The sequence below is a fragment of the Cupriavidus sp. 05T42 genome (assembly GCF_056396345.1).
The window spans coordinates 112,631-224,863 of record NZ_JBFTLH010000002.1 but is presented as its reverse complement, the minus strand read 5'-3'; the positions used below and the strand labels follow the sequence as shown (position 1 = coordinate 224,863).

Here is a 112,233-nt window from a genome sequence, read left to right as displayed (position 1 = left end):
CACCTCGTTCGTCTACGCGGCGTACAACACGCTCGGCGTGATCTTCATGTTCCTGCTGATGCGCGAGTTCTGCTCCGCCCGCGCGGCCTTCGGGCTGGCGCTGGTGTTCTACGCCGGCACGACCTTCATGCCCTACGCCAAGACGGCCTGGGATGTGACCCCGGCTGCGGCCAGCCTCTGCGCCTGGCTGTACTTCATGGCCCGCGCGCTACGGCCGCCCACGTCGCTGTGGGTCTTCGTGGCCGCCGGCGTGGCCCTCGGGCTGGCCTGCTCGTTCCGCTACTCACTGCTGCCGTTCTTCGGCATGGGCGTGCTCTGGCTGCTGTGGATGGAGCGCGCGCGCCACAAGACCGGCTTCGCGGTGCTGCTGGTGGCGCTCGGCATCACCATGCTGCCCGCCTTCTACTACAACCACATCCGCACCGGCCTGTTCCTGCGCCCCGCCATCGCCGCCGACCTGCACCTCTCGGACAGCCTCGCGCTCAACGGCAACCCGCTGACCGGCCTGCTCGGCCTGCTGGCCAGCCCCAACATGGGCCTGTTCCTGTTCGCGCCGGTGCTGCTGCTGGCCCTGTTCGTATTCAAGATGCGCCACACGCTGCCCGCGCGCCAGAAGCACCTGCTGTACGCGGCGCTGGCGTCCGGGGTCTGCTACCTGCTGATGATCGCGCACATGAAGAACTGGGGGCATTTCGGCTGGGGCCCGCGCTACATGGTGCCGCTGCTGCCGGTGCTGTTCTTCGCGGCGGCCCCGGCGCTGCAATGGATGTGGCAGCACGCCCGGCGCACGGCGGTGCCGCTGCTGGTCATCTCGTTCCTGCTCAACCTGGCGCCCACGCTGATCAACTGGCATGTGATCGTGGGCGAGTTCCCCGGCGCGCGGCCGCAGAACTCGGCCCTGCCCTACCAGCACATCGGCGTCTGGACCGGCATCCAGATGAGCCTGGCCGGCGAGCCGCTGGTGTTCCCCAAGACCAACGACCCCAAGACCGCCATGACCGATGCCGCGCGGCGCTTCCCGGACCTCTTCGCGATGCGGCTGGTCGAGCTGTCCCCGGCCGGCAAGGCGGCGGGCACGCTCTGGACCTTGCTGTTCCTGGCCGGGATGCTGCTGTCGCTACGGCATATCCTGGCCGCGACGGCGCCGCCGCGGCGGCCGGGGTCATCCCCACGCGGGATGGCAGCCACCCCGGCACATGTGCAGCCATCGACACATCAGGCATCCCGTCGCGCGGGCGCCGACCGGCCATAGCCGCCCACTACGCCTAGCTGGCGAACAGCGCCTCGCAGGCTGACCGGATCGCCTCCGTGACATGGGCGCGGCCGTGGTCGCGCCGCTCAAGCATGCCGAGCGTGCGCACCACGGGCTCGCCGCCCGCCTGCAGCGGCAGCAGGCGCAGCGCGGGATCCTCGTGCCAGCGCGCCAGCCGCAGCAGCGGCACCACCGTCACCCCCACCTCCTGCCGCACCAGTTCCACCAGCGCCTCGATCGAATTCAGTTCGAGGAACTCGTTGGTGCGCAGGTGCGCGCGCCGCAGCGCCCGCTCCACCAGCGCGCCGGTGCGCTGGCCCCGGTCGAACCGAAGGAAGGGATTGGCGGCCAGCGCCTCGCGCGCGGTCTCGCCGGGGCTGCCGCGCGCGGCAATCGCCACCAGCGGCTCCTGGTAGAGCGGCGTCCAGCGCAGCGTGCCGGCGGGCCGGCCCGCGCCCTCCACCAGGAACGCGGCGTCCAGTTCGCCACTTTCCACCTGCTCGGCCAGATCGATGGACTTGGCGCCGACCAGCCGCACGTCCAGCGCCGGATAGGCCCGCTTGAGCCGCGCCACCACGTGCGACAGCCCGCCCATCACCGACACTACCGCCCCCACCGCCACGGCGCCCGCCATATCCTCGGCGCCCCCCTGTGGCAGGCGCATTTCCTCGTACAGCGCCAGCAGCCGGCGCGCCTGCGGCAGCAGTTCGCGGCCGTCCGCGTTCAGCACGGCCACCCGCCCGCTGCGGTCGAACAGTTCACGGCGCAGTTCCTGTTCGAGCGAGCGCATCTGCAGGCTGACCGCCGCCTGCGTCAGCGCCACGCGGCCGGCGGCGGCGGCAAACGAGCCCTGCTCGGCCACGGCGACGAAGGTGCGGAGAAATCGGATGGTACTCATGTGAGTCGATTCACAAGGTTTTCTTGTTGATCACAAAAGGAATATTAGCTTTCATTGTGACCCGGCGCGCGGAATAATGATGGGCGAGCCTTGATTTGGCTCGGTTTTTCCTGCCTGCCTGCCCGTTATCCGCATCGGAGAAGAAGAATGACTTCCTGGCTACGCCTGCTCGGCATCGGCCTTACCACGAGCCTGACCCTGGTTGCCGCGCCGTCGCACGCGGATACGTATCCGTCCAAGCCGATCCGGCTGATCGTGCCGTTCCCGGCCAGCGGCGCCACCGACCTGCTGGCGCGCGCGATCGCCCAGAAGGTGGGCACCAACATGGGCCAGCAGATCGTGGTGGATAACCGTCCGGGCGCGGGTGGCGCCATCGGCTCCGACATGGCCGCCAAGGCCCCCGCCGACGGCTACACGCTGCTGATCGCCACGACCAGCACGCACTCGATCGGCCCCTATATCAATACGCACCTGCCGTACAACACCGAGACCGACTTCACGCCGATCGGCCAGGTAGCCGTGGCCACCAACGTGCTGGTGGTGCCGAACCAGCTCCCGGTGAAGAATGTGAAGGAGCTGATCGACTACGCCAAGAAGCATCCGGGCGAGCTGAACTACGCCTCCAGCGGCAACGGCACCGTGGTGCACCTGACCGCCGAGGCGTTCAAGGCGCAGGCCGGCGTGTTCATCACCCATATCCCGTATCGCGGCACGGCGCTGGCGGTGCCGGATCTGATCTCGAACAAGGTGCAGGTGCTGTTCGACAGCATCGTCTCCGGCATGCCGCACGTGAAGGACGGCAAGCTCAAGGCGCTGGCCGTGACCAGCCTCAAGCGCTCGCCGCTGGCGCCGGACCTGCCGACGGCCAGCGAATCGGGCCTGCCGGGCTTCGAGTCGGACACGTGGTTCGGCATCTACGGCCCCAAGGGGCTGCCGGCTGACGTGGTCACCCGGCTCAACGCCGAGTTCAACAAGGCGATCCAGTCGCAGGACGTGCGCGACCGCCTGGGCAAGCTCGGCGCCGAACCGGTCGGCGGCACGCCAGCGCAGTTCGCGGCCATGGTCAAGAAGGACAGCGCCCGCTGGGGCAAGCTGATCAAGGATCGCAAGATTCAGGTGGACTAAGAGAGAGACAACCATGAAGAACTTCAACTGGACCAACCCATACCCCACCGTGCGCATTCCGCTGTTCGCGCGCAACGTGGTCTCCACCTCGCACCCGCTGGCGGCGCAGGCCGGCCTGCGCATGCTGCTCAAGGGCGGCAATGCCGTCGATGCGGCCATCGCCGCTGCCGCCGCCATCACGCTGGTGGAGCCGGTCTCGTGCGGCCTGGGCAGCGACGCCTTCGCGATTCTCTGGGACGGCAAGGAACTCCACGGCCTGAACTCGTCGGGCGTGGCCCCGGCCGCCTGGAACCCCGAGTACTTCAAGAACAAGTACGGCGTGGACGGCAACGGCCTCGCCAATCGCCCGATCCGCGGCTGGGATGCGGTCACCGTGCCGGGCATGGTGGCCGGCTGGGCCGCGCTGCACGAGAAGTTCGGCAAGCTGCCGTTCGAAGACCTGATGGAGCCGGCGATCGAGATCGCCGAGCGCGGCTACGCCGTGCCGCCCGTGGTAGCGCACAAGTGGGCCGCCGCCGTGCCGGACCTGAAGACCCAGCCGGGCTTCGCCGACACCTTCATGCCGCATGGCCGCGCGCCGAACGTGGGCGAGAAGTTCGTCTTCAAGGCCGCCGCCGACACCCTGCGCAAGATCGGCGCCACCAAGGGCCGCGCCTACTATGAAGGCGAGATCGCCGAGAAGATCGCCGCCTTCAGCAAGGAATGCGGCGCGGCGATGACGCTGGACGACCTGCGCAACTATCGCCCGGACTGGGTCAAGCCGATCAGCCAGTCCTATCGCGGCTACGACGTGCACGAGATTCCGCCGAACGGCCAGGGCATTGCCGCGCTGATCGCGCTGGGCATCCTCGACCAGTTCGACGTCGGCTCGCTGCCGGTGGACTCGGTGGACTCGCAGCATCTGCAGATCGAGGCGATGAAGCTGGCCTTCGCCGACCTCTACCGCTACGTGGCCGACCCGCGCACGATGGAAGTCACGCCCGAGCAGATGCTGGATCCGGCCTACCTGAAGTCCCGCGCCAAGCTGATCAACATGCAGCGCGCCACGCCGTTCACGCCTGGCATGCCGAAGACCGGCGGCACGATCTACCTGACCGCCGCCGACGAGAACGGCATGATGATCTCGTTCATCCAGTCGAACTACATGGGCTTCGGCTCGGGCGTGGTGGTGCCGAACACCGGCATCAGCCTCCAGAACCGTGGCGTGGGTTTCTCGATGGATCCGAAGTCCGCCAACGTGGTGGCTGGCGGCAAGCGCCCGTTCCACACCATCATCCCGGCCTTCCTGACCAAGGACGGCCAGCCGGTGATGAGCTTCGGCGTGATGGGCGGCGACATGCAGCCGCAGGGCCACGTGCAGACCGTGGTGCGCATGCTCGACTACGACCAGCAACCGCAGGCCGCCTGCTGCGCGCCGCGCTGGAAGGTCAACCGTGACTTCACGCTCGACGTGGAAGGCACGATGGACCCGACCACCGTGGCCGGCCTGAAGGACCGTGGCCACCAGCTCAAGTCCGTGAACGACCCCTACATGGACTTCGGCTCCGGCCAGTTCATCTGGCGCCTGTCCGACGATGCCGAACAGGGCTACGTGGCCGCCAGCGACAGTCGCCGCGACGGCCAGGCCGTGGGCTTCTGATCGACCGCACTATATATATAGAGAAGCACCGCAGTACCGCCGTACCGCAGTAGCCGTCCTGCAAGGCGCCAAGGGGCAACCCTGGCGCCTTTTTTCATGGCCGACGGCCGGGCGGCGCGCCAACTGTTCTGTTCGCGGCGCGTGGAACTGTGCATGGTGCGCCGCGCCGTGCGCACTACACTGGCAATTCGTCCAATTTCCTGCCCGTTCCCGCCATGGCCTCCTACGCCTTCCGCATCGTCAACGTCTTCGCCGAGACCACGCTTGGCGGCAATCCCCTCTGTGTGTTCGAGGACGCGCTCGGCCTGGACGACGCCACGATGCAGGCGCTGGCGCTGCAATTCAACCTCTCCGAGACCACCTTCGTGCTGCCGTCCGAGCGCGCGACGGCGGCCGTGCGGATCTTCACCCCGGGCTACGAGATGCGTTTCGCCGGTCACCCGACGCTGGGCACGGCCCATGTGGTGCGCGACCTCGCAAAAACCGGGGATGCGCTCACCCTCGAATTCAAGGCCGGCCTGGTACCGGTGACCGCCGCCGGCGACCGCTGGACCCTGACCGCGCCGCACGAGGGCGCCCCGCGCACCGCACCGGCTGGCCTGCCCGATGCCGACATGGCCTCCCTGCTGGGCCTGTCCGCCGACGATCTGGCCGGCTCGCCGATGTGGGTGGATACCGGCGCCGACCAGTTGCTGGTGCCGCTGAAGACGCCGGACGCCGTGCGCCGCGCCGCACCCGACAGCAGCCGGCTCGACCAGTGGCCGCAGAGCAGCCTGGGCCGCAAGACCGCCTATGTGTTCGCCTTCGACCCGACGCAGCCCGGCAAGGTGCTCGTGCGCTACTTCTTCACCAAGCAGGGCGGCGGCGTGGCCGAAGACCCGGGCACCGGCTCGGCCTGCGCCAACCTCGGCGGCTGGCTGCTGGCCACGGGTCACGCGCTGCCGGCCACGTACGAGGTGGATCAGGGCGAACAGGTCGACCGCCGCTGCCGGCTGGACCTCGCCGTGACCACCGATGGCGCGATCCGCGTGGGCGGCCGCGTGGTCGAGATCGGACGTGGCACTATTACGATCTGACAAGATTCGATCCCCCGCCTCCCCCCCTCTCCGCCATGACCTCACACGACATTGCCGCGCTCGCCGACCTCGAAACGCTGTACGCGGAGCCGGCCGGCGCCTCGCTGGCCAAGGAAGTCGACTACCTGCACCCGCATTACCGCGCCTTCGTGGATGCCTCGCCGTTCTGCCTGCTGTCCACGATGAACGCGCACGGCGGCGACTGCTCGCCACGCGGGGACCAGCCCGGCTTCGTGCAGGTGCTGGACGACCGCACGCTGCTGCTGCCGGACCGGCGCGGCAACAACCGCATCGACAGCCTGCGCAATATCGTCAACGACCCGCGCGTGGGCCTGCTGTTCCTGGTGCCGGGCGTCAACGAAACGCTGCGTGTAAGCGGCGTGGCGAAGATCTCGACCGACCCTGCGCTGATCGCGCGCTGCGTGCATGACGGCAAGGCGCCGACCACGGTGCTGGTGATCTCGATCCGCTCGGTATTCTTCCAATGCGCCCGCGCCCTCGTGCGCTCGGCGCTGTGGTCGCCCGAGACCCAGATTCCGCGCGAGCGCCTGCCGAGCACGGGCACCATGGTCGCCGAACTGAGCAAGAACGCCATCGACGGCGCCACGTACGACCGCGAACTGCCCGAGCGCATGCGCAAGACGCTGTACTAGCCGGTACTCACGGCCTGCCCCACCCCCACAAAAAGAGAATCTGCCATGTACATGCCGTCCCACTTCGCCAGCGACAACCCTGACCTGATCGACGAGGTCATGCGCCGCTACGCCTTCGCCACGCTGGTCGGCACCGATGCGGATGGCCTGCCGTTCGCCACGCACCTGCCCGTGGTGGCGGAGCGGGCGTCCGAGGGCGGCTGGCGCATCGAGGGGCACGTCGCACGTGCCAATCCGCACTGGAAGTGGCTCGAGCAGACCCCGCGCGCGCTGCTCGTGTTCCAGGGCCCGCATGGCTACGTGTCGCCGTCGCTCTATGACCAGAAGCTGTCCGTGCCGACCTGGAACTACGTGGCCGTGCATGTCTACGGCGAGATCACCACGGTCCACGACGCCACTGACAAGGACGCGCTGCTCAAGCGGCTGATCAGCCGCAACGAGCCGGGCTACGCCCAGCAGTGGCGCGACCTGCCCGAGGATTTCCAGCAGAAGATGCTAGGCGCCATCGTCGGGCTGCGGCTGGTGCCGACGCGCGTGGAAGGCAAGTTCAAGCTAAGCCAGAACCGCCCCGCCACCGACCGCGCCCGGATCCTGGAAGCCCAGCGCGCCGGCTCCGCCATCGAGCAGGACATGGCCGACTGGATGGCAAGGCTGACCGGCGCGAACTGACGGTCCGTTGTCTTGCTCCCCTCTCCCAAAGGGAGAGGGGAGAAAATTCACCCACGCCGCAGCCACTCCGGCGCGTGGGTGCCGAGCGGCACCGAGGGCAGCGCCCAGTGCGCGGGCGTCTCGGACAGCCGGGCGGCATGGCGCACCACGGTCAGCTCTCCAAACCCCGACTCCTCTACCTCCAGCAGGTCCGACATCTCGTCGAAATGCGGGTCCGGCACGCGCCAGCCCTCCGGCACGCGGCCCTGCCCACGCAGCCATTGCCCCACCTGCGCCAGCGACACCCGCACGTGCCAGCTTCCGCCCTCCACCGCGCGCCGGTGCAGCGCGGCCATCGCGCCGAACGCCAGCAGGTAGCCCGCCGCGTGGTCGAGCACTTGGGCCGGCAGCGGCTTGGGCTCGGCACTGCCGGCCGCCCGCGCCTCGTCGTCGTTGAAGCCGGTGGCCGTCTGCACGAGCGAATCGAAGCCGCGCTTGCCCGCCCACGGCCCCACGTGCCCGTAGGCCGACAACGACACATAGACGATGCCGGGCCGCGCCCGCGCCGCGGCCTCCGGGCCGGCGCCCAGTTCGGCCAGCCCGCCCGGGCGATAGCCCTGCACCACCACATCGGCGCCATGCAGCAGCTTGTGCAGCGTGCGCTTGTCGTCCGGGTCGCGCAGATCAAGCTGGCAGGAGCGCTTGCCGCGCCCGGTGTCGATCACCAGCGGCGCGATGGCCGGCAGGTGCGCGGCCGTCACCAGCAGCACATCGGCGCCATGCGCGGCCAGCGTGCGCCCCGCCACCGGGCCGGCGATGATCCGCGTGAAATCGAGCACGCGCACGCCGGTCAGCGGGCGGGCATCGACATTGAGCTCGGCATGGTCCGCCAGCGGCGGCAGGGGCTGGGGCGGCGCCTCGCCGATCTTCTCGATCGTCACCGGCGGCAGCCCGGCAATGGCCTGCGCCTGCGGGTGCGCGCGCCAGGTGTCATAGGGCCGCATGGCGGCCACCACGAGCCCGGCGTCCGACGCGGCGGACTCGAACGCCTCGGCCTCCCATCGGCCCAGCGCCGCGCGCACCGCGTCCTTGGTGTGCGCGCACTGGAGCAGGCGCAGCACGCCGTCGCGGTGATGGGGGAAATTGGTGTGCAGCCGGACCCAGCGCCCGTCGCCACACGGGTACAGGCCGGCGATCTTGTCCCAGAGTTCGGGCGCCGGCCCGCCGTTCACGCGCAGGTAGCGCTCGCTGCGGAATTCCGCCAGCGCGTGGCGCATGTCCACCGCCACGTCCTGCCAGCGGTCCGTGCGCTGCGCCCAGAGCGCCGCCGCAGCCAGCGCGGACGCCCCGAGGCTGGCCTGCGCCGCCGTGCCCACGGCGAAGCTCGATGGCAGGATGGGGTCCGCACCGGTCAGCGCCAGGTGCGCAAGCGCCTCGGGCGGCAGGCCGGCGCCGTGCCAGAGACCGGCCAGGGCGTCCGCCGGCAAGGTGGCCGAGGCTGACGAACCGGCCGAAATGGCCGGGACGGACGAATCAGGAGAGGAAGCAGTGTTCATGGGTTGTGTTCCCGCAACATGGCCCAACCTTTTCATGCCACGATGGCGGCATGCGATGACCTGCCGTGGATTCTGCACCACTTGTGGCCACCGCGCTGTGAGCCGATTCTGAAAATAGCGGCGCACCGCCGGGTTGCCCCGCAGGCACGGTAAAATCCCGCCATTCCACCGAACAAGGGGAGCCGGAGCACGTCCCGGGGCCCCACACCATGCCATTGGCCGCGTGCGACGCGGCGCCACCATGAGCCAAGACAACAAGCCTACCGACAAGACCGACAACCCGGCCTCCTCGAACTTCCTGCGCAGCATCATCGACCAGGATCTGGCCGCGGGCACCTACGCCGGCCGGGCGGACACCCAGGGCGCCGCGCTGCCGCCGGTCATCACGCGCTTCCCGCCGGAGCCGAACGGTTACCTGCATATCGGCCACGCCAAGAGCATCTGCGTGAACTTCGGCCTGGCGCGCGACTACGCCGGCCAGTGCCACCTGCGCTTCGATGACACCAATCCGGTCAAGGAAGACACCGAGTACGTCGACTCGATCATCGACGCCGTGCACTGGCTCGGCTTCTCGTGGGACGCCAAAGCGCCGGGCGGCAAGCCGCACCTGTACTACGCCAGCGACTACTTCGAGCAACTGTACGCCTTTGCGGAAACGCTGATCGCGCGCGGCGCCGCCTATGTGGACAGCCAGACCGCCGAGCAGATCGCCGCCACGCGTGGCAACTTCTCCGAGCCGGGCAAGCCCTCGCCGTTCCGCGACCGCACAGTGGAAGAGAACCTCGCGCTGTTCCGCGACATGCGCGCCGGCAAGTACGGCGATGGCGAGCACGTACTGCGCGCCAAGATCGACATGACCGCACCGAACATCGTGTTGCGCGACCCGGTGCTCTACCGCATCCGCCACGCCCATCACCACCGTACCGGCGATGCGTGGTGCATCTACCCGATGTACGACTTCACGCACTGCATCTCGGACGCGATCGAGAACATCACGCATTCGCTGTGCACGCTGGAGTTCGAGAACAACCGCCCGCTGTACGACTGGGTGCTCCAGCACCTGCGCGAAGCTGGCGTGTTCCGCGACCCGCTGCCGCACCAGTACGAGTTCGCGCGCCTGAACCTGACCTACGCCATCACCAGCAAGCGCAAGCTCAAGCAGCTGGTGGACGAAAACCGCGTGGACGGCTGGGACGATCCGCGCATGCCCACCATCGTCGGCATCCGCCGCCGGGGCTATACGCCGGAATCGATCCAGCTGTTCTGCGACCGCGTGGGCGTGTCGAAGGCCGATAGCTGGATCGACATGAGCACGCTGGAAGGCGCCGTGCGCGACGACCTTGACGCGCGCGCCCCGCGCAGCGTGGGCGTGCTCGACCCGGTCAAGCTGATCCTGGACAACTACCCGGAAGGCCAGACCGAGGAATGCTCGGCGCCGGTGCACCCCAAGCAGCCCGAACTGGGCCGCCGCGTGTTCCCCATCTCGCGCGAACTGTGGATCGAGCGCGACGACTTTACCGAGACGCCGCCCAAGGGCTACTTCCGGCTGTTCCCGGGTAACAAGGTGCGCCTGCGCTACGGCTACGTGATCGAGTGCACGGGCGTGGACAAGGACGCGGACGGCAATGTGGTGGCCGTGCACGCGAACTACCTGCCGGAAACCAAGAGCGGCACGCCGGGCGCGGACAGCGTCAAGGTCAAGGGCAACATCCACTGGGTCAGCGCGCCGCATGCGGTCGAAGCCGAAGTGCGCCTGTACGACCGCCTGTTCAACGACCCGAACCCCGACGCCGGCGGCAAGAACTTCCTCGAGGCGCTGAACCCGGATTCCAAGAAGGTGGTCAAGGCCTACCTGGAGCCGGGCCTGCGCGACGCCAAGCCGGAAGACCGCTTCCAGTTCGAGCGTCACGGCTACTTCGTGGCAGACCGTACCGATTCGCAGCCGGGCAAGCCCGTCTTCAATCGCACGGTTGGCCTGAAAGATAGCTGGGGCAAGTGACGATGACGACACAAACGATCAAATTTCCGCTCGAGGGCGAGTTCATCGCCCTGAACGACCTGCTGAAGCTGGCCGGCGTCTGTGACAGCGGCGGCGCCGGCAAGGCGCTGGTGGCGGCCGGCGAGGTCTCGGTGGATGGCGCGGCCGAGTCGCGCAAGACCGCCAAGATCCGCGCCGGGCAGGTGGTGACCATGGCCGGCGTGCGCATCAAGGTGGTGGCCGCCTGATATAGAACCCGAGAACCGAAGGGACACAAAGGACCGATATGCCGATTGCGTTCTGGTGTGTGCTGGTGGCGGGATTGCTGCCCGTACTGACGGTGGCCATCGCCAAGGCAGGCGGGCGTGGCGGCTTCGATAACCACGACCCGCGAGGCTGGCTGGAGAAGCAGAGTGGGCGGGCGCGGCGCGCCGACCTCGCCCACCGTAACCACTTCGAGGCCTTCCCGTTCTTCGCGGCCGGCGTGTTGATTGCCACGCACATGAGCGCGCCGCAGGCTCGGATCGACGAACTGGCGGTGGTGTTCGTCGTCGCCCGCATTCTCTATACGGTCTGCTACCTGACCGACCGGGCCACGCTGCGCACGCTGTGCTGGACCATCGGCTTGCTGACGGTGATCGGGCTGTTCCTGCTGCCGGTGTTCGTCCACTGACATGCGGCCCCTGCTGATCGCTGCCCTCGTTGGCGCCCTGGCAGGTGCCAGCCTCCCGGCCTGGGCGGCGCCCGTGAACTACAACGTCGATCCCACCCACACCGCGGTCTACTTCGGCGCGAGCCATTTCGACCGCACCACGGTGCGCGGCCGCTTCAACAAGCTGGATGGCCGCATCGTCTATGACCCGGCCACCGGGGCGGGGTCAATCGACTTCACGGTGGATACCGAGTCGGTCGACACCGGCAATCGCAGCCTCGATGGCGTGCTGCGTTCGCCACAATTCTTCGATGCCCAGAATTTTCCGGTCGCGCGCTTCCAGGGCAACCGGTTCGTCGTGGAAGGCGGCAAGCTCGTGGCCGTGGAGGGTCAGGTGTCGCTGCTGGGCGTGACCCGGCCGCTGCGGCTGGAGGCGGACCGCTTCAGCTGCGGGCGCGTGGTGCTGTTCGGCGTGGGCCGGGACGTCTGCGGCGGAGATTTCCACGCCAGCCTGCCCAGAAGTGCCTTCGGCATGACACGGTTCCTGCCCGACGTCGGCGATACCGTGACGCTCCACATTTCCGTCGAAGCGACGCCCGCGCAGTAGCCCGGGGCGGACGGCAGCGCGCCGCCATCCTGAATAGGGGAAATCGATCGCCGATATCGAGCCCGATGACGACCCCGCGTCACCTTTGCCGGGAAAAATTTCAGTAAAATCAGCGCCTTGCCCGTTCCCATCCTGCCGCGTTCCGCCCCCAGCGTATCCGGCGATTCGCGAGTCGAGATGATCACTATTCACGTCGGAGACGTCGTTGCGGCGTCCCTGGCCGCAGCCGGCGCCTGCCTGGCCTGCAGCGTCCCTGCCCAAACCGTCCGCAAATTCCCGCTCTGGGCCTACCAGACCTATGGCCGTGGCGCCCTGCTGCTGCCGCTGCTAGCCGTCATGGTCGGCACGCTGCTGGTCAGCGTGGCGCTCGAAGGCCAGATCAACAGCAAGGCCGGGCTCGCGCTGGTGGCGGCCGCCGCGTTCCTGGCGCTCGTGCTGGTGTCGGCGGTGCTGCGCTTCTGGGTCAGCCACAAGCGCAAGTCCTGAGCGAAGGCCCGCCCGGGCTCCGCGCGCCAACGCACCTTCGGGCGATGGTTTTCCATCGCCTGCCCACGCGGATCACGTATGATGCGGCCTTCGCGCGCCGTGCCGGATGGCATCCCGTGGCCGGCGCGAGCCCGCATTTCCCGTGATTCCATGGCGCTCAAGTCCACCATCTTCAAGGCCGAACTGTCCGTATCGGACATGGATCGGCCCTACTACGGCAGCCATACGCTGACCATCGCCCAGCATCCGTCCGAGAACGACGCGCGGATGATGGTGCGCCTGCTGGCCTTCGCCTGCGAGGCGTCCGAGTCCCTCACCTTCACGCGCGGCCTCGACGAGCCCGACGAACCCGACCTCTGGGACAAGACGCTGACCGGCGAGATCGCCCACTGGGTGGAACTCGGCCAGCCCGACGAATCCCGGCTGCGGCGCGCCTCGTCCCGCGCGGACCGCGTCACCGTCTATACCTATCAGAGCGCCAGCGCGCGCGAATGGTGGAAGGGCATGGCTGGCAAGGCCAGCAAGCTGCGCAACGTGACCATTTACAATGTGCCGTCGGAAGCCGTGGAGGCACTGGCCGGCATGGCGCAGCGCGCCATGCGCCTGTCCGTGACCATCCAGGACGCCGAGATCTGGGTCAGCGACGACGACCACAACGTGCAGCTGACGCTCGACGTGCTCCAGCGCGCCGCCGGCTGAGCGGGTCGCCGCCCGAGCCCCAGATAACGCTTCATCAACCAAAAACAGGAAGATTGCGATGCAAACCACTCCCTCCGGCCTGCAATTCGAAGACACCGTTGTCGGCGCTGGCGACGAAGCCCGCGCAGGCCAGCACGTGACCGTGCACTACACCGGCTGGCTGTACGAGAACGACCAGGCTGGCCGCAAGTTCGATTCGAGCAAGGACCGCAACGACCCGTTCGTGTTCCCGCTGGGCGCCGGCCACGTGATCCGTGGCTGGGACGAAGGCGTGCAGGGCATGAAGGTGGGCGGCACGCGCCGTCTGGTGATCCCGGCCGACCTGGGCTACGGTGCCCGTGGCGCCGGTGGCGTGATTCCGCCGAACGCCACGCTGCTGTTCGAAGTGGAACTGCTGTCGGTCTGAGCCTCGGCCTGACCTGACCCAATAAAAACGGACGCCTCGGCGTCCGTTTTTACATCGTGGAATCTGAAACTCGAGGGTTCAGAACCCGATCGCCGCATTCCCCACGTCCACGCGGACCTTGTCGCGGTCCAGCAGCCGGCCGGCGTGCCGTGCGAAGTCCTGTGCCCACTCGGCATTGCCACTGAAACGGTTCTCGCCCGAGAACTTGGCCACGTTCAAGATCTTGTCGATGACGAGCACCTTGCCCACCGGGCTCGAGGCCTGGCAGTCCAGTTCGGCATATTCGCGGTCGAACCAGCGCCACGCGGCCTCCTCGGTCACAGCCGCCAGCTCGGCATCGCCAAGCGTGAAATCGAATTCCTTGCCACTGCCGAACACCACGGTAAGCGTACGCGCCATGACCGGTTCTCCAAGAAGTCAGGCCCTCATTGTAGAGACTTGCCGGCCCGGCGGGCGCATGGCAAACCGTTGCCTGTGACACACACCCCACTCCCCGTCTGTGGCTTCCTTGCGACGGATCAATACGCTTTGGATTATCCTTGCATCCATGGCCATCACCAGACAGGACCTCGAAGCGGACAGGCTGCGCGCATCGCTGTGCAGCACCCCGGTCGCGTCCTCGCTGCTGCCTGAGGCCGATATCGAGCAATCGCTCCATGACACGCTGGCCGCCCGGCCTGACGGCGATGCCATGCACGGCGATGTCTGGCTGTTCGGCTACGGCTCGCTGATCTGGAATCCGATGGTGGTCCACACGGACCGGCGCCTGGCCACCGTGCATGGCTACCATCGCGGCTTCTACCTCTATTCCCGGATCAATCGCGGCACCTGGGACAACCCCGGACTCGTGCTCGGCCTGGACCGGGGCGGCTGCTGCACCGGCATCGTGTTCCGCATCCCGGCCCATGTGATCGAGCAGGAATTCCGCGTGCTCTGGCGCCGCGAGATGCTGACCGGCGCCTATCATCCGCGCTGGCTGCGCGTGAAACTCGACAATGACCCGGACGCCCCGGAGGCCCGCGCGCTGGCCTTTGTGATGAACCGCGAACATCCCGCCTACGCGGGCCGCCTGCCCGATAACCGCGTGGTGGACTGCCTGCGCCACGCCTGCGGCCTGTACGGCCCGGCGCGCGAATATCTCCAGCAGACGCTGCTGGGCCTGGCCACCAACGGCGTGGACGATCCTTACCTGGGCCGCCTCTGGCGCCTGCTGCAGGACAGCGACGTCGCCGATGCCGCGCACCCGGCCGGGGACGACCCGCACCGCCACCGGCCGCCCGTCATGCAGGCCGACGGCACGGACGGCATCGCCGCCGCCGACGCGCCGCACGAAACCGTCTGAGCCACCCAGCGCCCTCGCCGCCCTCCCCATGACGCGCTCCCAGACCCGCCCCCGCCGCCAGGCCATCGCCGAAATGCTCGGGTTGTTGGGATTGTTGATGGGCGGCGGCCTGCTCGCCGGCCAGGGCGGCCAGACGCTGGCACGCACCCTGACTGGCATCGGCAACGGCTCCATGCTCGCGCAGGGGCCGCGCTCGCCGCGTCCGGTCGATTCCCCCGCCCTGCCACCGCGCAGCGACGGCATGGCCGCGCTGGACCGCAACCTGATCACCGCCGCCAGCATTGGCGACTCGGAACTCGTCAATCGGCTACTCGCTGCCGGGGCGTCGATGCAGGCCGTGGACGAACGCGGCCGCAGCGCGCTGCTGGCCGCCGTCTACATGCGGCGCAACGAGGTGGCGCGCACGCTGATCATGGCCGGCGCCGATGTGAATCGCAAGGATGGGGAGTCGAACAGCCCGTTCCTGGTGGCGGCTGCCACGGGACAGATCGACATTTTGCGGCTGGCGCTGTCACACGGCGCCGACCCGCGCAGCACCGACCGCTACGACGGCACGGCGCTGATCGCCGCGAGCCAGCACGGCAATGTCGAAATCGTGAAATTGCTACTGAAGGCCGGGCTCAGCGTGGACCACGTGAACCAGCTCGGCTGGACTGCGCTGCTCGAGGCCGTGGTGCTCGGCGACGGCAGCGCGCGCTACGAGGAAGTGGTGCAACTGCTGCTCGATGCGGGCGCGGACGCCAACCTCGCCGACCGTGAAGGCGTCACGCCCACCCGCCATGCCCGCGAGCGCGGCTACAAGACCATGGTCAGGATGCTGATGCGCGCCCGCGGGCACTGATCGGCAGGCGAATTACGCGCCGGTGCGCGCGTTCTCGCTCTCCTGCAGCTGGCGCCACATCACCTTGCCGGTGCCGGACTTCGGCAATGCATCGACGAACTCGACCACGCGCGGATACTTGTACGCGGCCATGTTCTCCTTCGCCCATTCGATGATGTCTTCCGGCGTGGTATTTCCCTTGGCGGCGGTGCGCAGCACCACTACGGCCTTCACGGTCTCGCCGCGATAGGCGTCGCGCGTGCCGATGATGCACGCCTCCTGCACGGCCGGATGCTTGTAGAGCAGGTTTTCCACCTCGGCCGGCCAGACCTTGAAGCCGGACGCGTTGATCATGCGCTTGAGGCGGTCGGTGATGAAGAAGTAGCCGTCATCGTCCATGCGGCCCAGGTCGCCGGTGCGGAACCAGGTCCGGCCTTCGAACTCGATGAAGGCGTCGCGCGTGGCATCGGGCTTGCCCCAGTAACCCTTGAAGACCTGCGGGCCGCGCACGATGATCTCGCCCACTTCGTTCGGCGGCAGTTCCTGCAGCGTGACGGGGTCGATCACGCGTGCCTCGGTGTTGAAGGTCGGCACGCCCAGGCACTGGAGCTTGGCGCGTTCGGCCGGGTTGCTGTGCGTCGGCGCCATGGTCTCGGAGAGGCCATAGCCCTCCAGGTAGCTGAGGCCGAACTGTTCCTTGAGCCGCTCGGCCACCGCCTGCGGCATGGCCGCGCCGCCGCCGCCGATGTAGCGCAGGCTGGTCATGTCGAAGGCGGCCAGGTTCGGGCTGCCCAGGAAGTCGATCACCATGGTCGGGATGTTGGTCCAGTGCGTGACCTGGTAGCGCGAGATCAGGCGGCCGGCCACTTCGCGGTCCCAGCGCGGCAGCATGACCACGGTGGCGCCGCTGTAGATCGGCCCGTTCATGCCGTACTGCATGCCGGTCACGTGGAACAGCGGCAGGACCGACAGGATCACCGATTCCGCGCCACTGCCCGACCACGTGCCGCCGCCAATCACGTTATGCATGACCGAGCGATGGGTGTGGATGCAGCCCTTGGGGAAGCCCGTGGTGCCCGAGGTGTAGGGCATCACGGCCATGTCGTCCGGGCCGGCGGTGTGCGGGCCCGGCTGCAGGCCGGCGGCTAGCGCCTCGGCCCACGGCGTGGCACCTGCCGGCAGCGGATGCTCGGCGGTGATCCACGCGGGCGGCGCGTCTTCGGGATGTTCGTAGGAGGCCGGCAGCGCGTCCGCGTACTGCGTGGCCAGCACGTGCTGGAGCTGCTGGTCGGCCGGCAGTTCGGCGTTGGCCTGGGCCACGCCGGCGGCGAGATCTGCCGTGCAGATCGCCACGCGCGCCTGGCCATCGCTCACGTAGTGCTTGAACTCCTCGGCACGGTTCATCGGGTTGACGGGCACCACCACCGCGTCGGCACGCAGAATCGCGTAGTAGCTGACGATGAACTGCGGGCAGTTCTGCATATACAGCAGCACGCGGTCGCCCTTCTTCACGCCGGCCTTCTGCTGGAGCCAGCCCGCCAGCGCCGTGGCCTGCGCCTCCAGCGTGCGGAACGTGATGGCATTGCCGAAGTAGCGGATCGCCGGCTTCTCGGCGTAGCGGTGCGCGGAGACTTCGAGGTTGTACCAGAGCGAGGTCTCGGGCAGCACGATCTGCGTGGGCAGACGCTTCGGCCAGAACTGGAAATGCGGGCGCGCGGGCGTGGTGGTCATCTTGTCTCCTGGGTCTTTGCGACCGGCTTTTTGGTTTCGTCAACAGAGGGGCAATATAACTGAACGACCGTTCTATTTTCAAGCGGAGGTTTTCCCGATCGGGGTCGGCCAAAGGTTGCTTTCCGCGGCTTCGCCCTCACAATAGGGAGGTCCGGCCGCTATCCGGCCTCCACCATTCCGAAAGGCAGAACATGAGCGACGTCACCCTGCAGAATTTCGAGGCCGATGTGATCGAACTGTCGCGGCAGGTGCCCGTGCTGGTCGATTTCTGGGCGCCCTGGTGTGGCCCATGCCGCACGCTCGGACCGATGCTGGAGAAGTTGGAAGCCGAATCCGGCGGCAAGTGGAAGCTCGCCAAGGTCAATGTGGACGAGAACCAGGAGCTGGCTGCGCACTTCGGCGTGCGCAGCATTCCCCATGTGGTGGCGATTGCCGATGGGCAGGCCGTAGACCAGTTCGTCGGCGTGCTGCCGGAGTCGGGCCTGCGTGAATTCCTGGACCGCCTGACCCCGAACCCGGGCGAGCAGGCGCTGCACGAGGCCCGCGAACTGGTGGCCGCTGGCGATGCCGAGGGGGCGCGCGCCGCCTTCCAGGCCGCGCTGGCCTTCGATCCGGGCGCCGACGATGCACGGCTGGCCTATACCAGCTTCCTGCTCGATCACAACGAGGTCGACGCCGCCGAGGCCGAGTTCTCCCGGCTATCGCCGCGCGCCCCGCAGGAGGAAGGCTACGCCGCCGTGCAGACTCAGTTGGAGGCGCTGCGGCACGTGGACGACCTGCCCGACGCCTCCGCGCTGATCGCCCGCGTGCAGGCCAATCCGGCCGATCTCGGCGCGAAGCTCGACCTGGCGAACGCGCTGATCGCGCGCCGCGAGTACGAGCCTGCCTTGGAACAACTGCTGGAAATCGTGCGCCGCGACCGCGGCTTCGACGAAGACATCGGACGCAAGACCATGCTGTCGGTGTTCGACCTGCTTGCCGGCCGGCCCGACGTGGTCTCGCGCTGGCGCCGCCAGCTTAGCGCGGCGCTGAACTGAGCTAGGAGCCCCCCGGCTTCAGTCCTGGGGGCCTTCGATCAGCGTGAAGCCGTTGGCCTGCATGTGTTCGACCATCATGGCGTCCATCGACTTCACGTGCTGGTCGAACCAGCCGGACAGCTCACCCACGAGCCGGCGTCCCAGGCTCACCACCCCCTCCTCCGCCACCTTGTCGCGCACGGCCTGCGCAACGGCCAGCACCTGCTGGTGCTCGCCCGCATGGCAATGGCGCGGGCCGAAGCCCATCGCCTCCATCCACTGTTCTTCCTGCGCGAAATGATGGCGCGTATGGTCGATCCACGCGTCATAGGCTTCCAGGAAGCCGGCGTCGTCGGCGCGGGCGGCCGCATCGAGCAATTGGAGGAATTCGGCGTGGGTGGCGTCGGTCACGGGCTCCCCGAGGCGTAGCGCTTCGGGCAGGCCCTCGGACGACAGTCCTTGATAGGGATCTTGCGTGTCGAGTGCGGCGGCGGACATGTGGCGGGCAAGGAGCAAGTCGGTAACGCGGCAAGGATACCGATTTCCCGCCGCGTCGATCTGATTTTCCGCAAATCTACAAGTCGTTATCGGACCGATGCGGGGTATCCTTGCCGTTCGCACCCCCGCTGTGGCCGACGCGCCCCTTCCCGCCATGCCAAGACTGATTTTCTTCTGCGGCCACGCCGGCACCGGCAAGACCTCGCTGTCCCACAAGCTGATCGGCCCGCTGATGCAGGCCACCGGCGAGCCGTTCTGCATCCTCGACAAGGACACGCTCTATGGGCGCTACAGCGCGGCGGCGATGGGCGCCATCACCGGCGACCCGAACGACCGCGACAGCCCAGCCTATCTGGATAACCTGCGCGACCCCGAATACCAGGGCCTGCTCGACACCGCGCGCGAGAACCTGATGCTCGGCATCAGCGTGCTGGTGGTGGGGCCGCTCTCGCGCGAAGTGCGCGCCCACCAGTTGACCGATCCGGATTGGCTGCACATGCCGGCCGGCACGCGCACGGAGGTGGTCTGGGTGCACCTGCCCGAGGACGAGGCGCACGCGCGCATCGTCCGGCGCGGTAATCCCAACGATGCCTACAAGCTCACCCACTGGGAGGCGTATCGGACACGCCGCTTCATGCCGGACCCCGCCGAGTATCCCGAACTGATCTTCTTCGACAACCTGGCCCCGGACGCCGCCGCGCTGGACGGCTTGCTGCGCACCCTGGCGAGCTAGCGCTCAGCGCTCAATCCTCAGTCCTCAATCCTCGTCCGCTGCGTCGGTCGCCGGCCGGGCATCGTTGCCGGCCACAATCGCGCCGATCACGGCCGACGCCGCCACGAAGCCGAACACCGCCGTCACCGCCACCGACGAGCCATACCCGGCGCAGGCCAGCCCTTGCGGGGCCTCGCGCGGCGCGGGCGGGGCCTCGTCGATCTCGCAAGCCTGCTGTTCGGGCTCCGGATAGCGCACCGGTTCGTCCGAATACACGGCCAGGATGCCGAACTTCCGCTTCGGGTTGCGCGGGAAGCCGTGCTGGCGGCGCAGGTTGCCGCGCACCTTAGCCAGCAGCGGGTCCTGCACGGTCCGGGAAAGATCCTCGAGCCGCACCCGCGTGGGATCGAGCTGCCCGCCTGCCCCGCCGCACGTGAGGATGCGCGCGCCACGCCCCGACCCCCGCGTCCAGCCGAGGATGGCGGTCTTGATCTTCACGGCGTCGATGGCGTCGATCACGTAGTCGAAGCCGCTCAGCAGTTCGGCCACGTTCTCCTCAGTCACGAAATCGTCGATCTGCGAGACGCGGCAGCGCGGGTTGATCGCCACGATACGCTCGCCCATCGCCTCCACCTTGGCGCGGCCATAGGCATCGCCCAGCGCATGGATCTGGCGGTTGGTGTTCGACGGGGCGATGTGGTCGAGGTCGATCAGCGTGATGCGGCCCACGGCGTTGCGCGCCAGCGCCTCGGCCGCCCAGCTGCCCACGCCGCCGATGCCGATCACGCAGACGCTGGCCGCCTCCAGCCGGGCCATGCCATCCGGCCCGTATAGCCGCGCCACGCCGCCGAAACGCCGGTGGTAGTCGTCGTCCTCGGGGGTCTCGTGGGTCAGGGGCTCGGGCAGCCCGGAAAGCTCGGCAATGGTCATGACAGGGGGAGGAGCGCGCAAAGCGGAAAAATCGCGAATTTCGCTATTTTATGTCACCCCGGCCGGCCCGGCTGGCGCCAAAAATCGGCGGTCCGGCGACCGCAATGTCAGCGCAAGGCCGACAAGCCGGCGCGGCGCGCTCCCCTAAAATTGGATGTGCAGTGGTTGATCCGCCGCATGGCAGGCCAGGCTTATCCACGCCGGCCCGGCCCTGCGCGCCAACAGGAGTCCGACCTCATGCCCGCCTCGCGCCGACAAAAAATCATTCTCTGGAGCGTGTTCACCCCGCTCGCCCTGATTGCGATCCTGGTCATCGTCATCCTGACTTTCGATTGGAATCGTCTCAAGCCCTGGCTCAACGACAAGGTGTCGCTGGCTATCGGCCGCCCGTTTGCGATCAATGGCGACCTCGTCGTCACCTGGAAGCGCGCGCAGGGCGAGGCCGGCTGGCGCACGCTGGTGCCGTGGCCGCGTCTGTCGGCCCGGGACATTACCGTGGGCAACCCCGACTGGGCCAAAGCGCCCAATATGGCCACCGTGCGGGAGGTCATCTTCATACTGCGCCCGCTGCCGCTGCTGGCGCACCAGATCGCCGTGCCGACCATCGTCGTGGACAGCCCGGCCGTCTGGCTCGAGCGGCTGGCCGACAAGCGCAACAACTGGACCTTCGACACCGGGCCCAAGACCGGCAAGTCGAGCTGGGAACTCGATATTGGCGAGGTCGTGCTGCAGCGCGGCAATCTGGCACTGGCCGATGCCGCCGAGAAGATCGACATGCAGGCCACGCTGGACACCGTGGGCGACCAGGCGCTCTACGACAAGGCCCGCGATGGCGCGCTGGTGCCGCCGACCGATGCATCGGCCGTCGATGCCTCGGCCCCCATCGCCAAGGACAGCAAGGACGCGAAGGACACCAAAGACACCAAGGACACCGCGCCCGACAGCCGCTACGGCATCCGCTGGAAGGCAGTCGGGCATTACAACCAGGCCACCATCAACGCCAGCGGCAAGGCCGGCACGGTACTGAGCCTGCGCGACGTCAACACGCCCTATCCCGTGCAGGCCGATGTGCGCGTGGGCGCCACCCGCGCGGTCATCGAAGGCACGCTGACCAACCCGGCCCACCTGGGCGCGCTCGACGTCAACCTGATGCTGTCCGGCGACAACATGGCCAAGCTCTACGCGCTGACCGGCATCGTGCTGCCCTCCACCCCACCGTATGAAACGCGCGGCCGGCTTGTGGCCACGCTCAAGAAAGGGGCGTCGTCCTATACGTATCGGGACTTCACCGGCAAGGTCGGCGGCAGCGACCTGGGCGGTACGCTCACCTTCGCCCAGCGCTCGCCGCGCCCGCTGCTGTCTGGCGAGCTGGTGTCCAAGCAACTGCTGTTCGCCGACCTCGCGCCGCTGATCGGCGCCGATGCCAAGCCCGGCCAGGCTGCCTCCGAGAGCCCGGTCAAGCAGCCAGCCAACAAGGCGCTGCCGGTGGCGCCGTTCCGCACCGAGCGCTGGGATGAGATCGACGCCGACGTGACGTTCACCGGCAAGCGCATCGTCCGCGACGAAGACCTGCCGATCACCGACCTGAAGACCCACCTGAAGCTGACCGATGGCGTGCTGCTGCTCGACCCGCTCAACTTCGGCGTGGCCGGCGGCAACCTCGTCTCCACGATCCGGCTGGACGGCAAGCGCGAGCCGATGGGCGCCATGGTCGACATGACCGCGCGCCACCTGAAGCTCAAGCAACTGTTCCCGAAGGCGGACTCGATGCGCGCCAGCGTTGGTGAGGTGAATGGCAGCGCCAAGCTGTCCGGCACCGGCAACTCGGTCGCCGCGCTGATGGGTTCGTCGAACGGCGAGGCCAAGCTGCTGGTGGAAAACGGCACGGTCAGCAAGTTCATCCTGGAGGCCATCGGCCTGAACGTGGGCAGCGTGGTGGTTTCCAAGCTGTTCGGCGACAAACCCGTGCAGATCAACTGCGGCGTGAGCGACTTCGCGGTCAAGGACGGCATCGCCCGGGCCCGCACCTTCGTGCTCGACACCCAGGACGCCGTGATCACCACCGATGGCGCGATCGACTTCGGCGAGGAGCGGCTGGCGTTGACCATCCATCCCGATTCCAAGGGCTTGCGGATCATCTCGCTGCGGTCGCCGCTGTATGTGGGCGGCACGTTCAAGAACCCAACGGTGAGCCCGAACATCGCCGTGCTGGCCCTGCGGGCGGGCGGCGCGCTGGCGCTGGCGCTGACCGCGCCGGTGGCGCTGGTGGTGCCCCTGCTGGACCTCTCACCCGGCGGCGACGAAAGCCAGTGCGCCCGCCTGCTGGCCGAGCTGAAGAAGCGCCCGACCGCCCCACCGCCGGGCAAGAGCTATCAGGACCCGGCCACCGGCGGCGCCGGCAAGCAGGCCGCCGGCCCGGCGATTCCCGAGTCGCCGTCGAAGTCGGCCGCCGCGCAGGGCCAGCCGGGCCCGGCGCCGACCGAGCCGCGCAAGCCCACGCCATCGGTCCAGCAGAAGCCGATGCAGCCGTCCAACGACGCGCAGCTTTATCAGGGCGGATAAGGCCCTCCTCACCTCGTCATTCGACGAAATCCGCAACATCCGATCCGTATCTATCGGCCCCGGGTGTTGCGGATTTGCACTTCCCCCCACATGACCATTGTGTCCGGACCCGGGACGGTCGCATAATTAAACGGCCATTTACAAGCAAAGCATTGAACAGAATGGCATGCATCGGTCGTCGCTGCCGGTTCCAGTCCGGTGACGGTGCCCTTGTGAGGTGCGGCCACGGCCGCACTTATTTTTTCTCGCGCACTTTTCGACCCGGACGGAGACCTTGCCGGCGGCGCGATCCACGCAGTTCCCCCCTACCTGCCCCGTCCCATGACGTTGCCTCACGCCGCCGTTCCGCCGATCAGCTGGCTGATCGCCCTGACGGTGTGCAATCACGTGGCGTTCAACGCCAGTCGCGTCGTCGTTTCCCTGTTTGCAATCTCGCTCAAAGCCTCCACGGTCACGCTCGGCATGCTGATGGCGCTCTATGCGCTGCTGCCGATGTTCCTGGCGATCCGCGCCGGGCGCCGTATCGACGAGATCGGCCCACGCCTGCCGATGACGGCGGGCTCGCTGATGGTGGTGGGCGGCACGCTGCTGCCGGCGATCTGGCCGGAAATCGGCGCGCTCTACGTCGCGTGCGCGCTGATCGGCGTCGGCTTCATGCTGGTCCAGGTGGCCATGCAGTTGTTGATCGGGCAGGTCTCCACGCCGGACACGCGGCTGCGCAACTACACCTATCACGCGCTCGGGCTGTCCGTGTCCGGCACGCTCGGCCCGGTGGTGATGGGTTATGTCATCGAACACGCTGGCTTCCGGCCCGCGTTCTGCGTGCTGGTGGTGGTGGCGCTGCTCGGCCAGGCCGGGCTCCAGTACGTGCGGCCGCGCCTGCCGGCCACGGGCGGCAACGCCGGGCGGATCGCGGTGGAGGACGGCAGCCGCCGCTCCACGCTGGACCTGCTCCAGCATCCCGAACTGCGCGCGGTGTTTATCGCCAGCGCGGTGCTCTCGGCCGCGTGGGACCTGCACGCGTTCCTGATCCCGATCCAGGGCTCGCGCATCGGCCTGTCGCCGTCGTCCATCGGCTGGGTGCTCGGCGCGTTCGCCCTCGCCACGCTGGCCATCCGCATTGCCATGCCGCTGGTATCGCGCCATTTGTCTGAATGGAAGATCATTCGGACCGCGCTGATGGTGGGCGCCATGGCCTACCTCGTCTACCCCTTCGTCGCCGAATTCTGGCTGATGTGCGGACTGGCCTTCGTGCTTGGCCTCGCGCTCGGCAGCGCACAGCCCAATGTGATGAACATCCTCCATACCGCCTCGCCCTCGGGCCGCGCCGGGGAGGCCCTCGGGCTGCGCTCGGCCGTGCTCAACACCAGCCAGGTGGTGTGGCCGCTGACCTTCGGTGTGGTCGGCACGGCGCTCGGCATGTTGCCGATCTTCCTCTCGATGGCAGGCGCGATGGGCATGGCGGGCTATTACTCCCGCAACCAGTCCCGCAAGCCGCGAGTGGCGGAGATCGAATAAAGCTTAAAACAAGCGCGGCGATTTGCGACACCGCAAATGCGCTGCGCGGCGCATTCGCTATACTCGAAGTGCATCTTCCTTCGTGATCGCGACATGACCCAACTAGCCGACCTGCGCCGCAACTACATGCTGAGCGCGCTTTCCGAATCCGACGTGGCCGCCGACCCGATCCGCCAGTTCCAGACCTGGTTCGACGAGGCGCTCCAGGCCAAGCTGCCCGAGCCGAATGCCATGACGCTCGCCACGGTTCACGCCGACGGCCAGCCGTCCGCGCGCATCGTGCTGTTGAAGGGCATGGACGCCAACGGCTTCACGTTCTTCACCAACTACGAGAGCCGCAAGGGGCTCGACCTGCAGGCCAATCCGCGCGCGGCGCTGCTGTTCCACTGGGTACAGCTCGAGCGGCAGGTGCGCGTGGAAGGCATCGTGGAAAAGGTGGATGAGGCCGAGAGCGACGCGTATTACGCCTCGCGCCCGCTTGGCTCCCGGCTGGGCGCGTGGGCGTCCGAGCAAAGCCGCGAGGTGCCCGGCCGCGACGTGCTCGAGGCCCGCGAGGCCGACTTCCGCAGCAAGTTCGGCGAGAACCCGCCGCGCCCCGCGCACTGGGGCGGCTATCGCGTGGCGCCCACCTGGATCGAGTTCTGGCAGGGCCGCCCGTCGCGCCTGCACGACCGCATCGGCTATCGCAAGCAAGACGACGGCAGCTGGAATATCGTGCGGCTGTCGCCCTGAATCCCGCGCCGCGTACTTGTCTGCCTGTTCAGACAAGTACGCGGCAGAAAGCGGCGTCCGGGGACGCGCACTGCACAATCCAAACTTTTGGCGTAAAGTTTTAGGGTCGTACGAGAGGTGTGCCGCAACCAATTCGGGAGGAAGCCGCATGTTTTTCAAACAAGCCCTGGACAAGCAGCTCGACAGCTGGATCGCCGACGTGCGCGAGCACGCCAACCTGCCGGTGAAGCTCCGGCTCTGGAATGGCAAAGAGTACCCGCTCGGCCATTTCGAGAAGCCCGACGTCACCCTGACGGTACGCGAGGCCACCGCCCTGCCGCTGCTGCTGGTACCCAGCCTGGACAACCTCGGCGAGGCGTATGTCCAGGAGAAGATCGACCTCGAAGGCCGCCTGGCCGACATCATCAACGTCGCCTTCGGCTTCTCCGCCGCAGCCGCGCGCAGTGCCGGCGGCGCCCTCGCCCGTGTGGCCGAGCACTTCACCCATACCAAGCAGGAAGACCAGGCGTCGATCCAGTATCACTACGACGTCTCGAACGACTTCTACAAGCTCTGGCTCGATCCGAACATGGTCTACTCGTGCGCGTACTTCGAGCACGGCAATGAAGACCTCGCCACCGCGCAGCTGAAGAAGATCGACCACATCCTGACCAAGATCCGGCTCCAGCCGGACCAGACCCTGCTTGATATCGGCTGCGGCTGGGGCGCGCTGGTGCTGCGCGCCGCGCAGAAGTTCGGCGCGCGCTGCGTGGGCATCACGCTCTCGCAGAACCAGTTCGACCTCGCCACCGAGCGTGTACGCGCCGCGGGGCTGTCTGACCGCATCGAGATCCGCCTCCAGGACTACCGCGACACCGCCGGCCAGTTCGACCGCATTACCAGCGTCGGCATGTTCGAGCACGTGGGCAAGGCCAACCTGCCGGCCTATTTCGGCCGCATTCGCGACTTGCTGGCGGACGACGGCGTGGCCATGAACCACGGCATCACCTCCACCGACCCGCACAGCGGCGAGGTGCCGATGGACGGCTCGGGCTTCATGGATCGCTACGTGTTCCCGCAGGGGGAGCTGCCGCACATCGGCATGGTGCTCCAGACCCTGCAGCAGGGCGGGCTCGAGGGCTTCGACGTAGAATTGCTGCGCCGGCACTACGCCCAGACGCTGTTCCACTGGGCCAACAACTTCGAGGCCAACGGCGAGACGATCCGGAAGATGGTCGGCGAGAAGAAATACCGCATCTGGCGCATCTACCTGGCCGGTACCGCCCACGCGTTCACGACCGACCAGATGTCGATCTACCAGGTGGTGTGCCACAAGGCGCGCCGCCCGGCCGACACCCTGCCTTGGTCGCGACGCTATATCTATGACGCCACGATCGGCAATGCCGTCTGAATCGATTGAACGATACGCTTGACCTGTTCGGCGATGCACCCGCATCGCCGCTCCCCGCCTCCTCCGAACCCTCGCCAGCCGCCGATCCTGCGGCTGGCGAACTGCCCAAGAAGAAGCCCGCCGGCAAGGTCGTCGCGCCGTGGACGCCCGACGCCGCGCTGGTCGCGCTCGGCCAGCGGCTGCCGCCCAACCTCCATTTCGGCACCTCGTCGTGGTCGTATCCGGGCTGGCACGGGCTGGTCTACGATGGCCAGTACACCGAGAGCCTGCTCTCGCGCAAGGGGCTGCGCGCCTGCGGCCAGCATCCGCTGCTGCGCGCGGCGGGGATCGACCGGGGCTTCTACGGGCCGATCCCGCTGACCGACTATATGCAGTATGCGGCACAGGTGCCCGAGGGCTTCCGCTTCCTCGTCAAGGCGCCGGCCAGCGTTTGCGATGCTTGGCTGCGCGGGCCCGATGGCGCCGGGCGGCTGCCGAACGCGGGCTTCCTCAATCCCGAGATCGCGATCCGGGACTGCATCGTGCCGGCCACAGGCGGGCTCGGCCAGCATTGCGGCCCGCTGCTGTTCCAACTGTCGCCGCTGGCGGGCGTGGGCGATGACGGCCCCGCCTTCCTCGCCCGGCTGGACGCCTTCCTGGCCGCGCTGCCGCCGCTGGACCCCACGCTGACCCCGCACGCCTGCTACGCGGTGGAGATCCGCGACGCGGCCCTGCTCACGCCGCGCTACATCCGCCTGCTGCGGGACCGTGGCGTGCGCTTCTGCCTCGCCGCGCGCGACCGCCTGCCGCCCGTGGCCCGCCAGTCCGCCGCGCAGGCGTTGATGGACGAGGGCGCGCCCGGCCCGCTGGTGCTGCGCTGGATGCTGCGCGAAGGCCGCTCCTATGCGATGGCCGAAAAGGCCTACGGCCCGTTCGACAAGATCGTCGAACCTGACCCGGAGACGCGCGACGCCATTGCCGATGTGGTGGCGCGCACGCTGCGCACGGGCCAGCCGGCCTACGTGATCGTCAGCAACAACGCCGAAGGCTGCGCGCCGCTGAGCATCGCGCGGCTGGCCGAGGCCATCGCGGACCGGCTCTGAACGCGTATCGGGCCAGCCGGCGCGAAAGACCCTACCGTCGGGCCAAATGTCCGGACTCCGCTACAATCGGGGGACGATCGGCGCCGGGTTTCGGCCGCCGCGATTCCGGACCGTTTTGTACGAAATCCCACCGACGCGCCCCTGCGCGCGGCGCAAGGTGACATCCGTACAAGGCGTACCGGCTGACGATGCAATGAAAATCATGGATTTGTGTGGAGCCCGAGACATGGGCATGCCTGCCGAGGACGACGACCCCATCACGGGCCGCAAGGCCGCCTCGCCCGACTTCGATTCGCAGCATTTCAAGCGGACGCTGTCGCAGTTCGCCACCGGCGTGACCGTCATCACCACGCGCGCGGCGGGGCATCCGTACGCCAACGGCGCGCCGTTCGTCGGCATCACAGCCAGCTCGTTCAACTCGGTCTCGCTGGACCCGCCGCTGGTGCTCTGGAGCATGGCCAACCGCGCCAACAGCCTGCCGATGTTCCGCGATGGCACGCACTACATTATCAATGTGCTCTGCGCGTCGCAAATGGATCTATGCCAGCGCTTCGCCTCGCTCAAGGGCGACCGCTTCGCCGGCGTGGACTATCGTCTCTCCGAAACCGGCCTGCCGATCCTCGCCAACGCGCTGGCCTGGTTCGAATGCCATAACCGCAGCCGCTACGACGAAGGCGACCACGTGATCTTCGTCGGCGAAGTGGAGCGCTGCGGCCTGCAGGACTGCGGCGGCCAGCCGCTGGTGTTCCAGGGCGGCCAGTTCTCCACGGTCTCGCCACTGGACCGCTAAGCCGGTCCCCTTCCCGTTTCTACGCTTTCCCGCCCTGGTCGGCATGCAGCGCCGCCAGCGGCGAGCCATCCGTCTTGATCCGCTGGAGCACGATGTTCGAGCGGATATCCATCACCCCCGGCGTGCGGTAGAGCCGGTTGACGATGAAATCCGAGTAGTGCTTCAGGTTGCGCGCCTGCACGCGCAGGATGTAGTTGCTGTCGCCGGTAATCACATAGGCAGTCAGCACTTCCGGCCACGCCTGCACGGCGGCGTTGAAGGTGTCGTGCCAGCCTTCGAGGTCGTGGCGCATCGACACCTGCACGATGGCCTCGATCTCCAGCCCCAGCCGCTCGGCATCGAACCACGCGCGATAGCCGCCAATCACTCCCTGCTCCTCCAGCAAGCGCACGCGCCGCAGGCACGCGGAGGGCGATAACGCCACTTTGTCGGCCAGATCCTGATTGCTGATGCGGCCGTTCTCCTGCATGCAGGTGAGAATGCGCAAATCGATGGGGTCGAGGGTCATATCCGTGTTTGTCGCAGAATCTGCGAATATTTGGTCGATCCACACAATTCTATGCGAAACATGCCCATCAGGACGGGGCATTTCGCAAGCCTCTTCTGGGCGCTTTTGACTATGATGCGGTCATCGACGCAACGATCTTCACGATCCCTGCCGCCCCCATGCCCCACGCCCCCGATTTTCACGATGCCCGCCGTATTTGGGACATCACCCCACCCGTCTCACCGGCCACGCCGGTGTGGCCCGGCGACACTCCGTTCCAGCATGACCCGGCCTGGGTCATGGATGGCCAGTGCCCGGTCAATGTCGGCCGGATGACGATGTCGCCCCATACGGGCGCCCATGCGGATGCCCCGCTCCACTACGTGGCCGATGGCGCGCCGATTGGGGCGGTGCCGCTCGACGCCTACCTCGGCCCGTGCCGCGTGATCGACTGCATCGGCGCCGGCCCGCACGTGTTGCCGCGCCACGTGGAAGCCGCGCTGGCCGGCACGCCGCCGCGCGTGCTGCTGCGCACCTACGCCACGGCGCCGCAGGGCACGTGGGATGCGGGCTTCTGCGCGGTGGCCGCCGAGACGATCGCGCTGCTGGCCCGCCACGGCGTGAAGCTGGTCGGCATCGACACCCCCTCGCTAGACCCCCAGGACTCGAAGACGATGGACGCGCACCACGCCGTGCGCGACCACCGGCTTGCCATTCTCGAAGGCATCGTGCTCGACGACGTGCCGGCGGGTGATTACGAACTGATCGCCCTGCCGCTGCGCCTTGCCACGCTCGATGCCAGCCCGGTACGCGCCATCCTGCGCGCCCTCGCCTGACCTTTTTCAGAATCGTCTGATTTCCAGCCCATGAATTTGACCCGTGAATACTGCGTCGCGCTCGACCGTGACGACCCCCTGCGCGGCCTGCGCGAGCAGTTCGCGCTGCCTGCCGGCGTGATCTATCTCGATGGCAATTCGCTCGGCGCCCGTCCGCGTGCCGCCGCCGCGCGCGCCGCCGAAGTGGTGTCCGCCGAATGGGGCGAGGGCCTGATCCGTAGCTGGAATTCGGCGGGCTGGTTCGATCTGCCGCGCCGGCTCGGCAACCGGCTGGCCCCGCTGATCGGCGCCGGGCACGACGAGGTGGTGGTCACCGACACGACCTCGATCAACCTGTTCAAGGTGCTGGCCGCCGCGCTGCGCGTGCAGCAGCAACGCGACCCGGCACGCCGCGTGATCGTCTCCGAGGCCAGCAACTTCCCGACCGACCTCTACATCGCCCAGGGCTTGGCCGACCTGCTCCAGCAAGGCTACTCGGTGCGCCTGGTGGACAGCCCGGCCGAGATCGAAGCCGCCGTGGGCCCCGACACCGCTGTGCTGATGCTGACGCACGTCAACTACAAGACCGGCGAGATGCTCGACATGGCCGGACTGACCGAACTGGCCCACGCGCGCGGCGCGCTGACGGTGTGGGATCTCGCCCACTCGGCCGGGGCGGTGCCGGTGAACCTGACCGCGGCCGGCGCCGACTACGCCATTGGCTGCACCTACAAGTACCTGAACGGTGGCCCCGGCTCGCCGGCCTTCGTCTGGGTGGCGCCGGCGCTGCGCGACGCGTTCTGGCAGCCGCTGTCCGGCTGGTGGGGCCATCAGGCGCCGTTCGCGATGTCGCCGCAGTACCGCCCCACCGAGGGCATCGGCCGCTTCTTGTGCGGCACGCAGCCGGTGACCTCGCTGGCGATGGTCGAATGCGGGCTGGACATCTTCGCCCAGACCAGCATGACCGCGCTGCGCGCGAAGTCCCTGAAACTGACCGATGCGTTTATCGCGCTGGTGGAGGCGCGTTGCGCCACGCACCCGCTGACCCTGGTCACGCCGCGCGAGCACGCCCGGCGCGGCAGCCAGGTCAGCTTCGCCCATCCGGACGGCTACGCGCTGGTCGCGGCGCTGATCGAACGTGGCGTGATTGGCGACTATCGCGAGCCCGGCATCGCCCGTTTCGGCTTCACGCCGCTCTACACGAGCTTCACGGAAGTCTGGGACGCCGTGGAGATTCTGCGAGACGTGCTCGACAGCGGCGCCTATCGCGACGCGCGCTTCGCCGTGCGGACGGCAGTGACCTGAGCGGAGCGGACCATGAGCGAATTCAAGGGATGTCCGATGGGACACGGCGCATCGGCCAACGCCGGCGATGCGACGGACGACAAGTGGCACGGCGCGCAGATGGACTTCGCGCAGGACATGAGCTACGGCGACTACCTGGGTCTGGACCAGATCCTGAGCGCCCAGCATCCGCGCTCGCCGGACCACAACGAAATGCTGTTCATCGTCCAGCACCAGACCACGGAACTGTGGATGAAGCTGATGCTGCACGAGTTGCGCGCCGCGCGCGACGGCGTGCGCAATGACGAACTGCGCCCGGCGTTCAAGATGCTGGCGCGCGTGTCGCGCATCATGGACCAACTGGTGCAGGCGTGGAACGTGCTGGCGACAATGACGCCGCCCGAGTATTCGGCGATGCGGCCCTACCTGGGCGCGTCATCGGGGTTCCAGTCGTACCAGTATCGCGAGATCGAGTTCATCCTCGGCAACAAGAACGCGGCGCTGCTGCGCCCGCACGCGCACCGGCCCGAGCATCTGGCGCTGGTGGATGCCGCGCTGCACACGCCGTCGATGTATGACGAGGCGATCCGCCTGATGGCGCGGCGCGGGTTCCAGATCGACGCCGAGGTGGTGGAGCGCGACTGGACCCAACCGACGATCTACAACGCGTCCGTGGAGACGGCCTGGCTCGAGGTGTATCGCAATCCGTCCAAATACTGGGAGCTCTACGAGCTGGGCGAGAAGTTCGTCGACCTTGAGGATGCTTTCCGGCAATGGCGTTTCCGCCATGTGACCACGGTGGAGCGCGTGATCGGCTTCAAGCGCGGCACCGGCGGCACCGAGGGCGTCGGCTACCTGCGCAAGATGCTCGACGTGGTGCTGTTCCCGGAACTGTGGAAGCTGCGCACGGACCTTTGAACTTGCGTCCAATCAGCGCGCGCCGGGGTCGGACAGCCGCGCGCCCAGCGCCTGCAGCGCCGGGGCCAGGGTCTCGTGGAACACCTGCTCGGCCACCGTGCCATACGACGCGCTGCAGCTAATCATGTGCAGGTCCTTCTCCCCCACCGGCCGGAACGCCACGGCGCAGGCGTGGATAGCGGGATGCCAGTCCCGGAACGAGGCCGAATAACCCAGCCGCTCAGCCTCGGCCAGCGCGGCGCGCATCGGCGCCTCCTGCTGCTTCCACTGCTCCGGATAGGCCAGTGCGAATTCGCCCAGCACGCGCTCGCGTCGCGCGGCCGGCAGCGCGGCCAGATAGGCGCGCCCCATCGAACTCGACATCAGCGAGAGCCGCGACCCCACGCCGAGGCCGAGCATCACGCCGGCGTCATTTCGTATCGATTCGAGATAGATCACCTCCATCCGCTCGCGCTTGCCGAGCGACACCGACACGCCATACGCCTGCGCGAACGCCAGCATGTGGGGACGCGCCAGCGCCACCACGTCCGAGGCAGATAAATACGAGAAACCGAGCGCCAGCACGCCGGCATCGAGCGCGTATTTGCCCAGGCTGTCGTCATAGCGCAGGTAGCCCAGCTGCACCAGCGTGCCGGCCAGCCGGCTGACCGTCGCCTTCGGAAAGCCGGTGCGGCGCACGAAATCCTGATTGCCGAGCATCGCCTCGCCGGTGCGGAAGCAACGGAGCAACTCCAGGCCGCGCGCCAGCGCCGTCACGAAGTTCGGATCGCTTTCGCGCGCGGGGCGCTCGGTATCGGCGTTTGCCGCCGGGGCGGGCAATGAGGAAGTGGCCAAGGCGTGGCTCCATGAGAAGGATGATCCACCTGGCGTGCGGCAGGGCGGGATCGGGTCCACCCCCTGTTGCACTGCGGATCGGTTCGGCTATACTAGCTCATCGGAACAAGGTTCCGCAATGCGGAACTTCACTACACCTGTTCGAGGGCTGCCCCCGCCCCTCGGCGCGCCACCAAAGAAGGAGACCTCCATGGCTGCCAATGCCGAATTCAACTGGATCGACCCCCTGTTGCTGGATCAGCAACTGACCGACGAAGAACGCATGGTGCGCGATGCCGCCGCCGCGTACTCGCAGGACAAGCTGATGCCGCGTGTGCTCCAGTCCTTCCGCAACGAGAAGACCGACATCGAGATCTTCCGCGAGATGGGCGAACTGGGCCTGCTGGGACCGACCATTCCCGAGCAATACGGCGGCCCGGGCCTGAACTACGTCAGCTACGGCCTGATCGCACGGGAAGTGGAGCGCGTGGATTCCGGCTATCGCTCGATGATGAGTGTGCAGTCGTCGCTGGTGATGGTGCCGATCTATGAATTCGGCACGGAAGCCCAGAGGCAGAAATACCTGCCCAAGCTGGCTACCGGCGAATGGATTGGCTGCTTCGGCCTGACCGAGCCGAATCACGGCTCCGACCCGGGCTCGATGATCACCCGCGCCAAGAAGGTGGACGGCGGCTACGAGCTGTCCGGCGCCAAGATGTGGATCACCAACTCGCCGATCGCCGATGTCTTCGTGGTCTGGGCCAAGCTGGTCGGCGACGACGGCAAGGACGCCATCCGCGGCTTTATCCTCGAAAAAGGCTGGAAGGGCCTGTCCGCGCCGGCCATCCACGGCAAGGTGGGCCTGCGCACGTCGATCACGGGCGAGATCGTGCTCGACCAGGTCTTCGTGCCGGAAGAGAACCTGATGCCGGGCGTGAGCGGCCTCAAGGGCCCGTTCACCTGCCTGAATTCGGCCCGCTACGGCATTGCCTGGGGCGCGCTCGGCGCCGCCGAGTTCTGCTGGCACACCGCCCGCCAGTACACGCTGGACCGCAAGCAGTTCGGCCGCCCGCTGGCCGCCACGCAGCTGGTGCAGAAGAAGCTGGCCGACATGCAGACCGAGATCACGCTGGGCCTGCAAGGCTGCCTGCGCCTGGGCCGCATGAAGGACGAAGGCACGGCCGCCGTGGAAATCACGTCGATCATGAAGCGGAATTCGTGCGGCAAGTCGCTCGACATCGCCCGCGTAGCCCGCGACATGCTCGGCGGCAACGGCATCTCGGACGAATTCGGCGTGATCCGCCATGTGGTCAACCTCGAGGTGGTCAACACCTACGAAGGCACCCACGACATCCACGCGCTGATCCTGGGCCGCGCCCAGACCGGCCTGCAAGCCTTCTTCTGATCGCGTTTTTTCAGCGGAAGACGATGTAAAAAAGCCCGGCAAGCCGGGCTTTTTTACACTTGCCTGCCTGCCGGCCGGCTTACTTGTTCGGCTGGGGCGTCAGGCGCAGGTAGGGGCGAACCGCCTTGTAGCCCTTCGGGAATTTCTGGCGGATGATCTCCTCGTCCTTCAGCGACGGCACGATCACCACGTCGTCGCCGTCCTGCCAGTTGCCCGGCGTGGCCACGCTGTGGTGGTCGGTCAGTTGCAGGGAATCGATGACGCGGAGGATTTCGTTGAAATTTCTACCGGTACTGGCCGGGTAGGTAATGATCAGTCTTACCTTCTTCTTCGGATCGATCACGAACAGCGAACGCACGGTCAGCGTTTCGTTGGCGTTCGGGTGAATCATGTCGTAAAGCTCAGACACTTTGCGGTCCGCATCGGCCAGAATCGGGAAATTCACCGAGGTCGACTGGGTGTCGTTGATATCGCCAATCCAGCCTTTATGGGACTCCACGCTGTCCACGGACAGGGCGATGGCCTTGACATTACGCTTCTCGAACTCGCCTTTCAGCTTGGCGGTCAGCCCCAGCTCGGTGGTGCAGACCGGGGTGTAGTCCGCCGGGTGCGAGAACAGCACGCCCCAGCCGTCGCCCAGCCAATCGTGGAAGCGGATGCGGCCCTCGCTCGATTCTTGCTCGAAGTCCGGGGCGATGTCGCCAAGACGCAGTGCCATTGTTGAAAATCTCCAGGGGGAAGGTTGAAGGAACCAGCTTAGTTGGATTGCGATCCAACCGAAACGAATATAAAGTCACTATAAAATCACTCGAAGTCATAAAGACGGTCGGGTGAGCGGCTTGCCTTGAAACGATGGGTTGCCGCCACATATCCTAAGTGGAAGACAGAAAGCGCCACAAGCGATAGCGAGCAAGGCAAAATGTCACCATTCGAACCAACCGCCCGCAAACAGGAGAAACTGATGAGCGATGTGAAGACCGTTCTGTCCGATGCCGAAGAACTGCTTAAGCAAGCGGCCTCGACCACCGGCGAGAAGGCTGCCGAGTTGCGCGAGCGCGGCATGGGCCTGCTGAAGCAGGCCAAGGAAAAAGCCCAGGATCTGCAGGACGCCGTGGTCACCAAGAGCAAGGCCGCCGCGCGTGCCACCGACGACTACGTGCATGACCACCCGTGGAAGGCCGTGGGCGTGGCGGCCGGCGTGGGCCTGCTGATCGGCCTGCTGCTGAACCGCAAGTAAGACAGGCGCAAGCCGGCCGGCATCCGGGCCCCGCGCCCGCGCCGGCCCGCGCCGAAGGCCCGGGAGGCGCGGCGCCATGCCGCCGCCCGGTCCGCTCATCGAGGATGCCGCCAATCTTGGCGCATCGATTCTTCGCCGGAGCCGCATGAGCGAATCCCCTTCCCCTAAGTTCCTGGACTCCCTGCGCAACCTGACCGGTTCGATGGTGTCGATGGTCCAGACGCGCCTGGAACTTGCCAGCGTGGAACTGGCCGAGGAACGCACCCGGCTGATGAAAGTCGCCCTGCTGGCCTGCTTCGGGCTGGTATTTTTCGGCATGGCGCTAATGACGTTCACGATTCTCGTCGCCATCCTGTTCTGGGAAACCTACCGCTGGCAGGCCATCGGCGCGATCGTCGTGATTTATCTGGTCTGCATGGCCGCCTGCCTGCTTACCGCGCGCCGCATGGTGCGCAACGCCCCGCCGCTGTTCGCGGACACGCTCGCCGAACTCGACAAGGACCGGGAGATGCTGCGCCGATGACCACGCCCGACGACGACTCCATGGACGAACGCCGCGCCGAGCATCCGCGCCCGGTGCGATTCTCGCGCGAGGTACAGCTGCCGCTGGCCGTCCGCAAGGAACTGCTGATCACCCGCGCGGCACTGGAACGCTACGACGCCGTGCAGGCGCTGCGCCAGGTACGCGGCGGCGCACGCCGCATGACCAACCTGGGCTCCTGGCTGCCCCGGCTGACCCGGCCCTCGGGCTGGCTCAAGATGCTGGGCGTGACGCGCGAATACCCGATGCTGAGTACCGCCATCACCCTGGCGATGCCGCTGTTGCGCCGGACCGCCATCGGCCGCGTGGCCTGGAAGCTGTCGAAATACGGCATGGTCGCTGGCGCCGGATACTGGGCCTACAAGACCTGGCAGGACACGAAAGCCCCGGCCAGCGCGGCCGAGGTCGTGGCCGCGAAGGCGTTCGATACCGGCTTCCGGGATCCGCTGGTGCCTTCCCCCACGCCGGACGCACCGCCGCCGGCCCAGCCCTGAACCTGCCCTGAACCTGCCTTAGAGGGTGACGGCGAACCGCTCGGCGCCGTCCACCACCACGGCGTTGCCGCGCGCGAAGGGCAGCGGCGCGCCGATCAGCTGCCCCTGGGCGTAGTCCACGCCCAACGCCTGCAGCCGCTCCCGCATGGCTTCCGACTCGACGAATTCGGCGATGGTCTTCTTGCCCATCGCGTGCCCGATCCGCTGGATCACCTCTACCATCACCGCATTGACCGGGTCATCGCGCATCTCGCGTACGAAGCTGCCATCGATCTTCAGGTAAGCCGCTGGAAGGTGTTTCAAATAGGCGAATGACGACATGCCCGCGCCGAAGTCGTCGAGCGCGAAGACGCAGCCCATGCCCTGCAGCTGTTCGATAAAGGCCGCCGCCTGCGCGAGGTTGTTGATCGCCGCCGTTTCCGTGATTTCAAAACAGATGCCAGACAAAGCGATGTCATGGCGGATAGCCTGCTGCCGCACGAAGCCGGGGAAGTGCGCGTCGGCCAGCGAGGCACCGGACATGTTGATGGAGCACATGCCGATCTCGCCAGGCCGCTCGATTTGGAGCCGCGCCAGCGCCGCGAACGCGGTTTCCACGACCCATCGGTCGATCATCGGCATGAGGTTGAAGCGCTCGCACGCTGGCACGAAGGCCATCGGCGGCACCAGCTGGCCCTGCTCGTCCACGAGGCGCAGCAGCACTTCGATATGCCGCCCTGCCGCGCCTGCCGAATCCGATTCGGACGGCTGCAACGGCACGATGTCCTGCGCGTAGAGACAGAAACGCCCCGCGCTCAGCGCCGCGTGCACCCGGCTGACCCACTCCATCTCGCCGTGCCGGGCGCGCACCACACTGTCGTTCGGCAGATACACCTGCACGCGGTTGCGGCCGCCCTCCTTCGCCATGTAGCACGCCGCATCAGCTGCGCTCAGCGCCTCCTCGACCTTGCCGGTACCGGCATCGATTCGTACCAGTCCGATGCTGACACCCAATGAGAAGATTCTCTGCCGATGCGCATAGCGGAACGTGGCGATGGCACGACGCAGGGCCTCGGCCACGCGCTCGCCATCGCCCGCATCGCAGTGTTCCAGCAGCACGCCGAACTCATCGCCGCCAAGCCGCGCCAGCGTATCGCCCTTGCGCAGTTGCTGGCGCATGACGGCGGCCATCTGGCGGATCAGCTCGTCGCCGGCGGCATGGCCGCAGGTGTCATTGACCACCTTGAACTGGTCGAGATCGAGGTACATCAGCGTGTGCGCGGCGCCCTCCTGCCGCACGCGGGCGATGGCGGTGGCCACGCGGCGCTCGAACTCGACGCGGTTGACCAGCCCGGTCAGCGCGTCGTGGCTGGCCTCGTGCGCCAGCTGGGCGGCGTGGGCGCGCTCCATGCTCACGTCGTGCAGCACCAACACCACGCCGATGGCGTGCCCCCCCTTGTCCCGCATCAGCGCCACCGATGGCTTGACCACCACCGGGCCGCCGCCGGCACGCCCCGCCAGCAGCATCACGCACTGGCTCGGCCAGCGGTCTTCCAGCGCGCGCGGCACCAGGTCGGTCACCGGCGTGCAGGTCGATTCGTCCAGCAGCGGGCAAACCTGGGCCAGGAAGCAGCCGGCTGCCTCGGCCTCGGACCAGCCGGTCAGCCCCTCCGCGGCGGGGTTCATCGAATCGATGCGGCCCCAGACATCGGTCGTCACCACCGCCTCGCCGATGGCGCGCAGCGTGACCTGCGCCCGCTCCTTCTCGGCGAACAACTGCGCCTCGAAGCGCTTGCGGTCGGAAATGTCGCTCAGGGAGCCCGCCATCCGCACCGCCTTGCCCACCGGGCTGCGCACCATGCGGCCGCGCGCGCGGACCCACAGGTAGCCGCCCTGCTTGCGGCGCAGGCGGATCTCCACGTCGTACGGCGTGCCCTCGCGCACGTGGCGGGCCAGCTGGCGGTCGAACTCGGCGACGTCGGCCGGATGCATCAGGGCCAGCAGGGTTTCGCGTGCGTGCGGCAACTCGTCGGCGCCAAAGCCGAGCATCTCCGCGCAGCGCGGCGAGAAATAGAGTTCGCCATGGTGGGGATGCCAGTCCCAGAGGCCATCGTCGCTGCCCGCCACGGCCAGTTGCAGCCGCTGCTCGCTCTTGGCCAGCGCGGCGCGCAGCTCACGCTCCTTGCGCTGGGTGCGCATCGACAGCCATGAGGCACAGCCCAGCAACAGGATCGTCAGCAGGACGGTGCCGGACAGCAGCACGCCCCGCACACGCCGCGATGCCTGGCCGAGCGTGGCCGAGAACGCAATCTCCATCGGCCCGAGCCGCGCGTCGAGTTCGGCAATCTCGCGTTGAAGCGGCGGCAGGCAGGCCGCTTCGTCCCGCGCGCCGACACATTCTCGCAACTTGTCTGCCACGACGGTCAGACGGGCGATGTCCACGTCGGCGGCGGCCCAGACGGCAATCGCCTGGTCGATTTCGGTCACATTCCGGAAGTAGCGGTACAGCCGGATCATCCCGGGGATGTCGTCGGGGTGGTTGCCGCCGACGAGCAGGCCTTCCACGGCGACCTGACGATCGAAATCCGGACGTTTTTCGAGTTCGAGACGCGCCTGCTTGTCGCCGAGGGGCACGGCGATGGCACGCCGGTAGGCGGCGAAGTCGGCAGGGTCGCGCGAGTCGGTGTAGCGCAGCAGATGCATCACCGCATCTTTCTGCCCCTTCGACCACAGGCTCTCGCCCGCCACGAAACCGCGCGCGGCGGACAACATGTCGACGCTGGCCAGACAGAACAATGCGAGCGCCACCACCACGGGCAGGAACGGCCAGATGATGCGCAGAACATGCTCATTGACCGGGAGGGCAGTACCGCCTTGCTGCATAGACACTTCCCGCGCCGGCGTGCGGCGCTCACCCATTGGACGAATGAACCGATGGCCACGCCGGCGTGCAGCGTGCCAAGTGCATTTTCGATGACCGGGAATGGGGCTGTCTCTAACTCAGACTGGTTAATTGGACCCTAGCGGCTGACGAACACCGCCAGCAGCAGGATCGCGTTCAGTACCAGCAGCATGCCGAGCACAATCGCCACACGGGACATGGCCGGATGATGTCGGGCCACACCGGCCACACCGGCCGTGCCCGCGGCTTCCGGCTGGCCCTCCGCCTGCGGCGCCCGTCCGCGGCGCTTCAGGACCCAGTCCAGTCCGACACTTGCCACCAGCAGCAGCCCTAGCCACAGCAGCCAGGCCCAGGCCATCGCATGCCGGGTGGAAAAGGTGGCGAAAGCGGCGCCGATCTCCTCCTTGGGCAGCGGCGGCCGGGTGTCGTGCACCGAAGAAAGCAGCGACGACTGCGGGAGGGCGTCAGGCGCGGTCGCCATCGTCATCGCCAGCACGGGCTCGGCGTCGGGCAACATGGGGGGCGATGCGGCGGCGGAGGGTGCGGCAGGTACGAGGGTCGCCGGCGGAAGCTCCGGGCGGGCCGGGATGGCGAATTCCTGCGCGGGCCGCGCCTGCAGCGGCCTGGCCGGCGGCTGCGCGGGCGGCCGCCCGGCGGACAGCCGGTCGCTGCGGTGGCGCCACCACTCGGCGAACACGGCGTCGAGGCACGGCACGGAAGTACAGGCATCGCGCTTGCGGCGCCACGCCTGCAAGTCGCCCATGCGCAGGGTGCCGGCGCGGAGTTGGCGGCGCTGGTCGTCGTCGATGCGCACGTAGCCCATGTGGAGCATCGCGTATTCGCAGATCATGCGCTGGGCCACGGGGCGGCGGTCCGGCGGGCTGCCGCAGCGCTGGCCGGGCGATACCAGATCGTCGCAGCGCACCGAGGCGGACTGCGGCGCCAGCTGGCAGGCGAAGTCAGACGCCTGCGCGCCGCCCATCGCGACCAGCCCCCACGCCAGCAGCGCGGCCAGGCGAGCCAGAAGCCTGTTCATCGTGTCGTCTCATCGCCATCGAAATGAGGGGTTCGCGCGCTGGCAGAGGCGCGCGGGATGAACCATGGATTGTGGACGCGCGGCGCAGGAGTTCTGTGCGGTGGCGAACGCCGACGGCGGAAAGTCAAAACAAAAAGGGCCTGTGACTTGCGCCACAGGCCCTTCTGCAATGCTGGTGGGTCGTGCGTGACTCGAACACGCGACCAACGGATTAAAAGTCCGCTGCTCTACCGACTGAGCTAACGACCCGCAAAAATCGAATCCGCGATTATAGAGAGCTACCTGTCAGGCGTCAACCCTCAGGCCATGCGCTCCAGTCGCCATATCTGGTACTTGAAGGCCAGCCATGCGCCGACCACGATGCCCGCGAGCGCGATGAACGAGCCCACGGCCAGCGTCGAGACGCCCGAGAGCCCCTGCCCGATCGTGCAGCCCAGTGCCGTCACCCCGCCCGCGCCCATCAGCATGCCGCCCACCATGTGGTTGGCCACATCCTCGGCATTGCCGAAGCCTTCCCAGCGAAACGTGCGCGTGGCCAGCGCGTACACCGCCGCGCCGGCAATCACGCCAATCACACTGACGATGCCGATGGTCAGCACCTTGCTCTTGTCGCTGAACATCATCAGCCAGTCCAGCGTGTAGGCGTACGGCGCCACGAAGCTCAGACTTTCCATCCGGCCGCTATTCGTGCTGACGAACAGTTCCTCGAGCGTGCTCGGGTCTTCCGACACATAGCCAAGATGGCCGGACACGTACCACATGCCGACGATGATCAGCCCCACGCCAAGGCCGCCGAGCACGTTGTCGAAGCTACGGAACCCGCGTCCCGCCAGCGCCCACAGCACCAGCACCGCGCCGATCGCCCCGCCCAGCGCCAGTTGCAGCGTGCCGCGCGCGATGCCGCTACCCTGCGCCACCAGCGACGGCAGGTCCTGCGTGACGGGCAGCGCCACGGCCACCGTGTCGACCGTGTTCACGCGAACCACGCCAAACAGCCCGCGCAGCGTCATATAGGCGGAGAGCCCCAGGAACACAAACACCACCAGCGACTTCAGGTTGCCCGCGCCGATGCGCACCAGCGTCTTGCTGCCGCAGCCCGAGGCCAGCACCATGCCAAAGCCAAACATCAGCCCGCCCACCGCCGCTGACAGCCAGGCCAGCTTCGCCGAGGTGTAGATCGTCTTGGTCGGATCGATCAGGCCGGCCCAGGCCAGCGCGCCGGTGCCGATCATCGCCACGCCGATGGCCATGACCCACATGCGCATGCGGCTCCAGTCGCCGATGTTCACGATGTCCGAGATGGCGCCCATCGTGCAGAAATGCGTGCGCTGGAGAATGGCGCCGAACAGGAAAGTCAGGGCGAACGTGCTCCACAGCACGGTGTGGGAGAGCGCGGGGATGTCGATGTCAGGCATGGTGGACCGGGGGTGACTCGTATTTTTATGATGTGCTGGCGCGGGGATCGATCAGGCAGCGGCCTGGTAGCGCGTGGGGTCGGGCACGCCCGCCGTCTCGAAGCCGGCGCGACGGATGCGGCAGGAGTCGCACACGCCACAGGCGCGGCCTGCGTCGTCGGCCTTGTAGCAGGAGACGGTCAGGCCGTAGTCCACGCCCAGCTTCACGCCCGCGCGGATGATCTCGGCCTTGGTCATGTCGATGATGGGCGCGTGCACGTGGAAGCGGTCGCCCTCCACGCCAGCCTTGGTGGCCAGGTTGGCGAGCGCCTCGTAGGCGGACACATACTCGGGACGGCAGTCAGGATAGCCGGAGTAGTCCACGGCGTTAGCACCGAAGAACAGGTCGCGGCCGCCGATCGCCTCGGCCCAGCCCAGGGCCAGCGACAGCATGATGGTGTTGCGGGCCGGCACGTAGGTAATCGGAATGCCGCCCGTGGCGCCGTCGGTCGGCACGTCGAGGGTATCGTCGGTCAGCGCGGAGCCGCCGAAGCGGCGCAGGTCGAGCTCGATGATCTCGTGACGCTTGGCGCCCAGCGCCGCCGCCACCAGCTTGGCGGCCTCCAGCTCGGACGAATGGCGCTGGCCGTAGCGCATGGACAGCGCGTAGGTTTCAAACCCGGCGGCGTTGGCCATGGCGAGGACGGTGGCGGAGTCGAGTCCGCCGGAAAGCAGGACGATGGCGCGTTTGGTCATGATCGGGGGCGCGGACGGCGCGGAATGGGGGTCGCTGACTGCGAAAGCGCGTATTTTAGCGCGCCGGCGGGCCGCCCCCAATCAGGCTGGACTGATGGCGCCCATCGCCCGGCTTCCTTCCATGGTCGCAAAGCCCCAAAAGAAAAAGCCCGCCAGAATTTCCAGCGGGCTTCCTCCTGCAACGGTACTGCCAGGCAGACCGGTTACTTCAGGGTCTTCAGCCGGTTGCTCGCGGCCTGGGCCCCTTCCGTGCCCGGATACTTGGCCACCACCGTCTCCAGCGTCTTCTTCGCCGCGGCCTTCTGGCCGGACTCGAACTGGTTGTTGGCGATGGCGATCATGGCGTCCGGCGCCTTCGGATGTGAAGGGTTGGCCGACACCATGCTCTGCAGGACCGTCGTCGAGCCCTTGTAGTCACGCTGCGCGTAGAGCGAATTGCCGAGCCAGAACTGCGCCAGCGGCAGGTAGGGGCTTTGCGGATACTTCTTGGCAAACGCCGAGAACGCATTGCCCGCACCCTTGAAATCGCCTGACTGGAACTGCTTCAGCGCCGCGTCGTACTCGGGCTTCTCGGTCGGTTGGGCCATGCCCTCCCGGCCGTCCACGGTCACCTGTTGCGGCTCGAACTTCTTGAGCCGCGCGTCCAGGTCAGCGTAGTAGTCCTTCTGCTGCTTCTGCAGCGTATCCACCGCGTTCTGGAGCACCTCGTTCTGACCGCGCAGGCGGGCCACCTCTTGGCGCAGACCTTCGAGCTGGTTCTGCATGTCGAGCTGGGCCTTGCTGCTCTGGTCGATGCGCTGTGAAGCCGTTGCCTGGAAACCGTTGAACTGGTCCCGCAACGTGATCACGGCGCGGCGCGCCTCGTCGTCGTCGAAGACGCCGGCGTGTGCGGACGTGGCTGCCAGCAAGCCGCCTGAGACGGCTGCCAGCCACAACAGGGTGGATGCGCGAGCATTCATGAAGACTTATCCGTAGATCAGTAGGCGATGTCGGCGCGACGGTTCTCGGCCCACGAGGCTTCGTCGTGACCGGTGGCCTTCGGCTTTTCCTTGCCCAGGCTCACGGCTTCCATCTGCGACTCGGGCACGCCGAGCGACGACAGCGAACGGCGCACGGCCTCGGCACGCTTCTGGCCCAGGGCGAGGTTGTACTCGCTGGTGCCGCGTTCGTCGGTGTTGCCCTGGATCAGGATCTTGCGACCCTTGTTGGCGCCCAGGTACTGCGAGTGGGCCTGCAGCAGGCTCTGGTAGTCGGACTTCACGCTGTAGCTGTCGAAGTCGAAGTACACGCTGCGCTTGGCCAGCGGGCTGTTCGGATCGTTCAGCGGGTCACGCGAGACGTCCACCGGCGCCACGGCGCGCGGGTCGGTGGTCGGCGCAGTGCCGGTACCCGACTTGGCGGTGTCATCCAGCTTCACGCCGGAGCTGCAGGCGCCCAGTGCGAGCAGGGCGGCGAGGGCGAGCGACTTGGTCATCATTTGGGACATGGCAATAACTCCTCTTTTTTCTATTGCACTATTGCATGAAAGGACCCCAGGACGGCTCGCGAACCTCGCCGGACTGGAGAGACAGCACCTGCTTCGTACGGCCATCCGTGGACACCGCCGCCAGCACCGAGCGGCCGCCCACGCGGGTGGCGTAGAGAATGTACTTGCCGTTGGCGGCGAAGCTCGGGGCTTCGTCATTGGACGTATCGGTGAGGGACGTCACGTCACCGTTGGAGAGGTCCTGCAGCTGTAGCTTGAAGCCGCCCGAACGCGAGATGAAGGCCAGGTACTTGCCGTCCGGCGAGAGGCGCGGACTGACGTTGTAGTTGCCCTTGAACGTCACGCGTTGCGCGGCGCCGCCCTCTTCGCCCGAGGCCGGCATGCGGTAGATCTGCGGCGCACCGCCGCGATCGCTCGTGAAGTAGATGCTCCGGCCGTCCGGCGAGAACTGCGGCTCGGTGTCGATGGCGCTGCTGCGCGAGATGCGGCGCAGGCCCGAACCATCGGCATTGACCAGGTACACCTGCGTGTTGCCGTCGCGCGAGAGCGCCAGCGCCAGACGCTGGCCATCCGGCGACCACGACGGCGCGCTGTTGTTGCCCTTCTGGTTCGACACCAGCGTGCGCTTGCCCGTGGCCAGGTCGTGCACGTAGACCACCGGCTTGCGCGCCTCGAAGGAGACGTAGGCCACGCGGCGCCCATCAGGCGACCATGCCGGCGAGATGATCGGCTCGGTGCTGGTCAGCGCGATCTGCGCGTTCTGGCCGTCCGAATCGGAAATCAGCAGCTGGTAGCGGTTGCCCACCTTCGACACGTACGACAGGCGCGTGGCAAACACGCCGCGCTCGCCGAGCAGCTTCTCGTAGATGTAGTCGGCGATCTTGTGCGCGGTCACGCGCAACTGGTTCTGGCCGACCGTGAAGGCCAGGCCGCCCAGGCTCTGGCCCTTGACCGTGTCGTACAGGCGGAAACGCACCTCGTACTGGCCGTTGCCGGCGGGGGTGACGCTGCCGGCAACGAAGGCATCAGCGCCGCGCGACTTCCAGCTACCCAAATCCACCTGGGCCGATTCGGCCACGGTGGCGCCGCCCGGATCCACGTTGCGGAAGCGGCCGCTGTTGACCAGGTCACTGCGGATGATGGCGGTCAGGTTCTGCGGGGCCTGCGCCTCGCCCTGGAAGTTGGCGGTGGCCACCGGGAACTGGTTCGAGCCAACTCCGGTGATTTCCACATTCAATTGTGCGTGTGCCACGCCGGCCGACATCAGTGCGGCCGCCAGCCAGGCCATCAGCGCGTAGCGGCTTTGCTCACGCGTGGGCTGGGTGGCGGGCGACGATGTGGATTGAGCGTTGTGCCGCCTTGCGGACAGCCAGTTGGGGGCCCAAAGCTTTCGCATGCTGCTCCTCAGTCGATATCAGGATTCATCGGTACGGCGGGCACAGCAACTACAGCAGGACGGGCAACGCGCCGCTTGGCGCATGGCCCGTTCTGCGTGCAATTGCACGCTGCCGGCCGCGTCAGGCAACCGTTCATGGTAGCAATGCGACCTGACGCCATCGATGAAGGTTGCATTATGTTGCAAAACATGGCAGATGAGGCGCCTAGTCCTTCGGCTTGAACGTGATCGTGAAGCTCGAAGGCGCCTTGCCGTTCTCGTCAGTCGGCAGCGGGTCGGAGCGCTGTACCGCACGCAGCACGGCGTTGTCCCAGTCCGCGTTCCCGCTGGACTTGCTCAGGCGGGCGGACAGCAGCGAGCCGTCCGGCGCCAGCGAGACCGACACCACGGCTGCCGGATTGCCGTCCACATCGCCACCGAAGTTGATGTTCGGCTTCACCTTGCGGCGCACGCGGTCGGCGTAGCCCGGCGACGCCTTGCCGCCCGAACCCGCGCCGGAGCCCGCCGCGCTGCCCACGCCACCGCCGCTGGAGGTGGCGTTGCCGCCAGCCAGGGCCTGCAGGCGCGCCAGCTCGCTCTTGCGCTGGGCGTTGGCCGCGGCTTCGCGCTTGGCCTTCGCATCGGCATCCGCCTTCGCACGGGCCTTCTCTTCGGCATCGGCGGCCTTCGCCTTCTGCTCCGCGTCAGCGCGGGCCTTGGCGTCGGACTTGGCCTTCGCGTCAGCGGCTTCCTTGCGGTCGCGCTCGGCTTGCTCCTTGCGATCCAGCTCGGCCTTCTTCTTCGCGTCTTCCTTGCGCTGCGCCTCTTCGCGCTGCTGTTGCTGGCGCAGGTCTTCCTTGCGCTGCTCTTCCTTGCGCTGGGCGTCGCGTTTTTCCTGTTCCTTGCGGGCAGCCTCGCGCTCGGCGGCCTCCTCGGCCTGCTTGCGCTTCTGGCGTTCCAGGGCGATGTCCGCGTCTTCCTCGGCCTTGCTGCGTACGGCCGGCTCTGGCTGCGGCGTCGGGCGCGGCAGCTCCACGGGGCGCGGCGGCGGGGCCTGCGTAGTGTCGGGAATTTCGTCCCACAGCTCGGCTTCGGCGCCCACCGGCGTGCTGCTCTGCCAGCGCACGCCGTAGTAGAGCACCAGCCCGAGCAGCAGGTGCATGAACAGGGCCATCACGAACGAGCGCGTGGTGCCGCGCTCCTTCACCGGCTGGTAGGGATAGGCGGCTGCCTGGGCCCGGCGCTGCGGCCGGGCTTGCGGATGACGTGACGAGAGACTGGCCACTGGATGTCGCGGTGCTTACTTGGACTTGACCATCAGGCCCACGCGCTTCACGCCGTCGGCCTTCAGTACGGACATCACGTCGAGCACCGCCTCGTACTTCACGGCACGGTCGGCGGCGATCACCACGGGCTGGTCCGGGTTCTCATTCTGGCGCTGGTGGACGAAATCCAGCAGGCCGCGCTTGTCGAGCTTGCGCTCGAAGGCGTTGCCGGCGTTGTCCTTGCCGCTCGCGGTCAGGGTGCCGTCCTCATGCACGGACACGACGATGGGCGGCGCCTTCTGCTGCGGCGTGGCCTGCGCCACGGAAGGCAGGTCGACCACGGCCGGATTCACGATGGGGGCCGCCACCATGAAGATGACGAGCAGCACGAGCATCACGTCGATGTACGGCACGACGTTGATGTCGGCGCTGGCCCGGCGGCGCGAGCCGCCGCGGCGCTGGATGGCTGCCATGGCTAGTGCTCCGAATGCGATGAATGAGGTGGATTAGCGCGTCTGGCGCTGGAGAATGTTCAGGAACTCTTCCATGAAACTCTCGAAGCGGATGGCCAGACGATCGATCTCCGTTGCATATCGGTTGTAGGCGATCACGGCCGGAATCGCCGCAAACAGACCGATGGCCGTGGCCACAAGGGCTTCGGCAATACCAGGCGCAACGGATGCAAGCGTCGCCTGCTGCACATTCGACAGGCCGCGGAAGGCGTTCATGATCCCCCACACCGTACCGAACAGGCCGATGTACGGGCTGACCGAGCCTACCGATGCCAGGAACGGCAGGTGCGACTCGAGCACATCCATCTCACGCTGGTAGGCGGCGCGCATGGCGCGGCGGGCGGCGTCGAGCAGCGCGCCGGCGTCGTTGCTGCGCTCGCGGGCCTTCAGGAACTCGCCCATGCCGGACTCGAAGATGCGTTCGAGCGCGCCGGTGTTGTGGCGGTTGTTGACGGCGCTGTTATAAAGCGCCTGGAGATCGCCACCGGCCCAGAAGTCGCGCTCGAAGATTTCCGTCTGGCTGCGCGCGGCGCGCAGCGCCAGGTGCTTGCGGAAAATATAGGTCCACGAGAAGAGGGACATCACCAGCAGCAGCGCCATGACGGCCTGTGCCAGCAGGCTGGCGTGCAGCACCAGCGAGATAATCGACAGGTCTTGCGTGACGGTCACCGGATTCATCGAGCGTTTCTTATAGTTGCGAGAACAGGAGCAGGAATCGGGGCCGGACGAAATGTGTCTTTATCGACACATCCCACCCGGATCTTGCCGCTGGCCAGCTGGAGGTCGTCGCGCCACGCTTCTTGGGCGAATTGGACCGAGGCAGGCCCCACCCGTTCAATCACGGTGCGGATTTCCAGCTGGTCGTCCAGCCGGGCGGGCGCATTGTATTCCACAGCAGTACTGCGTACCACGAAGACCACATTGGACGTATCGGCAAGGTCCTGCTGACCGATCCCGAGCGAGCGCAGCCATTCGGTCCGGGCCCGTTCAAAGAATTTCAGGTAGTTGGCGTAGAACACCACGCCGCCGGCATCCGTGTCTTCCCAGTACACGCGCAGCGGCCAGACATAGTTCGGCATGGCCGGCATTGTAACGGACCGCAACGGCCCGCCGCAGGTAAACCCGCAGGAGAAATGCAACAGCAAGTTGCGAGCCAGGCGCCGCGCGGCTTTGCGGGAAGCTGGCCCGATGCACCGCCCGCCACATCCGGCCTGCCCTGCCCCCGCGTTACCCCCTCTGGCACCGCCTTGCGGCGCGGCGCGGCCTCGCGTAAACTCTGCGGCAACCATTCCATCTTGCGCGACTGGCGAAGTCAGTGGGTACTACCACGAGGAAGCGCAAGTTATCTGGCGTGAATCACAAACGCCTGCCGCTCGCCTGGGCAGCGAATGGGAAGCAGGGTGCGCCCTGCACCGGACGACCTCTATATATAGAGGTCACTGGTGCGGGACGCCGATGCCTTCCCCGCGCGCCCTAATCGCGAAGTTCTGCGAAACCCCCGAGATGTATCCCGATTGCCTGTTCGTATCCGAAAAGTGCATCGGCATCCCTTTTTTACAGACGAGTCACGCCATGTTTGAACGCAGCCGTTTCACCATCGAGCAGATCGACCCCGAAGTCTTCGCCGCGATCCAGAAGGAAAACCAGCGCCAGGAAGACCATATCGAGCTGATCGCGTCCGAGAACTACACCTCGCCGGCCGTGATGGCCGCCCAGGGCTCGCAGCTGACCAACAAGTACGCCGAGGGCTATCCCGGCAAGCGCTACTACGGTGGCTGCGAGTACGTGGATGTGGTGGAGCAGCTGGCCATCGACCGCGTGAAGCAGCTCTTCGGCGCTGAAGCCGCCAACGTGCAGCCGAACTCGGGCTCGCAGGCCAACCAGGGCGTGTTCTTCGCCATGCTCAAGCCGGGCGACACCATCATGGGCATGAGCCTGGCCGAAGGCGGTCACCTGACCCACGGCATGGCCCTGAACATGAGCGGCAAGTGGTTCAACGTGGTCAGCTACGGCCTGAACGCCCAGGAAGACATCGACTACGACGCGCTGGAGAAGCTGGCCCACGAGAAGAAGCCGAAGATGATCATCGCCGGCGCCTCGGCCTTCGCCCTGCGCATCGACTTCGAGCGGATCGCCAAGGTGGCCAAGGATGTTGGCGCCTACTTCATGGTGGACATGGCCCACTACGCCGGCCTGATCGCCGCCGGCGTGTACCCGAACCCGGTGCCGCACGCTGACTTCGTGACCACGACCACCCACAAGAGCCTGCGCGGCCCGCGTGGTGGCGTGATCCTGATGAAGGCCGAGCACGAGAAGGCCATCAACTCGGCCATCTTCCCGGGGATCCAGGGCGGCCCGCTGATGCACGTGATCGCTGGCAAGGCCGTCGCCTTCAAGGAAGCGCTGACGCCGGAGTTCAAGGCCTACCAGCAACAGGTGGTGAAGAACGCCGCCGTGCTGGCCGAGACCCTGATCGCGCGCGGCCTGCGCATCGTGTCCGGCAAGACCGAGAGCCACGTGATGCTGGTGGACCTGCGCGCCAAGCAGATCACCGGCAAGGAAGCCGAGAAGATCCTCGGCGACGCCCATATCACGGTGAACAAGAACGCCATCCCGAACGATCCGGAAAAGCCGTTCGTGACCTCGGGCGTGCGCCTGGGCTCGCCGGCCATGACCACGCGCGGCTTCAAGGAAGACGAAGCCCGCCAGGTGGGCAACCTGATCGCCGACGTGCTGGACAACCCGCACGACGAAGCCAATATCGCCAAGGTGCGCGAGCAGGTCTCCGCCCTGACCCGCCGCTTCCCGGTCTACGGCTGATATCCGGCCCACAACCGGCATCGCGCCTATCTATATAGTGCGCGTGACGAACGGCGCTGCCCCGGCAGCGCCGTTTTACCTTTTGCACACCGCGAGCGATAATGCGGCCCGGCATATATCTTCAGGTGGTCCGGCATGAAATGCCCCTTCTGCGGTCATTCCAACACCCAGGTGCTTGACAGTCGCGTCTCCGAGGACGGCGACACGGTGCGCCGCCGCCGGCGTTGCGAAGCCTGCGACCGCCGCTTCACCACCTACGAGCGCATCGAGCTCTTCTTCCCCGCCATCGTCAAGAAAAACGGCTCCCGCGTGGACTACACGCGCGGCAAGCTCAAGGACTCCATGCGGCTGGCCCTGCGCAAGCGGCCGGTGTCCGCCGAGGCCATCGACCAGGCCATTACCCGGATCGAAGAAAAACTGCTGGCGCTGGGCGAGAAAGAGATCGCCAGCAGCCAGGTGGGCGAACTGGTTATGCGCGAATTGCGCAAACTCGACAAAATTGCCTATATCCGCTTTGCTTCCGTTTATCGCAGTTTTGAAGATGTGTCGGAATTTCGCGACGTACTCGACGAGTTTTCCCCGCCTACCCCACGAAAGGGGTAGCTACTTCGTAAAAAAAGCTGTCTAATCTGCACTGACCTCCTTCGGGTAAGGAGGCCGGATGGCGAGCGCGTGCACGGCGTAAACGGGGCCCAACAGAGGCTCCGGCGCAGCAAAACTCCAACGCGCCGCCCGTAGAAAAGCAAAAGAACAGTTCGATTTTTTGGACGGGAGTCACAAATGGGTCAGTCACGCCGCCGGGGGGCGGCCGGCTTCACCATGCTCGAAGCATTGGTAGCGATCGTCGTTCTGGCGTTCGGCGTGCTCGGCGTGGCCAATCTGCTCATCAAGTCTTTCCGCTTCGCGCAACAGTCGTCCTACGACGTTGTTGCGCTTCAGCTCGCCAATGACATGGCGGACCGCATGCGGGCGAGCGTCGATGAGGCCAACAAAAACAACTACCTTTTCGACACGAAGACCGGCACGCCGAATATCGCGGACAGCGGCAACCTGTTCCGCACGGCCTGCACTGGCGCATCAGCCGCATGCGCGCCCCTCACCGCGAATTTCGACAAGGCTGACTGGGCGCGCCGCGTCCAGACCAGCCTGCCAAACGGCCGCGCGGTCATCTGCCGCGACTCGACCACGTTCCAGCTCAACACCGGTTACCAGTGGGGCTGCACCCAGACCGCCGGTGGCAATGGCTCTCCAAGCGATACGCCGATCGTCATCAAGGTAGGCTGGACCTCCCGTTTCACCGATCGCGCCGGCGCTGATCTCGCTACAGGCACCACCATGGCCGACTCCGCCGCAGCGAATGGCGATGCGACGCCCATGGTCGTCGTGGTCGTCAACCCCGGAGTCAACAACTGATGCCCCGCCACTCTGACTCCCGCCGCCTGCGGCAGCCGGCCGCGGGCTATACCCTCATCGAACTGATGGTGACGCTGGTCATCAGCATGCTGGTGTTGATTGCCGGCCTGTCGTTCTACCTGATGAGCCGCAACAGCTACGCCACGATCGACGACAACGCGAACCTGGAAGAGCGTGGGCAATTCGCAATCTCGGTAATGTCCCGTGTGCTGCGGCAAGCGTCTTATGTGCCGCCAGGCCCCTCGGGCGGCGCGATGGTGATTACGGACCAGATGATCTTCGGACGCGAATCGTGCTCCACGCCGGGGGACGGCGAAGATCTGGTTTGCAACGGAGGCGCGTCAGTCAATGGCAGCGACATGTTCATGGTGCGCTACTACGGGTCCGGGGTTCCCGGAAACCCCCGCACGCCCGACGAATCGATTGTCGATTGCTCAGGCCAGGGCGTGGCGGGCTACACCGAGGGCGATGTAACGCTCGCGGCCAGCCAGCGCGGCTTGTCCGTTTTCTTCGTCGCTAACAACGCAGCAGGCAAACCTACCCTGATGTGCAAGTACCGCCAGCGGACTGCGGGAGAAGAGTCGCTGACCACGTACGTCACGCAGGAACTGGTGACCGGCGTCGAGAACATGCAGTTGCTGTATGGGATCTCCACGAATTCCGACGATGTGCCGGACAAGTACGTGAGAGCCGACGAAATGACGACACTCGAATGGCTCCACATCGCGACCATCAAGCTGTCGATCGTCGTACGCGCTGACAACGCGAGCGCAGACGCCGGGGGAAACGGAGCCATCCAGATGTTCGGGTCGCTCTACAACGGCGCAGACGGCACCTTCACACCCACGCAGGACACCCAGGCGGCACGCCGCCTGTTCACCACCACCCTCCAGGTCCGCAACTACAACCACTGTGTTCCGGGAGACACGTCATGCCTCTGACCTCCAGGATGACCCCCGCATGCCGCTCGCGAAACGAGCGAGGCGTTGCCCTGATCACCGCCGTGATCATGCTGCTGGTGATCACGCTGCTGGCCATTTCGGGCGCGCGCATCGCACTCGACTCGAAGAAGACATCACGGAACCAGCGTGATTTTGAGATCGCGTTCCAGGCAGCGGAAGCCGCGCTGCGCGACGCGGAACTCGATATCAGCAATGCAACCGGCCCGGCCAAACGCACGCAGATCTTCTCATCGAAGAAGCGCGACGGCTTTGATGTGCCGGGCGGTTGCAACACGGGCACCGCCCCAAGCGGGCCTTACCTGGGATTGTGCGACACATACAACAGCAATCCGCCGATCTGGAACACCGTCGACTGGCTGGCCACCGTCGGCCAGAGGACTGTGGAGTATGGAACGTTCACCGGCAGGTCATTCCCCACTGGCTCAGGCCTGACCCCCGGCCGCAAGCCGCGCTATCTGATTGAGATCATGACGGTCAGAGATAACAATCAAAGCGCGAGCAATCCGGACGATGTGAAATTCATGTACCAGATTACGGCCGTCGGCTTCGGCCCCAATGACACCACACGCGCAGTAGTCCAGTCGCTCTACTACAAGGGCGAGGACTAACCCCATTTCCCCGACGGATCAAACCAACGAACCGGGACCGAATTCCATGAACCTCTTCCGCCGCCTGCTGCCGCTGTGCACCATGCTCTGGAGTGTTGCGCTCTGCGCCGCGCCGACCACCGTGCCGACGGTTTCGATCTCGACCACGCCGCTCTACGGCCAGTCGCAGAACATCCATCCGAACCTGATGCTGACTTTGTCGGTGGAATTCCCCACCACCGGCGCCGCATACCGGGGCACCTACAACAAGGCTACCGGCTACCTCGGCTACTTCAACAACACGAAGTGCTACGCCTATAACGCCACGTCTGGCTACTTCACGATCTCCGGAAACGCTACCACCGACACCCACGAGTGCTCCGGCGATTTCAGCGGCAACTTCATGAACTGGGCGGCCTCGTCCGCCATTGACGAGCTGCGCCTCGCCATGACCGGCGGCGACCGCGTGGTCGACACGCGCACGCAAACTGTCCTGCAACGCGCCCTGCTGCAAGCCGACTTCTTCAAGAGCTCGTCTTACTTCCCGCTCAAGAGCATCAACGGCAGCGGCACGAACAGCGCGCCGAGCAAGGTGACGCCGTTCAAGTACACCACGTTGTACATGGCGTCCTGCGGCAACCATATTTACTTCTCGGACGCGGACGACTCCTCCGCCTCGTGTACCAGTTTGCGCAAGTACGCCGACGTGACCAACAGCCGCGGCACGGTGACGGAACGGCGCGGCTTCCGCGTTCAGGTGCAGGTCTGCGACAGCAGCGAAGCTACCAGCCGTACGGACCTCTGCTACAGCTACGACGGCACCAACTACAAGCCCGTGGGCGAGATGCAGCGCAATGCCGACCGCGTGCGGTTCGCGGCCTTCGGCTACCTGAACGATGCCACCAACGATACAAGCAAGACCCAGAACGAGCGTTACGGCGGTGTACTGCGGGCGCCGATGAAGTATGTGGGCGACAACGCAGTAAATACCTCGCTGAATACGATCACGAACCCGGCCAAGGAATGGGATGCGTACGGGGTGCTGCTGAACAACCCGCTCAACCTGACCACCAACGCCAATAGCGGCGTGATCAATTACCTGAACAAGTTCGGCCGCACAATGGTGACCGACCTCGGCGGACCCACCGACAATCCGGTAGGCAGATACAAGACGTACGATCCACTGAGCGAGCTTTACTACGAGAGCATTCGCTACCTGCAGTTCCACCCCGATGGCCCGACTCCCGAAGCCGTGAACAATCTCACCACGGCCTACACGGACAATTTTCCCGTGTACACAAGTTGGGACACCGACCCCCTGCTGAACAGTTGTCAGCGCAACTACGTGCTGACGATTGGCGATATCAACACCCACCAGGATCACTACATTCCCGGCAATACCATCGCCAACCAGGGCGACCCGGCCCGTGCGAAGGATTCCTGGAGCAAATTCGACGTGGTGGATTGGACCAACAAGGTCGGCGCGCTCGAGACGAACACACCCGCCGCCGGGAACTCGAATCCGCTCGGCTCGTCATTCCTGAGCCTCGGCACAAAGAACCACCCCACGTCCTCTAAGTCGTCGTACTACCTTGCCGGCATTGCCTACTGGGCGCATACCTCGGCATTCCGGCCAACCATGCCCGAGGCTCGCGTCACCACCTTCGGTATCGACGTGAACGAAAACGGCAACGGCACGGTCGGCGACAGCCAGCGGCAAAGCCAAATCTTCCTCGCAGCCAAGTACGGCGGCTTCAAGGAAGAGACCAACGATGGCGGCAACAAGGACGGCAACCCGTTCAAGACGCTGGGTTCCGGCGGCGCCGTGGTGACCAACAACACGGAGTGGGAGGCGGCCCCTATTGGCTCCAACATCCCGTCCAACTGGTTCCTCGCCAGCCAGCCGGCGCAGATGATCAGCGCGATCAAGCAAATCTTCACGCAGATCACGACCGCAGCCGGCACGCTCTCCGGCGTGGCACTGAGCAACACCCGGATCATCCAGAACGAATTTGTCTACACGCCGGGCTTTGATCAGCAATGGAACGGTAAGCTCAGCGCCTACCCGCTACTCAAAAATAGCGACGGTTCCGTCTCGATCTCGTCCACGGCAGCCTGGGAGGCCGGTTCGCGCCTCGCGGCCCGGACCTATTCGACGCGTTCCATCTTCACCTTGAGCGGCGCCACAGGGACGGGCGCCGCATTCAGCTGGGCCAACCTCGGCAAGGCACAGCAGGATGCACTGAACATCAACCCGGGCACGAGCAGCAGCGACGGGCTGGGCCAGCAACGCGTGGAGTACCTGCGGGGAGATCGCAGCAACGAAGCCGACAGCCAGGGCAATGGCGGGCTGTTCCGGGCACGCAAGACGGTGTTCGGTGACATCATCAACTCCGGCCCGACGTTCGTCGGTCTGCCCTCCACCACCCGCAGCGGCGCCGGCTACGCCGCATTCGCCACGAACTACGCAACCCGGACGCCGATGGTCTATGTCGGCGCCAACGACGGCATGCTGCACGGCTTCAATGCCAATACTGGCGACGAAGTATTCGCCTACGTCCCGGCGGCAGTCGTCAGCAAGCTCAACCAGCTGACCGGCGCCACCTACTCGCATCGCGCCTATGTCGATGCCACGCCAGTCACTTCGGAAGTCCAGATCGGCAGCAACTGGAAAACGGTGCTGGTGGGCGGCATGGGCGGCGGCGCGCAGGGGGTGTACGCCCTGGATGTAACCGACCCGACCGGTAGCCGAGGCAGCGTTTTCGGTGCATCGAATGTCATGTGGGAGTTCACGGACAAGGACGACGCCGACATGGGCAACGTCATGGGCCGCCCGGTGATCGCCAAGATGCTTGTCGGCAAGGACACCAACAATGTGCCCGTGTACAAGTGGTTCGCCATTGTCGGGAACGGCCTGAACAGCAATCAGGCCGATGGCTACGCCAACGACCGGGCGCCGGGCGCGCTGTTCCTCCTCTCGCTGGACAAGTCGCCCAGCGAAGCGTGGTCGCTGAACAACAATTATTGGAAGATCGTCACCCCGTCGCCTTCGGCCACGCCGCCCTATGTCACCGCAAACGGCCTGAGCACGCCAGCCGTGACCACTTCCACAAGCGGAATCGGCCTGGCCATCTATGCGGGCGACCTGCAGGGCAATCTGTGGAAGTTCAACGTCTCCGGCCTGCCCTCCACGTGGAACGCCGGCAGCGACGGCGCACTGCCGCCGTACGGCGGCACGCCGGGCAAGCCGCTGTTCGTGGCAACCGACCGCAACGGCAATCGCCAGCCAATCACGATGCAGCCAGAGGTGGTGTACGCCCCGGGTGGCTTCATGGTCCTGTTTGGCACCGGCAAGTACTACGAACTGGCCGATACGAGTACCACCCCGACGCAGACCAACTCCTTCTACGGCATTTATGACGGCGGTGGCACCGACTATGTGAGCGGCGGCCGGAGCCAGTTAAGCCAGTTGTCCTCGGCCTATACCTCGGGGGGGCAGTCCATCTCCATTACTGGCACGGCTGCATATCCGGGCTACACGGGCGGGCGCAAACCTGGCTGGGTGCTCGATTTCCTCGATAGCACCGAGCGGCAGGTCACATCCGCCGCCGTCGCAAGCGGCATGATCTTCTTCAACTCGATCTACACGGCCACCGGTACATGCGGCACCGCCGGCGGTAGCCGGAGCTATGCCCTGAACCCACTGACCGGCCTGCCTACCAATGGCATCTCGGGCATGTTGTCCTCCGTCGGCCTGCTTGGCGCGCCGTCGATCATCGTCATCAATGTGTCGAAGACTGACCGTACCGGCGCTGGAGGTGGGGTGCAATCCACGACGACGCAGGTACTGGGCTTCGGCTCCGCGGGCACGCTGACCACAACCAGCACCAACGCGACCGACAAGCGCGTTATGCGCAAGGGATGGAAGGAAATCCGCAATTTCACGATAACGAACTGACATCCAGGACAGCCATGACATATAGACTCCGCAAGTGGCCGCGCGGCTTCACGCTAGCCGAGGTGATGGTCACCGTGGCCATCATCGGCATCCTCAGTGCATTCGCCTACCCCTCCTATCAGGAATTCATCCTGAAAGGTCGGCGCACCGAGGCCAAGGCGGCACTGATGGAGAACATGCAGTTGTTCGAGCGGCACTTTTCGCAAGTCAACACCTACTATGCAGCGGGTACGACGACGCCTTGGACCGGCTACAAGGCGTACTCCGGCGACAATGCGACCAGCGGCAACTACACGATCGCCGCGTTCGATTGCAACAGCGGCCAGTGCGTGGAGTTGCGTGCGACACCCAAGCGGGCCGATGCCACCTGCGGCGTTCTGACGATCAAGAGCACAGGCGTCAAGAACAACATGCTGAACGGCCAAGAAGTCAACACTCCCAATTGCTGGTGATCCCCATGCGCGTCGACAAACGAGCCGTCCAGCCACAACAAGGCTTCACGCTTATAGAACTGATCACGACGATGGCCGTCGGCGTGATTCTGGTGGGCTTTGCGGTGCCTAGCATGACCACGTTCATGCGCAATCATCGCGTGTTGACCGTGGCAGACAGCTTCAACACGGCGGTTTCGAAGGCACGATCCATCGCGGCCACGACCAATAGCTATGTGACCGTGGCACCGATCGGGAACGACTGGAAGAATGGGTGGCAAGTTTTCTCCGAAGGTCTCACCCCCAATGGCACCTACGAAGAGGGGACCGAGAATCTCATTGCGCAATACGACAAGCCACCGTCCGATGTCGTGGTGACGACCTCTACCTTTCCCACAGGGCTTGCTTCGATCTCCTTTTCTCCGGTCGGGTATTCGCAGACGACGACAAAAAGCCAAATGTCGATGAGCGCCGGCTTCCAGATCGGTGATGCAAAGCGTGTCGTCGAAGTCAGCCTTCTGGGACGCGCGCGCGTATGCGATCCCAACCGCGAAACGAGCTGCGTGCTGCCCTGATCCTGCAAGGGAACCGTCCGAGTCGGCCTCGGACACAAACTTCCACAAAACCTCCACATCCGGACACGTTTTAGGGCCTCGCCCGAGGCTATCGTGGACATCCGTTCTGTTCGAACCGATGCGCCATGTCCCTTGCTCCACCCTCCCCTTCCAGCCGCCCTGAGCGGCGCTCTCGCGGCTACATCCTCCTTGAATCACTGATCTGCCTTGCCGTCATCGGCATTGGCGCCATGCCGCTCGCTGTGCTCGGCCCCTTGTGGCTCCGGCTGGCGGGTGAGCAGGAGAGTCTGGCGCAGACCACGCAGTGGGCGTCGGAGTTCGCCGAAACGGCCGGTGCCGGTTCGATGGTGCCGCCCGGCGGGCGCCACGCGCAGCTGTGTGGCGCGCTCGGCGTCGAGGCCGGCGCTCGGCCGCTCTGCGCGCCCGGTGCGCGCATTGTGCTGGCCGGGCCGGTCCGCATTACGGCGGACGCCTCGCCCGGCATGACGGCACCTCCCGCCCACGTGGCGCTATGGGTAGCGCCATGACGCGTCGCCCTCGCCAGCGTGGGTTCACGCTCACCGGGATGATGGTGGGGATGGTGCTCGGGCTGCTGGCATCCGTACTGGCCATCACCACGTTCCAAGTCGTCCGGCAGGCATACGCCAACGTCGCGGACAGCGTGATGATGGCGGAGCGCGGCCATCGGGCGCTGGGCATCGTCGCTCAACTGGTGCGTCAGGCGGGCTGGATTCCCGGTCGGGCCTCGCTCACCCCAGGGCATCCGGCGCCAACCGCGCCGCTCGAGGGCCACGACGACTGCGGCCAGCCCGCCGTCGATCTATCTGCCCCGTGCGGCACCCGGGGCCGGCATCAGAGCGATGCCCTGCGCCTGCGCTTCTCCGGCAGCAGCAGCGGCGATGCGACCACGCGGCCCGACGGCACCATGACCGACTGTGGCGGGCATGCGCTGGCGGCAACCGCCCAACCGGTCGATGGCGTGCCCACCTCGCATCACGCCGCGATGAACCTGCTGTACATCGGCCTCGGCAGTGATGGCGTGCCGCAGTTGCTGTGCCGCTATCCGCGCCGGCAGGGGCGCCAGATGCAAGCCGTCACTTACACCTCGGGGACGCTCGTCCGTGGCGTGGAGGCCATGCAGCTGCGCTATGGCGTCGACCGGGATGGCGACGGCGAGGCGGACACCTATCTCCGCGCCCGCGACATCCGGGCGCAGGGCGATGCCGGCTGGCATCGCGTGCGCACGGTGCAGATCGCACTGGTGATCCGGGGCGACCGCGCTACCGGGCAGACGACCCGGCCAGAGCCGCTGACCCTGCTGCCCGCTCTGACCCATGGCGACGCCGACGAGGACTTGTCGTTCCCCCCTGCGACCCGGCATGCGGTCCGTCGGCGCGTCTTCACCACCACCTTCCGCCTGCGCAACCCTTCGCCCTGCCTGGAGGCCCTATGCTGACCCGCCGCACGCAGGATGGCATCGCCGTTCTCGCTTTCGTCACGACGATGCTGGTGCTCACGGCCAGCGTCTGCGCCGCAGCGATGCACTTCCTCCACGCCGGCCGTCAACTGGCAGGGCTGCAACTGGACCGCGAGATCGCGTTCCGCGCGGCGGAGGCGGCCTTGCTCGATGCGGAGGCGGATCTGCTTGCGGCTGCCGCGTCGCCGCATGCTCGGCTGGCGTCGTGGCCGGACCCGGGCCATTGCGGCGTGGAGGCCCAGCGCGCCATCTGTCGAACGGGCACCGGCCAGCCGGCCTGGTGGCCATGGATCGAGGGCAGCCCACCCGAGAGCGTCCCGGCGCTATCGATTGGTGCGTTCACCGGGGCGCGCCTGCCCGATCTGCCCGAAGGCGTGGCCGGGGCGACGCATCCGCCCCGCTACCTCATCGAAGTCCTCGACCACCACCAGACCCTCCAGACACTGGCCGGCACGGCGCAGTGGCCGCGCTTCCGCATTACCGCGCTCGGTCTTGGCCGCGATCCGTCCGTGCGCGTCCTGCTGCAGACGGAGTTCCAGCCATGATCCGCCTTGTCATGGGGTGCGTGGCGATGGTGCTAGGGCTGTGCGCCAGCGCCGTTGCCAGCGAGGCCGGCCATTTGCCGATGGGCTACCGCGTGGCACCTGCCGCCTATCCTTGGACGGGCCGCCTCCATGCCATCGGCTTCCGCACCACCGCCGATGCCAACCGGCGTGGGGTACTGGACCTCTGGGAAGCGGGCGATTTACTGGACCAACGCGCCACGGACACGCGTCGCCTCTATCTGGGCGGAACGCGGCTGACACCGCTGCGGTGGCAGGCCATCCATGCCGAGGCCAAGCACAGCCTCAACATCGATCCCACCACCGGACAACCCGACATCCAAGGCCCAGACCGGCTCTCCTGGCTGCGTGGCAACCGCCTTATCCCACCCATGCGCCCACGCGACACCCGGCTTGCCAGCGCCACCGGCGCGCGCGTGCACGTGGTGGCGCCGCCCGCGTGGCAGCCCATGCAACCAGGCCACACCGCCTTCCGCAACGCACACGCACTGCGGCCAACCACCGTCTGGCTGGGCACGCGCGATGGCATCCTGCACAGCTTCGACGCGATGACGGGACGGGAACGCACCGGCTACCTACCGCGCGCCGCACTGGCCGAAGCCGCCGCCCTAACCGCCGTGGGCACGCGGGTGCCGGCCCCGCCGTGCCCAAGGCCCCATAGCGTGGATGCTGACCCAAACGGCCGCTGGCGCACCCTTCTCCTTTGCGCCACACCCGCTACGGCGCGCACGCCCGGCACCGCATTCGTCCTCGACGTATCCACTCCGGACGCCGACACACCCATCCAACTGATCTGGGAAGTGACGGGAAGCGACGCCTTGCCGCTGACCGGCAACGGCCCGCTACGCGCCGCCATGCTCAGGGTCGACAACGAGCGGCGCTGGTTCGCCGTCGGCATCCTCGCGCCGGGCACGCCGGCGGGTGCACGGGCGGCCTTGGCGCTGCTTCCGCTGGACCGGCCGGCAGGCGCCTGGGCGACCACCGGCCGTGTTCCGCGACTGCCGCTACCTGAACAAGGCTGCGACAGCAAGACGGCCACCACGCAACTCCTCGCCGTCACGGTGCGGAGCGATGCCAGTGGCGCCGCCCGCGCCGCCTACGCCATCGACGATGTAGGCCGCCTCTGGCGGTTCCCCCTCGACGCCCTTGGCGCCGATACGCCACCCGCAACATGCCTGCATCGCCAGACCGCCAGCAGACGTGGCAGTGTCGAACCACCCGTGATCACGTACACCGGTGCTACCCCGCTTATTGTCTACGGCACCGGCAACGCCGTGTCCGCCATTCCGGACCACACCGAAAAGCCAGCCAACCCACGCCAGATCCGCGCAATCCCGAGCGGTAACGGCGTGGTGCTGCGTGCCGTCCCCTCGTCGGACCCCCCCGGCACGACAGGATGGACGCTCGCGCTACCCCATCCGGGCGAACAGATCGAGACACTGGACGCCGCCAGCCCTGCCCATCTCTCCTTCACCACGCTGGCACCCGATGGCCGTGCACGGAGCTACCTGATCGACGCCGCTACCGGGGAGTCGGTCACCGTCCTGCAGGCCGATGGCAAACCCGGCGCCGCCATCACAGGGTTGCCGTTCGATCCGGCCTTCGGTGGTCCGTTCGTCAGCCTCTCCCCGGTCATCGAAGGTGCCACTCCGGCGCCCGGCATCTCCCGGCGCGATGTCCATTCCCTTGCCCTGTGGCAGGTCGATGGCGACGGCGCCTACCTGCAACAACACGCCTACCTGACACGCCGGCGCGGTCGGCTGGGCTGGCGCGAACTGATCCGGACACCGCTATGAGCATCGCCATGACGCACCGACCCTGCCTGCCGCGCACCCAAAGCAGCGGCTTCAGCCTCGTCGAGTTGATGATCACCCTGATGATCGTCGTGATCCTCGCCGCCATGGCGCTACCGGCATGGCGGCAGCATTTCCACCGGGCGTGGCGCATGCAGGCACGTGCCGAAGCGGTCACCGCGATGCTGGCGCTCGAGCGGCATGCCCTCAGCGCGTCGACGTTTGCGAGCGCCCTAGACGCAACCGCCCCGGCCGGCCATTGGCCCCGCCCCGTGCCCGCGCCGCCCGCCCCGGTCCGGCACTGGCTGACGGCCACCAGTTGCGCCGGACTTGACCTGTCCCGCTGCGTCGAAGTCCGCGCCACGCCCACTTTTGTCGATACGCGCTGCGGCACTCTCGTGCTGCGGAGCACGGGCGAGTGGCTTTCCCTGCTCACCGCGGCGAATCCGCCCGCTCGAACCCCCGAAGGATGCTGAAATGCAACAGGCTGCAATCGCGCATGTCCGCCGGTGCAGCGGCATGACGCTGACCGAACTCCTGATCTCGCTGGCCGTTGCCGCCATCCTCGCGGCCATCGCCCTGCCCGCCCTGCGCCACATGCTGGCCGAGCACACCGTGACCTACGCCGCAGACCGGCTGGCGGCATCGCTGGCCATGGCACGCACTACGGCGGCCAACCGGCGCGTCGAAATCCGGCTCGGGCCCTTGCCGGGCGCCACCACGCTCGATGGCGGATGGCAGCTCGCACCGGTGGCACCCCAGGCGACCACCGGGCCGCCCATCGCCGTGACGGCGCTGGACGCCGCCTGCCTGCGCGTGACCCTGCGCGGCACCGATGGCGCCAAGGGACCGCCTGCGCTCCGCTTGACACCTGTGGGATACTCTCGATCGGAACGCGGCGGTTTCTACGCGGCCACGTTCCATGTGCGATGCCGCGGTGCGCAGCGGCAGGTCAGGCTCGGCGCCCAGGGGCGCATCCGGATCTGCGGCGCCGGCCCCGATGCCGACTGCGACTGATCGCCCTGCTTTCTCACCTAACGGCACAGACTGCCTCGCCATGTTTTCCGACTCCGACCATACCGCCATGGAACTGGCCCTCGCGCTCGCCGCGCGGGGCATGTTCACCACCACGCCCAACCCGCGCGTTGGCTGCGTGCTGATGAAGCATGGCGAGATCATCGGGCAGGGCTATACCCAGCCGGCCGGTCAGGACCATGCCGAGATCCAGGCGATGAAGGACGCCCTCTCGCGCGGCCACGATCCCGCCGGCTCCACCGCCTATGTCACGCTGGAGCCGTGCAGCCACTTCGGCCGCACGCCGCCGTGCGCAGAGGCGCTGGTGCGTGCGGGCATCGCCCGCGTGGTGGCCGCCATGGAAGACCCCAACCCGGCGGTGTCCGGGCGCGGCCTGCAACGGCTGCGCGATGCCGGCATCGACGTACGCTGCGGCCTGCTGGAAAAAGAAGCGCGCGATCTCAACATCGGCTTCGTCTCGCGCATGACGCGCGGCCTGCCGTGGGTGCGCGTGAAAGTGGCCGCTTCCCTCGATGGCGGCACCGCGCTGCATGACGGCACCAGCCAGTGGATCACCGGCAAACCCGCGCGCGACGATGGCCATGCCTGGCGCGCCCGGGCCTGTGCCATCCTCACCGGCATCGGCACCGTGCGGGACGACAATCCCGCGCTGACCGTGCGAGCCATTCCCACGCCGCGCCAGCCGCAGCGCGTGCTGGTGGACTCCCGGCTGGAGGTGTCGCTCGATGCGCAGATCCTGAACCGCGACACCGGGGATTTCGCCAAGCCCGTGCTGGTCTTCTGCGCCGTGGAAGACGCCGCGCGGCAGCGTGCGCTGGAGGCGCGCGGCGCCGAGGTGGTGGTGCTGCCCAATCCGCACGGCAAGGTCGAACTTCGCCGCATGTTGCAGGAACTGGGCAAGCGCGGCATCAACGAATTGCATGTGGAAGCCGGCTTCAAGCTCAACGGATCCCTGATCCGCGAGGGCTGCGCCGACGAGCTGCTGATCTACCTTGCGCCCCGGCTGCTGGGCGATGCGCAGGGCATGTTCAACCTGCCACCGCTGGCCCGGCTCGAGGACGCCGTCGACTTCCATTGGCACGAGGTGCGCCAGATCGGCGACGATCTCCGGCTGATTGCCCGCCGTGGCGACAGCAAGCACTGACATCACCCTGAACAGACAGACCCTACGCATTCCGAGGCAAGCATGTTTACTGGCATTGTGGCGGCCGTTGGCCGCATCGACACCGTCTCCCCGCTGGGCAACGCCGACGCCGGCGTACGCCTGCGCATCGCCGCTGGCGAACTGGACCTGACCGATGTGATCATCGGCGACAGCATCGCCATCCAGGGTGCCTGCATGACCGTCGTGGCCATGCAGGACGGCCAGTTCGACGTAGACGTTTCCCGAGAATCGCTCGACAAGACCGTGGGCCTCGACAAGCCGGGCCGCGTCAATCTCGAGAAGGCACTGCGGCTGGCCGACCGGCTGGGCGGCCATCTCGTGTCCGGTCACGTCGATGGGCTCGGCGATGTCGTGCGCTTTGCCCCGGTGGGCGAATCGCACGAGCTGCGCATCCGCGCCCCGCGCGAGCTGGGCCGCTATCTGGCCTACAAGGGTTCCGTCGTGGTGAACGGCGTCTCGCTGACCGTGAACAGCGTCAGCGACGTGGCCGAAGGCTGCGAGTTCTCGATCAACCTGATCCCGCACACCGTGGAAGTGACCACGCTGAACGAACTCAAGGCTGGCGCGCGCGTCAACCTCGAGATCGACTTGATCGCGCGGTACGTGGAGCGGATGCTGTCCGCCTCGCAGGGCGAGTCCGTCTCACTGCTCTGAAGGCAACGCGTCCGAGAACCTCGGCGCCCCGGCCACGTCGAGCGTGCCGTCCGGGCGTTCGATGAAAATGCCGCGCGCCACGTTGTGCGGATGCCTGGCCGCTTCCGCCACGCTCAGCACGGGCGCGTAGCAGACATCGGTGCCGCCGAGCAGCGCATCCCAGTGGGCACGCGGCTGGCTGCGGAACAAGTCGGCGAATCGCGATTTCAGCGCCGGCCACGTCGTGTGGTCGTACTGCGCAGCGGGATCCACATCGGTCATGCCGAGTTTGGCGAGCAGCAGCGCGTAGAACTGCGGTTCCAGCGCGCCGATGGTGATATGCCCACCGTCCGCGCAGGCATAAACATCGTAAAACGGCGATTGATGGAAGGGGCTTGGCGTGGGGCCGTCGATCTGGCCGTTGTTGCGCACCCATAGCGCGATACCGCCGAGCATGGCCACCATGTCGACGATGGCGCCGTCCACCACGCGCCCCCGGCCGCTGGCGCGCGCATCGACCAGCGCGCAGGCGATGCCGAAGGCGAGGCCCAGCGCCCCGCCGGCGTCGCCCACCACGGTCGGCGGGATGGCGGGCGTCTCGCCGGGCCGCGCGGACAGCGACAGCATGCCCGTGAGCGCCACGTAGTTGAGATCATGTCCGGCCGATTGGGCCAGCGGCCCGGCCTGCCCCCAACCGGTCATGCGGCCATAGACCAGACGCGGGTTGCGCGCGGCGCAGTCGGCGGGGCCGAGTCCCAGCCGCTCCATCACGCCGGGGCGGTTGCCCTCGATCAAGGCATCGGCGCCGGCCACCAGCGCGAGCGCTTCCGCCAGCCCCGCCGGGTTCTTCAGGTCGAGCGGCACGATGGTCTTGCCCCGCCGCAGCGGACTCTCCTTATCGCCACCAAGTTGCGCCGCCACGGCCACTTTCTGCTGGCGCGCGATGACGATGACCTCCGCCCCCATGTCGGCCAGCATCCGGCCCGCCAGCGGACCGGGGCCAATCCCCTCGAACTCAACGACACGAATTCCCATCAGCGGCAAGGTCATGCGGCAGGCTCCCGATACGTATCCAGTGAGTGACATGATAAGCGGGCAGCCGCGTCCGTAACTGTCGTCCGTCACACCGCGGCATATAAGTGCCTGATGCGCCATATTAGAGCCGGCCTAGGGCGGGACCGAACCCGGCCGCTTGGCGTACAATAGCGGGCTTGATTTCGCCGGCTTTGTTGCACCTGCCTCCGGCCCTGCCCGCCTACTGCCACCCGCTGTATTCCCTGACGTTGCCCCAGCCATGACTATCGCCCGTACCGAAGACATCATTGCCGACATTCGCGCCGGCCGCATGGTCATCCTCGTTGACGAGGAAGACCGCGAAAATGAAGGCGACCTGGTCCTGGCGGCCGACTTCGTCACGCCGGAAGCCATCAACTTCATGGCGAAGTACGGGCGCGGCCTGATCTGCCTGACGCTGACCGCCGAACGCTGCCGCCAGTTGGAGCTGTATCCGATGGTGTCGCGCAACGGCACGGTGCACGGCACGAATTTCACGGTGTCGATCGAGGCAGCCGAAGGCGTGACCACCGGCATCTCCGCCGCCGACCGCTCGCGCACCGTGCAGGCTGCCGTGGCCCGCGACGCCAAGGCCAGCGACCTCGTGCAGCCCGGCCACATCTTCCCGCTGACGGCGCAGCCCGGCGGCGTGCTGATCCGCGCCGGCCATACCGAAGCCGGTTGCGACCTCGGCGCCCTGGCCGGCCTGACGCCGGCGGCCGTGATCTGCGAGATCATGAAGGACGACGGCACCATGGCGCGCCTGCCGGATCTGGTCGAGTTCGCGCGCGAGCACGATCTCAAGATCGGCACCATCGCCGACCTGATCCACTACCGCAGCCGCACCGAAAGCATCATCGAGCGCGCGGGCGAGCGCACCATGCAGACGCCGTGGGGCACCTTCCAGGGCGTGATCTACCGCGACAAGCCCACCGGCCGCGCCCACCTGGCGCTGGTCAAGGGCCAGCCGCGCCCGGACACCGAGACGCTGGTGCGCGTGCACGAGCCCCTGTCGGTACTCGACCTGCTGGAATCGGCCCGCACCACGCACTCGTGGAGCCTGCCGGCCGCGCTCGAGGTGCTGCATGGCGCCGAGCAAGGCGTGATGGTGCTGCTGAACGTGGGCGATTCGCCCGAGCAGCTGTTTTCGCAGTTCGCCGCGCTGGACGCCCCGCAAGACCGTCCGCGCCGCAAGCCGGACCTGCGCACCTACGGCATGGGCGCCCAGATCCTGCGCGACCTCGGCGTGGGCAAGATGCGCGTGCTGGGCTCGCCCCAGAAGATGCCGAGCATGACCGGCTACGATCTCGAAGTGACCGGCTGCCAGCCGATGCACGGCGAAGCCAACTGCGACTAAGACGAACGAATTTTCACGAATATCGATGGCGGCCAGCGCCCTTCCGGCGCGGCCAGCCACCCTTCCCCGAACAATTGGAGAACTGACAATGGATCACGGCTTCTACCCCAGCAACCTCGAAGGTGAAGGCCTGCGCATCGGCATCGTGCAGGGTCGCTTCAACGAGCCCGTCTGCGACGAGCTGCGCGAGGCCTGCGTGGCCGAACTCGAAAAACTCGGCGTCGAAGGCGAAGACACGCTGGTCGTGACGGTGCCCGGCGCGCTGGAAATTTCGCTGGCGCTGCAGAAGATGGCCGAAAGCGGCCAGTTCGACGCGCTGATCGCACTCGGCGCCGTGGTGCGCGGCGAGACCTACCACTTCGAGCTGGTCTCGAACGAGTCCGGCGCCGGCATCACGCGCGTGGGCCTGGACTTCAACGTGCCCATCGCCAACGGCATCCTGACCGTGGATACCGACGCGCAGGCGCACGCCCGCACGCGCGAGAAGGGCCGCGACTGCGCCCGCGCCGCCGTGGAAATGGCGAACCTGGTAGTCGCGCTGGACTCCCTGCGCAGCGGCCAGAACGACGAAGATGAAGACGAGGAAGCATGATGAGTGACGCCACCGACACCGGCGACGCCGGCAAGCCGGGCGGCGCCAAGCCGGCCCGCACCGAGCCCAAGGCCCCGCCGAAGAGCGCGCGCCGCCGGTCGCGCGAGCTGGCACTGCAGGGCCTCTATCAATGGCTGCTGAATCGTAACGATATTGGTGCGATTCAGGCCCACCTGCATGACGCGCAAGGCTTCAACAAGGCCGACAGCGAGCACTTCGACGCCCTGCTCAACGGCGCCGTGCGCGAGGAAGCGCGCCTGACCGCCGCGTTCGAACCGTTCCTGGATCGCCCCGTGGCCGAACTGTCGCCCGTGGAGCGCGCCGCGCTGCTGGTTGGCAGCTTCGAACTCGTGCATTGTCTGGACATTCCCTACAAGGTCGTCATCAACGAGGCCGTGGAGCTGACCAAGACCTTCGGCGGCGTGGAAGGCTACAAGTACGTCAATGGCGTGCTGGACAAGCTCGCCGCCCAGGTTCGCGCGCCGGAAGTCGCTGCGCGCCGCTAAGCCTCCCGTCACTGCTGGCTGGCACCAGCCCAGAGCACCCGCCCCGGCGGGTGTTTTTGTTTCGGCGCCATATTTCCGCGCATCGCGTGATCCTTTGGGATCCGCGCCGCGCTGCCTACCCTTACCCTCAAGCCACCCCAGCCCTCTGCCCATCCTGACCGCCATGGACCTCCAGCGCCTTGCCACTGCCTCCCGCCTCGCCAATATCGACGCCTTCCACGTCATGGAACTGGCCAAGCAGGCCGCCGAACTCGAACGGGCCGGGCGCCACATCATCCACATGGGGATTGGCGAGCCGGACTTCACCGCCGCCGCGCCGGTCGTGCATGCCGCGGAGGCGGCCATGCGCCGGGGCGTGACGCAGTACACCGGGGCGCTGGGCATCCACGCGCTGCGCGAGGCCATCGCTGGCTACTACAAGACCGCCTATGGGATCGATATTCCCGAGCGCCGCGTGATCGTGACCGCCGGCGCTTCCGGCGCGCTGCTGCTGGCCTGCGCGGTACTGGTAGAGATTGGCGCCGAAGTGCTGATGCCCGATCCGAGCTACCCCTGCAATCGTCATTTCGTGGCCGCCTTCGACGGCCGGGCGCGCATGGTGCCGAGCGGGCCGGCCGAGCGCTTCCAGCTCACCGCCGCCCAGGTGGCCGCCAACTGGGGGCCGGACACGCGCGGGGTGCTGCTGGCGTCGCCGAGCAATCCCACCGGCACGTCGATCCTGCCGGACGAGCTGCGCGGCATCCTCGCCGAAGTCCGCCGCCGCAACGGCTTCGCCATCCTCGACGAGATCTATCAGGGCCTGTCGTACGATGCCCCGCCGGTGTCCGCGCTGTCGCTGGACGACAACGTGGTCACCGTGAACAGCTTCTCGAAGTATTTCAATATGACGGGATGGCGCCTGGGCTGGCTGGTGGTGCCGGACGCGCTGGCGCCGGCCTTCGAGAAGGTGGCGCAGAACCTGTTCATCTGCGCGTCGGCGGTGGCGCAGCACGCGGCGCTGGCCTGCTTCACGCCCGAGGCGCTGGCGATCTACGACGAGCGCAAGGCGGAATTCCGCCGCCGCCGTGACGCCATCGTGCCGGCGCTGGAGGCGCTGGGGCTGCGCGTGCCGGTGAAGCCGGACGGCGCCTTCTATGTCTATGCCGACTGCCGCCACGTGAACCACCCCCATGCGGGCGATGCCGACAAGCTGACGCAGGCCATTCTGCATGACGCCGGTGTGGTGATGGTGCCCGGCACGGACTTCGGCCCGCATACGGCGCGCGACTACATCCGCATCTCGTACGCAACGGCCATGGAGAACATCGAGGAAGCGATGCAGCGGCTCCACCATTTCCTGCGCTGAGGATCCGGGCCGGCCATCGCCATCTATATAGATACAGCGCAAACGAAAAGAGCACCCCGAGGGGTGCTCTTTTACTTCCGCTGCCTGGCGATCAGGCGATCAGGCCGCCGTGGCTGTAGCCGTGGCCGCTTCCAGCTTTTCGGCCGTCGTCGGCTTGGCGTCGACCGGCTTCGCGTCGTTGGCGGGCAGGCCCAGCAACTGGCGCAGGCGGGCGCGCTCGGCCAGCACCTTGGCGCCGTAGCCGCCATCGGTGTTGGTCGTGGCGGCACCCACGTAGTACTTCAGGCCGCCTTCCAGCGAACCGGCACGGGCGATGCAATCCTTCAGCACCAGCGCGCCGATCTTGATGTTGGCGTACGGGTTCAGTGCGGCGGACACGCCGCCCACGGCTTCGTACTTGTCCTGGTGGACCTTGGTCATGACCTGCATCAGGCCCTGCGCACCCACGCCGCTTTCGGCGTACGGGTTGAAGCTGGACTCGATGGCGATCACGCCGAGGATCAGCAGCGGGTCGATGCCGACCTCGCGGCCCGTCATGTACGCAGCCTTCACCAGTTGCCCGGTGGCCTGCGCCGCCACGCGGTACTTGCGGGCGATGTAGTCCGCCACGGCCGCCTGCTCACGTGCGGAGCCGAGCGCCGTCGTGTTGCGGGCGTCCAGCGCCACGCGCTGCACCGGGATCTGCGCGGCCAGGTGCGCCACCGACGGGACCTTGCCCGCGGCCGACACACTCCACTCGTCCACGCCAGACACCGTCGGCAAGCCGTTGGTGGCATGCGCCAGACGCGCGGCGGCCACGTCGGCCGAGACCGGCGGCACGCCAGTGCTGGCATGGGCCGTGGTAGCCGGCAGGGCGGCGCCGAGCAGTACCGTGGGTGCTTCCTTGCCCGCCAGCGCGCCAGCGAGCGACGTCCGCCATTGCTGGCTGACCGTCAAGGTGACTGCTGCGGCCACAGAAAGCACGCCCAGGCTGTTCAGGGTGTACTTCAAGGTGGTACGGCTGCCGCGCAGCAAGGCGCGACCTGCCACCGGGTGGGCCAGGCGCATTTGCAGCGCGCGGTTCACACCGGGAACCGGTTGTCTGAAGCGGACCTGCAACGCCCGCCCGACACCGGGAAGATGAAGGGTTTTCCAACCGCTCATACTTACCTCCATCCGCTGCCCGCTGCGCGCGTGCCAATTGCCACGCGTGCCCGATCTCAACGTACTCAAGTAAGGATGCTGCGCCACCTAGCAGGGGTGTCCAGCACCTGTTGGCGGGCGCTCCCCATGCGCCCAACGAGAAACAGGGTACGCTCTTGGGGAAACGCACCCTGCCACTAAAAGACTCTCACGCTCCGGCATCCCGCCGGAGGACCCCGCCGCGCACGCTTGCTACACGTATCGCGATCAAGATCAAAGGAGGTGTGGTCACGCTGGCTTTTTTAAAGAGCGCCTCTTGACAGAAGCCTCAAGCCATGTTGCGGCGCAACACCCCACAGAGCAGACCGGATTGTAGGAACCCTTTTATAACCCGTCAAGCATAACGAATGTACAAATCACTACTTTTAGAAATATGTAACGGCGTTATTTAAGCGGCGTCTACATCACCCGGTGGCTCGGGATCGTAGGACTGGCCTAGGGTTACCCTTCCTTTGAGGACCGGTCTACACCGCAAAAAATTTACATTTCTCGTACGCTTCCGACACGATTTTTTTGCACCGCCTGACGCTGATGTGTATCGTCACACACCTCGCCAGGGCACGCCATGGATTGGCGCAGCGCGGCAACCTTCACAGATTTCACTATGCAATACAAAGACTTGCGCGATTTCATCGGCCAACTGGAGCAGCTTGGCGAGCTGAAACGGATCGCCACGCCGGTCTCGCCCAATCTCGAAATGACGGAGATTTGCGACCGCCTGCTGCGCGCGGAAGGTCCCGCCGTGCTCTTCGAGAAACCGAGCGTGCAATCTCGGAACGATGCAGGCGCGGGCCATGACGCTATCTATAAGGTGCCGGTGCTCGCCAATCTGTTCGGCACGACACGCAGGGTGGCGATGGGCATGGGCGCGAACTCACTCGAGGACTTGCGCGACATCGGCCGCGTGCTCTCGGCGCTCAAGGAGCCCGAGCCGCCGCGCGGCCTGCGCGAGGCCGGCAAGCTGTTCACGCTGGCCAAGTCCGTGTGGGACATGGCGCCGAAGCGTGTGAGCAGCCCGGCCTGCCAGGAGATCGTCTGGGAAGGCAACGACGTGGACCTGGGCCGCCTGCCGATCCAGACCTGCTGGCCCGGCGACGCCGCCCCGCTGATCACCTGGGGCCTGGTGGTCACCAAGGGCCCGCACAAGAAGCGCCAGAACCTGGGCATCTACCGCCAGCAGGTCATCAGCCGCAACCAGGTGATCATGCGCTGGCTGGCGCATCGCGGCGGCGCGCTGGACTTCCGCGAGCACGCGCTGGCCAACCCCGGCAAGCCCTTCCCGATCGCCGTGGCGCTGGGCGCCGACCCGGCCACCATCCTCGGTGCCGTGACGCCGGTGCCCGACACGCTTTCCGAATACCAGTTCGCCGGCCTGCTGCGCGGCAGCCGCACCGCGCTGGCCGGCTGCCTGACGCCGACCTTGTCCGAATTGTCCGTGCCGGCCTCGGCAGAGATCATCCTCGAAGGCCACATCCAGCCCGATCCGGCCCACCCGTCCGGCTACCAGCATGCGCTGGAGGGGCCCTACGGCGACCACACCGGCTACTACAACGAGCAGGACTGGTTCCCGGTCTTCACGATCGACCGCATCACCATGCGGCGCGACCCGATCTACCACTCCACCTACACCGGCAAGCCGCCCGATGAGCCCGCCGTGCTGGGCGTGGCGCTGAACGAGGTCTTCGTGCCGCTGCTCCAGAAGCAGTTCCCGGAAATCACCGACTTCTACCTGCCGCCCGAGGGGTGCAGCTACCGCATGGCGGTGGTGCGCATGAAGAAGCAGTACGCCGGCCATGCCAAACGGGTGATGTTCGGGGTCTGGAGCTTCCTGCGCCAGTTCATGTATACGAAGTTCATCGTCGTGGTCGATGACGATGTGGACGTGCGCGACTGGAAGGAGGTCATCTGGGCCATCACCACCCGGGTCGATCCGAGCCGCGACACGGTGATGGTCGAGAACACGCCCATCGACTATCTCGACTTCGCCTCGCCGGTCTCCGGCCTGGGCTCGAAGATGGGCATCGACGCCACCGACAAGTGGCCCGGCGAAACCACACGCGAATGGGGCCGGACCATCTCGATGGATCCCGCCGTCAAGGCGCGCGTGGACGAGATGTGGGGCACGCTGTTCGAATCGGGGGGCGCCGCCAGGTGATCTCGGAGACGGTTATCATGTGACCTCGCATCGCGCCGCGCCGGCTGCTGTCAACGCACCAGCGACAAACCCGCGGCGCACCCCAACCCCCCGCGCAGACGGGTCGAGGAGGAGACAGGCATGACCGTGGCATCCGGAAAGCTGATGTGGACGCCGTCCGCCAACTTTGCCGAGAGCAGCCAGCTGGCCGCTTTCATCACATGGCTGCGCCGCGAGCGCGGCCTCGCCTTCGATGACTACGACAGCCTCTGGCGCTGGTCGGTCACCGACATCGAGGCGTTCTGGGACGCCATCCGCGTCTACTTCGACGTCCATTTCGATACCCCCGCCGAGCGCGTGCTGGACCGCCGCACCATGCCCGGTGCGCGCTGGTTCGAAGGCGCCACGCTCAATTACGTCCAGCAGGTCTTCCGCCACGCCGGCACCGGTGAGGCGCGCCAGCGCCCGGCCATCCGCCATGCCGGCGAAGCCCAGCCGCTGGCCGATGTGAGCTGGGATGCCCTGGAAGCCCAGGTGGCCTCCCTCGCCCATGCCCTGCGCGCGATGGGCGTGACGCCGGGCGACCGCGTGGCCGGCTACCTGCCCAACGTGCCGGCTACCATCGTCGCCTTCCTGGCCACGGCCAGCCTGGGCGCGGTCTGGTCCGGCTGCGCGCCGGACATGGGCCAGGTGGCCGTGATCGACCGCTTCCGCCAGATCGCGCCCAAGGTGCTGATTGCCGTCGACGGCTACCACTACGGCGACAAGACCTACGACCGCGCGCCGGTGATCGCCGATCTGGTCGCCGCCCTGCCCTCGCTGACCGACCTCGTGCTGATTCCGGCCATCGGCAGTGAGATCGACACCGCCGGCCCGGTCCGCCGCCACGACTGGGCGGACGTGCTGGCGCACGCGGTGCCGCTGCGGATCGAGCCGGTGCCGTTCGACCACCCGCTCTGGATCGTCTACTCGTCCGGCACCACCGGCATGCCCAAGCCGATCGTCCATGGCCACGGCGGCATCGTCATCGAGCAGCTCAAGCTCCTGGCGTTCCACAACAACCTCGGCCCGGACGACGTCTTCCATTGGTACAGCAGCAGCGGCTGGATCATGTGGAACGCGCAGGTGGGCGGCCTGCTGCTCGGCACCACCGTGGCGCTCTACGACGGCAACCCCGCCTGGCCGGACGCCGGCGTGCTGTGGCGTTTCGTCGATGACGCGCGCGTGACGATGTTCGGCGCCGGCGCCGCGTTTTTCACCAACTGCATGAAAGCCGGGCTGGAGCCGGCCGCCTTTGCCGATGTGTCCCGGCTGCGCGGGCTGGGCTCCACCGGCTCGCCGCTGCCCGAAGAGGCCTATGCGTGGATTTATCGCCACGTGCGCGCCGACATCTGGCTCGCGCCGATGTCCGGCGGCACCGACTTCGCCGGCTCGTTCGTGGCGGGCTGTCCGCTGCTACCGGTGTACGCGGGCGAGATGCAGTGCCGCTGCCTGGGCGCCAAGGTGGAAGCCTTCGACGAAGAAGGCCGGGCGGTGATCGACGAGGTGGGCGAGCTGGTCTGTACCGAGCCGATGCCGTCGATGCCGCTCTACCTCTGGGGCGATGCCGACGGCAAGCGCTACCGCGACAGCTACTTCGACACCTATCCGAACGCCTGGCGCCACGGCGACTGGATCCGCATCACGCCGCGCGGGGGCGCCATCATCTACGGCCGCTCGGACGCCACGATCAACCGGCATGGCATCCGCATGGGCACCGGCGAGCTGTACCGCGTGGTGGAGGAACTGCCTGAGGTGCTCGACAGCATGGTGGTCGACCTCGAATACCTGGGCCGCGAGTCGTACATGCCGCTCTTCGTCGTGCTGCGCGAGGGGAGTGTGCTCGATGAGGCGCTGCGCGATACCCTGCGCGCGCGGATTCGCGCCGGGCTGTCATCGCGTCATGTGCCGAATGACATCGTGCAGGTGCCCGGCGTGCCGCGCACGCTGTCCGGCAAGAAGATGGAGGTGCCGATCAAGAAGCTGCTGCTCGGCCATCCGCCGGAGCAGATTGCCAACCGCGACGCGATGGCCAATCCGGACTGCCTGGATTGGTACTTTGCCTACGCGGCCACCTATCTGGCGAGGACGGCGGCCGCCTAGAGCTGGTAGAAGGATCGGAAAGGATCAGAATTCGACGTCGAGTTCGCTGATCTCGTCGGGCTCCTCGCGCGCGGCGCTGATCCACTCCTGCATCTCGGGCATGGCGAGGATGGCCTTGCAGTAGGCCACCGGCTCAGGATCGAGCATCACGCCGTAGGTGACGAAGCGCGTGACCACGGGCGCGTACATCGCGTCCGCCATCGTGCGGCGCTCGCCGAACAGGAATGGGCCGCCGTAGCGGGTCAGGCACTCGGTCCAGATCGCGACGATCCGGTCGATGTCGGCCTGGGCGCGCGACCAGACCTTGAGCCCGGGGAAATGCCCCTTGAGGTTCATCGGCAAGGCGGCGCGCATCGCCGCGAAACCGGAATGCATCTCGCCGCAGATGGCGCGGCAGTGGGCGCGCGCGACGAGATCGTCGGGCAATAGTCCCGCCTTGGGACGAATCTCATTGAGGTATTCGGCGATCGCCAGCGTGTCCCAGACCGTCACGCCCTGATGGCGCAGGCAGGGTACGAGGATCGACGGCGACAGCAGCAGGATTTCGGCACGCGCCGCCGGATCTTCGGGCGACACCAGTACTTCCTCGAACTCCAGGCCCGCGAACCGGGCCAGCAGCCAGCCGCGCAGCGACCAGGACGAATAGGTCTTGCTGCTGATGGTCAGCGTGGTCTTCGCCATCATGCCTCCTCGGCCCCCCGGGGCCAGTGCGCGATGCATCGTTTGCAGTATCGGTGGCGGATGCCGCATCGCCAAGCACCCGCGCGGTGCGCGGCCCGGCACCAGTCCGAGGCCGTATCCCGCCACCGGATGTGGCGCATGGCCTGCGGAAGCGCCCCTTGCCGCACTCCCTCCTTCCTGCTTGTCATGCCACTCGCCACGCGCAAGCGGCGTGCCAAGTTCAATTATCGGTGGCATATATATTGCGGCGCACTACGATTACATCAGGCGAGGCGCCATGCCGCGGAGGAAATCGAGCAATGCTCTATCAGGCCTACCAGACCTACGCGGACATGATGCAGCCGGCCTGCTCCCTGGCCGATATCGCTGCCACGTTGATCGCCGGCTATCCGGGCGCCGACGAATGCGAACCATTGAGATCCGTCCGCGCCGCCTGCGAGGTGCTGGCGCTGGCCCGCCTGACCCACTACCGGCCGCCATTCGCCATCCATAGCGTGCGCGTGAATGGCGGCGAGGTACCGGTGGTCGAGGAAATCGTCACGCGCACGCCGTTTTGCACCCTGCTGCGTTTCCGCCGCGAAGGCGCACCCGCGCAGCCGCGCGTGCTGCTGGTGGCGCCGATGTCCGGCCACTTCGCCACGCTGCTGCGCGGCACGGTGGAAACCATGCTCCGCGACCATGACGTCTACATTACGGACTGGCACAACCCGCGCGACGTCCCGGTGCTGTACGGACGGTTTGGCTTCGATGAATACGTGCAGCACCTGATCACCTTCCTGCACGCGCTGGGCGGCCATACCCACCTGATGGCCGTGTGCCAGCCCACCGTGGCAGCGCTGGCCGCAGTGGCGCTGATGGCCGAGGACGGCGACCCGGCGCAGCCGCCAAGCCTGACGCTGATGGCCGGCCCGATCGACGCGCGCGTGAATCCGACCAAGGTCAACGAGTTGGCCATGAGCCGGCCCATCGAATGGTTCGAATCGACGCTGATCGGCTACGTGCCGTGGCGCTTTCCGGGCGCCACGCGCCGCGTGTATCCGGGCTTCGTGCAGTTGATCGCATTCATGAGCATGAACCGGGAGCGCCACGAGCAGGCCCTGCGCGATCTCTACGACCTGCGCGCACGCGGCGAGCACGACAAGGCCGATGCCATCCAGACCTTCTACGCCGAGTACTTCGCCACGATGGACCTCACGGCCGAGTTCTACCTTGAGACCGTGAGCCTCGTATTCCAGCGATTTCTGCTCGCACAGGGCCTGCTCGACGTGGCCGGCCGGCGCGTGGCCACGCAGGCCATCCGCCGCACCGCGCTACTCACCGTGGAGGGCGAGCGCGACGACATCTGCGCCATCGGCCAGACCATGGCGGCGCAGGAGTTGTGCACGAACGTGCGGCCCTACATGCGGATGCATCACATCCAGACCGGCGTGGGCCACTACGGCGTGTTCAACGGCAAGCACTGGGAGTCGCAGGTCTATCCGCTGGTGCGCGAGACGATCCACATGGCCGATTAGCGAATGCCGAATCGCAAGAATGCCGTGCGTAGCATCGGCAATGCCGAGATCGCGGTAGAGGAAGAAATCTCTCAAACTCTGGTCGACAACAGCCGTGTCGCGCGGGCGCACATGAGAAAAGTCTGTGGGGGACGATGCGGGCCACCCCAAAGGGATACCGGCGGGAAGTTGCGATACCCTCGGGGTTTTCCGAATTTCTGCGGGAGGCAGGCGCATGGCGCAGGTCGGCATGGAACGTTTTCAAGGGCAGGATCTGGTGCGCATTGGCACGGGTGACAACTACCTGCTGCTGGCACCGGCGCATGGCGGCCGGCTGGTGCGATGGGTCCATCGCGGCCAGGACATCCTTTACTGGCCAGACGATGCCGACTGGTCCCGCGTGGCCAAGGTGCGCGGCGGCAACCCGCTGCTGTTCCCATTCATCGGCCGGCATTTTGTCGATGGCGAACCGGGGAAATGGCGCGATGCCGACGGCGTGGTGCGCGAGCTTCCGCAGCACGGCTTTGCCCGCGACATGGCGTTCGAGGTATCGGATTTCTCCGAGTCTGCGGTGAGCATGACGCTGACATCGTCCGAGGCGACGCAGGCGGGCTATCCGTTCGCCTTTGTCTTCACGGCCACCTACCGGCTCGTGCCCGAAGGGCTGGAGGTCGAGCTAGAAGTCAGGAACACGGGCTCGGCGCCGCTGCCGTGGTACGCCGGCCATCATTTCTACTTCGCGCTGCCTCACACGCAGCGATCGGCAACCCGCCTGTCCCTGCCGCCCGCAGACCGCGTGCGACAGACCCCGGACGGCGGCCTGACCGGCGCCGAACCGGGCGAGCGCACCTATCGACTGGATGACGCCCGGCTGCAGGACACCTTCCACATCCTGCGCGGGCCGGGCACGTTGCGGCTGCAAATGCCGGCGCGCGAGATCGACTTCGTTCTCAACGTCCCGGGGCGCGCGCCATGGCACGCGATCACGACGTGGTCCGAGCGAGAAGATTCTGACTTTTACTGCGTGGAGCCGTGGCTGGGGTTGCCCAACGCGATCGGGCATGGAGAGGGGCTGCGGTGGCTGGCGCCAGGCAAGGCCGAATCGGCCGTCTGCCGGCTGGTCATCTGAGCCCCCGCGCGGGCTAGCGAACCAGATGCTCGAAATCGAGCCCGCCGATCAAGACCGCCGGATCGGCCTGGGTGCGGGTGTTCAGATCGAGCTGGCGGGCATCCTGCCAGGCATCGAGCTTGGCAGGCAGCGCCTCCAGGTAGGCGGCAAAGCGCGTTTCGCCGCCGATCTCGAACAGCCGCTCCACCTCGTAGCCATCCCATGACAGCGTGATGTCCAGCGGATGCGCATAGCGCCCGCCGCCGGCCCGCGCGGCCCCGGAGACCCGCAGGCAGGCCGGCAGATGCGGGCGATCGGCCGGCCGCACCTCGGTCTGAAGCGTGCCGCGAGACAACGCGTGAATGCGCGCGATGATGCGCGGCAGGAATTCGGCATTGAAGCGCTGGGCGGGGGCGAGGTGCACGGCGAAATCCGGATGCGGATAATGGATGACATTCTGCGCCTGGTCTGACGGGATGGTAAGCCCCGTCAGTGTCGCCCCTGGCGGCATTGCGCTACCGCCTGATTGAGATGCCTTTCCGCGAGCGCGGCGGTTGATCGTGCATCACGCTTATTCTGATTCTGACTCTGGCTCAAAGCGCCCGGGTTCGGGTTCCCTGTAAGGGCCCACACATACGATCACCCAGTCCCCCATCGATTTGATTGCGCCTTGTCCAGGCCATATCTTGTTGGCTGCGCAATATTGATAGGCGGTGGTCAGGGCGGCTTCACTCTGGACGTACGCCATGCCTGAGCCATTCACTTCGTTGTAGAGCGCCACCAGATAACCCGGCCACCATACCGAGAAAACCGACAGCGTGGTGCCGTAGTTATACCAGCCGACAGAGAAATCGGAGCCGGTCCTGAGATTCTTGAGCGGCGCGGTATTCGTCCCGACAAAGGCCAGCGCCTTGATCCTGGCGAAATCAGGCAGCTTCTCGATATCGCTGCTGATGCGGCTCATCAGCACAACATCGCGGCTGTTCGCGCGTTGTTGATCGCTCAGGATTTCCCCGTTTGTTCCCATAAATCCGAAAAGCACGAGGCAAACCAATCCGACAACCACCTTCCTGATACGGACGGCACTCAATAGATACGCAACGACAATAACCGCAGCCCAGAGCAGATTGGCCGACATCAAATTACGAAACGCGGGCATCCAGGCAGTGGGCACGACCGTCAACGCAACTACGCATAGGAAAGCGATAGCAAGGCTTGCGATCAGACAAAACAGTACGAGAAATTTGCGGCCGATCGGCGTTCCCGGCGCACAGAACACGCCAACGCAACCCGTCAACAGCAGCACGCCCAGAATGACGCGCGTCAGCCATCCGGTGAGCGGGTCATTCAGGAGGAACATCCCTACCAGTTCTTCGACACGATCCACCACTAGCATCGGATCGGACAGCACAATCAAACTATCCCGACCGACACTCTCGAAATGGGTGGTGTAGTAAATCGTGAGCTTGGCCACGATGACATACAAGATCGTCCCGACCGTCAGGGCTGCCACCATTCGCAGCCATTCCCGCAAGACGAAATTGCCTCGGGCCAAATGGATCGGCACAGCCAACACCAGGGCGGCGGCGGCATATTCCAGCGGAATCTGATGGATCCCGAATGCCAATACGATCAAGACAAGCGCGCCGGCAAATTGCAGGGCACCTCGGGGCGCAATGATTAGCGCCCACATCGTCATCACGAATGGAATGCCGCCACTCAGCATGGCGAGCTTCCATGTATATAAGTCGGTCTGATACGGATGCAAGGTCAGGACTGCCACGGCCAGGACAGAGGCCATGGCATTGCCTTCAATCTTCCAAATGCGGCAGACCATTGTGGAAGTCACGGCAAGGCATGCCGTCAAAAAGGCTGCGGAAAAGGCGAAAGCGCGCGGCGCATTCACGCCGAGCGCATATTGGAATTCATACAGCCAGGGCCCGAAAAAACGGCCTTCCCGAAATGCGACCGTACTTGTGACGAAATCGAAATCTCTCGCCCAATACCACAAATCGTCGACATTGAAAGTCGGACTGACAAATGCTGACGCCCGCGCCACAAATGCCAGGAAAACCGCCAAAAGGAACAACTTCTGCGTTTGTTTATCCATTCTTCTTTATCACCGTCCACTACCAAAGTGACGCATTCTACCTCGCTCTCCTTCGGTATTTCGGCCTTGCGGCTTGCCCTTATTTTTCCATCAATTGGCACGCGCGGCGAACAGCCAGTCTGGCCTGTCGATGGGGCAGGCACGACATGCTCACCAACGCATCAGGAGCAACCCGGAGGCAGGACGAATCCCCCAACCGTGCTACAATCCTGCCCCTGTAGCCATAGCGGGCGTCGTATAATGGCCATTACCTTAGCTTCCCAAGCTAAAGACGTGGGTTCGATTCCCATCGCCCGCTCCACCCCTGATTGAACAAGCCGCCTCTGGCACCCGGTCGATAGTCCGATCGGCACTCCGCCCGGCGGCTTTTTGTTGCCATGCTCCCCCAAGACGCCAGTACCGAACCGAAGCCGGCCGACGACGCCGAGGCCACGTCAGATGCCCCGCGCCAACCCGGCGATGACGTTGCGCATCCGCGCCGCATCCGCTCGTTCGTGCGGCGCGCCGGGCGCACCTCCACCGGGCAGCAGCGCGCCATCGACGACCTTGGCCCGCGCTTCATCGTGCCCTATGCGCCCACGCCGCTCGACTGGACGGCCACCTTCGGCCGTTCGGGCCCGGCCATCCTCGAGATCGGCTTCGGCATGGGCGAGACCACCGCGCACATCGCCCAACTACGTCCGCAGGACAACTTCCTGGGCTGCGAGGTGCACGAGCCCGGCGTTGGCGCCTTGCTGAAGCTGGCCGGCGAGCGTGGCATTGAGAATGTTCGCATCATGCGACACGATGCGGTCGAGGTCATCGCACACATGCTGACTGAGAATTGTCTCGATGGCGTGCATATCTTCTTCCCCGACCCCTGGCACAAGAAGAAGCACAACAAGCGCCGGCTGGTGCAGCCGCCGCTGGTCAAGCTGCTGGCCAGCCGCCTGAAGCCCGGTGGTTATCTCCACTGCGCCACGGACTGGGAGGAGTATGCCTACCAGATGGTGGAAGTACTGTCGGGCGAACCGGCCCTGGAAAATACCTCGCAGGCCGAGGGCGGTTTTGCCGAGCGGCCCGATTACCGGCCCGTGACCAAATTCGAGAAGCGCGGCGTCCGGCTCGGACACGGCGTCTGGGACGTGGTGTTCCGCAAGCGTTGATCGCTGGGGCACCAGCAGAAACAAAAAAGGCGTGGCCGATAGAGACCACGCCTTTTTTATTTGCTCCGCTTACCTCAAGCGTGCCAGGACACCATCCCGGTCCACGCCGTGGCCAGCACGATAATCCCGAAGACAATCCGGTACCACGCGAATGGCTTGAAATCGTGCGTGGCGACGAAACGCAACAGCCAGCGCACGCACAGGAACGCCGACAGGAACGCGAAGACAAAGCCGATGCCGAAAATCCCCAGGTCGTCGGCGGAGAGCAGCGCGCGCGCCTTGTACAGCTCGTAGACCGTGGCGCCGAAAATCACCGGAATGGCCAGGAAGAACGAGAACTCGGTCGCCACCTGGCGCGACAGGCCAAACAGCATGCCGCCGATAATCGTAGCGCCGGAGCGGGACGTGCCGGGCACCAGCGCGCAGCACTGCGCCAGGCCGACCTTCAGCGCGTCGCGCCAGTTCAGGTCATCCACCGATTCGATGCGCGGCGCCCCGGCCTTGGCTGCTTCCAGCAGCGCATTGCCCTGCGGATGCGAAACCGTACCCCGGCGTGCGTCGCGCCATTCGGCGAGCAAAATCACCACGCCGCCGACGATAAACGCCATGGCCACGCTCATCGGATTGAACAAATGGGCCTTGATCCACTTGCCGAAAATCAGTGCCAGCACGATGGCCGGCACGCTGGCCACAATGACGTTGATCGCAAACCGCTGGGCTTTCGGATCGGAACCGAGGCCGCTGACCACCGCACCAATCCTGCGCCGGAATTCCCAGCACACCGCCAGAATCGCACCGAACTGAATCACGATTTCGAAGATCTTGCCCTTCTCGTCGTTGAAATCGAGCAACTGGCCGGCAAGAATCAGGTGGCCGGTACTGGAGATGGGGAGAAACTCGGTCAGTCCTTCGACGATGCCGAGGATCACGGCTTTCAGGGCAAGTGCGATATCCATGCGGATTCAGGAGAGGTCAGGCGCGGTTCGGTCCGCGCGGGGATGCGCGAACCCTCGGCATTATTATTGGGAAACCGTGTTTACGGACGATTAATCTTGACGTTGATGCCGTCCGGCAGGACCGTGATTGTACCGGGCTCCGCCGGCGCGCCAGCCAGCCGCAACTGCTCCGGCTTGAACGTATACAGCGGGTAGCCCTGCAACAGCTGCTCGGACAGGATCCCGCCCAGCGCATTGAGCTGACGCGAGAACTGTGCCGGCATGCCCTGCACGTCGAATTGGCGCACCTCGGGGTCCTGTAGCACCAGCGAGTGTGACGGCGGGTCGTAGCGCAACGCGCTGTCCAGCGCGAAACGGCCGGTCAGCGGCTGGCGGAAGAACAGCCGGTTGTCGATGGTGGCGTCGAACTGCACGGTCACGCGGTTGCGCGTGGGGTCCAGCGCCAACTGCGGGTTGGCGAGCTGGATATCGAACAACTCCATATAGCGCTTGTTGAACGGAAACTTGCGTTCAAGCGCCGACTGAAGCTGGCTTTGCGAGAACGTGTATTCGTTCATGAACCCGCTGCAGGCCGCCAGCCAGGCGGTGGCGGCAGTTGCCGTGGCGATGCCTGCGGCCGCCAGCCAGCGCCGGCGTGTCATCGCGATCATCGTAGAACCTCCAAAAGACGGGCTGCGGCCTGATGCCAGTCAGGCGGCAACGGTGGATGGCGCGGTCAGCACCTCGAGCCGGGTCAGCCAGTGCAGCGCCGCCTCGCGGGAGTTGCCACACATCTCGGCCGAAGGGCGCAGCCCGCCGCAGAACGCCGGGCGCTCCGACTGGCCGAACACCGCGCAGCGCATGTCGGGCAGCAACTGCGCGCAGGGCTGCCCCGCCGGCTTGCCGTGCGGCATGCCCGGCAGGGGCGACGTGATGGACGGCGCGATGCAGCAGGCGCCGCAACCATCGCGGCAGGAAAAGTCAGACTGGCAGGCCATGCTCAAGGTTCAGGCGCAGATGTCGTCATGCAAGACATCGGGAAAGGTACGCGAAAGGCGTCATTCTGCCTGAGCCGTCCCGTCCAACCTGCAACAAAGCGCAACCTGCGCCGGATGCGTCACAATGCGGGATGGGTGCTGGCTTGACCGCTCAAGACCGCTCCTCTACATTACTGACCCACAAGTTATTTAATTTCGATGCGGCGCCGCCACGCGGACGTGCGCCGCCGTCTCGCGTATCCCTGCCCTGTGACCGAACTCTCGCCCAAGAAAGATCCCGACGCGCGCCGGTGGCACAGGCGCAAGGCCGCGCGCCCGCAGGAGCTGGTGGCGGCCGCGCTGGAATTGTTCGTGGAGCGCGGCTACGCCGCGACCCGGCTCGAGGACGTTGCCGCCGCCGCAGGTGTCTCGAAAGGCACTGTTTACCTGTACTTCGCGAACAAGGAAGAGCTGTTCAAGACCGTCGTGCGCGAGAACATGGTGCCGGCGCTGGCCCGGGGAATCGATCTGGTCGAGACCTACGAAGGGTCCACGCCCGAACTGTTGCGCGAGCTGCTGCTGGGCTGGTGGGGCCTGATCGGCGCCACGCGCGCCGCCGGGCTGACCAAGCTGATCATGGCCGAATCGGGCAATTTCCCGGACATCGCCCAGTTTTACCAGGACGAAGTGATGGGCCCCGGCGACGAGTTGTTCGCCCGTGTGCTGGCCCGGGGCGCGGCGCGCGGGGAGTTCCGTGAGACCCCGGCAAACCCCGCCACCACGCTGATCTGCGCCCCGCTGGTCTTCCTGATGCTGTGGCAGCGCGCGTTCAGCCAGGTGGCGGTGCAGGAGATCGATCCGGCGGCGTTCGTGGACCAGTTGATCCAGATGCTGCTGTTCGGCCTGACCACGGGCCCGGCCCGGGACACGCCGCTGCCGGCGAAGTCCGGCCCCTGGGTCTGGGAACAGATCCGGGATGAAATGCTGGCCGCCCAGGCGGCCGAGCGGGCTGGCGGCGAGGACAGCTGAGCGCCGGCCGTGTGCCAACGCGCAACAACTGGCCCCGCGCAAGTCGTTGCCAATAATCTGTAAACATCCTGCGGCAGTCCGCAGGGGTAAAATGGCGGGCTCTCCGCAAGCACTGGAATTGGAAGGAAAAGGCAAGATGGATCTCGAAAAAGCCCGCTTCAACATGATCGAACAGCAAATTCGTCCGTGGGACGTCCTGGACCAGGAAATCCTGGACCTGCTGGCCGTGGTCAAGCGCGAGCAGTTCGTGCCGCAGGCATACGCCGCGCTGGCTTTCGTCGACATGGAGATCCCGCTGCCGGCCGGCCAGAACATGCTGGCCCCGCGCGTGGAAGCCCGTCTGCTGCAGGACCTGAACGTGCGCAAGCATGAGAATGTTCTGGAAATCGGCGCCGGCTCCGGCTACATGGCCGCCCTGCTGGCCAACCGCGCCCGCCACGTGCTGACCGTGGAAATCGTGCCCGAGCTGGCCGAACTGGCCCGGCAGAACCTGGCCGCCGCCGGCGTGAGCAACGCCGAAGTGGCCGAAGGCAATGGCGCCGAGGGCTGGGCTGCCGCCGCGCCGTACGATGTGATCTGCGTGTCGGGCTCGGTGCCCGAGATTCCGCAGGCGCTGCTGTCGCAGGTCAAGGTGGGCGGCCGCATCGCGGTCATCGTCGGTGACGCGCCGGTGATGGAAGCGCGCATCATCACGCGCACCTCGGAATCCGGCTACCAGTCGGTGAACCTGTTCGAGACGCTGGTCAAGCCGCTGCAAGGCGCTGCCCAGCCGTCGCGGTTCCAGTTCTGAGCCGCCGGGAGCCGCCATGCAGGTCATTACTGCCCCCGAACTCGCGCAATGGCTGGCTGACGCCGGCCGCGCCAAGCCGGTGCTGCTCGATGTGCGCGAGGATCTCGAGATCCGCACCGCCGCGATGCCCGGCATCACCCACATCCCGATGGGCCAGATCCCGGCCCGCCTCGGCGAACTCGACGATGAAGCGCAGATCGTCTGCATCTGCCACCACGGTGCGCGCAGCATGCAGGTGGCCAGCTTCCTGGAGCGCCAGGGCTACGCCAACGTCTACAACCTGACTGGCGGCATCCACGCGTGGTCCACGCAGGTGGACCCGTCCGTTCCGCAGTATTGAGGGAGGCGGCCCGGGCGATGTCCGGGCCCCGCCGTCACGCTGAATCCCGAAGTCCCGAAGTCGCTCGCCTCAGCAGTATCACCCGTAGACCAACAAGAACGATGGCCGCGCGCGCGCTGGCCGAGCTGGAGATGTCATGAGTTTCGCGCTTCTCGCCGTGCCCGGTGCAGCCAGGAAACCCCTGGCGCTCGCCGTGTCCCTGCTGGCCCTGCTGCATGTTCCGGCCGCTGCGGGGGCGGACCTGCTCCAGGTCTACCGCGATGCGCAAGCCAATGACGCCCAGTTCGCGAGCGCCCGCTCACAACTGCTGGCCACGCGCGAGCGCCTGCCCCAGGCACGCGCCGGCCTGCTGCCGCAGGTGCTTGGCACGGCGGGCGTGCAGCGCACCATGGCCGACTACAGCTCGCCCGTGGACGTCACGCGCTACTTCAACGCCAACACCTGGGCGCTGCAACTGACGCAGCCGCTGTTCCGCTGGGATCGCTGGGAAACGTACAAGCAGGGCGAACTGGCCACGCTGGCCGGCGAAGTCACGTTCCAGCAGGCGCAGCTCGACCTGATCACGCGGGCCTCCCAGGCCTATTTCGACGTGCTGGCCGCGCAGGACAACCTGTACCTGGCCGGCGCCCAGAAGAAGGCCATCGGCGAGCAACTCGAGCAGGCCAAGCGCAATTTCGAGGTGGGCACGGCCACCATTACCGATGCCAACGACGCCCAGGCGCGGTACGACCTGGCCACGGCCACCGAGATTTCGGCCCGAAGCGCGCTCGAAGTGGCACGCGCGTCGTTGCAGCAGATCACTGGCAAGCCGGTCGACGAATTGATGGGGCTGCGCGCCGAGGCCGCCATTCCGGGCCCGATGCCCGCCGACGTGAACGCCTGGGCCGCGCAGGCGGAGCAGACCAATCTTCAGGTCGGCGTTGCCGGCTACAACCTCGAGACCGCCCAGCGGGAATCGAACAAGGCCCGGGCCGGCCACCTGCCGTCCGTCGACCTCGTCGCGTCGTATGGCTATACCAATGCGCAGGGCACGGCGACCCAGCTCAGCAATGTCGGCAGCCGCTACAACTCGGGCGTGGTCGGCGTGCAACTGAGCATTCCGATCTACGCCGGCGGACAGATCCAGTCGCGCGTGCGGGAGACGCTGGCGCTGGCCGACAAGGCCGCCAGCGACCTCGAATTCGCGCGCCGCACGGCTGCGCAGACTGCGCGGCAGACGTACTCGGGGGTGTCCAACGGGCTAGCGCAGGTCAAGGCGCTCGAAGCGGCCGAACGCTCGGCACAGAGCGCGGTGGAATCGAACCAGTTGGGCTACGAGGTGGGTGTGCGCATCAATATCGATGTGCTGAATGCCGAGGCGCAGCTGTTCTCGACCCGCCGCGACCTGGCCAAGGCCCGCTACGACACGATCATGAACGGGCTGCGCCTGAAGGCGTCGACGGCAGTGCTCAGCGAGGAAGACGTCGTGCAGATCAATACGCTGCTGACGTCGGTGCCGGGCACGATGTACAAGCTGCCGGAGAAGGCGCGGGTGGGGTCGGCGCCGCTGCCATCTCCATTGCGCCGCGGTAGCCGGAACCCCTCCTAGATACTGCCGAGATTGACGCGATTCACGCCGCGGGACGGCATGCTTGCCGCGGCGGCGCCCGCCTTCAGGCCGCGCACCGCATAGACCTCGCGGCCGGATAGTCCCAGCAGCAGGCCGATGAAGCCGGCATAGAAGACCACGTTGGCCTGATGCGCCATCGTTACCTGGGTCAGGCCGGAGAGCAGCGAGGCCATCACAACACCGAGCCCGGCGCCCGCCAGGCTCACACCGCGATCACTATTCGCGGCGCTGCACGCCAGCAGGGCCCTGAAGAATAGCCCCGCCGGCACCAGAAACAGCCCCAGCATCGCCAGCAATCCGGGGAGGCCCGTCGTCGCCGCAGCCTCCACAAGATCGTTATGTGCATGTTCAAGCACACAGGCGAGTGATTTGGTCTGCTGGCAGAACGGCGCGGCATGCAGGATCCGAGCGAACTGCCCCACTCCCGCCCCGCTCCACGGATGCTCGCTGAAGTACTGCATGCCGATGTGCCAGATCTTCAGGCGCACGCCGACAGAGGTTTCGATATTGCCCTTTTCGAACTGGTGGATTTCCGCAACGGCCTCGTCGACACGCTGCGAAACCGGGTTACCCGGAATCGAATACGCCCCGACCGCCAGAACCACCACGGTAGCGATCGCGATGGCGAACATGCGCACCGTGAACCTGCGGTAGCGGATCAGCAGCATCGGCACCACGGTCAGCAGCATGGCCACGGCGGCGCCCCGGGTGCCGTTGAGCATCAGGATCGCCATCGCACACAGCACGTTGAACCAGGCCGTGGCATGGGCGCGACGGCTGTCGCCGGGGCGGGCAAAGCCCACCAGCCCGATCGCCGCGACCATGTTGGCGAAGGCGATCGCCTGCGTCCAGGCCGATGGCCGGAGTTCGGCCAGCGCGAACCGCTGGTAAGCCACAATGAGCAAGGCCAGGACCAGGGCGAGGGTGATCCCGCGCCAGAGCACGGCGGGATTGGGCGCCGCGCGAACGATCAGCCAGCACGTCAGCACGGACAGGATGACCCGGGATGGATTATCGAGCACATCCCAAGGGGTGCCGTGAACGAATTTCGAGACGAGGTAGACCGCGACGAAGCCCAGCACGGCCAAGGCCAGCGGCCGCAGCACGGCGGCGTGCTCGCGCCAGGCCGGCAACATCTGGCGCCAGCCGGCCAGCATCAACAGCCCCACGCCAGCAAGGAACACCCCTGCGCCACGCGGCACGCACAAAATCAGCACCGGGAAGGCAAACACCAGGAAGTCGGCCATCTTCGACAGCCGGTTCTTTTGATCGATCATAAAAGGCCTGCAAATAGACTGGAGCGGAACTGCGGGAGGTCCCATTCTTCCCGAACCAGCCCGGCATTCTAAACGATCGACTAGGTCACCCCCCGCGCTTGCGCTCCTCCACGCTCAACAGCTGCCAGCGGATGGCCGACGCGTCGGCTGGCGGATTCGGCACCTGGTACTCGCGCACGCGCAGCTTGTAGCTCACGCCGGATTCGAAATCCAGGCCCTCGATCGGCCCGTACCAGAGCTGCCACGGGGCATCGGGCGATTCGCGCCAGCGGTAGCACTGCATGCGGCCCACGCCCGAGCACTCCACGCGCTGGGAGTCGATATAGACGATTTTCTCGTGCCCCGCGGCGGCGTCCGCCTTGGCGCCGCGCCGGCCCACGCCTTCCCGTTCGACGAATTGCAACAGATCGCCGTCAGCCGTCTTCCAGATGATCTGGCGCCCCGTGGCGCCGGCGGACGGCTGCGTGCCGACCGTCGTAAAGGGCGACTGCATGGCCTTCAGCAGCGCGCTCTCCACCTCCATCCGCACGCCCGGGCAGGCCATACGCGTGCCGGCGATGCGGTCAAAGCGGATGCCGGCGCTGGTCTTGCCATAGCCGCCGGTGAAGCGGTTACAGCCGCTGGTGCCGCTCACGGTGCCTTGGGAGGCATCAATGCCGTCATTGAATTCGAAGATGACCGGCTGGCCGTTGTCGCCATGCGGAATGTCGCGGACTGTGCCATCGGCGTTCTGCCAGCGGATCAGTTCCCAGCGGCTCGGGCCGCCGGAGCGGGTCTCGTTAAGGCTGGCGCTGGCCGATGGCTGGTCGGGCGCCGGGCCGGTGGCGCAGCCCGCCACCGCCGCCACGGCGGCCAGCGTCAATGTGGCGAAAACACCACGCATGGAGAAGGGATGTTGCATCGATCGAGCTCCTGGTTGCGCATGCCACGATAAAGAGGCGGATGTCGCACTTTTCCTCACTATGCAACCAGTGTAGACGCCCGCGTGGCGCCTGTATGTCAGCGCAACACTGGCGCGACGGATGCCAAAGTGCGCTGCGTGGCACCCCGATGCAAGCCGGCGAACGTCAGCGCATGGGCACGCATGTCGGCCAGACGCGCTTCGTCGGCCAGCACGGCCGAGGCGGCGGCCATCAGGGCGTCGGCGTCGGCCACGCGCAGGCAGGCGCCGGCGGCGATGGCATCCTCGGTGGCCTGGGCGAAGTTGAACGTGTGCAGGCCCATCAGCACCGGCGTGCCGACGGCGCAGGACTCGATCAGATTCTGTCCGCCGAGCGGGATCAGGCTGCCGCCGATATAGGCGATATCCGAGGCGGCGTAGTACATCGCCATCTCGCCCATCGAGTCACCGAGCACGATGTCGGCGGTGATCGGCGTGTCCAGGGTTTCCACGTCCAACTGGCTGCGGCGCTGCACGCTGAAGCCGGCGCGTGTGGCCAGCGCCGCCACCTCGTCGAACCGTTGCGGATGGCGCGGTACCAGCAGCAGCGCGGGACGCGCCGCGCCGGGCCAGCGCGCGAAGGCCTCCAGGATCAGCGGCTCCTCCCCTTCACGCGTGCTCGCGGCGGCCAGCACGTGGCGGGCGCCGAACGCCCGGCGCAGGGTCTGGCCACGCGTGACGCCGGCCTCCGGCGGCTGCATGTCGAACTTGAGATTGCCGGTCACCTGCACGGCTTTCACGCCGAGCGCGCGATAGCGCTCGGCATCGCCAGCCGTTTGGGCCAGCACCGCCGTGAAATCGTTATATAGCGAGGCCGCGGCGCCGCCGAAGCGCGCCGTCCGTCGATAGCTGCGCGGCGACAGCCGGGCATTGACCAGGAACAGCGGCACACCTACCTGGCGCGTGACGTGGACCAGGTTCGGCCAGACCTCGGTCTCCATGATCAGGCCCGCCTCGGGCCGGAAGTACGCGAGGAAGCGGCGCACCAGCGCCGGCACGTCGTACGGCAGGTAGCACTGCTGCACGCGTGGGTTGTCGCCATAGAGCTGCTGGCCAGTCTGGCGGCCGGTCGGCGTCATATGGGTCAGCAAAATACGATGGCGGGGATACGCGGCCAGCAAGGCGTCGAGCAGCGGCTGCGCGGCGCGCGTCTCGCCGACGGACACCGCATGGACCCAGAGCCACGGCCCGTTGGCCGGCAGCCCGCCATATCGGCCAAGCCGCTCCCCGATGTGGCGGCGATAGCCAGGTTCCTTGCGCGACCGCCAGACCAGGCGCAGCAGCGCCAGTGGGAGGATCACCCCCCACAACAACGTGTAAACCAGACGAAGCATCAGGCAGGCACTCCGCGTACCCGCACGGCGGCGGCGTAGACCTCGTCGACGGACGGCACGATGCCGTCGTCGCCCACATTGGCGATGCGGTCGGACCAGTAGCCCTCGGTCTTCCAGCGCCAGGTGGCGGTGTAGATCTCGACAGTGGGCCGGCACAGCGCAGCGGCGATATGCACCAGGCCGGTGTCCACGCCGATGACCACTTCGGCCCGATTGATCAGGCCAAAGCCCTGCATGACCGAGAAGCGCGGCAGCACCTGCGCGCCGGGCATGCCGGCGGCGAGCGCCTCGGCATCGCGGCGTTCGGATTCGCTGCCCCAGGGCAGCAGCACGGTCAGGCCCTCGGCATGCAACTTCTGACCGAGGGCATGCCAGTTCGCCACGGGCCAGCGCTTCTTCGCGCCGGCCGTGGCATGGAAACAGACCGCGTACCGAGGCGGCAGCCCGGCCCAGAGCGGATCATCGACATGCAGCGAGGTCGCCGCAGGACCGAAGAAGCGCGGCGGCTCCGGTGGCGTGCCACCCGTGAGCGCGGCACCAAGCAGACGCGAGCGCCGCACCGAATGGGTCTGGCGCGGCACCTTGACTGGCGCGGTATAGAACAGGCGCGATGCCGGCTCGTAGCCGGAACCCTGCGTGGCATTGCCGAGCCCGATCACGGGCGCCCCGGCCGTGCGCGCGGCGGTGCGCGCCACGATGGCGGTCTTCAGCAGGCCCTGGGTCTCGAGCACCGCGTCATAGGGCCGGGCCCGGATCGCGTCGCGCAGCGCGCCGACTTCGGCCCAGGTGTCGCCCTGCCAGAAGCGCTTGCGCCAGCGCCGCAGCGCGAACGGAATCACGCGATGGACGTCCGGCAGCAGCCGCACCAGATCGACATAGCCCTCTTCCACCACCCAGTCGATCTCGGCATCGGGCCAGCGCGCGCGCAGGTCGTGGATGAGGGGCATGTTGTGCACCACATCGCCCAGCGACGAGACCTTGACGACCAGGATGCGCGGCCGGGCCGGCAACGCGAACGGCGCGGTCACGACAAACGGCGCGGCGAGCGGCGCGGCCTGGTTCGACGTTGCGGCGCCGGCCGGCTGCCCCACTTCAGAACGGGAGCTTTGCATCCGGCTTCTCGGCCAGGATCACGCGCTTGAACTCGGCCTGGATGCGCGCCAGCGCGGCATCGTTATCGGCTTCGAAACGCATGACAACCACCGGCGTGGTGTTGGACGGACGCGCCAGGCCGAAGCCATCGGGGTACTCCACGCGCACGCCGTCGATCGTGATGACTTCGCGCGCGCCCTCGAACTTCGCATTGGCGCGGATCTTGTCGAGCAGCGTGAACGCCTCGCCTTCGGCACACTTCAGTTGCAATTCGGGCGTGCAGTTGGAGTTCGGCAGCGCGTTCAGCACGGCGCTCGGGTCGGCGTGGCGCGATAGGATCTCCAGCAGGCGCGCGCCCGTGTAGAGTCCATCGTCAAAGCCGTACCAGCGGTCCTTGAAGAAGACGTGGCCGCTCATTTCCCCGGCGATTGGCGCGCCGGTTTCCTTGAGCTTGGCCTTGACCAGCGAATGGCCGGTCTTCCACATCAGCGGCTCGCCGCCGTGGTCGCGAATCCACGGTGCCAGCTTGCCGGTGCACTTGACGTCGTAGATGACCTGCGCGCCCGGGTTGCGCGAGAGGATTTCCTCGGCGAACAGCATCAGCTGGCGGTCCGGGAAGATGACATCTCCGTCCTTGGTGACCACGCCGAGGCGGTCGCCGTCGCCGTCGAAGGCGAGGCCCAGCTCGCAGTCGGTGTCGCGCAGGCACTGCATCAGATCCTGCAGGTTCTCGACGTGGGCCGGGTCCGGATGGTGGTTCGGGAAATGGCCGTCGACATCGCAAAACAGCTCGACGACCTCGCAGCCGAGCGCCCGGAACAGGTCGCCGACGAAGGCGCCAGCCACGCCGTTACCGGCGTCCAGGGCGATTTTCATCGGGCGGGCCAGCTTGACGTCGCTGACGATACGGTCGAGGTACTGTTGTCGGATATCGACTAGTTTGTATCCGCCACTGCCCTGCGTGTACTTGCCGGCCTCGATGCGCTGGTGCAGCGCCTGGATCTGGTCGCCGTAGATGGCCTTGCCACCGAGCACCATCTTGAAACCGTTGTAGTCGGGCGGATTGTGGCTGCCGGTGACCATGATGCCGGACCCGGCGCGGCGGCCGTCCAGCTCGATATTGGTGCCGAAGTAGACCATCGGGGTGGCGACCATGCCGAGGTCGATCACATCGACACCGGCAGCGCGCAGCCCTTCCACGAGTCCGCCGAGCAGATCCGGGCCGGACAAGCGCCCGTCACGGCCCACGACGACGGTTTTCTCGCCAAGTTCGACGGCGGCGGAGCCAAAGGACAGGCCGATCTGGCGGGCGACCTCGGGCGTCAACGTCTTGCCGACGATGCCGCGGATGTCATAGGCCTTGAAGATTGAGGGGTCAAGTTTCATGTGGCTTCCCGTGTACGAGTTCATGGTGCGATACCGCCCGGAGACTGGCCTGGGCGGGGCGCGGGCAGGGCGCCAAAAAGGTGTATTTTGCCGGATTGTGCAAACCGCGCCAGTTTATAATCACCGGGCTACCTGCAAACCGTCTGCAAACCGGCATTTCTCGCGCGATTCCGTGCCGCCCATCCAACTCTCTTCCGCGTTCGTGCAGAACTTGCCTCCTTCCCGGCCTCGCGTCGCCTTTGTCATCACCAATTCCGAGATCGGCGGCGCCCAATCGCACGTCGCCGACCTCGTGCGCGCGCTGCGGGGCCGCATCGACGCCACGGTGCTGGCGGGCGGTGAGGGACCACTCTTCGCCACCGCGCAGGCCGCCGGGGCACAGACGGCGCGGCTGGCCCTGCTCGACAACGCCATGTCGCCGCTGCGCGCCCTGAAGACCCTGCGCGAACTGATGGCCGCGCTGCGCCATGCCGCACCCGACCTGATTCACGTGCACAGCGCCAAGGCCGGCGCGCTCGGCAGGCTGGCCGGGTGGCTGCTCGGCATCCCGGTCGTCTACACGGTACACGGTTTCGGATTCAAACCCGCCGCGCCGCTGGCACGCCGGTTGGCATCGCGCGTTGCCGAATGGTGCCTGGCACCGCTGGCCGCGCGCCTGATCTGCGTGGCGGATGCGGAGCGAGAACTGGCGCGCAGCCTGCCGATCCCCGCGTCACGTATCAGCGTGATTCACAACGGTATCCCCGACGACGCCGCGCGGGCGCAGCCGGCAGCGCAGCTCACGCGGATCGTGATGGTGGCGCGACTGGCCGCGCCGAAGCGGCCCGATACGGTCATCCGGGCCTTCGGGCAGGCGAAGCTGGGCGATTGCGAACTTGTGATCGCCGGCGCGGGACCGATGCGCGGCGCCATGCAGGCGCTGGCCGACGCCGTCGCGCCCGGCCGGGTACGCCTGCCGGGCAATGTCGCCGACATCCCCGCCCTGCTCGCTTCGGCGCAGGTCTTCGTACTGGCCTCCGACCACGAAGGCTTGCCGCTTTCTGTACTGGAAGCGATGCGGGCAGGCCTGCCGGTGGTGGCGTCGGACTTGCCCGGCATCCGTGAGCAATTTGGCGACATGCCAGACGCGCTGCTCGTGGCTGAGGGCGATGAGGCCACGCTGGCCCGACATCTGTCGATGCTCGCAGGCGACAGCGCGCGCCGCGCCGCCCTCGGCCGGCTGTCTCGCGCCCGATGGGAGCAGGCGTTCGGGATTGGCCCCATGGCGGACGCCACGTGGGCGGTCTATCGGCAGGCGCTTGGCCGGCGGGTGAGCGAGCCCATGCCCACGGAGCGTGCCTGACATGAGCGCCAACAAGGAAGCCGCCCGTCTCGCCGGCACGTCGCGCGCCACGACGGCCAGCCGCGCGTCCGAGACCATCCGCCGCGCCAGCCGCATGCTGTCCTGGGCCGCGCTCGGGCTCGTGCTGTTCGGCCTCAACACGATCGCGGCGGAAACCCTGCACCACGCGGGCATCGTCACCTACGTCTTCACGCGCACGCTGCTCTGGGGCATCGTGCCGTACCTGTGCACGTTCCTGTTGCTGCATCGCTCGCTGCACCTGCCGCCGATCGAGGGCAACAGTCTGGTCGGCATCTCGGCCACGCTGCCGTTTGCCCTACTGCTGTTCGTCTTCGCCGGCTGGCATATCGAGTACTCGCGCGGCGCGCTGCTGCTCGGCTACCTGACCACGCTGGTCTGGAGCGGCATCGGCTACCGGCGCTTCGTCCAGAACTACGTGCCCGTCATCGGCTACACGGACCCGCGCGCGCTGGAACAGCTCGAGGCGATCCTCGCCATGCCCGGCGCCAGCCCGCCGGCACGGATCCGCTTCGATTTCATCCGCTCGATCGAGGATGCCGTGTTTTGTGACGGCCTGATGCTCGACCGCTCGGGCACCGCCGACCCCGAGCGCACGCGCACGCTGGCGCGGCTGAAGATGAGCCACGTCCGCCTGTATTCGGTGGAGCGGATTGGCGAGATGCTGACCGGCCGCGTGGGGCTCGACCATATCGACGAGAACTTCCTGGACGACTACGCGCGCCACTATCTCTACGGCTTTGTGAAGCGTCTGCTCGACATCGCCGCCGTGCTGTGCCTCGTGCCGCTCGCCCTGCCGCTGTCGGCGCTGACCGCGCTGGCCATCCGCCTGGAGCAGCCGGGGCCGGTCCTGTTCCGGCAGGCCCGCGCCGGGCGCTTCGGCGAAGCGTTCACGATGCTCAAGTTCCGCAGCATGAGCGTCCAGTCCGACGCCACGGCGCGCTTCGCGGCGCGCCAGGATGCCCGCGTCACGCGCGTGGGCCGCGTGATCCGCAAGTATCGGCTGGACGAACTGCCGCAGTTGTGGAACGTGCTGATGGGCGACATGAGCCTGATCGGCCCGCGCCCCGAGCAGGTGCCGATGGTCGACACCTTCGCCGAGACGATTGCCTACTATCCGTACCGGCACCTCGTGCGCCCCGGGCTGTCCGGCTGGGCGCAGGTGCAGCAGGGCTATGTCGGCACGCATGAGGAAACCGTCACCAAGCTGAGCTATGACTTGTACTACGTCAAGCATTGCTCGTTCGCGCTCGATTTGCTGATCGTGGTCAAGACGCTGCGCACGCTGCTGACCGGCTACGGAGCCCGCTGATGGCGCCAGCCACCATGCGGATCCTGCTGATCACGACTGGCCTCAAGGTGGGCGGCGCCGAGCATCAGGTCGTGGCGCTGGCCCGTGCCTTCCTGGCGCTCGGGCACGCGGTGGCGATCCTGAGTCTGTCGCCGGGCCGGGAGATCGACATACCTGCCGGCGTCGAGGTCTTCGAACTGAACATGCGTAAGACACCCGGCGGCATGGCCAGCGCGTTGGCGCAGGCGCGCACGCTGGTACGGAAATGGCGACCGGACGTCATGCATGCCCACATGGTCCACGCCAACCTGTTCGGCCGACTGCTGACACGCCTCGTCGATAGCCCACCGCTGGTCTGCACCGCGCACAGCTTCCGCGAAGGCGGCACGATGCGGATGCTGGCCTACCGGCTGACCGACCGGTGGGCCGCGCTGACCACCCACGTGAGCCAGGACGGCCGCATCGGCATGATCGCCGCCGGGGCGGTGCCGGACGACCGCATTGTCGTCGTGCCCAACGGCATCGACGTCGAACGATTCCGGCCCGATCCGGCGCTGCGCGATGCCACCCGCGCCAAGCTGGGCCTCGCGCCGGATACACGGATGATCCTCAATGTCGGCCGGCTGGCGCCGGAGAAGGCCCAGGATCTACTGATCCGTGCGTTTGGCCAGCTGCCGCCCGCCGCGCGGGTGCACCTGCTGATCGCGGGCGGCGGCGCGCTCACCGAGGCGCTGGCCCGGCAGATCGCAACGCAGGGGCTCACATCGTCAGTCACCCTCCTCGGCCCACGTGACGACATCCCTGCCCTGCTCAACGCGGCCGACTTGTTCGTCCTGTCATCGAATATCGAAGGGCTGCCCATGGTGCTGGTGGAGGCGCTGGCGTGCGGATGCCCGGTGGTGTCGACCGACGCACCCGGCGTGGCCGAAGTCCTGCGCGACCAGGGCGTGATTGTGCCGCGCGGCGACGCAGCGGCGCTTGCCGGCGCGATGGCCGAAGCCCTGCGCGCGGGTCGCGGTACCCCGGCACAGGCGGCGGCCCGGCGCGAGCGCGTGCTGTCCGCGTTTTCGATCGACAGCATCGCCCGACGCTGGCTGGCGCACTACGCCAGCCTGACGCACGGCGCGCGTGCCAACCCGGCGGAGACCGCGTGATGCATCGGCGCATCGCGGGCAATGTGCTGTGGATGCTGGCCGAGCGCGGCCTGCAGGTGGGCATCGGGATTGGCGTGGTGGCCATGCTGGCGCGCGCGCTCGGGCCGGCCGGGTTCGCACATTTCCAGTACGCCCAGTCGGTGGTGCTGATTGCCGCGTCGCTGGCGCTGGTGTGCGGTGCGGAGGTGGTGGTGCCGCGTCTCGTGGCGACGCCGCCGGACGCCCAGGGCCGCATCATCGGCCATGCGTTTGTGCTGCGTCTTGGCGGTGGCGTGGCGGGGTACTTGCTGATGTGTGCGTACCTGGCGCTGACATCGCCTCCGCCGGAGATCTGGCACGCGGCGCTGTGGCTCGGCGTGGCCATCCTCGTGCGCGAGCCCTTCGGCGTGGTCAATGCGTGGATGCAGGCCAACACCAACAACCGGCCCGGCGCCTTGGCGAGCCTCGCCGCGCTGTCCGTCAAGGCCACGCTGGTCGGCGGGCTGTTCGCCGCGGGCGTGACCACGGTGTCGGGCTACGCCACGGCGTTCGCGCTCGAGGCCGTGCTTCTGGCCGCACTGCTCGCGGCCTATTACCTGACCCGGGCGCCCCGACAGCCCTTGACCTGGCAGGCGAGCCAGGCGCGCGAGTTGTTTTCGGCGGGCGCCTTGTTCTGGGTCAGCTTCATCCTGATGATGGGCGCGCGCCGGGTTGACCAGCTCGTGCTCCAACCGACGGTGCCGGTGGCGGACTTCGGCGCCTATGCGGCGTGCATGCAGCTGCTGGATAATTTTTCGATGCTCGCGACCATCCTCGTAGCGGGCATCGCCCCCAGCTTCGTCTATGCGCGCACGGCGTTTGCGGAGGCTCACGCGAACATCGGCCGGATTGCGGCGGCGCTGGGCGCGCTCGGGCTGGTCGGTGGCCTGGCGATTGCCGCGTGCGCGCCGTGGATCGTCCGCCTGCTCTATGGCAGCGCCTTCGAGGCCACGGTGACGCTGCTACGGGTGGCCGCCGTGGCATCTGCGCTCGTCTTCGCGGACGTCGCCCTGACCCTGCTGGCGGTCTACCTGCGCCGCCCGCGCTGGGTGGCGATGAAGTGGGCGCTGGTGCTGGCGACGACGCTCGCCTTCGATCTGGCGGTCATCCCCCGGTTCGGCAACTGGGGCGCGATTGCGGGCTATGTCCTGGGCAACGGTGTCGCGGTGATCGTCGGCATGGCCCTGTGGTGGCGCAACCGCCCCGTTCGCGACATGGCAGCGGCGTGAGCGGCACCGCCCTGCCCTCCGTCTGTTTCCTGACTGGCACGCTGAACGCGTTTGCAGGTGCGGAGCGGATGACAGCGGTGATCGCCAATGCGCTGGCGGAGCGCGGGTACCGGGTGCACATCCTGAGCCTGTGGGACCGGGCCAGCGTGTTTCCCCTGCACGCCGATGTGCAGCATCATGCACTGTTCGAGCATCGGCCGTCGTTCAAGACAGCGTATCTGTCGACAGTCCTTGGCATCCGGCGCTTTGTGCGGGAACACGGCATTGATGTGCTGATCGAGGTCGACACGATGCTGGCGCTGTTCACGGTGCCGGCCACCGTTCGTATTAACGTCCGCAGGATTGCGTGGGAACACTGCCATTTCGATGAGGATCTGGGGCGGCGGGCCCGGCGGGTCGCGCGCCGGCTCGCGGCACGGACCGATGAAGCGGTGGTGGTGCTGACGCAGCGGGACAAGGATCGATGGATGACCGCGCTACGGCCGCGCTGTGCGTTGCACGTCATCGGCAATCCCCTGCCATTCCCGATTCCCACAGTAGGCGCGCCGGGCGACACCCAGACCGTACTGGCCGTGGGCCGACTCGTCCCGGAGAAGGGCTTCGATCTGCTACTTGAGGCGTGGGCAACCGTGATCCGCAGCCATCCCGCGTGGCGGCTCGTCATTGTCGGGGAGGGCGTTGCCCGACAGACCCTTGAATTGCAGCGGCAAAGGCTTGGGCTCGAGCAAACCGTCGCATTGCCCGGCGCCAGCGCGAATGTCGAAGCTTTCTATCGGAATGCCTCGATTTTCTGCCTAAGCTCCCGATTTGAAGGATTCGGTCTCGTTCTTCTGGAGGCCATGGCTTTTGGACTGCCAGTCCTGTCCACCGACTGCGAAACCGGTCCCAGGGAAATCATCGAAAATGGCAGGAACGGGATACTGGTCGCAGTAAATAGCGCGCCCGCGCTCGCAGAGGGAATGCTTCGGCTTATTGAAAATGAAGATTTACGGCGCACCCTGCAGACGCAAAGCCGCGCGGAGGCGCATGGCCGGAGCACCGCGGCGATTGTCAGCCAATGGGAAAATCTGTTGAATTCGCCGCTTCGCTGAGCCCTGGGGAATTCCCGGCACGACTTGCTTACAAAATGGCCCATAGCGGAACAAATGTATCGCTCGCCGCATGAAAGAGTCGGGCTACAATCGCTGCCATATTAAGGAATACAAGAGATTACCCGCATGACTGACCTGTCGTCCCCCCCGCAAAGCCAGGCGCCCGTGACGCCATTGGGGTTGTTAATGAAGAACTCGAAACTGATTGTTGCGCTTGGCCTGGTCGGTGCGCTTGCAGGGTTGGGCGCTTCGCAGGTTGTCAAGCCACGTTGGGTAGCCAAGCTGACGGTCCAGATCGGCCAGTTGGCCAGTGCCAATCAGGGGAGCATGACATTCCGACTGCTCGAGAACCAGTTGACGGCGGCCGACAGGTACAACCTCCCAGCTTCCAGGCTGCAGGTCGTCCAGGCAATGGGCCTGCCGTCGCCGTCCGCGAGCCCGGAAGCCAGGCTCGTCTTCGACTCGCTGCGCGCATCGACGGGAAAAAGTCCCGATGTCATCAGCCTGCAGGTCTCGGGATACAGCCGTGGGCAGGCGCTGAGCGCCATGGCCGCGTCGTACAAGGTCTTGTCTACCGAGCACAGCAAGTTGTTCGATCCCACGTACAACCAGATGAAAGCTGAGTTGGACGACGTCAACGCAAAGCTTGACGGTGCGGAAAAGGAATACAACCAGAGCCTGCAATCGCTGAAAGGCAGCGTCGCGAAAGGTACGGGCAATGCGGCTCAGGATGTCCTGGTCACGAATCTCGCCACCGTCATCAACGGCCGGATACTGGATCTGAAGCGGCTGGCCACCCAGCTGCGGGATGCCCTGGCGCCCAGCCGCACCTACCCGACACGCATGCTGGGCGAACTCTTCGTACCGGACGAACCCAACACCCCGGGTCCGGCACTGTTGATCGCCTCCGGCACGGCACTGGGCCTGGCGCTGGGTGCCCTGATTGCCTTCCTGCGTCGGTCCAAGGCCCTTTAACTCGCGTGCGCAAGGCTGGCCCGGCCGCGGCAAACACCTCTGGCCCAGCCTTGCAACGCAATCTTCAGGTCGTCACCGCATCCGCCGCATCGGCCGCCGCAGGCGGCGCGGCCGGATCGCCAAACCCATGCACCTGCTGACCCAGGATCTCGCGAATCACCGCGTGATCAGTGTGTTCCGCCGCGACGCGTAGCTCGGCCAGTACCGGCGCGAAAGCTTCCCACGCCACGAAGACCTCACGGGCCTTCATGATGCGCGCGTGCATGGTGGGTTCGGGGTTGTCGCCGATCAGCAGTTCTTCATAGAGCTTCTCGCCCGGGCGCAGCCCCGTCACGAGGATCTCGACATCGCCGCCCGGTTGGTCGGCGTCACGCACCGCCAGGCCCGATAGCTGGATCATGCGGCGCGCGAGGTCCATGATCTTGACCGACTGGCCCATGTCGAGCACGAATACCTCGCCGCCATGTGCCATCGCGCCGGCCTGCAACACCAGTTGCGCGGCCTCCGGAATCGTCATGAAAAAGCGCGTAACGTCTTCATGCGTGACGGTCAGCGGCCCGCCTTCGGCTAGCTGCCGACGGAACAGCGGCACCACGCTGCCGCTGCTGCCCAGCACGTTGCCGAAACGCACCATCGCAAAGACTGTCCGGTTTGGCACTTCCTGGCCTTCCCGCCGATCGAGCAATCCGAAGTCGACCGACTGGCTGGCTGACATGGCCTGCAGCACCAGTTCCGCCATGCGCTTCGAGGCGCCCATCACGTTGGTGGGGCGCACCGCCTTGTCGGTCGATACCAGCACGAAATACTCGACCGCCGACTCCATGGCCGCCCGCGCCATGTTCAAGGTGCCGAAGACATTGTTCATGATGCCTTCGGCCGCATTGCACTCGACCAGTGGCACATGCTTGTAGGCTGCGGCGTGATAGACCGTCGCGGGCCGGTACAACTCGCAGATCTCGCGCAACCGCCGCAAATTCGCCACGCTGGCGAGCAACGGTACGAGTTCGACTTCCAGCCCATGCTCCGCCAGCATCCGCTCCAATTCCTGATGGATCGAGTACAGGCCGAACTCGCTATGTTCGAGCAGCACCAATTGCCGCGGCCGCTCCAGCACGATCTGGCGGCAAAGCTCGCTGCCGATGCTGCCGCCGGCGCCCGTCACCAGCACTGTCTTGCCGGACAGGTTGCGCGCCATCAAGGCCGCATCGGGCGGCACCGGCGAGCGGCCGAGCAAATCCTCGATGTCCAGTTCCTGGAAGTCCCGGATCGTGACGCGCCCGGCAGCCAGGTCGGCCATGCCCGGTAGCGTGCGGACGTGCACCGGCAGGTTCCTTAGCTTGTCGATCACCGCATTGCGCTGCGCGCGGCCCATCGATGGAATGGCAAGCAGGATATCCGTCACGCCCATGCGCTCGACCGCATCCGCCACGTCATCGGGCCCCATGATGTCGAGTCCGTTGATGGAACGGCCAATCTTGGCGGGATCGTCGTCGATGAATCCCAGCAGTAGGTACTGCCGTCCCACGGCCAGCGCCGAGACGGTCTGCACGCCGGCTTCGCCCGCGCCATAGATCAGCAGGCGTCCCTCGTGAAAGTGCGCCTTGGCCGCCGTGCCCGCCAGCCAGAACCGCGCCATGGCCCGGCTGGCACCGACCAGCAACAGGAACAGAATGGGCTGGATGAGCCCCACGCTTCGCGGCACGCCGTCGAGCTTCAGCAGCAGCAGCGCGGCGAAGAACAGCGCACCGTAGAAGGCCACCGCCTTGGCGGTGCTCGCCAGCGCGGCCATCCCCGTATAACGGAAAATCGCCCGATACAGGCCAAGCCGGACAAAGACCGGGAAGGCCAGCAGCGGCGCCAGCAGGTAGACATACTGTTGCTGGAGGATCGGCAGGCCCGCCTGGTCAATGCGCAGATAGAAAGCCAGCCAGACCGATATCAGCGCAAGAATCAGGTCCAGGCCGACGACGACCAGGCGCTTGGCCGCGCGAGGCAGCGCAAGCAGCGGAACTGTCAGGCTTTTCACAGACCGGCCCGCCCCAGGACTTCAGCCAGCACAGCGCACGTCTTTTCGATCTCGGCGCCGGTCAGCGTGGGATGCACGAGGAACATCAGGCTTTCCTCGCCCATAGCACGCGCCACGGGCAACCGCTCGGCCGGCCGCCAGCCGGTATCGTCGAACGCGCGCTCGAGATAGACCTCGGAACACGAGCCCTGGTAGCAGGGTACGCCGGCGTCGACGACTTCCTGCACGATGCGGTCGCGCGTCCAGCCAGCCGCCAGGCGGTCCGATTGGACGTAGAGGTAGCACTTGTAGTGCGCATGCACATCGCCCGCCGCGAGTTCCGGCACGCGCACGACGGCGAACGGCTTCGCCGCGGCCTGAATCGCCTCGGCATGCGCGGTGCGGAGTGCCGTCCACTCTGGCATCCGGCGCAGTTGGATGCGGCCGATCACGGCCTGCATCTCGAGCATGCGCCAGTTGGTGCCGAAGCTCTCATGCAACCAGCGGAAGCCCGGCGGATGCTGGCGCTCGTAGACGGCCTCGTAGCTCTTCCCGTGGTCCTTGTAGGCCCACATGGCGCGCCAGACGGCTTCGTCGTTGGTGGTCACCATGCCGCCTTCGCCGCCGGTCGTCATGATCTTGTCCTGGCAGAAGCTCCAGGCACCGATATGGCCGATCGAGCCAACGCTGCGTCCCTTGTAGCGGGCGCCGTGTGCCTGGGCGCAGTCCTCGATGACCTTGAGGTCATGCCTGGCTGCCAGCGCCATGATCGGATCCATATCACAGGGCCAGCCCGCCAAATGCACGCAGATAATCGCCTTCGTTCGCGGCGTCAGCACCGCTTCGATGGTCTGCGCCGAGATGTTGCCACTGTCGCCATCGACGTCCGCGAAGACCGGCGTGGCACCCGCATTGACGACGCAGGACACGCTTGCAATGAACGTGCGGGGCGCCACGACGACTTCGTCGCCAGGTCCGATGTCCAACCCCTTGAGGGCCAGGTCCAGCGCGAGCGTGCCATTACCCAGGGCAATCGCGTAGCGCGTGTCGGCCCATTCCGCAAACTCCTTTTCGAATTCGCGGCATTCGTTGCCCGTCCAGTAGTTCACCTTGTTCGAAAGGAGGACCTGGTGTACCGCATCGGCCTCTTCCTTGGTGAAGCTTGGCCATTGAGAGAATGGAGTATTCAGCATAGCTATATCAGCGTTCAGAGGTTGCCCCACCAGCCCGTCGGTGCATTCTTGTCATGCTTTCGCGCGACGCGGGCCACTTTTATTTGATCTGACCCCTTGCCGGAATCCCGACAACGGTCGCCCCGTCCTTCACGGGTCCAACAACTACGGCACCGGCGCCAATCATGGCGCCGGTGCCGATTTCAATTCCCTGGCGCACCGCTGCGCCCACGCCAATCCACGAGGAGGCACCCACCCGGACGCCGCCGCTGAGGTTGGCCCCCGGGCTGACGTGGACACCGTGCGCCAACGTACAGTCATGGTCGATCGTCGCACCGGTGTTGACGATGCATGCCTCTCCGATGACGGCGTCGGCATTGACCACGGCGCCCGCCATGACCACCGTGCCGGCGCCCAGCGCCGCAAAACGGCTCACGCAGGCGCGCGGATGCACGACCGTGGCCAACGGAATACCCGCCGCGGCCAGCGCCTGCTGCTTCTCCCACCGGATCTGGCAGTTGCCGATCGACACGATGGCGGCATCGAACGAATCCGCCCCGGCCAACATGGCGGCCAGATCGCCGATCACCGGCCAATGGCGATTGTCTTCCCGCTCTGGCCAGGCATCGTCGAAAAACACAACGCTGCGCCACCCGGCGGCCAGTGCGGCATCCGCCACGACCTTTCCGTGGCCACTTGCACCAAACAGGGCGAGGCGGTCCATCGTCATGGCTTCTTGCCTGTGAATTTTGGCATCGTGGCATTGTCGGCCGCGCTGATACCTTCACGGATCAGTACTTTTCGCACCGTCAGCCAGAGTATCCGGATGTCCAGCCACAGGCTTTGATGATCGACATACCAGACATCGAGCGCGAACTTTTCATCCCAGCTCAAGGCATTGCGGCCGTTCACCTGCGCCCATCCGGTCACACCCGGGCGCACGTCATGCCGGCGCGCCTGCTCCGGTGAGTACAGTGGCAGATACTCCATCAACAGCGGGCGCGGGCCTACCAGACTCATGTCGCCCTTGACCACGTTCCAGAGTTCGGGCAGTTCATCCAGGCTCGTGGCGCGCAGGAACCGTCCGAAGGACGTCAGGCGCTCCGAGTCGGGCAGCAACTGTCCGTCGGCACCCCGGGCGTCGGTCATCGTCCGGAACTTCACCATCTCGAAAGGCTTGCCGTGCCGGCCAGGTCGCGTCTGCCGAAAGAAAACCGGGCTGCCGAGCCGGCTGCGAACCATCCAGATCAGGATCAGCAAGGGAACACTCAGCATGAGCAGCGCGAGGACCGCAAGGATCAGGTCAACCAGGCGTTTCATCGGATATCCATTTCCGCGAGCATGACCGCGTTCACCTTCTGCACATCATATTTCGCCTCGGCGATCTCGCGCGACCGTTGTCCCATGTGTTGCGCCAACCCGGGCTCCTCGAGGAACCTCAGCATGGCGGCCTCCAGTTCGTCGACCGACTTGACCTGCACGAGGAAGCCGTTGTCGCCGTCGACGACGGTCTCGCGGCAGCCAGGCGCATCGGTGGTGATGACCGCCCGCCCCATCGCCATCGCCTCGAGCACGGTGCGCGGCGTGCCTTCCCGGTACGACGGAAGCACGTACACCGTGCTGGCCGCAATCGCGGGGCGGACGTCACTCAGCTTGCCCAGATACTCCACCACGCCGTCCCTGACCCATTCGTCGAGTTCGGACTGAGCAATGGCATTCGGATTCGAATCGATCCAGCCAACCACGCCAAACGAGGCATCCGACCGCTTGGCGCGGATACGCCGTGCCGCCGCCGCGTACTCCCGTACGCCCTTGTCGCCCAACAAGCGCGCGATCAGCAGGAAGCACGTGGTGCCGACGGGTAGCGGCGCCGTAGCAAAGCTCGACACATCCACGCCCGAACCGTTCACGACGCAGGACGGCACATTCGCCGGCAGGATGTCACGCTGCAGGAACAGGTCCCGGTCGTCGGGGTTCTGAAAGAACACCTTGTCTACGCGCCCCAGCGCCAGCGCATACAGGCGTTGTACCAGGGCGCGCATCCCGCCCCGTCCACTCTCCTGCTGGAACGCATAACCAAGCCCCGTGATCAGGGCGAAACGCCGTGGCACGCCGGCTAGCCACGCGGCGAGCGTGCCATATATCACCGGCTTTATAGTGTAGCCCATGACATATTGGGGTCGAATGCGGCGCATGAGCCGGAAGAGTGCGAACATCGTCCCCAGATCGGCAACCGGATTCGTGCCGGTCCGCTCCATCGGGATATCGTGCACGTTCAGACCTTGCGCCTCCAGTCGCGCCCGGACCGGATCGCCGGGCGGCAATCCCGGCGCCGCCACGTGGACGTCCAGGCCCTTCGCCTGCAGGGATGCGATCAGCGGTGCGCGAAATCCCGTCAGCGATTCCGCGAAGCTTGCAATCATCAGGAATTTCAAGCCACGCTCTCCGCCAACATGACCGACGACGACTCCTTCTCGAGCCAGGCCTGGAACATCAGCACGCACCACAACGGGTGCTGCCAATTGCGCTGGCCACTCAAGTGCTCCTGCCACTTCTGCCGGATCGGTGCCGGATTCAGGTAGCCCTCACGACGCAGCCGGGAAGCATCCAGCAGATCCTCGGCCCACTCGCGCAAGGGGCCGCGCAGCCAACTGTCGATGGGCACACCGAAGCCCATCTTCGGGCGCTCGATCAGCGCTTGCGGGACATGCCGATACAGCACTTGGCGCAGCGCCCATTTGGTGGTGTAGCGCGATCCCTCCGGCCGGAGCTTGTAGGCGAGCGGCAATTGCCAGGCGAACTCTACGACCCGGTGATCGAGGAAAGGCACGCGCGACTCCAGGCTGCGGCCCATGGCGGCTCGATCAACCTTGGTGAGAATGTCGTCCGGAAGATACGTCAGCATGTCGAGCGCCATCATGCGCTCCACTTCGCCAAGCGCCTCAAGCTCAGCCCCCACCGTGCCCAGCAGCGTGGCGGGCTCTTTCCCGCCGATCACAATCGCATTCGGATCCTGCCACTGCGAGACCATGCCGCGATAGAGGTCGGCGGCCGACCGGGCGGCCATGACACCGGCGCCCTTGTGGATCTTTTCGCCGATATTGGCCCACCGCGATGCGCCGGGAATGCTGGTCGCCAGGCTGTTGAGCCGCTCTGGCGACGGCCGGGTCAGGACCCATGCCATCGCCGAGCGAAGGCCCGATGGCAAGGTGGCCAGCCGGCTCCAAAGCTGGGCGGTAATCTGGTAACGGTTGTAGCCGGAAAACAGCTCGTCACCCGCATCGCCGGACAGCGACACGGTCACGTGTTCCCGTGCCAGCGCGCTGACCAGGTAAGTCGGAATCTGCGAGGAATCCGCGAACGGTTCGTCGTAAAGCGTCGGCAGGTTCGGGATGACGCCCAGCGCCTGCTCCGGCGTCACATACAGCGACGTGTGTTCCGTCCCGAGATGCCTGGCGACGGCCGCGGCATGCTCCGCTTCGTTATAGATGCCTTCCTCGAAGCCAATCGTGAACGTCTTGACCGGCCGGGAAGATTGCGCCTGCATCAGCGCGACTACCGTGGACGAGTCGATGCCGCCGGACAGGAATGCGCCGAGCGGCACGTCGGCCATCATCTGACCGCGAATGGCGGTGCGAAGCACGGCTTCCAACGCCTCGACGGCTTCGGCCGGACTTCCGGCAAATGGCTCGCGGGCGCCCCGCAAAGCCGTCTCCACACCCGACCAATAGGCGCGCGGCTGGCCTTCACGGTTGGCGGCAGACACCTCCAGCAGATGCCCCGGAAGCAGCTTGCGAATCCCCTGGAAGATCGCATGGTCGCCGGGGACGTTGTTGTGCCGCATGAAAAGACTCACGGCATCGCGATCGATCTTCCGCTCGAAAGCGGGATGCGCATGAAGCGCCTTCAGTTCGGATCCGAAGAGAAACGCGCGCGCCGAGCCGGTGCCTTGCCACCCGTAGTAGAGCGGCTTCTCCCCCAAGCGGTCACGCCCCAGCGTCAGCACGCGGTCCTGGCGGTCCCATACCGCGAACGCGAACATGCCCACGGCCTGCTTCACAGTGGCCTCGATGCCCCAGGCATCGAAACCGGCCAGCAGCGTCTCGGTGTCCGAATGGCCGCGCCAGACCGGTGCCACGCCAGCCTTCTCAAGGCTCGCGCGGAGGTCCATATGGTTGTAGATCTCGCCGTTATAGGCGATCACATAGCGGCCGCTCGCGGCCGCCATCGGCTGGTGCCCGGCTGGCGACAGATCCACGATGGCGAGCCGTCGATGGCCGAAGCCCACCGGCAAATCGGCATCCGTCCAGGTGCCGCCGTCGTCCGGACCACGGTGCCGGATCCGGTTCGCCATTGCTTCGAGCAGCGCGGACCGGTCCGCCTGGGCGGCAATATTGCCGCCGAAAAATCCTGCAAATCCACACATGGTCAACTCGCTCCGGCTTGCTTCAGAAGTCGCGCCAGGCGCGGCGCAACACATTGGACGCTGTACTCCCGCTCCACGCGATCGCGTCCCGCCTGACCCATGGCATGGCGCATGGCGCCGTCATCGAGCAGGGTCTCGAGGGCGCGCTCCCATGCCTCGGGACCATCGGCCAGATATCCGTTCTCTCCGTCGCGCACGATCTGCTCGTTCACGCCGATTGGCGAGGCCACCACCGGCAATCCGCAAGCCATGTACTGGATCAGCTTGTAGCCGCACTTGCCGCGCTCCCATGGCGAATCCCGCAGCGGCATGATGCCGACCTGGCAACTTGCGATCGATGCCACCTCGGACGCCTCCGTCCACGGCACGCACTCCACATCCACGCCAGACATCGACACTTCCGCGCCGATGACGCGCAGCTTGAAAGGACGACGCGCGGCCAGCCGCTGCAGCGGTGCCTCCAGGGCACCCAGATAGGCGGCGGTGGTCGGCGAACCGATCCACACGATGCGGGGCACGGCATCCGCTTCCGCAGTGCGGTCATGCAGTGGGTAGCGATCGAGATCGATGACCGTCGGCACGACTTCCACCCATTTCGCCCCGGCGTCCCGCGCACGTTGGGCGAGGTACTCGTTCCCGGCTGTCACCAGCGCTGCGCCCGCCATGATGGCGTCGATGCGGCGCCCCAGTACGCGTCGCACCACGCCCAGACGGTGCAGGTCGTAGTTGTGGAAGAGCGCGTCGTCATAGTCCAGCACGTACGGCACGCCGCGCAGCATGGCCCGTTCAATCGACGCCGGAAACCATGGCAACGCCTCCTTCTCGATCCACACCACGTTGGCATGCTTGCGCCGGCCCATGGAGCGCATCCGCGCGCCATATGCTGCGATCATCGCGCCACGCTGGTAGCCTCCGGCGTGGTACTTCCGCGCCAGCATGGCATCGCCCAGCAATGCCTGGCTTTCGCTCTCGAGCCCCGCCTCGCTGAACCACGGAAGGAACTGGAGCATGCGCAGCCGCGAGGATGCGCCGAGGCGGCCATAGCGCGTGAGCAGCAGCACTTTCATCGCTTGGACGCCCTGAGGACCTGCGGCAGGGAACGGGCAAGCATGCCGTATCCGCGCAGCGTATTGCGGATATCCTGCATCCCCCCTCGGGCTGCCGAGAACACCGTACGCGTCAGCGGCTCGACCACCACCGTCACCGCAAGCAATGCCCAGGCAGCGGCACGGGAGTAATGCTTGAAGCCGTACAACAACCGGCTACGCAGCGAATAGAAGAGGCGCGTCGCCTTGATCTGGCGCGAGGTTCCCCCGCCGGCATGGAACGCCTGTGCTTCCGCCAGGAACATGATGCGGCCGCCGGACTGGTGCACGCGCAACGACAGGTCGAGGTCTTCAAGGTAGACGAAGAATCGTTCGTCGAATCCACCGATCGATTCGAATACGCTGCGACGGATCAGATAGAACGCGCCGATTACGTGATCCACCTCTCGCGTGGACGCGTGGTCCCAGTCGCTCATATGGTGCCGGCAGTCCCGCAGCCATGGCAGCCGGTCGAGACCGACCGCGGCCGCAGAGAACATGCCGAGCGACGGGAACCGCGCGCAGGCGCGCTGGATATGGCCAGTCTCGTCGATGAGCTGGATACCCGTCACGTGGACATCGGCATTTTCCCGGCGCTGCATGTATTCAAGCGGAAGGGAAAGTGAATTTTCGAACAGCCTGGTATCCGGATTCAGGAACAGCACCATTTCGGCACTCCCCATGCGCGCGCCCTGATTACACGCGGCGCCAAATCCCCGGTTTTCCGTATTGCGCACGAAGTGAATCGGGAATACCCAATCCTTGCGCTCGGCAACCAGCTCCAGCGAATTGTCCACGGAAGCGTTATCGACAATGGCAACTGACGCGACGTGACCATCCGCATGTTCCTGCAGACTCAGCATCGCCTCCAGCAACTGCGTGCCGGACGACCAGTTCACGATAACGATATCGATTTTATTCATCCCAGTAGCAACGGATCGTAAACAGTCATGGCGTAAAAATTCAGCATACCGCTCCCCAACGCGAACATGACTGCCAGCAGCTTGATCACATTGGACTCTGAACGAAAGGCCTTGAGAATATATATTAAAACAAACACCGAAAGCAGTTCCCGGAATCGGGCGGCGATAATGGGAAACTCAAGCATCGAGAAATGAATTGCCACGCTCATCAGCATGCCGATTACGGCATACTGCATCGCCACGTCATTTTCCTTCCACAAATATAGGGCCGCCGCCATCAATGCCATATCGAGCAGGAAGGGCAAGGGCACTACCGTGGAGGAAACTTCCACGTCAAGATACGTCGCGAGGACCGGAAAGAACGACTGGAACTCCGCGAACAGCGTTTGCCGGAACAGCACACCGACGACAAAGACTGCCATCAGGAGCCAGACCGAAATCCGGAATGGCAGGCGCCCAAGCAGATAAACTGCCAGCAGCACAATCGCCGAATAGTGGAAAGTCACCGCCATGCAGAGGAGGAGAAACTCACTCGCCTTGAGCCGTCTTTCGTCCTTGCGCCAGAACACGAAGAACGCAATGGCAAACGCGACTGATGCCCGCAGGACGGTCATCTCGAACAGGATGAAATACCTGCTCAGATAAAAAAACACCAGCACTGCGATGAGGCCCAGCGTCAGTTCCGTGCCCCGGACGGCCGCCCCCTTCAGCATGATGCAGAACGCGCAGATCGTGCCGTATATCGCCACATTGCCCAGCCCGAGACTCACCAGCCAATACACCAGGGCCGTAAACCCGAACTCAAAACGGGTATCGATATCGAACAGCCCATCGCTGGAACGCACCAGTTCGAAGAACTCAAGATAATTCGGGTAATCGCGACTGATACCGAGGAACTGATAGCCGGCCAATAGCCCGAGAATGACCGCCATCACGCCCACGAACGCGATTCCGGCTGCTCGCAGTCCCTCTTCGTAAGGCTTTTCGTTCACTTTGCGTGCCTCACCAGTAGCTTCAGGCCCCACGCGTCCACGCACATCCGCAAAGACCAGGCGATGGCGGCGCCGCTGACGCCAAACGCCTTGGTCAGCGCCAGCAGCGTCGCGATATACAGCGGCACCTCGACAAGGTGCAGCATCGCCGTAGCGCGGGTCCGCCCGCGTGCGTGCAGCAGGGCAAAGTACATCGATCCCACCGCGTTCGCGAGCACGCCGATACAAAGGATTCGGCCGACGGCGACTGACGCTGGATCGACAGGATGTCGCAACCACAACGTCAGGAGCTCCGGCAGGATGGCTGCCAGGACGACCAGCCCCGCCAGCATTGCGCCCACGACGCGGATAAGCCAAAGCCGGAACAGCCGTGCCGCCCCGTCTGGGTCGCTGACCAGGAGGCGGCTGATTGCCGGAAACGCCACGGTTGTCACAGCACTCGACAGTATAAGCGTCTGAACCGTTACTTCGTAGGGAATCACGTACGTCGTCACCGCGGCAGCACTGATGATCGCCGCGATCAGGAAACGGTCAGCCTGGGTCAGCAAGGGACTCAGGATGCTGCTGATGGTATACCAGCCGCCGAACTGGAACAGTTGCCTGGCGACCGGCCGCCCATAGACGCCCTTCGGGGCGCCGGGAGGCAGGCATTGGAGCGCGAAGCTGCGATAGAACCACAGCGCTATGGCCCGGGACACCACGAGACTGGCGATCAGCAGGTCGACGCGCGAGGTGAACAGCGAGATCACATAGGGCAGGCCGAAATTCGCCGCTCCCAGCAGGATCCGCAGCACGCTGATGTTCCGGAAGCTCAGGTAGGCTTCGCTCACGCCCCGGTAGGTCGCGCTCACTGCCTGCATGGGCAGCGCCAGTCCCAGCAGGAGGATGGCCGAGCGAATCTCCGTTTGCGACACCTCGCTGGCATTCACCAGGCGCCCTACCCCCAGCCAGGCCGCCAGCATGATCAGCAGCATGCCCACACCGCCCGTGACCAGGGTCAGCCGCGTGGCGGTTGCCACGACGTCCGGAATGGCACCTTCCTGATG

General features: G+C 66.4%; 108 protein-coding genes, 2 tRNA genes, 1 pseudogene and 1 riboswitch (2 of these 112 only partly in view). Of the genes and pseudogenes, 66 read left to right on the top strand and 45 right to left on the bottom strand.

Annotated features, from left to right (window positions below):
- Positions 1–1,252, top strand: the 3' portion of a protein-coding gene (locus tag AC1EJR_RS03125) for a hypothetical protein (protein ID WP_218160493.1). 386 nt of this gene lie to the left of the window's left edge; the window shows 1,252 of its 1,638 coding nt (coding positions 387–1,638); the start codon falls outside the window, past its left edge; the stop codon is at positions 1,250–1,252.
- Between the two features lie 13 nt (positions 1,253–1,265).
- On the opposite strand, the gene AC1EJR_RS03120 is transcribed toward AC1EJR_RS03125, so the two are convergent.
- Positions 1,266–2,150, bottom strand: coding sequence for a LysR substrate-binding domain-containing protein (locus AC1EJR_RS03120; RefSeq protein WP_092290424.1), 885 nt, complete (start codon positions 2,148–2,150; stop codon positions 1,266–1,268).
- A 147-nt stretch (positions 2,151–2,297) separates the two neighbouring features.
- On the opposite strand from AC1EJR_RS03120, the gene AC1EJR_RS03115 reads away from it, so the two are divergent.
- From AC1EJR_RS03115 to AC1EJR_RS03095, 5 genes are all read left to right on the top strand, one after another.
- Complete coding sequence (locus tag AC1EJR_RS03115; protein WP_092290426.1) at positions 2,298–3,275, top strand: Bug family tripartite tricarboxylate transporter substrate binding protein; 978 nt, start codon at positions 2,298–2,300, stop codon at positions 3,273–3,275.
- Between the two features lie 13 nt (positions 3,276–3,288).
- Entirely contained in the window at positions 3,289–4,914 is a 1,626-nt protein-coding gene (gene ggt / locus AC1EJR_RS03110) for a gamma-glutamyltransferase (protein ID WP_441644018.1), read from the top strand.
- Between the two features lie 215 nt (positions 4,915–5,129).
- Positions 5,130–5,990, top strand: a complete 861-nt coding sequence (locus AC1EJR_RS03105; RefSeq protein ID WP_477109833.1) for a PhzF family phenazine biosynthesis protein — start codon at positions 5,130–5,132, stop codon at positions 5,988–5,990.
- A 35-nt stretch (positions 5,991–6,025) separates the two neighbouring features.
- Positions 6,026–6,643 carry a pyridoxamine 5'-phosphate oxidase family protein gene (locus AC1EJR_RS03100; protein WP_092290432.1) on the top strand — a complete coding sequence of 206 codons (618 nt, stop codon included), beginning with the start codon at positions 6,026–6,028 and terminating at the stop codon, positions 6,641–6,643.
- 45 nt (positions 6,644–6,688) lie between these two features.
- Positions 6,689–7,312 carry an FMN-binding negative transcriptional regulator gene (locus AC1EJR_RS03095; RefSeq protein WP_441644017.1) on the top strand — a complete coding sequence of 208 codons (624 nt, stop codon included), beginning with the start codon at positions 6,689–6,691 and terminating at the stop codon, positions 7,310–7,312.
- Between the two features lie 47 nt (positions 7,313–7,359).
- Here AC1EJR_RS03095 and AC1EJR_RS03090 read toward each other — a convergent pair whose 3' ends face one another.
- Positions 7,360–8,847 (bottom strand): CoA transferase, encoded by a 1,488-nt coding sequence (locus AC1EJR_RS03090; RefSeq protein WP_477146868.1) that lies wholly within the window; start codon positions 8,845–8,847, stop codon positions 7,360–7,362.
- A 241-nt stretch (positions 8,848–9,088) separates the two neighbouring features.
- Between AC1EJR_RS03090 and AC1EJR_RS03085 the strand changes: the two genes are divergently transcribed.
- The 7 genes from AC1EJR_RS03085 (at position 9,089) to AC1EJR_RS03055 (ending at position 13,675) form a co-directional block, all read left to right on the top strand.
- Positions 9,089–10,846, top strand: coding sequence for a glutamine--tRNA ligase/YqeY domain fusion protein (locus AC1EJR_RS03085; RefSeq protein ID WP_477112837.1), 1,758 nt, complete (start codon positions 9,089–9,091; stop codon positions 10,844–10,846).
- Positions 10,847–10,848: 2 nt separating this feature from the next.
- Entirely contained in the window at positions 10,849–11,073 is a 225-nt protein-coding gene (locus tag AC1EJR_RS03080; protein WP_092290440.1) for an RNA-binding S4 domain-containing protein, read from the top strand.
- 38 nt (positions 11,074–11,111) lie between these two features.
- Positions 11,112–11,498, top strand: coding sequence for an MAPEG family protein (locus tag AC1EJR_RS03075; RefSeq protein ID WP_092290442.1), 387 nt, complete (start codon positions 11,112–11,114; stop codon positions 11,496–11,498).
- A gap of 1 nt (position 11,499) precedes the next feature.
- Positions 11,500–12,084: a YceI family protein gene (locus AC1EJR_RS03070; RefSeq protein ID WP_441590600.1), complete on the top strand. Its 585-nt coding sequence runs from the start codon at positions 11,500–11,502 to the stop codon at positions 12,082–12,084.
- Positions 12,085–12,261: 177 nt separating this feature from the next.
- Entirely contained in the window at positions 12,262–12,570 is a 309-nt protein-coding gene (locus tag AC1EJR_RS03065) for a hypothetical protein (protein ID WP_092290446.1), read from the top strand.
- A gap of 150 nt (positions 12,571–12,720) precedes the next feature.
- On the top strand, positions 12,721–13,269 hold the full coding sequence (locus AC1EJR_RS03060) for a YaeQ family protein (RefSeq protein ID WP_092290873.1): 549 nt from the start codon (positions 12,721–12,723) through the stop codon (positions 13,267–13,269).
- A gap of 58 nt (positions 13,270–13,327) precedes the next feature.
- Entirely contained in the window at positions 13,328–13,675 is a 348-nt protein-coding gene (locus tag AC1EJR_RS03055) for an FKBP-type peptidyl-prolyl cis-trans isomerase (protein ID WP_092290448.1), read from the top strand.
- 78 nt (positions 13,676–13,753) lie between these two features.
- Here the strand turns inward: AC1EJR_RS03055 and AC1EJR_RS03050 are convergent, their stop codons facing one another.
- Positions 13,754–14,074 carry a hypothetical protein gene (locus AC1EJR_RS03050; protein WP_092290450.1) on the bottom strand — a complete coding sequence of 107 codons (321 nt, stop codon included), beginning with the start codon at positions 14,072–14,074 and terminating at the stop codon, positions 13,754–13,756.
- Between the two features lie 148 nt (positions 14,075–14,222).
- Here AC1EJR_RS03050 and AC1EJR_RS03045 point away from each other — a divergent pair, with 148 nt between their 5' ends.
- Together AC1EJR_RS03045 and AC1EJR_RS03040 are read left to right on the top strand one after the other, a co-directional pair.
- Positions 14,223–15,017, top strand: coding sequence for a gamma-glutamylcyclotransferase (locus AC1EJR_RS03045; RefSeq protein WP_477104859.1), 795 nt, complete (start codon positions 14,223–14,225; stop codon positions 15,015–15,017).
- A gap of 28 nt (positions 15,018–15,045) precedes the next feature.
- Positions 15,046–15,858, top strand: coding sequence for an ankyrin repeat domain-containing protein (locus AC1EJR_RS03040; protein ID WP_092290455.1), 813 nt, complete (start codon positions 15,046–15,048; stop codon positions 15,856–15,858).
- 12 nt (positions 15,859–15,870) lie between these two features.
- Here the strand turns inward: AC1EJR_RS03040 and AC1EJR_RS03035 are convergent, their stop codons facing one another.
- Positions 15,871–17,568, bottom strand: coding sequence for a long-chain fatty acid--CoA ligase (locus AC1EJR_RS03035; protein WP_441644014.1), 1,698 nt, complete (start codon positions 17,566–17,568; stop codon positions 15,871–15,873).
- Positions 17,569–17,759: 191 nt separating this feature from the next.
- On the opposite strand from AC1EJR_RS03035, the gene trxA reads away from it, so the two are divergent.
- Entirely contained in the window at positions 17,760–18,605 is an 846-nt protein-coding gene (gene trxA, locus AC1EJR_RS03030; protein ID WP_477104857.1) for a thioredoxin, read from the top strand.
- An 18-nt stretch (positions 18,606–18,623) separates the two neighbouring features.
- Here the strand turns inward: trxA and AC1EJR_RS03025 are convergent, their stop codons facing one another.
- Entirely contained in the window at positions 18,624–19,082 is a 459-nt protein-coding gene (locus tag AC1EJR_RS03025) for a bacteriohemerythrin (RefSeq protein WP_092290461.1), read from the bottom strand.
- A 154-nt stretch (positions 19,083–19,236) separates the two neighbouring features.
- Between AC1EJR_RS03025 and AC1EJR_RS03020 the strand changes: the two genes are divergently transcribed.
- Positions 19,237–19,815 carry a P-loop nucleotide/nucleoside kinase family protein gene (locus AC1EJR_RS03020; RefSeq protein ID WP_092290463.1) on the top strand — a complete coding sequence of 193 codons (579 nt, stop codon included), beginning with the start codon at positions 19,237–19,239 and terminating at the stop codon, positions 19,813–19,815.
- Positions 19,816–19,839: 24 nt separating this feature from the next.
- Here AC1EJR_RS03020 and AC1EJR_RS03015 read toward each other — a convergent pair whose 3' ends face one another.
- A complete protein-coding gene (locus tag AC1EJR_RS03015) occupies positions 19,840–20,724 on the bottom strand; it encodes a tRNA threonylcarbamoyladenosine dehydratase (RefSeq protein WP_092290465.1) in 885 nt (294 codons plus the stop codon).
- 237 nt (positions 20,725–20,961) lie between these two features.
- On the opposite strand from AC1EJR_RS03015, the gene AC1EJR_RS03010 reads away from it, so the two are divergent.
- The 6 genes from AC1EJR_RS03010 to AC1EJR_RS02985 all read left to right on the top strand — a co-directional run bounded on the left by AC1EJR_RS03010 (position 20,962) and on the right by AC1EJR_RS02985 (position 28,798).
- Complete coding sequence (locus AC1EJR_RS03010; protein ID WP_441590607.1) at positions 20,962–23,286, top strand: AsmA family protein; 2,325 nt, start codon at positions 20,962–20,964, stop codon at positions 23,284–23,286.
- A gap of 321 nt (positions 23,287–23,607) precedes the next feature.
- Complete coding sequence (locus tag AC1EJR_RS03005; RefSeq protein ID WP_092290470.1) at positions 23,608–24,804, top strand: MFS transporter; 1,197 nt, start codon at positions 23,608–23,610, stop codon at positions 24,802–24,804.
- A 93-nt stretch (positions 24,805–24,897) separates the two neighbouring features.
- Complete coding sequence (pdxH, locus tag AC1EJR_RS03000; RefSeq protein ID WP_092290875.1) at positions 24,898–25,536, top strand: pyridoxamine 5'-phosphate oxidase; 639 nt, start codon at positions 24,898–24,900, stop codon at positions 25,534–25,536.
- A 148-nt stretch (positions 25,537–25,684) separates the two neighbouring features.
- Positions 25,685–26,926: a class I SAM-dependent methyltransferase gene (locus AC1EJR_RS02995; RefSeq protein WP_477112836.1), complete on the top strand. Its 1,242-nt coding sequence runs from the start codon at positions 25,685–25,687 to the stop codon at positions 26,924–26,926.
- 5 nt (positions 26,927–26,931) lie between these two features.
- The gene (locus tag AC1EJR_RS02990; protein ID WP_092290474.1) at positions 26,932–28,008 is read left to right on the top strand and encodes a DUF72 domain-containing protein; all 1,077 of its coding nucleotides are present in this window, start codon (positions 26,932–26,934) and stop codon (positions 28,006–28,008) included.
- 226 nt (positions 28,009–28,234) lie between these two features.
- The gene (locus tag AC1EJR_RS02985; RefSeq protein WP_092290476.1) at positions 28,235–28,798 is read left to right on the top strand and encodes a flavin reductase family protein; all 564 of its coding nucleotides are present in this window, start codon (positions 28,235–28,237) and stop codon (positions 28,796–28,798) included.
- A gap of 19 nt (positions 28,799–28,817) precedes the next feature.
- Here the strand turns inward: AC1EJR_RS02985 and AC1EJR_RS02980 are convergent, their stop codons facing one another.
- Positions 28,818–29,306 (bottom strand): Lrp/AsnC family transcriptional regulator, encoded by a 489-nt coding sequence (locus AC1EJR_RS02980; RefSeq protein ID WP_477112835.1) that lies wholly within the window; start codon positions 29,304–29,306, stop codon positions 28,818–28,820.
- Positions 29,307–29,464: 158 nt separating this feature from the next.
- Between AC1EJR_RS02980 and kynB the strand changes: the two genes are divergently transcribed.
- From kynB to kynA, 3 genes are read left to right on the top strand one after another with little or no spacing between them, the layout of a single operon-like run.
- Positions 29,465–30,121, top strand: a complete 657-nt coding sequence (kynB, locus tag AC1EJR_RS02975) for an arylformamidase (RefSeq protein ID WP_149135440.1) — start codon at positions 29,465–29,467, stop codon at positions 30,119–30,121.
- Positions 30,122–30,151: 30 nt separating this feature from the next.
- Positions 30,152–31,405 carry a kynureninase gene (gene kynU, locus AC1EJR_RS02970; RefSeq protein WP_092290482.1) on the top strand — a complete coding sequence of 418 codons (1,254 nt, stop codon included), beginning with the start codon at positions 30,152–30,154 and terminating at the stop codon, positions 31,403–31,405.
- 12 nt (positions 31,406–31,417) lie between these two features.
- Positions 31,418–32,302: a tryptophan 2,3-dioxygenase gene (kynA, locus tag AC1EJR_RS02965; RefSeq protein WP_477104853.1), complete on the top strand. Its 885-nt coding sequence runs from the start codon at positions 31,418–31,420 to the stop codon at positions 32,300–32,302.
- 12 nt (positions 32,303–32,314) lie between these two features.
- Here kynA and AC1EJR_RS02960 read toward each other — a convergent pair whose 3' ends face one another.
- Positions 32,315–33,136 (bottom strand): IclR family transcriptional regulator, encoded by an 822-nt coding sequence (locus AC1EJR_RS02960; protein WP_092290486.1) that lies wholly within the window; start codon positions 33,134–33,136, stop codon positions 32,315–32,317.
- A 190-nt stretch (positions 33,137–33,326) separates the two neighbouring features.
- Between AC1EJR_RS02960 and AC1EJR_RS02955 the strand changes: the two genes are divergently transcribed.
- Positions 33,327–34,520, top strand: coding sequence for an acyl-CoA dehydrogenase (locus AC1EJR_RS02955; RefSeq protein WP_477112834.1), 1,194 nt, complete (start codon positions 33,327–33,329; stop codon positions 34,518–34,520).
- 79 nt (positions 34,521–34,599) lie between these two features.
- On the opposite strand, the gene AC1EJR_RS02950 is transcribed toward AC1EJR_RS02955, so the two are convergent.
- Positions 34,600–35,238 (bottom strand): peroxiredoxin, encoded by a 639-nt coding sequence (locus AC1EJR_RS02950; RefSeq protein WP_092290490.1) that lies wholly within the window; start codon positions 35,236–35,238, stop codon positions 34,600–34,602.
- A 201-nt stretch (positions 35,239–35,439) separates the two neighbouring features.
- Between AC1EJR_RS02950 and AC1EJR_RS02945 the strand changes: the two genes are divergently transcribed.
- The 3 genes from AC1EJR_RS02945 to AC1EJR_RS02935 all read left to right on the top strand — a co-directional run bounded on the left by AC1EJR_RS02945 (position 35,440) and on the right by AC1EJR_RS02935 (position 36,792).
- Complete coding sequence (locus AC1EJR_RS02945; RefSeq protein ID WP_313818631.1) at positions 35,440–35,757, top strand: ElaB/YgaM/YqjD family protein; 318 nt, start codon at positions 35,440–35,442, stop codon at positions 35,755–35,757.
- Between the two features lie 145 nt (positions 35,758–35,902).
- Positions 35,903–36,280 carry a phage holin family protein gene (locus AC1EJR_RS02940; RefSeq protein WP_092290877.1) on the top strand — a complete coding sequence of 126 codons (378 nt, stop codon included), beginning with the start codon at positions 35,903–35,905 and terminating at the stop codon, positions 36,278–36,280.
- A complete protein-coding gene (locus AC1EJR_RS02935; protein ID WP_092290495.1) occupies positions 36,277–36,792 on the top strand; it encodes a DUF3318 domain-containing protein in 516 nt (171 codons plus the stop codon). The genes AC1EJR_RS02940 and AC1EJR_RS02935 overlap by 4 nt, the downstream gene beginning before the upstream one ends.
- An 18-nt stretch (positions 36,793–36,810) precedes the next feature.
- On the opposite strand, the gene AC1EJR_RS02930 is transcribed toward AC1EJR_RS02935, so the two are convergent.
- The 12 genes from AC1EJR_RS02930 to ybgC form a co-directional block, all read right to left on the bottom strand.
- On the bottom strand, positions 36,811–39,654 hold the full coding sequence (locus AC1EJR_RS02930) for an EAL domain-containing protein (protein WP_477112920.1): 2,844 nt from the start codon (positions 39,652–39,654) through the stop codon (positions 36,811–36,813).
- 137 nt (positions 39,655–39,791) lie between these two features.
- Positions 39,792–40,709 carry a hypothetical protein gene (locus tag AC1EJR_RS02925; RefSeq protein ID WP_454757240.1) on the bottom strand — a complete coding sequence of 306 codons (918 nt, stop codon included), beginning with the start codon at positions 40,707–40,709 and terminating at the stop codon, positions 39,792–39,794.
- A gap of 173 nt (positions 40,710–40,882) precedes the next feature.
- Positions 40,883–40,958 (bottom strand) — tRNA-Lys (locus tag AC1EJR_RS02920).
- A gap of 50 nt (positions 40,959–41,008) precedes the next feature.
- On the bottom strand, positions 41,009–42,124 hold the full coding sequence (locus tag AC1EJR_RS02915; protein ID WP_477112833.1) for a YeeE/YedE family protein: 1,116 nt from the start codon (positions 42,122–42,124) through the stop codon (positions 41,009–41,011).
- 51 nt (positions 42,125–42,175) lie between these two features.
- Positions 42,176–42,859, bottom strand: a complete 684-nt coding sequence (gene queC, locus AC1EJR_RS02910; protein ID WP_441590616.1) for a 7-cyano-7-deazaguanine synthase QueC — start codon at positions 42,857–42,859, stop codon at positions 42,176–42,178.
- A 203-nt stretch (positions 42,860–43,062) separates the two neighbouring features.
- On the bottom strand, positions 43,063–43,818 hold the full coding sequence (gene ybgF / locus AC1EJR_RS02905; protein WP_092290506.1) for a tol-pal system protein YbgF: 756 nt from the start codon (positions 43,816–43,818) through the stop codon (positions 43,063–43,065).
- A gap of 17 nt (positions 43,819–43,835) precedes the next feature.
- Entirely contained in the window at positions 43,836–44,345 is a 510-nt protein-coding gene (gene pal, locus AC1EJR_RS02900) for a peptidoglycan-associated lipoprotein Pal (protein ID WP_177219835.1), read from the bottom strand.
- A gap of 28 nt (positions 44,346–44,373) precedes the next feature.
- Positions 44,374–45,741 (bottom strand): Tol-Pal system beta propeller repeat protein TolB, encoded by a 1,368-nt coding sequence (tolB, locus tag AC1EJR_RS02895; protein ID WP_092290508.1) that lies wholly within the window; start codon positions 45,739–45,741, stop codon positions 44,374–44,376.
- Positions 45,742–45,946: 205 nt separating this feature from the next.
- Complete coding sequence (gene tolA / locus AC1EJR_RS02890; protein WP_477104850.1) at positions 45,947–47,005, bottom strand: cell envelope integrity protein TolA; 1,059 nt, start codon at positions 47,003–47,005, stop codon at positions 45,947–45,949.
- A gap of 15 nt (positions 47,006–47,020) precedes the next feature.
- Positions 47,021–47,458 (bottom strand): protein TolR, encoded by a 438-nt coding sequence (tolR, locus tag AC1EJR_RS02885; RefSeq protein WP_092290512.1) that lies wholly within the window; start codon positions 47,456–47,458, stop codon positions 47,021–47,023.
- Positions 47,459–47,491: 33 nt separating this feature from the next.
- Positions 47,492–48,175, bottom strand: a complete 684-nt coding sequence (tolQ, locus tag AC1EJR_RS02880; protein ID WP_177219836.1) for a protein TolQ — start codon at positions 48,173–48,175, stop codon at positions 47,492–47,494.
- Positions 48,172–48,576: a tol-pal system-associated acyl-CoA thioesterase gene (gene ybgC / locus AC1EJR_RS02875; RefSeq protein ID WP_092290881.1), complete on the bottom strand. Its 405-nt coding sequence runs from the start codon at positions 48,574–48,576 to the stop codon at positions 48,172–48,174. Before ybgC ends, tolQ begins: the two co-directional genes overlap by 4 nt.
- Positions 48,577–48,786: 210 nt before the next feature.
- A riboswitch (ZMP/ZTP riboswitch) is annotated at positions 48,787–48,887 on the top strand.
- A 182-nt stretch (positions 48,888–49,069) separates the two neighbouring features.
- Here ybgC and glyA point away from each other — a divergent pair.
- The 16 genes from glyA to AC1EJR_RS02795 all read left to right on the top strand — a co-directional run bounded on the left by glyA (position 49,070) and on the right by AC1EJR_RS02795 (position 64,930).
- Entirely contained in the window at positions 49,070–50,317 is a 1,248-nt protein-coding gene (glyA, locus tag AC1EJR_RS02870) for a serine hydroxymethyltransferase (RefSeq protein ID WP_092290514.1), read from the top strand.
- Between the two features lie 135 nt (positions 50,318–50,452).
- Complete coding sequence (nrdR, locus tag AC1EJR_RS02865) at positions 50,453–50,920, top strand: transcriptional regulator NrdR (protein ID WP_092290516.1); 468 nt, start codon at positions 50,453–50,455, stop codon at positions 50,918–50,920.
- Positions 50,921–51,097: 177 nt separating this feature from the next.
- On the top strand, positions 51,098–51,730 hold the full coding sequence (gene pilV, locus AC1EJR_RS02860; protein ID WP_441645837.1) for a type IV pilus modification protein PilV: 633 nt from the start codon (positions 51,098–51,100) through the stop codon (positions 51,728–51,730).
- On the top strand, positions 51,730–52,671 hold the full coding sequence (locus tag AC1EJR_RS02855; protein ID WP_477112832.1) for a PilW family protein: 942 nt from the start codon (positions 51,730–51,732) through the stop codon (positions 52,669–52,671). The genes pilV and AC1EJR_RS02855 overlap by 1 nt, the downstream gene beginning before the upstream one ends.
- Entirely contained in the window at positions 52,662–53,300 is a 639-nt protein-coding gene (locus AC1EJR_RS02850) for a pilus assembly PilX family protein (protein ID WP_441645835.1), read from the top strand. Before AC1EJR_RS02855 ends, AC1EJR_RS02850 begins: the two co-directional genes overlap by 10 nt.
- A 46-nt stretch (positions 53,301–53,346) precedes the next feature.
- Positions 53,347–57,237 (top strand): pilus assembly protein, encoded by a 3,891-nt coding sequence (locus tag AC1EJR_RS02845; protein WP_477109813.1) that lies wholly within the window; start codon positions 53,347–53,349, stop codon positions 57,235–57,237.
- Positions 57,238–57,251: 14 nt separating this feature from the next.
- On the top strand, positions 57,252–57,689 hold the full coding sequence (locus tag AC1EJR_RS02840; protein ID WP_441645833.1) for a type IV pilin protein: 438 nt from the start codon (positions 57,252–57,254) through the stop codon (positions 57,687–57,689).
- A gap of 5 nt (positions 57,690–57,694) precedes the next feature.
- Positions 57,695–58,243, top strand: a complete 549-nt coding sequence (locus tag AC1EJR_RS02835; RefSeq protein ID WP_441645832.1) for a GspH/FimT family pseudopilin — start codon at positions 57,695–57,697, stop codon at positions 58,241–58,243.
- Between the two features lie 230 nt (positions 58,244–58,473).
- Positions 58,474–58,770, top strand: a complete 297-nt coding sequence (locus AC1EJR_RS02830; protein WP_477112831.1) for a hypothetical protein — start codon at positions 58,474–58,476, stop codon at positions 58,768–58,770.
- Positions 58,767–59,699 carry a PilW family protein gene (locus AC1EJR_RS02825; protein WP_477106370.1) on the top strand — a complete coding sequence of 311 codons (933 nt, stop codon included), beginning with the start codon at positions 58,767–58,769 and terminating at the stop codon, positions 59,697–59,699. Before AC1EJR_RS02830 ends, AC1EJR_RS02825 begins: the two co-directional genes overlap by 4 nt.
- On the top strand, positions 59,693–60,265 hold the full coding sequence (locus AC1EJR_RS02820; RefSeq protein WP_441590628.1) for a pilus assembly protein: 573 nt from the start codon (positions 59,693–59,695) through the stop codon (positions 60,263–60,265). The genes AC1EJR_RS02825 and AC1EJR_RS02820 overlap by 7 nt, the downstream gene beginning before the upstream one ends.
- Positions 60,262–62,079 (top strand): pilus assembly protein, encoded by a 1,818-nt coding sequence (locus tag AC1EJR_RS02815; protein WP_477112830.1) that lies wholly within the window; start codon positions 60,262–60,264, stop codon positions 62,077–62,079. Before AC1EJR_RS02820 ends, AC1EJR_RS02815 begins: the two co-directional genes overlap by 4 nt.
- Positions 62,076–62,552 carry a type IV pilin protein gene (locus AC1EJR_RS02810; RefSeq protein WP_441645198.1) on the top strand — a complete coding sequence of 159 codons (477 nt, stop codon included), beginning with the start codon at positions 62,076–62,078 and terminating at the stop codon, positions 62,550–62,552. Before AC1EJR_RS02815 ends, AC1EJR_RS02810 begins: the two co-directional genes overlap by 4 nt.
- A 1-nt stretch (position 62,553) precedes the next feature.
- Positions 62,554–63,093: a GspH/FimT family pseudopilin gene (locus AC1EJR_RS02805; protein WP_441590633.1), complete on the top strand. Its 540-nt coding sequence runs from the start codon at positions 62,554–62,556 to the stop codon at positions 63,091–63,093.
- Positions 63,094–63,133: 40 nt separating this feature from the next.
- A complete protein-coding gene (gene ribD / locus AC1EJR_RS02800) occupies positions 63,134–64,255 on the top strand; it encodes a bifunctional diaminohydroxyphosphoribosylaminopyrimidine deaminase/5-amino-6-(5-phosphoribosylamino)uracil reductase RibD (RefSeq protein WP_092290535.1) in 1,122 nt (373 codons plus the stop codon).
- Between the two features lie 42 nt (positions 64,256–64,297).
- Positions 64,298–64,930, top strand: a complete 633-nt coding sequence (locus AC1EJR_RS02795; RefSeq protein WP_092290537.1) for a riboflavin synthase — start codon at positions 64,298–64,300, stop codon at positions 64,928–64,930.
- Here AC1EJR_RS02795 and AC1EJR_RS02790 read toward each other — a convergent pair.
- Positions 64,919–65,959 (bottom strand): CaiB/BaiF CoA transferase family protein, encoded by a 1,041-nt coding sequence (locus tag AC1EJR_RS02790; protein WP_441590635.1) that lies wholly within the window; start codon positions 65,957–65,959, stop codon positions 64,919–64,921. The two genes, AC1EJR_RS02795 and AC1EJR_RS02790, sit on opposite strands and share 12 nt — an antisense overlap.
- A 244-nt stretch (positions 65,960–66,203) precedes the next feature.
- Here AC1EJR_RS02790 and ribBA point away from each other — a divergent pair, with 244 nt between their 5' ends.
- From ribBA to AC1EJR_RS02770, 4 genes are all read left to right on the top strand, one after another.
- Positions 66,204–67,319 carry a bifunctional 3,4-dihydroxy-2-butanone-4-phosphate synthase/GTP cyclohydrolase II gene (gene ribBA, locus AC1EJR_RS02785; protein WP_092290541.1) on the top strand — a complete coding sequence of 372 codons (1,116 nt, stop codon included), beginning with the start codon at positions 66,204–66,206 and terminating at the stop codon, positions 67,317–67,319.
- Between the two features lie 88 nt (positions 67,320–67,407).
- Positions 67,408–67,911, top strand: coding sequence for a 6,7-dimethyl-8-ribityllumazine synthase (gene ribH, locus AC1EJR_RS02780; RefSeq protein WP_092290543.1), 504 nt, complete (start codon positions 67,408–67,410; stop codon positions 67,909–67,911).
- The gene (nusB, locus tag AC1EJR_RS02775; RefSeq protein WP_092290545.1) at positions 67,911–68,417 is read left to right on the top strand and encodes a transcription antitermination factor NusB; all 507 of its coding nucleotides are present in this window, start codon (positions 67,911–67,913) and stop codon (positions 68,415–68,417) included. The genes ribH and nusB overlap by 1 nt, the downstream gene beginning before the upstream one ends.
- A gap of 163 nt (positions 68,418–68,580) precedes the next feature.
- Complete coding sequence (locus AC1EJR_RS02770) at positions 68,581–69,762, top strand: pyridoxal phosphate-dependent aminotransferase (protein WP_477146867.1); 1,182 nt, start codon at positions 68,581–68,583, stop codon at positions 69,760–69,762.
- A gap of 99 nt (positions 69,763–69,861) precedes the next feature.
- Here AC1EJR_RS02770 and AC1EJR_RS02765 read toward each other — a convergent pair whose 3' ends face one another.
- Positions 69,862–70,905: a transglycosylase SLT domain-containing protein gene (locus AC1EJR_RS02765; protein WP_454757251.1), complete on the bottom strand. Its 1,044-nt coding sequence runs from the start codon at positions 70,903–70,905 to the stop codon at positions 69,862–69,864.
- 643 nt (positions 70,906–71,548) lie between these two features.
- Between AC1EJR_RS02765 and ubiD the strand changes: the two genes are divergently transcribed.
- Positions 71,549–73,099 carry a 4-hydroxy-3-polyprenylbenzoate decarboxylase gene (ubiD, locus tag AC1EJR_RS02760; RefSeq protein WP_477112827.1) on the top strand — a complete coding sequence of 517 codons (1,551 nt, stop codon included), beginning with the start codon at positions 71,549–71,551 and terminating at the stop codon, positions 73,097–73,099.
- A 120-nt stretch (positions 73,100–73,219) separates the two neighbouring features.
- Entirely contained in the window at positions 73,220–75,220 is a 2,001-nt protein-coding gene (locus tag AC1EJR_RS02755) for an acetoacetate--CoA ligase (RefSeq protein ID WP_477112826.1), read from the top strand.
- A 24-nt stretch (positions 75,221–75,244) separates the two neighbouring features.
- On the opposite strand, the gene AC1EJR_RS02750 is transcribed toward AC1EJR_RS02755, so the two are convergent.
- Positions 75,245–75,901 (bottom strand): glutathione S-transferase family protein, encoded by a 657-nt coding sequence (locus AC1EJR_RS02750; RefSeq protein WP_092290555.1) that lies wholly within the window; start codon positions 75,899–75,901, stop codon positions 75,245–75,247.
- 299 nt (positions 75,902–76,200) lie between these two features.
- Between AC1EJR_RS02750 and AC1EJR_RS02745 the strand changes: the two genes are divergently transcribed.
- Positions 76,201–77,415 carry a polyhydroxyalkanoate depolymerase gene (locus tag AC1EJR_RS02745; protein ID WP_092290557.1) on the top strand — a complete coding sequence of 405 codons (1,215 nt, stop codon included), beginning with the start codon at positions 76,201–76,203 and terminating at the stop codon, positions 77,413–77,415.
- Positions 77,416–77,436: 21 nt separating this feature from the next.
- Here AC1EJR_RS02745 and AC1EJR_RS02740 read toward each other — a convergent pair.
- Positions 77,437–77,565, bottom strand: a pseudogene (locus tag AC1EJR_RS02740) (cupin domain-containing protein); the annotation flags it as partial.
- Positions 77,566–77,629: 64 nt separating this feature from the next.
- On the opposite strand from AC1EJR_RS02740, the gene AC1EJR_RS02735 reads away from it, so the two are divergent.
- Positions 77,630–78,523, top strand: a complete 894-nt coding sequence (locus AC1EJR_RS02735) for an aldose epimerase family protein (RefSeq protein ID WP_477112825.1) — start codon at positions 77,630–77,632, stop codon at positions 78,521–78,523.
- A 13-nt stretch (positions 78,524–78,536) separates the two neighbouring features.
- On the opposite strand, the gene AC1EJR_RS02730 is transcribed toward AC1EJR_RS02735, so the two are convergent.
- Both AC1EJR_RS02730 and AC1EJR_RS02725 read right to left on the bottom strand, forming a co-directional pair.
- The gene (locus AC1EJR_RS02730; RefSeq protein WP_092290561.1) at positions 78,537–78,926 is read right to left on the bottom strand and encodes a DUF5594 family protein; all 390 of its coding nucleotides are present in this window, start codon (positions 78,924–78,926) and stop codon (positions 78,537–78,539) included.
- 147 nt (positions 78,927–79,073) lie between these two features.
- Positions 79,074–80,612: a hypothetical protein gene (locus AC1EJR_RS02725; RefSeq protein ID WP_454757254.1), complete on the bottom strand. Its 1,539-nt coding sequence runs from the start codon at positions 80,610–80,612 to the stop codon at positions 79,074–79,076.
- A gap of 226 nt (positions 80,613–80,838) precedes the next feature.
- Here AC1EJR_RS02725 and AC1EJR_RS02720 point away from each other — a divergent pair.
- Positions 80,839–80,913 (top strand) — tRNA-Gly (locus tag AC1EJR_RS02720).
- A 76-nt stretch (positions 80,914–80,989) separates the two neighbouring features.
- A complete protein-coding gene (gene trmB / locus AC1EJR_RS02715) occupies positions 80,990–81,757 on the top strand; it encodes a tRNA (guanosine(46)-N7)-methyltransferase TrmB (RefSeq protein ID WP_092290563.1) in 768 nt (255 codons plus the stop codon).
- Between the two features lie 74 nt (positions 81,758–81,831).
- Here trmB and AC1EJR_RS02710 read toward each other — a convergent pair whose 3' ends face one another.
- From AC1EJR_RS02710 to AC1EJR_RS02700, 3 genes are all read right to left on the bottom strand, one after another.
- Positions 81,832–82,713 carry an undecaprenyl-diphosphate phosphatase gene (locus AC1EJR_RS02710; RefSeq protein WP_441590643.1) on the bottom strand — a complete coding sequence of 294 codons (882 nt, stop codon included), beginning with the start codon at positions 82,711–82,713 and terminating at the stop codon, positions 81,832–81,834.
- Positions 82,714–82,793: 80 nt separating this feature from the next.
- Complete coding sequence (locus tag AC1EJR_RS02705) at positions 82,794–83,363, bottom strand: DUF1439 domain-containing protein (protein WP_092290567.1); 570 nt, start codon at positions 83,361–83,363, stop codon at positions 82,794–82,796.
- A 39-nt stretch (positions 83,364–83,402) separates the two neighbouring features.
- A complete protein-coding gene (locus AC1EJR_RS02700; protein ID WP_441590645.1) occupies positions 83,403–83,690 on the bottom strand; it encodes a YkgJ family cysteine cluster protein in 288 nt (95 codons plus the stop codon).
- A 249-nt stretch (positions 83,691–83,939) separates the two neighbouring features.
- Between AC1EJR_RS02700 and AC1EJR_RS02695 the strand changes: the two genes are divergently transcribed.
- From AC1EJR_RS02695 to AC1EJR_RS02680, 4 genes are all read left to right on the top strand, one after another.
- A complete protein-coding gene (locus tag AC1EJR_RS02695; protein WP_255370676.1) occupies positions 83,940–84,698 on the top strand; it encodes a TetR/AcrR family transcriptional regulator in 759 nt (252 codons plus the stop codon).
- Positions 84,699–84,834: 136 nt separating this feature from the next.
- The gene (locus AC1EJR_RS02690; RefSeq protein ID WP_092290573.1) at positions 84,835–85,488 is read left to right on the top strand and encodes a protein-L-isoaspartate O-methyltransferase family protein; all 654 of its coding nucleotides are present in this window, start codon (positions 84,835–84,837) and stop codon (positions 85,486–85,488) included.
- 16 nt (positions 85,489–85,504) lie between these two features.
- Entirely contained in the window at positions 85,505–85,828 is a 324-nt protein-coding gene (locus AC1EJR_RS02685) for a rhodanese-like domain-containing protein (RefSeq protein ID WP_092290575.1), read from the top strand.
- A 136-nt stretch (positions 85,829–85,964) separates the two neighbouring features.
- Positions 85,965–87,416: a TolC family outer membrane protein gene (locus AC1EJR_RS02680; protein ID WP_441645189.1), complete on the top strand. Its 1,452-nt coding sequence runs from the start codon at positions 85,965–85,967 to the stop codon at positions 87,414–87,416.
- On the opposite strand, the gene AC1EJR_RS02675 is transcribed toward AC1EJR_RS02680, so the two are convergent.
- From AC1EJR_RS02675 to AC1EJR_RS02655, 5 genes are all read right to left on the bottom strand, one after another.
- Positions 87,413–88,714, bottom strand: coding sequence for an O-antigen ligase family protein (locus AC1EJR_RS02675; protein ID WP_477104841.1), 1,302 nt, complete (start codon positions 88,712–88,714; stop codon positions 87,413–87,415). The genes AC1EJR_RS02680 and AC1EJR_RS02675 overlap by 4 nt on opposite strands.
- A gap of 85 nt (positions 88,715–88,799) precedes the next feature.
- Positions 88,800–89,597 carry a DUF4377 domain-containing protein gene (locus AC1EJR_RS02670; RefSeq protein WP_477112919.1) on the bottom strand — a complete coding sequence of 266 codons (798 nt, stop codon included), beginning with the start codon at positions 89,595–89,597 and terminating at the stop codon, positions 88,800–88,802.
- 116 nt (positions 89,598–89,713) lie between these two features.
- Positions 89,714–90,988, bottom strand: a complete 1,275-nt coding sequence (gene waaA, locus AC1EJR_RS02665; protein ID WP_477112824.1) for a lipid IV(A) 3-deoxy-D-manno-octulosonic acid transferase — start codon at positions 90,986–90,988, stop codon at positions 89,714–89,716.
- Complete coding sequence (gene waaC / locus AC1EJR_RS02660; RefSeq protein ID WP_477146866.1) at positions 90,988–92,100, bottom strand: lipopolysaccharide heptosyltransferase I; 1,113 nt, start codon at positions 92,098–92,100, stop codon at positions 90,988–90,990. The genes waaA and waaC overlap by 1 nt, the downstream gene beginning before the upstream one ends.
- Positions 92,081–93,466 (bottom strand): phosphomannomutase/phosphoglucomutase, encoded by a 1,386-nt coding sequence (locus tag AC1EJR_RS02655; protein ID WP_477146865.1) that lies wholly within the window; start codon positions 93,464–93,466, stop codon positions 92,081–92,083. Before AC1EJR_RS02655 ends, waaC begins: the two co-directional genes overlap by 20 nt.
- A 172-nt stretch (positions 93,467–93,638) precedes the next feature.
- Between AC1EJR_RS02655 and AC1EJR_RS02650 the strand changes: the two genes are divergently transcribed.
- The 6 genes from AC1EJR_RS02650 to AC1EJR_RS02625 all read left to right on the top strand — a co-directional run bounded on the left by AC1EJR_RS02650 (position 93,639) and on the right by AC1EJR_RS02625 (position 100,584).
- A complete protein-coding gene (locus AC1EJR_RS02650; protein ID WP_255370677.1) occupies positions 93,639–94,808 on the top strand; it encodes a glycosyltransferase family 4 protein in 1,170 nt (389 codons plus the stop codon).
- Between the two features lies 1 nt (position 94,809).
- Positions 94,810–96,138, top strand: coding sequence for a sugar transferase (locus AC1EJR_RS02645; RefSeq protein WP_454757261.1), 1,329 nt, complete (start codon positions 94,810–94,812; stop codon positions 96,136–96,138).
- Positions 96,138–97,271, top strand: a complete 1,134-nt coding sequence (locus tag AC1EJR_RS02640) for a glycosyltransferase (protein WP_477112820.1) — start codon at positions 96,138–96,140, stop codon at positions 97,269–97,271. Before AC1EJR_RS02645 ends, AC1EJR_RS02640 begins: the two co-directional genes overlap by 1 nt.
- On the top strand, positions 97,271–98,518 hold the full coding sequence (locus AC1EJR_RS02635; RefSeq protein ID WP_477146864.1) for a lipopolysaccharide biosynthesis protein: 1,248 nt from the start codon (positions 97,271–97,273) through the stop codon (positions 98,516–98,518). The genes AC1EJR_RS02640 and AC1EJR_RS02635 overlap by 1 nt, the downstream gene beginning before the upstream one ends.
- Positions 98,515–99,609 (top strand): glycosyltransferase family 4 protein, encoded by a 1,095-nt coding sequence (locus AC1EJR_RS02630; protein WP_454757264.1) that lies wholly within the window; start codon positions 98,515–98,517, stop codon positions 99,607–99,609. The genes AC1EJR_RS02635 and AC1EJR_RS02630 overlap by 4 nt, the downstream gene beginning before the upstream one ends.
- Positions 99,610–99,735: 126 nt before the next feature.
- Positions 99,736–100,584, top strand: a complete 849-nt coding sequence (locus tag AC1EJR_RS02625) for a hypothetical protein (RefSeq protein ID WP_454757265.1) — start codon at positions 99,736–99,738, stop codon at positions 100,582–100,584.
- 64 nt (positions 100,585–100,648) lie between these two features.
- On the opposite strand, the gene AC1EJR_RS02620 is transcribed toward AC1EJR_RS02625, so the two are convergent.
- The 10 genes from AC1EJR_RS02620 to AC1EJR_RS02575 form a co-directional block, all read right to left on the bottom strand.
- A complete protein-coding gene (locus AC1EJR_RS02620) occupies positions 100,649–102,610 on the bottom strand; it encodes a polysaccharide biosynthesis protein (protein WP_477112818.1) in 1,962 nt (653 codons plus the stop codon).
- Complete coding sequence (locus AC1EJR_RS02615) at positions 102,607–103,782, bottom strand: DegT/DnrJ/EryC1/StrS family aminotransferase (protein WP_454757267.1); 1,176 nt, start codon at positions 103,780–103,782, stop codon at positions 102,607–102,609. Before AC1EJR_RS02615 ends, AC1EJR_RS02620 begins: the two co-directional genes overlap by 4 nt.
- 79 nt (positions 103,783–103,861) lie before the next feature.
- Positions 103,862–104,491 (bottom strand): acetyltransferase, encoded by a 630-nt coding sequence (locus AC1EJR_RS02610; RefSeq protein ID WP_454757268.1) that lies wholly within the window; start codon positions 104,489–104,491, stop codon positions 103,862–103,864.
- A complete protein-coding gene (locus AC1EJR_RS02605) occupies positions 104,488–105,081 on the bottom strand; it encodes a sugar transferase (RefSeq protein WP_454757269.1) in 594 nt (197 codons plus the stop codon). The genes AC1EJR_RS02610 and AC1EJR_RS02605 overlap by 4 nt, the downstream gene beginning before the upstream one ends.
- A complete protein-coding gene (locus tag AC1EJR_RS02600) occupies positions 105,078–106,196 on the bottom strand; it encodes a glycosyltransferase family 4 protein (protein ID WP_454757270.1) in 1,119 nt (372 codons plus the stop codon). The genes AC1EJR_RS02605 and AC1EJR_RS02600 overlap by 4 nt, the downstream gene beginning before the upstream one ends.
- The gene (asnB, locus tag AC1EJR_RS02595; RefSeq protein WP_477104837.1) at positions 106,193–108,187 is read right to left on the bottom strand and encodes an asparagine synthase (glutamine-hydrolyzing); all 1,995 of its coding nucleotides are present in this window, start codon (positions 108,185–108,187) and stop codon (positions 106,193–106,195) included. The genes AC1EJR_RS02600 and asnB overlap by 4 nt, the downstream gene beginning before the upstream one ends.
- A 2-nt stretch (positions 108,188–108,189) precedes the next feature.
- Complete coding sequence (locus AC1EJR_RS02590; RefSeq protein WP_454757272.1) at positions 108,190–109,254, bottom strand: glycosyltransferase family 4 protein; 1,065 nt, start codon at positions 109,252–109,254, stop codon at positions 108,190–108,192.
- Positions 109,251–110,195, bottom strand: a complete 945-nt coding sequence (locus AC1EJR_RS02585; RefSeq protein WP_454757273.1) for a glycosyltransferase family 2 protein — start codon at positions 110,193–110,195, stop codon at positions 109,251–109,253. Before AC1EJR_RS02585 ends, AC1EJR_RS02590 begins: the two co-directional genes overlap by 4 nt.
- Entirely contained in the window at positions 110,192–111,187 is a 996-nt protein-coding gene (locus AC1EJR_RS02580) for an EpsG family protein (RefSeq protein WP_454757274.1), read from the bottom strand. Before AC1EJR_RS02580 ends, AC1EJR_RS02585 begins: the two co-directional genes overlap by 4 nt.
- On the bottom strand, positions 111,184–112,233 hold the 3' portion of the coding sequence (locus AC1EJR_RS02575) for an oligosaccharide flippase family protein (RefSeq protein WP_454757275.1). It continues 210 nt past the right edge of the window; only the last 1,050 of its 1,260 coding nucleotides appear in the window; the start codon falls outside the window, past its right edge — the gene reads right to left on this strand; it ends in the stop codon at positions 111,184–111,186. Before AC1EJR_RS02575 ends, AC1EJR_RS02580 begins: the two co-directional genes overlap by 4 nt.

Bases quoted from the DNA above. Each gene is read 5' to 3' on its own strand.
- AC1EJR_RS03020 (WP_092290463.1), top strand. From the start codon at position 19,237: ATGCCAAGACTGATTTTCTTCTGCGGCCACGCCGGCACCGGCAAGACC.
- AC1EJR_RS02750 (WP_092290555.1), bottom strand. From the start codon at position 75,901: ATGGCGAAGACCACGCTGACCATCAGCAGCAAGACCTATTCGTCCTGG.
- AC1EJR_RS02745 (WP_092290557.1), top strand. From the start codon at position 76,201: ATGCTCTATCAGGCCTACCAGACCTACGCGGACATGATGCAGCCGGCC.
- AC1EJR_RS03045 (WP_477104859.1), top strand. From the start codon at position 14,223: ATGGCCATCACCAGACAGGACCTCGAAGCGGACAGGCTGCGCGCATCG.
- ribBA (WP_092290541.1), top strand. From the start codon at position 66,204: ATGACTATCGCCCGTACCGAAGACATCATTGCCGACATTCGCGCCGGC.
- tolR (WP_092290512.1), bottom strand. From the start codon at position 47,458: ATGGCAGCCATCCAGCGCCGCGGCGGCTCGCGCCGCCGGGCCAGCGCC.
- AC1EJR_RS02915 (WP_477112833.1), bottom strand. From the start codon at position 42,124: ATGCCTGACATCGACATCCCCGCGCTCTCCCACACCGTGCTGTGGAGC.
- AC1EJR_RS03085 (WP_477112837.1), top strand. From the start codon at position 9,089: ATGAGCCAAGACAACAAGCCTACCGACAAGACCGACAACCCGGCCTCC.
- AC1EJR_RS02935 (WP_092290495.1), top strand. From the start codon at position 36,277: ATGACCACGCCCGACGACGACTCCATGGACGAACGCCGCGCCGAGCAT.
- AC1EJR_RS02825 (WP_477106370.1), top strand. From the start codon at position 58,767: ATGACGCGTCGCCCTCGCCAGCGTGGGTTCACGCTCACCGGGATGATG.
- AC1EJR_RS02945 (WP_313818631.1), top strand. From the start codon at position 35,440: ATGTCACCATTCGAACCAACCGCCCGCAAACAGGAGAAACTGATGAGC.
- AC1EJR_RS02725 (WP_454757254.1), bottom strand. From the start codon at position 80,612: ATGGATAAACAAACGCAGAAGTTGTTCCTTTTGGCGGTTTTCCTGGCA.
- AC1EJR_RS02810 (WP_441645198.1), top strand. From the start codon at position 62,076: ATGAGCATCGCCATGACGCACCGACCCTGCCTGCCGCGCACCCAAAGC.
- AC1EJR_RS03095 (WP_441644017.1), top strand. From the start codon at position 6,689: ATGTACATGCCGTCCCACTTCGCCAGCGACAACCCTGACCTGATCGAC.
- AC1EJR_RS02670 (WP_477112919.1), bottom strand. From the start codon at position 89,597: ATGCGTGGTGTTTTCGCCACATTGACGCTGGCCGCCGTGGCGGCGGTG.
- AC1EJR_RS03120 (WP_092290424.1), bottom strand. From the start codon at position 2,150: ATGAGTACCATCCGATTTCTCCGCACCTTCGTCGCCGTGGCCGAGCAG.
- kynB (WP_149135440.1), top strand. From the start codon at position 29,465: ATGCCCCACGCCCCCGATTTTCACGATGCCCGCCGTATTTGGGACATC.
- AC1EJR_RS03105 (WP_477109833.1), top strand. From the start codon at position 5,130: ATGGCCTCCTACGCCTTCCGCATCGTCAACGTCTTCGCCGAGACCACG.
- AC1EJR_RS02930 (WP_477112920.1), bottom strand. From the start codon at position 39,654: ATGCAGCAAGGCGGTACTGCCCTCCCGGTCAATGAGCATGTTCTGCGC.
- AC1EJR_RS03055 (WP_092290448.1), top strand. From the start codon at position 13,328: ATGCAAACCACTCCCTCCGGCCTGCAATTCGAAGACACCGTTGTCGGC.
- AC1EJR_RS03010 (WP_441590607.1), top strand. From the start codon at position 20,962: ATGCCCGCCTCGCGCCGACAAAAAATCATTCTCTGGAGCGTGTTCACC.
- AC1EJR_RS02820 (WP_441590628.1), top strand. From the start codon at position 59,693: ATGCTGACCCGCCGCACGCAGGATGGCATCGCCGTTCTCGCTTTCGTC.
- AC1EJR_RS02755 (WP_477112826.1), top strand. From the start codon at position 73,220: ATGACCGTGGCATCCGGAAAGCTGATGTGGACGCCGTCCGCCAACTTT.
- AC1EJR_RS02625 (WP_454757265.1), top strand. From the start codon at position 99,736: ATGACTGACCTGTCGTCCCCCCCGCAAAGCCAGGCGCCCGTGACGCCA.
- AC1EJR_RS03005 (WP_092290470.1), top strand. From the start codon at position 23,608: ATGACGTTGCCTCACGCCGCCGTTCCGCCGATCAGCTGGCTGATCGCC.
- AC1EJR_RS02815 (WP_477112830.1), top strand. From the start codon at position 60,262: ATGATCCGCCTTGTCATGGGGTGCGTGGCGATGGTGCTAGGGCTGTGC.
- AC1EJR_RS02850 (WP_441645835.1), top strand. From the start codon at position 52,662: ATGCCTCTGACCTCCAGGATGACCCCCGCATGCCGCTCGCGAAACGAG.
- AC1EJR_RS02940 (WP_092290877.1), top strand. From the start codon at position 35,903: ATGAGCGAATCCCCTTCCCCTAAGTTCCTGGACTCCCTGCGCAACCTG.
- AC1EJR_RS02685 (WP_092290575.1), top strand. From the start codon at position 85,505: ATGCAGGTCATTACTGCCCCCGAACTCGCGCAATGGCTGGCTGACGCC.
- AC1EJR_RS03050 (WP_092290450.1), bottom strand. From the start codon at position 14,074: ATGGCGCGTACGCTTACCGTGGTGTTCGGCAGTGGCAAGGAATTCGAT.
- ggt (WP_441644018.1), top strand. From the start codon at position 3,289: ATGAAGAACTTCAACTGGACCAACCCATACCCCACCGTGCGCATTCCG.
- pilV (WP_441645837.1), top strand. From the start codon at position 51,098: ATGGGTCAGTCACGCCGCCGGGGGGCGGCCGGCTTCACCATGCTCGAA.
- ybgC (WP_092290881.1), bottom strand. From the start codon at position 48,576: ATGCCGAACTATGTCTGGCCGCTGCGCGTGTACTGGGAAGACACGGAT.
- queC (WP_441590616.1), bottom strand. From the start codon at position 42,859: ATGACCAAACGCGCCATCGTCCTGCTTTCCGGCGGACTCGACTCCGCC.
- AC1EJR_RS02675 (WP_477104841.1), bottom strand. From the start codon at position 88,714: ATGATCGATCAAAAGAACCGGCTGTCGAAGATGGCCGACTTCCTGGTG.
- AC1EJR_RS02615 (WP_454757267.1), bottom strand. From the start codon at position 103,782: ATGCTGAATACTCCATTCTCTCAATGGCCAAGCTTCACCAAGGAAGAG.
- AC1EJR_RS03080 (WP_092290440.1), top strand. From the start codon at position 10,849: ATGACGACACAAACGATCAAATTTCCGCTCGAGGGCGAGTTCATCGCC.
- AC1EJR_RS03065 (WP_092290446.1), top strand. From the start codon at position 12,262: ATGATCACTATTCACGTCGGAGACGTCGTTGCGGCGTCCCTGGCCGCA.
- AC1EJR_RS03075 (WP_092290442.1), top strand. From the start codon at position 11,112: ATGCCGATTGCGTTCTGGTGTGTGCTGGTGGCGGGATTGCTGCCCGTA.
- trxA (WP_477104857.1), top strand. From the start codon at position 17,760: ATGAGCGACGTCACCCTGCAGAATTTCGAGGCCGATGTGATCGAACTG.
- pdxH (WP_092290875.1), top strand. From the start codon at position 24,898: ATGACCCAACTAGCCGACCTGCGCCGCAACTACATGCTGAGCGCGCTT.
- kynU (WP_092290482.1), top strand. From the start codon at position 30,152: ATGAATTTGACCCGTGAATACTGCGTCGCGCTCGACCGTGACGACCCC.
- tolQ (WP_177219836.1), bottom strand. From the start codon at position 48,175: ATGAATCCGGTGACCGTCACGCAAGACCTGTCGATTATCTCGCTGGTG.
- AC1EJR_RS02985 (WP_092290476.1), top strand. From the start codon at position 28,235: ATGGGCATGCCTGCCGAGGACGACGACCCCATCACGGGCCGCAAGGCC.
- AC1EJR_RS02590 (WP_454757272.1), bottom strand. From the start codon at position 109,254: ATGAAAGTGCTGCTGCTCACGCGCTATGGCCGCCTCGGCGCATCCTCG.
- AC1EJR_RS03100 (WP_092290432.1), top strand. From the start codon at position 6,026: ATGACCTCACACGACATTGCCGCGCTCGCCGACCTCGAAACGCTGTAC.
- AC1EJR_RS03070 (WP_441590600.1), top strand. From the start codon at position 11,500: ATGCGGCCCCTGCTGATCGCTGCCCTCGTTGGCGCCCTGGCAGGTGCC.
- trmB (WP_092290563.1), top strand. From the start codon at position 80,990: ATGCTCCCCCAAGACGCCAGTACCGAACCGAAGCCGGCCGACGACGCC.
- AC1EJR_RS02680 (WP_441645189.1), top strand. From the start codon at position 85,965: ATGAGTTTCGCGCTTCTCGCCGTGCCCGGTGCAGCCAGGAAACCCCTG.
- AC1EJR_RS02655 (WP_477146865.1), bottom strand. From the start codon at position 93,466: ATGAAACTTGACCCCTCAATCTTCAAGGCCTATGACATCCGCGGCATC.
- AC1EJR_RS03035 (WP_441644014.1), bottom strand. From the start codon at position 17,568: ATGACCACCACGCCCGCGCGCCCGCATTTCCAGTTCTGGCCGAAGCGT.
- AC1EJR_RS02605 (WP_454757269.1), bottom strand. From the start codon at position 105,081: ATGAAACGCCTGGTTGACCTGATCCTTGCGGTCCTCGCGCTGCTCATG.
- pal (WP_177219835.1), bottom strand. From the start codon at position 44,345: ATGTCCCAAATGATGACCAAGTCGCTCGCCCTCGCCGCCCTGCTCGCA.
- glyA (WP_092290514.1), top strand. From the start codon at position 49,070: ATGTTTGAACGCAGCCGTTTCACCATCGAGCAGATCGACCCCGAAGTC.
- AC1EJR_RS02585 (WP_454757273.1), bottom strand. From the start codon at position 110,195: ATGAATAAAATCGATATCGTTATCGTGAACTGGTCGTCCGGCACGCAG.
- AC1EJR_RS02995 (WP_477112836.1), top strand. From the start codon at position 25,685: ATGTTTTTCAAACAAGCCCTGGACAAGCAGCTCGACAGCTGGATCGCC.
- waaC (WP_477146866.1), bottom strand. From the start codon at position 92,100: ATGCAAAGCTCCCGTTCTGAAGTGGGGCAGCCGGCCGGCGCCGCAACG.
- AC1EJR_RS02805 (WP_441590633.1), top strand. From the start codon at position 62,554: ATGCAACAGGCTGCAATCGCGCATGTCCGCCGGTGCAGCGGCATGACG.
- AC1EJR_RS02840 (WP_441645833.1), top strand. From the start codon at position 57,252: ATGACATATAGACTCCGCAAGTGGCCGCGCGGCTTCACGCTAGCCGAG.
- AC1EJR_RS02980 (WP_477112835.1), bottom strand. From the start codon at position 29,306: ATGACCCTCGACCCCATCGATTTGCGCATTCTCACCTGCATGCAGGAG.
- AC1EJR_RS02790 (WP_441590635.1), bottom strand. From the start codon at position 65,959: ATGACCTTGCCGCTGATGGGAATTCGTGTCGTTGAGTTCGAGGGGATT.
- AC1EJR_RS02845 (WP_477109813.1), top strand. From the start codon at position 53,347: ATGAACCTCTTCCGCCGCCTGCTGCCGCTGTGCACCATGCTCTGGAGT.
- AC1EJR_RS02705 (WP_092290567.1), bottom strand. From the start codon at position 83,363: ATGATCGCGATGACACGCCGGCGCTGGCTGGCGGCCGCAGGCATCGCC.
- ribH (WP_092290543.1), top strand. From the start codon at position 67,408: ATGGATCACGGCTTCTACCCCAGCAACCTCGAAGGTGAAGGCCTGCGC.
- AC1EJR_RS03115 (WP_092290426.1), top strand. From the start codon at position 2,298: ATGACTTCCTGGCTACGCCTGCTCGGCATCGGCCTTACCACGAGCCTG.
- AC1EJR_RS03040 (WP_092290455.1), top strand. From the start codon at position 15,046: ATGACGCGCTCCCAGACCCGCCCCCGCCGCCAGGCCATCGCCGAAATG.
- nrdR (WP_092290516.1), top strand. From the start codon at position 50,453: ATGAAATGCCCCTTCTGCGGTCATTCCAACACCCAGGTGCTTGACAGT.
- tolB (WP_092290508.1), bottom strand. From the start codon at position 45,741: ATGCGAAAGCTTTGGGCCCCCAACTGGCTGTCCGCAAGGCGGCACAAC.
- AC1EJR_RS02795 (WP_092290537.1), top strand. From the start codon at position 64,298: ATGTTTACTGGCATTGTGGCGGCCGTTGGCCGCATCGACACCGTCTCC.
- AC1EJR_RS02640 (WP_477112820.1), top strand. From the start codon at position 96,138: ATGGCGCCAGCCACCATGCGGATCCTGCTGATCACGACTGGCCTCAAG.
- AC1EJR_RS02700 (WP_441590645.1), bottom strand. From the start codon at position 83,690: ATGGCCTGCCAGTCTGACTTTTCCTGCCGCGATGGTTGCGGCGCCTGC.
- AC1EJR_RS02830 (WP_477112831.1), top strand. From the start codon at position 58,474: ATGCCGCTCGCTGTGCTCGGCCCCTTGTGGCTCCGGCTGGCGGGTGAG.
- AC1EJR_RS02955 (WP_477112834.1), top strand. From the start codon at position 33,327: ATGGCTGCCAATGCCGAATTCAACTGGATCGACCCCCTGTTGCTGGAT.
- AC1EJR_RS02855 (WP_477112832.1), top strand. From the start codon at position 51,730: ATGCCCCGCCACTCTGACTCCCGCCGCCTGCGGCAGCCGGCCGCGGGC.
- AC1EJR_RS02710 (WP_441590643.1), bottom strand. From the start codon at position 82,713: ATGGATATCGCACTTGCCCTGAAAGCCGTGATCCTCGGCATCGTCGAA.
- AC1EJR_RS02645 (WP_454757261.1), top strand. From the start codon at position 94,810: ATGAGCGCCAACAAGGAAGCCGCCCGTCTCGCCGGCACGTCGCGCGCC.
- asnB (WP_477104837.1), bottom strand. From the start codon at position 108,187: ATGTGTGGATTTGCAGGATTTTTCGGCGGCAATATTGCCGCCCAGGCG.
- kynA (WP_477104853.1), top strand. From the start codon at position 31,418: ATGAGCGAATTCAAGGGATGTCCGATGGGACACGGCGCATCGGCCAAC.
- AC1EJR_RS03025 (WP_092290461.1), bottom strand. From the start codon at position 19,082: ATGTCCGCCGCCGCACTCGACACGCAAGATCCCTATCAAGGACTGTCG.
- ubiD (WP_477112827.1), top strand. From the start codon at position 71,549: ATGCAATACAAAGACTTGCGCGATTTCATCGGCCAACTGGAGCAGCTT.
- AC1EJR_RS03060 (WP_092290873.1), top strand. From the start codon at position 12,721: ATGGCGCTCAAGTCCACCATCTTCAAGGCCGAACTGTCCGTATCGGAC.
- AC1EJR_RS02765 (WP_454757251.1), bottom strand. From the start codon at position 70,905: ATGAGCGGTTGGAAAACCCTTCATCTTCCCGGTGTCGGGCGGGCGTTG.
- AC1EJR_RS02735 (WP_477112825.1), top strand. From the start codon at position 77,630: ATGGCGCAGGTCGGCATGGAACGTTTTCAAGGGCAGGATCTGGTGCGC.
- AC1EJR_RS02690 (WP_092290573.1), top strand. From the start codon at position 84,835: ATGGATCTCGAAAAAGCCCGCTTCAACATGATCGAACAGCAAATTCGT.
- AC1EJR_RS02835 (WP_441645832.1), top strand. From the start codon at position 57,695: ATGCGCGTCGACAAACGAGCCGTCCAGCCACAACAAGGCTTCACGCTT.
- nusB (WP_092290545.1), top strand. From the start codon at position 67,911: ATGAGTGACGCCACCGACACCGGCGACGCCGGCAAGCCGGGCGGCGCC.
- AC1EJR_RS02610 (WP_454757268.1), bottom strand. From the start codon at position 104,491: ATGACGATGGACCGCCTCGCCCTGTTTGGTGCAAGTGGCCACGGAAAG.
- AC1EJR_RS03015 (WP_092290465.1), bottom strand. From the start codon at position 20,724: ATGACCATTGCCGAGCTTTCCGGGCTGCCCGAGCCCCTGACCCACGAG.
- ribD (WP_092290535.1), top strand. From the start codon at position 63,134: ATGTTTTCCGACTCCGACCATACCGCCATGGAACTGGCCCTCGCGCTC.
- AC1EJR_RS02950 (WP_092290490.1), bottom strand. From the start codon at position 35,238: ATGGCACTGCGTCTTGGCGACATCGCCCCGGACTTCGAGCAAGAATCG.
- AC1EJR_RS02635 (WP_477146864.1), top strand. From the start codon at position 97,271: ATGCATCGGCGCATCGCGGGCAATGTGCTGTGGATGCTGGCCGAGCGC.
- waaA (WP_477112824.1), bottom strand. From the start codon at position 90,988: ATGCTTCGTCTGGTTTACACGTTGTTGTGGGGGGTGATCCTCCCACTG.
- AC1EJR_RS02925 (WP_454757240.1), bottom strand. From the start codon at position 40,709: ATGAACAGGCTTCTGGCTCGCCTGGCCGCGCTGCTGGCGTGGGGGCTG.
- AC1EJR_RS02770 (WP_477146867.1), top strand. From the start codon at position 68,581: ATGGACCTCCAGCGCCTTGCCACTGCCTCCCGCCTCGCCAATATCGAC.
- AC1EJR_RS03090 (WP_477146868.1), bottom strand. From the start codon at position 8,847: ATGAACACTGCTTCCTCTCCTGATTCGTCCGTCCCGGCCATTTCGGCC.
- ybgF (WP_092290506.1), bottom strand. From the start codon at position 43,818: ATGAATGCTCGCGCATCCACCCTGTTGTGGCTGGCAGCCGTCTCAGGC.